Genomic DNA, 115,343 nt, shown 5'->3' with positions numbered 1-115,343 from the left:
GATCTGCCCTAGAAACAACAATATTGTCTCCCTTATTAATCACAAAATTATGACTCAAAGTTAAGTTATCTTCCGTAAAACCAGGGCGATTTAGCCTAGCGTTAATCGTTGCGTTTCCAATAGAAGTGGCAAGAAGATTAAGCGCTCCTGTAGCGCCAGGCGTAACAACAATCTCTTCGCTGCCTTCTTTGCTACAAGCACCAACCAGCTTTGCAACTTTTGCACGCGCTTCTTCAAAAGCAACTGTGCTAAGCGCTGCCAACTCGTGCGCTCCTCTATGCACGCCAGCATTAATCGTTTTATAAAACTCGCTTTCGGCGTTAATCACAACTTGCGGCTTTTGAGAAGTTGCTGCAGAATCCAAGTAAATCAAGGGTTTTGAATGTACTTTGCGGCTTAAAATGGGAAACTGATAGCGCAAATCTTCAAAATCGCACATTAACGCATTATCTGTTTTAAGATTTTTATGATTAAACATTCAAAATCCCCTTTTAAGCAAATTTATAACTTAAAAGCCGCTCCCCCAAAACAAAGATTGAAGGAGCGACTTTCAAGACTTAAATCTTAATAATTAGCGCTTTACGAACAGCCAAGCATAAAAGCCTAAAAGCATAAAACATAAAGCATAAAGCTAATATTAGAATCCAAATTGCGCTGCAGCCTGACGAAGAGTCTCTGCAGAACGCTTCAAAGCAGCAAGCTCACGATCCGAAACTGGAGTGTTTAGACGAGAGTTAACACCATTGCGGTTCAACAAAGTTGGAACCGACATGCAAACGTCCGAGATTCCATGGAAGTCGTCAAGCAAAGAAGACACTGGCAAAATGCGGTTGGTGTCGCGAAGAACAGCCTCAACAATATCTACACCAGACATTGCAATAGCGTAGTTTGTAGCGCCTTTACCGTTAATAATCTTGTAAGCTGCGTTCTTAACTTCTTGATGGATTTCTTCGCGCTTAGCCTCGTCCAATGGCTCGTGGCCTGGAAGAGCATTCCATTCGCACATTGGAACGCCACCAATAGTTGCAGAAGCCCAAAGTGGAACTTCGGAATCGCCATGTTCGCCAGCAATATAGGCGTGAACGTTCTTAACATTTACACCCGTGTGCTGAGCAATAAGGAAGCGCAAACGTGCAGAATCAAGGTTTGTACCCGATCCAAACATTTGATTAGCAGGAAGACCAGAAAGCTTCATAGAAACATGCGTAACAACGTCAACAGGATTTGTAATCAGCATGTAAATTGCATTTGGAGCAACCTTAACAACGTTAGGAATAATCGACTTCATAATGTTGATAGTTGCGCCTGCAAGCTCCAAACGAGTCTGGCCAGGCTTTTGACGAGCGCCAGCAGTAATAACAACCATATCCGCATCGCGGCAGATTTCAACGTCGTCGGAACCAGCAATAGAAACAGCTGGATAGAAGCTGGAACCGTGCTGCATGTCTAGAACTTCTGCCTCAACACGTTCCTTAGCGATATCCTCAAGCACAATTTCACGAGCAACACCGCGCTGAGCAGCAGCAAACGCAAGCGTAGAACCTACTGCACCAGCACCAATAATCGCAAGCTTTGTTGGCTTAACCTGAGAATTCACCATTAGAAAACCCCTTTTCCAAAAACAGAGTCAACCCTCTAGCTAAATAAATAACTCAAAATATAAGGGCTGCTCTCACAATAGAGATATATGCATGAACAGCTTTTACTTTAATCACACCTACGGAATTTTGCTTAAACCGCAATTTGCATAAGTTTTGCCGCTAAAGAATCGTTAACAAGAGCATCTAAATACACTCCAGAATCCTTGTATTCCGCCGAATTTACAATGCCATTTTCCCTAACTTTAGATAGCAGAGATCCCGAATAATCGCTGTAAGGAAGAGTGACTTTAACGTGAACATGTGGGGAAGGTAACAAATTTTCCATACGCGTTTTTAGTCGCTCAATATTTTCGCCACTTGCAGCAGACACAATTAAAGAATCGGGGTACAAAGATTGCAAACGCAAACGCATTGGCTCTTGCATAACGTCCGACTTATTAAACGCAATAATCTGCGCAATGTCTTCTACACCATCAATCTGAGCCAAAACCTCGTTTACTGCTTCAATCTGAGATACTGGGTCTGGGTGAGAACCGTCAACAACGTGCAAAATAACGTCTGCCTGTCCAACCTCTTCCAAAGTTGACTTAAACGCTTCTACAAGCTGAGTTGGCAGCCTTCGCACAAAACCGACCGTGTCTACAAGCGTGTACGTGCGCCCATCTTTAGTTAAAGACTTTCGAACAGCAGTATCCAAAGTGGCAAAAAGCGCGTTTTCTACAAGCTCCTTAGAGCCAGTAAGTCTATTTATAATCGAAGATTTTCCAGCGTTTGTATACCCCACTACTGCAACGGTTGGAATATCTTGACGACGCCTAGATCCACGTTTTGTTTCGCGAGTTGGTGCCATTAGCGCAATGTCGTGACGCAATTTTGAAATTCGATTCCTAATTGCGCGCCTATCCATCTCGATTTTTGTCTCACCTGGACCTCTAGAGCCGATTCCAGCGTCTCCAGCAGCGCGACCTCCAGCCTGCCTAGAAAGAGCAGCACCCCAACCTCTAAGTCGCGGAAGCATGTATTGAAGCTGAGCAAGCTCGACTTGCGCCTTTCCTTCCCTGCTTGTTGCATGCTGAGCAAAAATGTCTAGAATAACAGCCGTTCTGTCTACAACTTTGACTTTAGTGGCGTCTTCTAAAGCTCTTCTCTGGCTTGGTGGAAGATCGTCATCTACAACAATAGTATCCGCATCATTTTGCGCCACAACAGCTGCAAGTTCACGCGCTTTTCCAGAACCAACATACGTTGCTGCATCTGGTCTGTATCTTTGCTGCAACATGCCGTCACACACTACAGCTCCAGCTGTTTTTGCAAGCGCCGCCAATTCTCTAAGAGATTCTTCTGCCTGGCTTAAAGTTCCGCGAGCGCTAGACCATACGCCTACTAAAACAACGCGTTCCAGCCTTAGCTTTCTGTATTCAACCTCTGTTACATCTTGCAGCTCGCCAAGACCCGCAACTCGTTTTAGCGCATTTCTTGATTCGCGCTCTTGCCAAGCCTCATCGTGTATTTGCGCACTTAAATCAGCATTTGCAGTGTCTAGTAGTACTTCGGAATGTCCTGAAAGAACGTTGTTATGCTCATCTTTATGCTCAGGCATATTAAAACCACTTGCTAAATCACTGTTTTCTAGAGTGTCTACCAAATTTACGCCCTTTGCTGTTTTGTTTTAACCGTCACGCTAAATACGTTGTTAATATACGATTTACAACGTTTGTTTTATTATTGTGATTCTAGAAGACATAATTTTTAAATCAACAACAAAATGGCCATTAACACTTACAACAAAACCCAAAATACGAGTAATAACAAAGCTCCTAAAACAAATAAAATCGCTAAAAAAGCTAAGACTGGCGGAGAACAGTATTTTTCTGCTAACCCAAATTCTTTAGACTCAAGACGAACTTTGCACGTTGATTTGCGCGGGCGCAATTTTGACGTACAGGTGTCTAACGGCGTGTTTAGCGCTTCTAGACTAGATTTAGGAACCGCAGTTTTGCTTAAACACGCGCCACAACCCCCAGAAAATGGGCGTTTCTTCGACATTGGCTGCGGCTGGGGTGCAATTAGCTTGGCTCTAGGATTTGAATCCCCTAATGCACAAATTTATTCTGTAGACGTTAACGAACGCGCATTGGAACTTACTAAGTTAAATGCTAAAAATGCTGGATTAAACAACATTCACACCTATCTTGTAGAAGATGCGTTAAAAGAAGATTCATCTAAAAACATTGATCTTATTTGGTCTAATCCGCCAATTCGCGTTGGAAAAGATGTTTTGCACAATATTTTGCTCACCTGGCTTCCTCGCTTAAAAGTTGGAGGAGCTGCGTATTTGGTTGTTCAAAAAAATCTTGGTTCCGACTCGCTAATCCCTTGGCTTTCTAAAAATCTTGGGGAAGATTTTAGCGTGGAAAAATACGCAAGTTCTAAAGGATACAGAATTATAGAAGTCTTAAGAAAATAGATTTATAAGGATTTAGCAGGATTTAGCAGGATTTAGCAGGATTGAACCATGAACTTTGACTACCCTAGTGAGCTGCCAATAAGCGCTGCCCACAATCAGATTATTGAGGCTATTAAAGAGTCGCAAGTTGTAATCGTATCTGGTCAAACTGGTTCTGGAAAAACTACTCAAATACCAAAAATGGCTTTGGAGCTTGGAAGAGGAGGGCGTGGAAAACAGATTGTTCACACTCAGCCTCGCCGACTTGCTGCACGCACAGTTGCCGAGAGAATCGCAAGCGAAATGGGCGTTAAGCTTGGCGAAGAAATCGGCTACCAGGTGCGTTTTAACGACGAAAGCTCATCTAAAACAAAACTTCGCATTGTTACAGACGGTATTCTACTTGCACAAATTCAGCGCGATCCACTTCTTACTAGATACGACACGATTATTATTGACGAAGCTCACGAACGCAGCCTAAACATTGATTTTTTGCTTGGATATTTAACAACCCTTTTGCCAAAGCGCAAAGACTTAAAGCTAATTATTACTTCTGCAACAATTGACTCCGCAAAGTTTAAAGACCATTTTGAACAAGCTTTGCATATTAAAGTTCCTGTTATAGAAGTTTCTGGGCGAACATACCCCGTGCGAATACTTTACGAGCCTCTTGGAAGCGCACCTTCACTTATGAAGCACGTTCCAGGTTTTGCCGATATTTCTATGGATGATGAAAGCGTGGCACAAAGCCAAAATCTTTCGGAAAGCGGCGATATTTGCGACGAAGACATTGCTTCGGCTGTAACTCGCGCATGCGCTCAGCTTGTGATTCATTCCAGCCATACTCAAGGCGCGCGAGATATTATGGTTTTTGCTTCTGGCGAGCGCGATATTCGCGAGTTTGAATCCGCATTGCGCTCCTATTTTGGCGCGCGTGCAAGCAACATGAGTCGCAGTGACGCCATTGAGATTGTTCCGCTTTTTGCACGTCTTTCTTCTAAAGACCAGCATCGCGTTTTTGAACATCACACGCATCAGCGCATTGTAATCGCCACTAATGTTGCAGAAACTTCTCTTACGGTTCCTGGAATTCGCTACGTTGTGGACCCTGGTTTTGCCAGAATTTCGCGCTATTCCAAGTCTGCCAAGGTTCAGCGCCTTCCTATAGAACCTATTTCTCAAGCAAGCGCAGATCAGCGCTCTGGTCGTTGTGGGCGAATCGCAGACGGCATTGCAATTCGCCTGTATTCTAGGGAAGATTACGAGACTCGCCCTCGCTTTACCGACCCAGAGATTCTTCGCACTTCACTGGGATCAGTTATTTTACACATGCTTTCTGTTGGAGTTGCTAAAACTGGCGAAGACATAACAAACTTTGGTTTTATTGACCCTCCAGACATTAAGGCTGTTAGCGACGGTTTTAACGAACTTAGCGAACTTGGCGCAATTACGCGAAAATCTGGAGTTATAAGCCTAACTCGTATTGGACGCGAGCTTAGCCGTATTCCAATCGACATTCGCCTTGGACGCATGATTATTGAGGCCGCACGCAATACTACACCAAATACTTTGGCTGCAATTCTTGTTATTGTTGCATTTTTGAGCTTACAAGACCCACGCGAGCGCCCAGAAGACAACCGAGAAGAAGCAGATAGGCTCCACAATCGATACTCAGACGAGTTAAGCGACTTTTTAACCGCTTTAAATATTTGGGATTGCATATTCCAGGCAGACGGCGAAATCAGCAACAACGCCCTCAGGCGACTTTGCAAATCGGAATTTTTCCACTTTTTACGCCTAAAACAGTGGAAAGATTTAGTTAATCAGCTTAAAGATTTATGCAAAGAGCTTAATTATAACGTTGGCGAACCGCTGCCTGTTAAACGCGCGCCACTAGAAATCCGCCAATTGCCAAACAATCAGCAGGCGGCTCATAGCCTTTGCTGCACTTGGGATTACCAGGGAATCCATTCTTCTATGCTTTCGGGCTTGCTTTCTATGATTGGCATGCAAGTTATTCGCGAGCCAAAGGCTTCGGATTTTGCAGGTCTTCGCGGAACAGCCAAGATTCGCGCAATTAAACGCGCTCAAAAAATGGCAAAAAACGATTATCAAGGCGCTAGAAGCACACGATTTGCGATTTTCCCCGCTTCCGCTGTTTCTAAATCCACACCTTCTTGGATTATGTGCGCGCAGCTGGTTGAAACTTCTAGGCTTTGGGCTAGATATTGCGCGCAAATCGACCCAGCTTGGGCAGAGCCTTTGGCCAAGAATCTTACTCGCGTAAACTATTCAGATGCTCATTGGAGCGCAAGCAAAGGCTGTGCAATCGCCCAATCGAAGGTTCTTTTGTACGGCCTGCCAATTGTGCAAAATCGCACTGTTCAGTGGTCTAAAATCAACCCTTATGAATCTCGTATTATTATGATTCGCCAAGGTCTTGTAGAAGGAAACGTTCAACAGCGTTTTCCATACAACGATTTTATCTCCTCAAATATTAACGTTTTAGACGATGCCGACAATCAAACAAACCGCACTAGGCAGGCAAGCGAAACCGTAAACGACGAGGATTTATTTACTTTCTACGATAATAAACTGCCTCAAGAAGCTACCACTATTGCAGATTTGGCTAAATGGTGGAAAAATTACCGGCTTAAAGACCCGCATTTTCTTGATTTTAACGCAGATTCTGTTGAGCGCCTGCAATATACAAATGACACTGATTTAGCAGACTACCCAGATACTTGGCATACGATTGGAACAGACGGCCAGAAAATTAATTTGCGTTTAAGCTACATTTACGATCCAAATAATCCTTTAGACGGCGTAACTGTGCATGTTCCGCTACATACGCTTTTGCGATTAAAGCCGCAAGAGTTTACGTGGAACGTTCCAGGATTATTAGACGAGCTTATTATTGGCATGATTAAGTCGCTCCCTAAAACTTTACGTGTGCAATTTGTTCCTGCTCCAGATACCGCGCAAAAAATACGTGAGTGGATTGACGAAAACTACGATTTTCTTCCGGGAATAAGCGAAAATCCGCAAGAAGACTTTAACTGGCAAGACTTTAGCGAAGTCTTTACTAAAGCTGCGATTAGCGTTGTTGGAGCACAAATCCATCCGCAGGTTTTAAGCGAAGAACAGCTGCAGCGATTATCGCCTTATCTGCGAGTAACTTTTAGTGTTGAGCAAAAGAAAACTAATCCAAACAATGCCAATAAGCAAAACCACAAAAGAATCAAGCCTACTGTTTTAGGAACAGATAAGTCGCTAGAAAACCTACAAAAACGCTTCGCTAAAGATGCACAAGACTGTGCGCTAAGTGTTGTTAACCGTAAAGCAGTTAAAGCTGCAGCGGCTGGAAATGTTGTTGAACGCGCTGATTTATTACACAAGTCGGGTGCAACTAATATTTCTAGGTGCCAAATGGTTTGGCAGGGCGCTCTTAATATGCTTAAGTTAGACGATAAGCGAATTACATCTAGATGGCTAGGATCCGAAGCTCTAATACTTGCATCTGCACCTTATAAGTCTTCTAAAGATTTGGCTCAAGATTTGCAAATGGCTGCCGTTAAGCGCCTTATACCAGATACTAGCAAGATAACTAATGACGTTGAGCTTAAAGAAGCTGTGGCAAACGTTGCCGAAGTTTACGAAGATACAGTTTATAGCATTGCACACAGTGTGATTGCTATTTTAAAACGATATGCTCAAGTTGAATCCGCCGTTAGCGGCAGAGCCGATTTGCCTATGCTAAGCGTTCTTCAATCAATTAGAGAACACGCATCTTCGCTTGTTTTCACTGGTTTTATTGCGAATGCAGATTCTAATGCACTTAGTTCAATCGACCGCTATTTACACGCGGATTTGATTCGACTCAATAAAGCTAAAGTAGATAAAAACAGAGATGTTCAATGGGCTTGGCAAGCAAGCGAGGCTCATCAAATTGTAATAGAAGCTCAAAAAACGGCTTGCAGCTTGCCTGCAGGTCCAAATAGAGACGAAGCTCAAGAAAAAGCGCAAAAACTAAAGTGGATGTGCGAAGAATTTTATGTTTCTCTTTGGGCACAAGAGCTTGGAACCGCATACCCAATTAGCATTCAACGCATGAAAAAAATTTGATAGCACACAAGCAAAACAATACAAAACAATACAAAAATGGCCACTAACCGAGCCGCAAAACACGACTACTGGTTAATGGCCACTAGCAAAACAGCAATTATTCCTTAACCATTACGCTACGAACTAGGTAAACCACTAGTCCAATAAATGCAACAACTGCACCCATCATAATAAGGTTGGAATATCCAGCTGCTAATCCACTAATGTTTGCAAACGAGAATCCCTTAAACAGATTGCCTCCAAAGAAACCGCTGAAAATAGAGATACCGATTGATGCGGTTACGTTCATAACCAAATCGTTCATACCGCAGCCACGACCCGATTCTTCAACAGGCAATGCGCTAAGAACCGTTGAAACTATTGGCGAATACATAAGTCCGCAACCAGCGTAGTAGATGCATGCGCACAAGGTTAGAACAAGGAATCCGCAATTAATGAATACAGCAGCTCCAACCCATCCAAGAATCATAAGAATGGCAGCTGTAATAATGCCAGCTTTACGCCCAATGAAACCGATAATTGTTCCAGAGCAGGTTCCAATCACAGCGGCAACAACAAATGCCCACACAAGGTAGGAAGAAACTGCCTCAGTGCTCATATGGTACAAAGCTCCACCAATAACATTGTAGATTGGAGGCATGCAGTAGTTAGTAAAGTAGAATATAAAGATCAAAATAATACCCGAAAGCCAACGCTTATTCTTAAAGAACGCAGGCGTTACAAACGGGTTCTTTGCCTTTACAATGTACACAGCAAACACAATAAACAGAACGATGGAACCAAGCAGCAAGCCCCAAGCCTTGTAAGAGAAGAACAAAGTTAGCAATGCAACGGCAACGCCAAACACGGTAAAGCCAAGCTTATCAATCTTTCCACCAATACCATTTTTTGTAGGCAAGCACTTAACAAGAACCGGCAAGAACAAAATGGTGATTGCAGGAATTAAGAACAAATACTGCCAAGCAATAGAGCTAAGAGCACCAGCAGCAAAAACGCCAATGGATGCAGAAAGCTGGTAAGCTGCAGTAAAGAGTCCAAAGAAAATAACCTTTAAATCGTTGCGCAAATACTTAGTTGCAATAACAAGGAATGAAGAACCTGCAACCTGCTCGCCAGCGGTTTGCAAAATACGCGCAATAATAACAGTCCACAAGTTTGGAGTAAAGAAGAAGTTTGCAATAAAGCCAAATAGGGATCCAACAAACAGTGTTACAAGGCCGATTGTTATAAGCCTACGAAGCGAAACAAAATCACCTAAAGAGCCGTAAATAAAGCAAACAATACCTAAAACAATAATCGGCAAGCTTGTAATAAGCGAAGCCTGATTTGGAGCGCCAACAGCTTTACCAATCTGGTCAAATACCAAATTAAAACCCTGAAGGCATAGAGTTCCCAGAATAAATGTAATCAAAAGCAAAATAAGCGAATAAATTGCCACTTTATCACGCGTTTTTGGATCCTCGTATGGATCTAACGCTGTGGACTTTTCAATTTCAGTCATAATAATCCAATCAATTAATATTTTTAGTTTTTAGATTGGCTAAGACACGTCGTATATTGCGGAAAATGTTGCGATTTACGACGCGCAGAGCAACAAAAAGCGGAGTTAAAACGCGTAAAAATCTGCACTCAGCCTGCGATTTTTGCCAAGCCAGAAATACGAGTCATAAACTCGTTCAAGAATCGTGGAACATCAACGCCAACAGCAACTTGCATGGTCTTAACAGGGTCATTCAAGCGCGTAACGTCTCCAATAGTGCGTCCACGAGTTGGGCCTTCAACATCTACCTGCATATTGATTGGCAGCGTTGTAACAAGCGTTGGGTCCACAGCTACAGCAACAGCAAGAGGGTCGTGAAGACCGCATCCACCAAGATGTGGAGCTGTTGTCTCATATGCCTTAATGTAAAAATCGGTCATATCTGCAAGGAACTTGCCAGCCTTGGTGCCAAGATCACGCCATTGCTTTGTCTCCTTGTAGGTAAGCAAAGTCTGTAAAGTAACATCCAAACCAATCATTGTTACTGGAGCACCAGAGCGGAATAGTACATCTGCAGCATCTGGGTCTTGAGATATATTCGCTTCGGTCCAAGCGTTTACGTTTCCATGAATGGTAAGCGCTCCGCCCATAAGAACAATCTTTCCGATTTCGTCCTTGATTTCTGGAGCTTTCTTCAACGCAGCAGCAATATTTGTCATTGGTCCTGTTGGAACATACACCAAGTCCTTGCCATATTTCTTTACAGAATCGATAATAAAATCAACAGCTGATTCATCTTCTGCTTTGCGCGCAGAATCTGGAATCTCAACATCGCCAATTCCGTTATCTCCGTGAATAAATGCAGAAATTGGAAGAACTTCAAAAGAATCTTTTTTGCTTGCGTGCGAAAGTCCCTTATAAACTTTTACCTCTGGGTGACCAAGCAAGTCTGTGATTGCAAGCGCGTTACGAACACCTTGCTCCATTAAAACATTGCCATACGTGCCAGTTATGCCAATCAACTCCATCTCGGGGCTTCCAAGAGCATAAGATATAGCAAGAGTATCGTCAACACCAGTATCAAGATCAAGAATAAGCTTCTTCACTTGAGTTACCTTCCTTTGTGTGTGTTAGGCATGATTTACGTCTGTTGTAAATCATGAGTTGCACGAATATCTTTGATATTATTCAAATGTAACCATTCAAAAATTTTATTCTCATAATTTTGAAAATCAACATTACAATTGATTAATTTCCTACACATAATTGTTGTTTTATTTTGCAATAATTTGCGATTTTTGTTGCAAAATGTTCTAATAATCAACAAATGTTAAGTTAAATAAACAAACATTTAGATTATGTTTAAAAAGTCATATTCAAACATAAACATTCAAATATAACAAATCGAAAAAATCTTGCAAAAAATGTTAAAAAATAATCAAAGAAATACATAAAATAAAATGCGCGACACGCCACAAACAGCATATCGCGCATTTTGCAAAAGATGCGAAACTAAAGCCGAGGCAAATACTTTTCTAGCTCGTAAGGTGTAACCTGCCTGCGGTATTCCTCCCACTCCTGATGCTTGTTGCGCAAGAAATACTCAAAGGCATGCTCGCCTAGAACGCTAGCCACAAAATCAGACTTTTCCATAATCTTCAAAGCTTCGTCCAAAGATTCTGGAAGAGGCTGAATACCCATAGCCTGGCGCTCAGCATCCGTAAGCTCCCAAACATCATCGCTTGTAGGATCGCACAAAGTCATCTGCTTTTCAATGCCATCTAAACCAGCAGCCAAAAGCACAGAGTAAGCAAGATAAGGATTAGCAACTGGGTCCAACGCACGGAACTCCATGCGGCAAGAATTACCCTTGCCTGGCTTGTATTGCGGAACGCGCAAAAGTGCAGAACGGTTGCTATGACCCCAGCAAACATAGCTAGGAGCCTCCGCGCCTCCCCACAGTCTCTTATAAGAATTAACATACTGATCTGTTACTGCACAAATTTCTGCAGCATGATGCAAAATACCTGCAGCAAATTGGCGAGCAATAAGCGACATGTTAAACTCTTGCCCAGCTTCGTAGAAAGCGTTGGAATCGCCTTCAAAAAGACTCAAATGAGTGTGCATACCAGAACCAGGCTGGTCGGTTAGCGGCTTAGGCATAAAGCTTGCATACATTCCGCGCTCAAGCGAAATTTCCTTAACTACAGTGCGGAAAGTCATAATGTTATCTGCAGTAGTAAGAGCATCCGCATAGCGCAAATCAATCTCGTTTTGACCTGGGCCGCCTTCGTGGTGAGAATATTCTACGGAAATTCCCATTTGCTCAAGCATGCTCACAGCGCTGCGACGAAAGTCCATTGCCGAGCTTCTAGGAACGTGGTCAAAATAGCCACCTTCGTCAATAGGCACTGGAGCCTTAGACCAATCATCTTGTGCTTCAAAAAGATAAAACTCAATTTCTGGATGAACGTAAAAAGTAAAGCCCTTATCTTTAGCTTTTGCAAGCGCAGTTTTAAGAACGTGACGAGGGTCTCCAAGAGACGGCTCTCCGTCTGGAGTTAAAACGTCACAAAACATGCGTGCCGTGCCTTCTGGGCCTCCATGCCATGGCAAAATCTGGAATGTAGAAGGGTCTGGCTTAACAATCATATCGTCTTCTAAAACTCGAGTCATGCCTTCAATTGCAGAGCCATCAAAGCCAATTCCCTCTTCGAAAGCCGCCTCCAACTCTGCTGGAGCAATTGCAACCGATTTAAGAGTTCCAAGAACATCCGTGAACCATAGTCGAATAAAACGAACATCACGCTCTTCAACCGTACGCAAAGCGAACTCTTGCTGTCTATCCATATCTACAATCCAATCAATACTTAAGGATTATACTTTTTAGCATTTTAAGCAAAATGCAATGATTATATTATTTATATTATCCATTATTTTTTGCTTTTATTTAGCAATATCGCAATGAATTTACTTATTTTTAATTTAGCAATTTATTACAACTTGCTCACATTTTTTTGCCGTATTTATAAAAAATCTCTTTAGCTTTATCTTCACTTAAATCATCTGTGCTTGTAACTTCAATCCCAGATTCTTTAAGGTCTTTAACGCTTGAATAGCAAACCATAAGATCTTCAACGCATCTGGCAGACATTGCAAGAATCATAGGCGGAACAACATCTAGAACGTCTTGCTCATATTCATAAACTTTTGCATCAATCTTATTAGCACGATTTACCATTAGCACAGCTGGCATTCCTCGAAAATAATCGGTAAATTTTTTAACTGATTTTTCTGGATTATCTTCGTCTAAATCACGTAAAACTGCGACTCCCCCATTTTCGTCGCTAAAGCAATCAGCATTAATTCCAGCCATCTTACAAAAAGCAGCAAGAAGCTCCCCCGGCTCTACAACCGTTAAAAATAGCGCACACTTTGCCTTTTTTCCAAGCAAACCTTCTAAATCTTCTTCAAAGCTTGCTTGCTCAATCTTTTTAACAGCATCATCGATTGAATCGCGATTTTGCTCTTCGCTAAACTCTTTTTCAAATCCAAGCAATGCGTCTTCAAGCTCTTTATCGGTAAAAGACGTGCGAACCTGAGCAGAATCATTAGAATCAACGCCATTATTGTCAACATTTTTGTTGTTGCTACTATTGCCGTTGATATTTTTATTCAAATCATTGTTATCTTTACACATATCTTTCACTTTCTAACGCAAAAAGCCGCTGCTTAAACTACTTCTTAAAACGCTTAAAAATCACTTTAGATTACTCTAAGAATAATTTACGCGCTCGGCAAGCAAGCTGGTCCAAACAATATTTTTAGCTCTGCAAAAAGCGATGTATCTCGCTTAACTCTAAATCTATCTCCAAAAGATAAGACTTTTGCACAACCCTTAGAATCAATCAATGCAAGATTTACCTCGCAACATCCAGGATGCCTTGTAACAATGTTTTCAAGCTCCTTAATACGCGACTTTTCTAGCGCTTGAACTGGCAAAACAATAGTAACAGGCTGAGCATCTTGAGCTTCTAGGTTTGGAACTTCAAACTCAGTGGCTCTTAAAGAAACAGTTTCATCCCTAACTTCTACCAAACCTCTAATTCGCACAACTTGATCAATAGCAAGATCTGCAGCAGAAGACTCATAAACCTTGCCAAAGAACATGCATTGTATGGAACTTTCCATGTCTTCAATGGTTACTATTGCCCAAGCATTGCCCTTTTTAGAAACTCGCCTATCAACGCTAGTAACAAGTCCTGCAAGAGTTACTGGCTGATTTTCGCCAATCTGCTTAGCGCGATTTAAAAGCTGCGCAATAGACATTTCCCTAAGACCAGCCAAAACGGCAGAAAGTCCACTAAGCGGGTGATCCGAAACATAAAGTCCAAGCATTTCTCGCTCAAAGTTTAGCTTCGTTTTTTTATCCCACTCTTCAACATCTGGAATGTTGATTTGAGCATCTCCAAGGTCATTATTTGAATCGTCTAAATCGGCAAAAAGATCAAACTGACCGCCAGCCTGCTTTCGTTTAATAGAAGAAACAGAGTCGATTAACGGGCCGCAAACTTCGAAAATGGCTCGCCTACAAGGGCTAATTGAGTCAAAAGCTCCAGATTTAATAAGCGATTCAACAAGTCTGCGATTTAACGATTCAAACGATACGCGATTTACAAAATCTTTAAAGTCAATAAACTTTCCACGCTCGCTATTGCGCTCGGCAATAATATCGTTAACCGCCTTATCTCCAACATTTCGTACAGCTCCAAGACCAAAGCGTACAACGTCTCCAACTGCAGAATATTCAAGAACAGACTCGTTAATATCTGGTTGCAAAACGCGAATACCCATGCGCCTTGCCTCACCCAAATAAAGCGCGGTCTTATCTTTATTTGTACGCTCATTTTGAAGCAAAGCAGCCATAAACTCTACAGGATAATGCGTTTTTAAGTAGGCGGTCCAATAAGAAATTAAGCCGTATGCAGCAGAGTGCGCCTTGTTAAACGCGTATCCAGAGAATGGAACTAAAACATCCCAAACTGCTTGAGCTGCATCTTTAGAATAACCATGTTCTTCCATGCCTTTAAAGAACGGGATTTTCTCTTTAGCCAACACTTCTGGCTTCTTTTTGCCCATAGCTCGACGCAGAACATCTGCTTTACCAAGGCTGTATCCAGCTAGAATACGCGCAGCAGACTGCACCTGCTCTTGGTACACGATCAAACCATATGTTTCGCCAAGAACATCTTTTAGCGGCTCCGCAACCTCTGGATGAATAGGCGTAATCTCTTGCAAACCGTTCTTACGCTTAGCGTAGTTGGTGTGCGAATCCATATCCATAGGGCCTGGTCTGTAAAGCGCAATCAAAGCCGAAATATCGTTAAAATTATCTGGCTTTAAAGTACGCAGAAGAGCACGCATGCCGTCGGAATCAAGCTGAAAAACGCCTAAAGTGTCTCCTCTTGCAAGAAGCTGATATGTTTCTTTATCGTCAAGCGGAATTTTAGTGTAATCAATAGGCTCTTTTCCATTGTTTTCAACGTTTTTAAGCGTATCTCTAATAACCGTTAAGTTAGAAAGACCCAAAAAGTCCATCTTAACAAGGCCAAGCGTTTCACAGGTGTGATACTCAAATGTTGTGGTAATCGTGCCATCGGTGCGCTCCAAAAGCGGCGAAGTATCTGTAATAGGCTCCGAACCCATGATTGTTGCACAAGCATGCACACCCGTTTGGCGAATCAGGCCTTCAATGCCCTTTGCTTCTTCGGTAATCCGCTTTGTATCTGGGTCACTATCGTACATCTCGCGAAACTCGCGAGCCTCCGCATATCTCTTTGACTTTTCGTCAAAAATATCGTGGAAACTCATATCTTTGCCGTTTTTTGGAGGCGGCAAAATCTTTGTTATTTTTTCTCCAACAGCAAACTCGTAGCCCATTATTCTAGCGGCATCTTTAAGCGCTTGCTTTGTTTTAATCGTGCCGTAAATCACGCATTGTGCTACTTTGTCTTTTCCATATTTTTCGCCAACGTATTCCAAAACTTTGGCTCTACCTTCTGGGTCAAAGTCAACGTCAATATCTGGTAAAGACACACGCTCTGGGTTTAAGAATCGTTCAAAAATCAGGCCATGCTTCATTGGGTCAAGCTCGGTAATTCCCATTGCATACGCCACCATTGCTCCTGCAGCGCTTCCTCGGCCAGGACCCACCATAACGCCGTGCTCTTTTGCCCAATTTATGTAGTCTGCAACAACTAAAAAGTAACCACAAAACTGCATTTGGCATATAACGCCACACTCGTAGTCTGCTTGCTTTAGAACATCCATAGGAACGTTGTTGTTATACCTACGCTCTAAGCCTTCTTCTACCTTTTTAAGAAACAGCGAAGTCTCATCCCACCCCTTAGGGCAGTCAAATTGCGGCATAAAAGCGCCATCTTCGCCGTCATCAAACATAACATTGCAACGGCGCGCAATCTCAAGCGTATTATCGCAAGCTTCGGGAAATTCCTTAAAAAGCTCGCGCATTTGCTCGGCAGACTTTAAATAGTAGCCAGAACCGTCAAACTTAAACCTATCTGGGTCGTCTAAACGAGATCCAGAATTAATGCAAAGCATTGCGTCTTGAGCTTCGCGATCTTCTTCGTGTACGTAGTGCAAGTCGTTTGTAGCAAGAAGAGGCGCATTAATCTTTTTTGCAATCTCAAGCAAGTCTTTTGTTACGCGCGTTTCAATCGAAAGTCCGTGATTCATAAGCTCTATAAAGAAGTTATCTTTCCCAAAAATATCTTGGAATTCTCCAGCAGCGCGTAAAGCCTCTTTAAACTGACCCAATCTTAAACGGGTTTGAATAATACCAGACGGGCATCCAGAAGACGCTATAACCCCTTTAGAATACGTTGAAAGTACGTCTTTATCCATTCGAGGGTATCGCATTACGCGACCTTCTAAGTTTGCAACCGATGACGCTTTAAGCAGATTTGTTAGGCCTTCATCGTTTTCGGCCCACATTGTCATATGCGTAATTAAGCCACCGCCAGAAACATCGTCGCTTCTTTGTGCTTCGGTTCCCCAATGAACCTTGCTTTTATCTTGTCTTGCTGTTTCTGGAGTAACGTATGCTTCAATTCCAATAATCGGCTTAATTCCAGCTTTTACAGCCGTACTCCACATCTCGTACGCGCCATGCATATTTCCATGATCCGTAATTGCCACAGCTGGCATGCCTAATTCTTTTGCGCGCGAAACTAGGTCTGGAATCTTTGAAGCACCATCCAAAAGCGAATAATGCGTGTGATTGTGCAAATGTACAAAGTTTGTTTCTGGCCTAGTCATGGTTGCTATTTTATAGATGCAATATGACCTGTTTTGCTAAATACGCCTACTTTTATAATTGCCGCACGGCCTGCAAAGCGTGTTGCAAATCTGGCGGATACTGCGATTCAACTTTAATCAGTTTTCCCGTTCTAGGATGCGTAAATTCTAGCTTAGTTGAATGAAGCCATTGGCGTTGTAACCCCAGTTTTTCTGCGAGTTTTGGATTTGCTCCATACATTTGATCCGCCACTAACGGGTGACCAATCGAAGAAAAATGCACTCGTATTTGGTGAGTTCTACCTGTTTCTAGATTTACGCTAACTAAAGTTGCTATTCCAAAGCGCTCTAAAACATCCCAATGCGTTATAGCTGGCTTGCCATCTTTTGCTACTGTAAATCTAAAATCAGATACTTTTGACCTTCCAATTGGAGCATCAATAGTGGCCTTGTTCTGCTGCAAATTTCCTTGCACTAATGCCGTATAAGTTTTTTTAACACTATGACTTGCAAACTGTTGCTTCATCTTTTCGTACGCAAAATCCGTTTTGCAAACAAGCATAAGGCCACTTGTTCCAACATCTAATCTGCTTACAATTCCCTTTCGAGATTCGTCGCAAAGCGTTGTGTTTATTTTAATGCCAGCGGCTTCTAGGCTTTCTGGAACCGTAGGCCCATTCCACCCTTTTGCTGCGTGAGACGCCACAGAAACAGGCTTGTTTATTACTACAACATCGTCATCGTTATATACGATTTCTAAATCGCATATAGAAGGCTGGCTTTGAGAATTACTGGAAGAATCGCAAGTAGAATCTTCATTTTTGTTTACAACAATCACATCTGATTCTTGCAAAATAGATGATTTTTGCGACTTTCTATTTAAGATTTTTGCTTTGTCGCGCTCTATTAGCGATATTGCGTTTGCACGCGATACGCCAGCAAGCTTCGACAAGCATACGTCAAATCTGCAGCCAGCAAATTGACTCGTAACCGTAAAGCGAATATCACTCATCAGCGCGCTCTATAAGAGGAATCCCAATCAAAATAAGGCATATAACTGCGATTCCTGCAAACATAAGCTCAATATCTGCAACATTTCCAACGGACCAACCATAGTTTATAAAATCTACGACTTTTCCGTTTAAAAAGCCTTGAGCATATTGCGCTCTATCAATAAGATTTCCAAAGGCTCCAGCAAAAGCCAAAGCAAGCGCAATAGTCCAATACAAGGATTTTGTATGCTTAATAACCGCTGTCATTGCACCACAAGCAGCACAAGCCAATACGCTAATAACCCATGTAAAAGAAGAACCTAAGCCAAAAGATGCTCCAGGATTTCTAACAAGAGTAAAAGAGAGCAAGTGTGGAAGAATATCAATGTTTTTTCCACCGCTAAGCGCCTCTAAAGCCCAAACTTTGGTTATGCGGTCTAGAACCACGCCAATAAAAGCAATCAGTGCAAAAACGGCTGCGCGATTACGCAGCCGTTCTACACGCACATAACTATGCGTCAATGTATTTTCCAATCTAACGGGATTTAGTAGATACTACTCATCCTGCTTATCTTGATTTTCCATAGATGTATACGTGTTCTCGTCGGAAACTTGAGCAACAAGCTGACCCAAGAAGTCGGTCAAGCGAGTACGATACTCAGTTTCAAACTGCTTAAGGCTTTGAATATTGCCTTCAATAACCTTAGTTTGCTTTTCGAGATTTTCACGTACCTGACGAGCATATGCATCTGCAGACGTACGAGTAGTAGAATCGTAATCCGCAGCCCTATGCTGAACTTCTGCTTCGTACTGATCAGCTTGATCGTGAGTCTGCTTAGAGTAATCGTCTGCAGCCTGACGAACCTTGCCAGAGTAGGCATCTGCCTCGTTGTGAGCGCGAGCTGCGTAAGCATCAGCATCGCTACGAGTACGCACCGAATAATCATCGGCATCCCCGCGAGTCTGCTTATTGTACTCATCGGCTTCGCCGTGAGTACGCTCAGAGTATTCATCTGCCTTGGCAATTATCTCGTTATAACGGGTCTGGCTTTCTTCAACAATCTGCTGAGCCTTTGCCTTGCCCTTGTCTACGTACTGATCGTGCAACTGCATTGCAAGAGTCAACATAGCAGTAGCGCGTTCTGGCTCCGAGCCTTGAGCTTCTGCACCAGCACCTGCAATCTTCTGCAAGCTACCAGTTTCTGTGCTTGGTTCCATCTTAGAAACTTGCTCGCGAAGCTGTTCTTCTCGCTGATGCGATTCTTCAAGCTGCTTGCTAAGATCTTGAACCTTAGCGTTTTCTTGCTGCGTTACAACAAGCTGCTGGCGAACCTCTTCTAGCTCACGGCCCAAGTTTTCGCTGCTTGCACGGAAGTCGTCGCGTTCGCGCGTAACGTTTTCAAGCTCTTCTTGAATCTTCTTGTCTGCATCAGCCTTAGCGCTATCTGCAGTTGCGGCCTGAGCAGTAAGCTGATCAACCTGAGCACCCAACCCATCCAGCTGCTCCTTAAGCTGCTGATTTTGCTCGCTCAATGCGCGGTTATTTTCTTCCGCTTCCTTAAGCTTTGCAGCAAGATCGTTGTCACTCTTGCTTGCGTTGCTAGATGCAGTCTTTAAATCATTATTCTCCTTAGTTAAGGATTCAACCTGATTTGTTAAGTCCGCAATCTTGTTATTTAAGCTAGCAACATCGGCGCCAAGAGACTGCGTGGAAGCTCCAAGACCTTGCACGGCCTGCTGACCAAGCGCCTCGATTGTTTCTGTAACCTGATCTAAAAAGTCATCAACTTCGTCAACGTCATAGCCCCCCTTAAATCGAACGATTTGGAAGGTATGCTCGCGAATGTCTTTAGGCGTTAACAGAGCCATAATGCATTACACCTCACTTTTGGGCGCGCAGCCCTTTTGATATATCTCTTCGATGCTATCACGTCCATAGAAAAAATAGAGCAAAAAATGATTATTTTTTACGAAATCTGCCAATATTTTTCTAAATTAAAAACTATCATGCCGCTTCATTAAAAAAACAACATTAATAAGCACTAATAAAGAACGCTTAAAACGACCTGTAAAACAATTATCAAAAAGTAAACCGCCATAAAACTCACGTCTAAACTTATGTTTCCTAGCCTTACAGGAGGTATAAATCTGCGTGCAAATCGCAAAAGCGGTTCCGTTAAGTAATATATGATTTGGGCAAATTTTCTAATAACTTCATTTGGCCTAAAAGAATGGAATACGATTGGAATCCAGTCTAAAATCGCTCTAATAAACAGCACTGTTAAGTATGCGCTTAAAAAAAGATTAACAACTAACATTAAGATATTAAAAATCATAAATTCACTTCCATAGATAAACCAAATAAACTTCTGCAATCAATCACAAGTAAGCAATCACAAGTAAAACTTAATCAGATTTTGTTATAGATAATTTAAGGCAGAAATCTCAAAGAGACTCTGCCTTAAACTCAAGTTACGTCTAACAATGAATGCTATAAACCGCCATTCATTCTGCGTGTGTAATTACGAGAACAAATCGCGAGCAGAACCGCCATTAGGAGCATCTTCAACTTTTATGTTTACCTGCGAAGGGCTTAAAAGAAACACTCTTGGCGTTACTCGCTCAATAGATCCACGAACACCAAACACAACTCCAGCAGAGAAGTCAACTATGCGATACGCAACAGACTCACTAACGCCAGTAAGATTCAAAACAACTGGAGTTCCGTCCCTTAAGGCACGGCCAACTAGTTGAGCATCGTCATAAGACTTTGGATGAATCGTTGTAATGCGACTCATGCGGCCTACTCCAGCGCGAGAAACAGATCCATTACCCGACTGCGATTCTGAATTATGCAGATTCATAGGAGCAACGTTGTGATCGTTGTCAAACGAAGTTTCCTGCGCTTGAGAATCAACGAAATCATCGTCGTCTTGAACATCACTCATGCCTACGTAAGACATCATGTTCTTCATAAAGCCAGCCATTAAGCTGCCCTCCTATCGCTATGCTTAACGTAGAAAATCAGGAATATCCAATTCGTCTGGTTCATCTTGTGGCTTATCTTTAGAAGCCGACGATTGATACTGCTGGCTTGAATCAACAGAATCAAACATAGAAGAAACAGGTTCCGAAGCTTCTTCAGCAACAACAGGCTTTACATCGCGAACAGCTGGAGTTGTTGACTGAGCTGGTGCAACAGATTCAACGCCAGCTTGCATGTCTACAAAAGCACCTGCTTTATCGTCTTCCACCTTAGGGTGGGAATCAAAGCCAGCGGCAATAACTGTAACGCGAACTTCGTCTCCGTAAGAATCGTCCAAAGAAAGACCCCAAATAATCTGGGCTTCTGGATGAATTGCCTTGCGAACAAGCTCGGTTGCTGCGCTTGCTTCTTGCAGCTTTAAATCACTTGGACCTGCAATGTTAATCAAAGCACCATGAGCGCCTTCAATGCTTTCTTCAAGCAATGGGGAGCTAATAGCAATTTCGGCAGCCTGAGTAGCTCTGTCTTCTCCCTTTGCAGCGCCAATTCCAAACAGGGCGGTACCTGCACCGCGCAAAACGGCGGTAACATCAGAGAAATCAACATGAATGTAAGAATTCATAGTGATTAAATCTGTAATACCTTGAACACCTGCAAGCAAAGCTGTATCTGCAGTCTTAAAAGCCTCAATAATTCCGATGGTTCGATCTGAAATTTCCAACAAACGATCGTTTGGAATAACAATCAAAGCATCGACTTCTTTACGAAGATTTTCAATACCAAGTTTCGCTGAAGCAGCACGCTGAGGGCCTTCAAAGCCAAATGGCCTTGTAACCACTGCGATTGTTAAAGCACCCTGCTGGTGTGCAGCTCGCGCAACAATAGGGCTTGCACCTGTACCAGTTCCGCCGCCCTCGCCGCAAGTTACGAACACCATATCGGCGCCCTTTAATGCTTCTTCAATGTCGGATTGATGGTCTTGTGCCGCCTTAGCGCCCTTTTCTGGATCAGCACCAGCACCGAGACCACGACTTGAAGCATCAGATAATGAAATCTTTACATCAGCGTCGGAACGCAACAAATCCTTAGCATCAGTGTTGATTGCTACGAATTCTACGTTCTGCAAACCCTCGGTGATCATTCGGTTGACGGCGTTACCACCGGCTCCACCGACGCCGACTACCTTGATTATGGTTTTGTCGTTGAAATTGTCAGTCTGGGCAATCTCGCTCACCGTTGTCTCCTGTCACTCACACGCACGTTTACGCAATACTTTAGCGCAAAACGCTCGATAATGGCGACGTTTTACAAATAAAAACTTAAAAAATGTCACCGATTCGATAATACACCGTGCTATACGCAAATATTTAAAGCGTTTTACCAACAAAAGTTTGGAACATTAAGCAATAGTTTAAATGCCGTTGTTAACAGCCTCTAAGCCCTAGAAAACATTAGAAAAATTCTAGTAACTAGCATCCAACGGATCATTGCCAAAAAGCTCTTTGCGCTCCTCGCTGGTGGTAATTCTTGAATCTAACCAGCCATATGGCAAATGAACTTTTTTTGCAAAACGAACTCGGCCGCGCGGCGTGTCTAAAACCTGCTCAGGAAGCTTAAGCGAGGAATCTAAGGCATCAATATTGCGCTGAACATCTTCAATAGATTCGCATTCCATAAAGCTTTTGCGAGTTCCGCCACCAACTGGGAACCCCTTTAAATACCACGCAACATGCTTTCGCAAGTCATGAACAGCCATTCGCTCGTCGCCGTCATAGAAGTCAACAAGAAGATTCAAATGCCTTAAAATCACCTTGCCAACTTGCCCAAGACTTGGATTAACGCGATTATTACTACCATTGCAAGCAGAGCGAATATCGGCAAAAATCCAAGGACGCCCCTGGCAGCCGCGGCCAATGGCAACTCCCGCGCATCCTGTTTCTTTAAACATTGCTAAAGCGTCATCCGCTCCCCAAATATCGCCATTACCAAAAACAGGAATATTCAAGGCCTCTACAAGCTCGCCAATGCGATTCCAATCGGAATGGCCTCCGTAGTATTCTGCAGTGGTACGCGCATGCAAAGTAACAGCAGCACAACCCTCTTCCTGCGCAATATGGCCAGCTTGCATAAAAGTCTGGTGATCCTCGTCAATTCCAACACGGAACTTAGCAGTAACCGGGATTCCTGCTGGATTACACACGCTTACAACACGATGCAAAATCTCTTGAAGCAAATCTGTTTTCCAAGGAAGAGCCGAACCGCCGCCGCGCCTTGTAACTTTAGGAACTGGGCAGCCAAAGTTTAAGTCAACGTGATCTGCCATATTCTCATCAACAACAATTCGAGCAGCCTGCTCCACAATTAAAGGATCTACTCCATAAAGTTGCAAAGAGCGCACTTTTTCGCTAGGAGCAAAACGGCAAAGTCTAAGCGCCTTAGGATTTCTTGCGACTAACGCGCGCGCAGTAATCATTTCTGCAACATACAAGCCATCTGGCCCATATTCTCGGCAAAGAACTCTAAATGGCCAATTAGTAATACCAGCCATTGGAGATAAAACAACAGGAGTTGCAATATGAATTTTCCCTAAATCCACTGGTTTAATAGAAAAATCCATATTGCTTTAACTCCATTCACTTTAATATTTTGCTAGTTATTTTGTTAGCATTTAGCTAGCAATTTAACTAGCGATTTATCGATTTTTACTAGGCGCGTATTAGTACAAGCCTCCAGCCTGAGCAATCTTAACAGGCTGCGACTCGTCTACACCAGCTTCCTTAGAAACATCCACACCGCCGTCGGCAGCACGCGTACCAACAATCTCTACTGGGCCTTGTGGGTACTTAACGCGCTTTTCGTTAATGCGGCTAGCTACGTAATCCGCAACCTTATCCAAAGAAACGCGCTCTTGCTGCATTGTGTCTCGCTCACGAATTGTAACAGCGTTGTCTTCCAAAGTATCGAAGTCAACTGTTATGCACAAAGGAGTGCCAATCTCGTCTTCGCGGCGGTAACGGCGGCCAATAGCACCAGCCTCATCGTAATCAATAACCCAATCATGCTGGCGAAGATCCGCAGCCAAATCTTGAGCAACCGATTGCAATTCTGGCTTCTTGCTCAATGGCAAAACAGCAGCCTTAACAGGAGCCAAACGAGGGTCAAGTCTAAGAACCGTGCGCTTATCTACGCCACCCTTAGTGTTTGGAGCCTCATCAACGTCGTAAGCGTCTACAAGGAAGGCCATAAGCGAACGGGTAAGGCCAGCAGCCGGCTCAATAACGTAAGGAACGTACTTTTCGCCCGTTGCCTGGTTAAAGTAGCTCAAATCCTCGCCAGAATGCTTAGCGTGAGCAGACAAATCGTAGTCGGTACGGTTTGCAATGCCTTCAAGCTCTCCCCAGTCAGACCCTTGGAATCCAAACTTGTATTCAATGTCTACCGTACGCTTGGAATAATGGCTTAGCTTCTCTTTAGGATGCTCGTACATACGCAAGTTTTCTGGCTTTACACCCAAATCAACGTACCAATTTACGCGAGTGTCAATCCAATACTGATGCCAAGCTTCGTCTGTTCCAGGCTCTACAAAGAACTCCATTTCCATCTGCTCAAACTCGCGAGTACGGAATATAAAGTTTCCAGGCGTAATCTCGTTACGGAAAGACTTACCAATATTCGCAATGCCAAATGGTGGCTTTTGACGAGTAGAAGTCATAACGTTCTTAAAGTCAACAAAAATACCCTGAGCTGTTTCTGGACGCAAATAGTGCAAGCTGTTTTCGTCTTCTACAGGGCCTAAATGCGTGCGAAGCATCATGTTAAAGTCGCGAGGCTCCGTCCAGTTTCCGCGAGTTCCGCAATCTGGGCAAGCAATGTCTTTTAAGCCATTCTCTGGCATTTTATCGCCATGCTTTTCGGCATAAGACTCTTCAAGCTTGTCTGCACGATGGCGCTTATGGCAATTTAAGCATTCAATAAGAGGGTCGTTAAACACAGAAACGTGACCAGAAGCAACCCAAACTTGAGAAGGCAAAATAACGGAGGTATCTACTCCAACAACATCGCCACGAGTAGTGACCATATAACGCCACCATTCGCGCTTGATATTATCTTTTAAAGCCACGCCCAAAGGGCCATAATCCCACGCGGAGCGGGTTCCGCCATAAATCTCGCCAGCTGGAAACACAAATCCTCGGCGCTTAGCTAAGGACACCACTTCATCAAGCTTTGAAACAGCCACAATGCACCTTTTCGTAAATCTAGAAAATTCGGGTGAAACGGTGTTAATTATAGAAAAACCCTGTGACGCTGATAAAAATAAATATAAGCTAAACGAATAGAATAATGTATAAGCATAGTTTTGCGCACACATTTGCACTTAGAAAGGATTGAAGATGAGCGAAAACGCGGTTAGCAATAAAGGCACTAAAGAAGATAATAAGAATGGCCACAAAACTAATACCGTTGCAGCATTATGCATTTCTCCTAGCGGAGTTGGCGAAGAACTTAGCGAATACGTGGCAGACTGCGTTAAAGTGATTCGTGATTCTGGATTAAAAAACGAAACAAACTCAATGTTTACAAACATTGAAGGCGAATTTGACGACGTTATGCAAGTTGTAAAAGACGCAACTATGGTTCTTGTTGAAAAAGGCTATCGCACAGGTGTTATCTTAAAGTTAGATATTCGCCCTGGTTTTAGCGGGCAAATGGAAGCAAAAGCCGCTCTTGTAGACAAGATTCTTGAAGAACGCGAAAGCAACAACGATTAATCGCGATTAAGCAATTAAGCAATTAAGCGTTTAAGCGTTTTTTACGCCACCAAACCTTCGGTCGCGATGCGCATAACGGTCAATAGACCTCCAAAGCGCTTCGCGGCCATAATCTGGGAAGAGTTCTGGCACAAAATCAAGCTCCGCATAAGACGCCTGCCAAGGCAAAAAGTTGCTTGTTCGCTGCTCTCCCGAAGTGCGAATAACAAGATCGCAATCTGGAATATCTGGATTGTATAAGTGTTCTGCAATCATCTTCTCACTAATGCGATCGCCCTTAATTTTGCCACTTTTAACTTCCCTAGCAATTGCCGCGCAAGCGTCTGCGATTTCCGCGCGACCACCGTAGTTTAAGCAAAAAACAACGTCAATAGTAGTATTATTTTTTGTAATCTCTTGAGCTTTTTCTAGCTCATCAATAACAGACTTCCACAATTTTGGTCGTCTTCCAGCCCAGCGCACGCGCACTCCCCACTCGTTCATCTGTGCAACTCGGCGGTGAATAATATCTCTAGAAAATCCCATCAAAAAATGCACTTCTTGAGGAGATCTCTTCCAATTTTCGGTAGAAAACGTGTACAAGCTTAAATAACGAACCCCTGCTTCTATAGCGCCCGCAATAGTGTCGAAAACCACTGGTTCCGCCGCTTTATGCCCTTCTGTGCGAATCATTCCGCGCTCTTTAGCCCATCTGCCATTGCCGTCCATAATCACACCTACATGGCGAGGAACTTTGCCTTTAGGAAAATCTGGAACGCGGCTAGGATCACTAAATGGAGCCGCTGGAATATTTAACGACGTGTAATCAACGTTTTCAAAACTCATATTTAAAATCTAACAACCCCATTGAACGAATAGCTAAAGCGTTTTGCAAAGCACACCAAAAGGCACACTAAAAAAGCACGCTAAAAAAAATCCGTTATATTTTTTGCAAAACTTCTGTTAGATAATTCAAATATCTTTCTCCAAAGCAAGATTTATACCATCTAGCATGCTCCAAGAAGCCAGTATCGTAGCCCCAAATCTTAAAATCGTAAGACCCATTTGACTTTAAGTAATAGTCTACAAATTCTACGCATTGCTCGATTTGACTTACGCTAAGAACAAGTGGCAGCAATTCTTTTTCAACATCTGTTAGTGCTCGAACACTGGAATATCCTTGCAAAATTGCTTCTACTAAGTCTGTTCTATACGAATCTTCTTTGCCGTTTGCAATATCTACCCATTGAATTGTGTTGCGTTCTAAAGTCATTGCCAAATCGTAGATTGCTGTGTTTTTATAGGCCATTGCAAGGTCAAACACTGCGCTTGGAGCACTACCTTCCCACATAAAATTAGATATATGCGGATCTCCATGAGTCCACTGCTTTTTTAGATTTGCGTACCCCAAATCGTAGATTTTTCTACATGTTGGAGCAAATTCGCCTATATCTTTTATAAAATCGCGATTCTGTTCTTTTAAGAATTTTGCTAAATCAGGTCTATTTTTTAACCAAACTTCTGCAGCTTTTTGCACGTCTTCGCTTGCACAAAGACTAAATCTTGATTGAAACGCGTTAAATTCCTTAGGATTTGGCTCGTCAAAACCTTGCGAAGCTAAGGCGATTTTTGCCATCACTACTCCAAGATTTTTGGCTTCTTCGCACGTTTTAGGTGGATCCCAAGTGTATGCATCTTTGTAGCGATCTTCTCCGCTAGCTTTTAAGGTGACTTCGTAAGCGCAATCGTCTATTACAAGAAGAGTTCCTTCTATTTGAACATTTTTTTCTAAGACTAAAGACTCGCTATTTTTATTAAAATACAAGTACTTTGGTGTGCTTATTTTGTTTTTTAAAAGATGTTCCGCAAAACGATGATACGGCCTAATTGTGCTTGCCTGCCTCACTTTTGTGCTGCATCTTTTAATATAAACGTCTAGACTTTGCGATTCCTTTAACGAATCATCTTTGTAATGTGCACGAACCAATGAACCTGCGGCCATTGGACGCAAACTATGGCTTAGAATGCAATCTACTTTTAACGGCTCCTCTAAAAGCGAGCAAACCGTGTTTGCTTCATCTAAATCAACATTTGCCCATCTTTGAGCAACAATATCTAGCTGAGGGTCGTTGCTTTCGTTTTCCATATTTGCTCCAATTATTGCCACAGGTTCATTGAATTGCGATATTTAATTGCAATATTTAATTGCGATATTTAATCGCGATATTTAATCGCGCTTGCGCTTTCGCTTGCAATTGTTATTATGCTTGCGATTCGAGCACATGCTATCCGACTATTCTGGCAAATACTCGTTTGTTACGCATCCGTTTTCTAGGCTCTTAAGAGCGCAATCAAGAGGCACGCTCAAATGGCCATTTTCGCTCATCCAACGAGTGTAGTTTTCCACCAATGCCATGTCTGCTGTACCCCAGCGACCGTTCTTGTCATACCAAGATGGAATTACTTCGTCTAGCGAGGCGCGCAAAGCCTCTGGGCTAATGTGGCAAAGCGCATTTTGCAAAGCATCAACGCCAGCCTGAGGGTCTTTTCCTGCCATCTCATAGCCCTTAACGGTTGCGCTTGCAAAGTTGCGTATTAGCTGCGGATTTCTCTCAATCATTTCTTGGCGAGCGCAAACATAGTAAGAATGATGCGGTGCCACACCAATCGAATCAAACGGAAGAACAACAACCTGGTCAAATGGCAAAGATCCCTGGTATGGCTCCCACCAAGCTACGTTAATAAACGCATCGCACATTCCGCGCTCTACGGCTCGAATATCTGGCTCCCATGGGCCTGGGTCAATTGTAATCAGCTTGCTAAAATCACCGCCGTCGGCCGCAACCGCCTGCTGAAGCTCCGTGTATAAGCGCTTAACTCCCATAGGAATTACTACGCGCTTTCCTTCTAGATCTTTAAAACGCGTGATTCCTGTGTTCTTGTTTGTTATGATTCCACCAATTTGCGATTGATTCATTACAGCAAATGACGTTAGCTTGTTTGCACCATTTTGATGAGCCAAAAGCTGATTTAATCGAACAAGAGCTATATCTACTTCTCCACGCTCCAAGCATGCTGGAACGTCGCCGCGCTCTGTATCTGTGCTTGTAAACTCTACATCTAATCCATACTGCGCATACAATCCGCGCTTTCTTGCAAGATACATACCTGCGTGATTCGTCCATGGATGCACGTATTCGAGGCGCACTCTTAGCATATTAACTCCTTTGTTTTATTGATTTATTTTAAACTTTACAAAAATGGGCGAGGTAATGCCCCGCCCACTAAATCAAATTTTACTAGCAAAAATCAAGCGCGTACTTCTTTGCCAGAAGCAAAACGGCTCAATGCGCCAGTGGCTGCAATACCCTTGTACAAGTACCACATAACTACGCCACCGATTACAGCACCAGAAATCATGCTGCAAATGGTGTGAATAATCATGAATGCGCCAAAGATTGGAACACCTGCATAGTAGAACGGATAAACGGCTACGATGCCACCCAAACCAGCTAATGCGCCAGAAAGTGCAGTCAAACCAACATTCCACTTGCGATACATAACAAACAAGAATGCAAACTCAGCAAACAAGCCCTGAACAAAGCCAGGAAGAACGGTACCAATACCGCCCCAGTGGCTTCCAACGGTTAACTCAACCATTGCAGCAATAAACTCGCCAAACAGTGCAGCACCTGGCTTGCGAACCATAATAGCAGCCAAAGGACCGGCAAAGTAGAACAAACCGTAGTACAAAGCGCTAACGCCTGGAACTGGGATAAGCTTAAGAGCAGCAGAAATAGGCTCGCTAATCAAACCAATTCCCCAGAAGATAATACCGGAAGCTACAGCAACAACAACCGTGAGCGTAACATCGGCTACGTTCCAACGCAAGGATGGACGAACGGTTTCTTCTTCAACAGATGCACCCATTAGGGTCTCCTTTCATCTTTAACCAATCAAACAAAGGCGACCCTGCAGAAAACTCCGTACGTCGGCATTACCCGATTCACGTTAAACGGTTAGACAGTATCTTCTCAGCTCTTTAAAAGAGCACCCGTGCCTGATATCATTCATATTGCATCAGACGGCGAGGACAAATTTTATAAGATTCAAACATAAAACTAACAAAAACGCTCATTAATATAGGTAATAGAAACGCTAATCAAAATACAGTGAATTAGAATTTTTTTCGCTTAAACGCATGGATTTAATAGGCTTCTCTAGCCAATACTCACACCATTGTTCAATGCATTTAGACGTTAAATCGTCAATATTTATTCCATCTAAATTTTGCCAATCGCCATTAATCAAAGAAACCATTTGAAAACGCGCTAAATCATTACATTTGATGGATTCTAATGCGTGATCTTTAGAACACATAACTCCGCCAGAAGATGCAGAAAAATAGTTTAAATCACTGCGTGTTGAACAAATAACACATTCATTTAATCTTGGAGACCAACCAGCCAACCGCAATGCCCTTAAAACATACGAAAATGCGATTGAGTCAGCGCTGTGCAAATTTCTAGAAAGAGCAGATAACGCGGCTACAACAAGATTGTATTGCGCAGAAGAATCCATATACTGCCCAGAAGATGAAACTAAATCGTCTGCAACTTCTACAATCATGTTTGCATTGCTGTACAAATCGTAATCCGCGCAAATTCGCCCAGCATAAGCCGAAACAAGTACCGCTTGAGAAATAACATCAAACGTTTTGCCAGTTGCAAAAAGAGCATTCACGCGCATAAATGGCTCTAAGCGGCCGCCAAATCTAGATTTTAATCGCCTAACACCTTTTGCAACAGCACGAACCTTGCCATGCTTTTTAGTGAGCATAACAACAACTCTATCTGCTTCCCCAAGAGGAAAAGTCTTAAGAACTACAGCCTCATCGTTATATAACGGCATTAAAATCAATAACTCTTAGCTTGTATAATCCTTAAAGCAAAATGCAAACAACTAATTAATTATGATTAGGGTTTACAAAACCGCCAAAATTAGATTCGCCAGTATCGTCAAAACCGTCTGAATCCTTATTTTCTTCGCTAGAAGAATCTTCCATCGAAGCATCAAAATGATTCATAACAGGGAACGAAAGATCTGGAATATCTAAATTAAGACTATGCGATGGCTCAAATTTAGGAGAAGCAAGAAGCGAAAGATTTAAATCTCCAACAGTTTTGGAACCATTGCCATTATTGCCATTATTGCTCTGGTTGTAAGAATCGTAGCTAGACGAATCAGCCGCATTATTTGAATGCGCAGCTTGAGCAGAATAAGACGGAGGGAATGCTGGAGGCATAACAGTGGATGCTTGCGACATTTCGTCGTCCGTATCGTCGCTTGGCTCTGCACCAGCCGAATGAGGAGTAAAAATCGCCTTATCTGCATGATGCAAATCACTAAAGTAATCATCGTTATTTTCGTTAACGCTATTGTCTACGTGCGCAAAAACGCTCTGCTTATCTTGAGGAGATTCTTGATAATCCTGCGAATCTGCAAAATCTTGCTCAGAAGACTTAGGATAAACGTTTGGTACAGAATCATTAGCATCATTAGCCACAGGCTCATTGTGATGCTCGACAGGAATGGACGGAGGCATTAACACAGGAGCCTTAGTCTCAGCAGGTGCTTGAGCCGCAGCATTAACAGCACTTTCTTGCAAAGCATTATTGACTGTAGCGCCGCCGCCAAAATTGCTGGAGTCAACAGATTCACTGGAATCAAAATCTGAATACTTAGAAACTCGATCATAAGATTCAAGCCTGCTTAATAAGCGAACGCAAGCATTTAGATAATAGTCCACCTGGCGCTCATCGTATCCACGCTTTCCAGAACGCTGAGTAAACAGAACATTAGAAACAAACATTGCGTCAATTTTATCTAAGTCACTTAAGCTGTTTCCCCAAACTGGATTATACCCAAGAAGAACAGCAATCTTATCTAGCGACTTATTAACAACATTATCTACTTGTTTTTTATCGTAAGAAGGCTTACGCGACTTAGCGCAATCAAAACGCATTTTATAATCGCGCTTAGAATGAGACAGCAAAACGCGATACTCTTCGTCTGCCTGCGCCTTCCAAACAACCTTGCCGCGATTAGAAATCTCGTATTGTGTAGTCTTATCTACAACCGCACGCTCTAATCTAGAAAGAGCAGCATCTACCTGAGGAATAGCGTATCCTTCATCTTCTAAATCGAAAGACACATCTTGAATATCTTTTTGCGTAAGACTAATGTCGTTGGATTCATACAAAGAATGAGCACGCTCAAGAAAATCATTAACTTGCTCTACGCTGTAACCCTTCTTGCGTTTACCTACACGCTCAATACCCGAAGAATTACGCGCGGTATCAGGTTTACTCGCCATAAACAATAGACCTCCTGAACAGATTCTTATTCAATACACTCTACGCGATTGTTAAGACGCATAAGCACAAAGACACGCAAGCATACTAGATAATACAGTCACAAAACACGCCTAAAGTGTAAATCAACTTTCTAGTACACACCATACTGTATCTTGTTTCAAGCGGGCGATTAGCTCAGCTGGCTAGAGCGCCACCTTTACACGGTGGATGTCGGGGGTTCGAGTCCCTCATCGCCCACTTTCCGCTTTACAAGTTTTTAAAGATTCTAAATTCTTTCCAGATTTTATCTTTTCCAACGCTTTGTACGCGTCGTCCAACGTTTTTACGCTTACAACTTTTAGGCCTTGTGGAATATTTCCAACAACTTCATTGCAATTGCTGTTTGGTGCTAAAAACCAGCTTGCCCCATCTCTTTTTGCAGATATCATCTTTAATCGTATTCCGCCGATTGGGCCAACTTTCCCAGAATTATCAATGGTTCCAGTACCTGCTATTGTTCTTCCGCCAGCCAAATCATTGTTTGTAATCTTGCTTAAAATGCCCAAAGCGTACATCATTCCTGCAGAAGGACCGCCAATATCGTCTATGTGCAACTTGATTTTTACGTTTTTAACATCTACACCAAGCTTGCTGCTTGCATATTTTAAGGCAGATACTTGAGCAGACGATTGAGAAGAACGCATTTGCATTGTTGTTTCTTTTTGATAATCGCTTGCGTTTTGATTTACAGGAACAAGAACTTCCCTAGGTAAAACTTGTTTTTTAGAATCAAACCAAGAAGCAATTGCATATAAATTTGGTATCTCGTAGCCTGGTATTCCAGATGTGTTTACTGTGACTAAAAGAAGCTTTCCACTTTTTGAACCAGGCTTATAATGGTGATTTTTAACATCAATAACGTATTTTCCAGATGACTTTGCTAAAACATCTTGAGTTGGCCCTGGCTCTTCAACAACGTACGCACTAGGAAGAAACAGAGTAATAATCGATACAATTACAACAAATAGCCCAATAAAATATCTAAACGACTTAGCGGAGAAATATTCAATAAGACTTCCAGCAACATTTTTAAAAGTAGAGAATATATTTTTATTGATTTTATTAAACACGTACATAATCTTATTAGGCATCTTATTAGGCATAAAAATGATTCTATACGCAAATGTGCATAACTTACCGCATAAGAAACCCATATAAAACGCGGTTTTTGAAAAAGTTTTAAAAAGTTATACACATTATTAATTTATTAGGCGAAAATTGTCATATATCGAGTAGAATCTTTTATACATAGTTAAACTACACAATTAAAACTGTGTAAACACACCAAATATATGCAAATATATTTTTAAAACTGTAGTAACGAACTTCATAAGGATTACATATGAGCGAAGAAGAAATTCATCAATGGCTTGTTAGCTGCTTTGGGCCCGAAGAAGGAGAAAGAGCTTGGTCTAACTTTGAAGCTCTTCCTTTTGATGTTCGCGAAGATATTCTTACAAGATGCTCAAATGGAGGTCTTCCATCTCCAGAAGAGGTTCATTCATTAATGAGCGCTTTTGCCAGCGGCGGCTTGAATACGCCTTTTGAGATGAAAGAAACACTCAAAGAAGGGCCAATCAACAAAAAACTCGCTCAATCTCTTGCTCATCAAAAAGCAATTGGAGACGGAGGAACAGTAAATGCACAAGTTGCAGATGCAGCTAGAAGAGCATTAAGCGAAGCAAATTTGTGGCTAGATACAAGCTGCAATCTAAATCCAGTACCTGGAACTCCAGATGTTCTTTCTAGAGCAGACTGGGTTGATGGAACTATAGATTCGTGGGTTAAGTTTGCAAATCCTGTTGCTAAATCAGTTAGCAACGCTTTTTCTAATGTTATAGCCGAAAAATTTGGAGACGACCAAGACTTAGAAGTAGAAGGCCTATACGATGGCGTTATGCCAATACCTATGCCAGATGGCGTAAAAAAACCAGAACAGTTAATGCGGCTTCTTGCAAACACTTCTTTTGCAATGCAACTAGGCTATGCTGCTGGAGATTTATCTCACGAAGTTCACGGAAGCTTTGATCAAGGAATTTCGCTTCTTAAAAATCCTGCAGGTGGGCTCATTCCATACAATTGCATAGATTACGCAAAAAAGTGGGGATTAGATATTAGCGAAGTTATGAATTATCTGGCTTTGCGAGAGCTTGCCCACGCTAGACTGTTTGCTTATGCGCCTTGGCTTATGCCACGTTTTGAAGCGTTGATAATAAAATATGCTGCTGGAATTTCTATAGATTTAAGCGCTATGGAAGATCAGCTTAGAGACATTGAAGGAATGAGCCCAGAATCTATTTCTGGAGCTGTAGATTTATCTAAGATTGCTAGAAACGATACAGAAGGCCAGAAACAAGCATTAAAAGGTCTTGAAACACTTCTTGCTCTTAGCGAAGGCTGGGTTGACTGTGTTATTTGGCGAGCTGGAATGGCACACATTCCGCACATTGATCAACTTAGAGAAATGACTAGGCGCGAGCGCGCAGCTGGCGGTCCTTCGGAAATAACTTTCGAAGCTTTAACTGGATTAAAGCTTAGGCCTAGAGCAATGCGTGAGGCTGCTGCAATGTGGGATTCAATCACAAACGAAAAAGGCATTGAAGAACGCGATGCTATGTGGAGTCACCCTGATCTTTTGCCAGAATTACCAGATTTTAGCGAAGATGCAGAAAGCAATAAAGTTGACGATAAAGTTGACGAGGCTAAAAGTAACGAAAGCAATAAAAACAATCAGATTAGCTCTGTAACAAATAAAGTTGAATCTGAGATAACGGAAGATAATGATTTAGAGCAAAAGCTTAAAGACGTTAATTGGGATGACGAATTAAGCAAATTATTGGAATCTAACAGCAGTAGTAATCCAGACGATGAATCTGATCCAAGCCATGATTCCAATTCAGATTCTGAATCAGACTCTAACGCAAACTCAGAATCTGATTCAAATTCTGATTGAAAGCGCTAACAATATTGCAAACATTGCAAACTGCTATTGCTAGAAATAATTGCACATCTTATAAATGCAGTTATTCTAAAAAGTGGCTTACGGATCTTTGCATTCCACTTCCGTAGTCTTTACAAATAGAATAAGAGATGTGCAATGTTTCTTCCGCTCGAGTTATTGCAACATACATAAGTCTGCGCTCTTCTTCATCTTGATCTTGGCTTCTGTTAACTCCACCAAACGGAAGAAGACCTTCCGAACATCCTATTAAAAACACGTGTTTAAATTCCAGACCTTTAGACGCGTGGATTGTGGAAATGGTTACAGGAAGTAAAGATTTTTTGATTAAATCCACTTTTGCGCGCTCGCTGTTACTGTCTTTTGCAGCACTATCTTTTGCAGCACTATCTTTTACATCAACACTATCTATGTCTTTTTCTAAATCACTAAAGCCACTAGCATCAAAATCTTCAACGTTGTTTTCTAAAACATCGAGTTGAAGCCCAGCGTCTTTTCTAACAGAAAAATGTATTCCTAAATCGCCCAAAGTCTTACAAAATATATTCTGTTGAGCATTAGTGCGAGTTAGGATTGCAAAGTCGCTTGGCGAAGCTTTGCCAGTTTTAATAGCATTATGAATTCGCTGAGCAACGTCAACAGCTTCGTCGTAATCCGTGTTATAAACAGTTTTAGTAACACGAGCGCCACCCTTGTTTTTTGACACAAGTCTTAAATAATCACATCTAAAAGCAGACTTAGAAAGAACACGATTAGCAAGCCCTACAATACGTTCCGTAGACCTATAATCTGTATTCAAATTAATATCTGCACAAAGTGGGGCAAACTCATTAGGGAATTCAAGCAAATCGTAGCTGCTGGCTCCTGCAAAAGAATAAATCGTTTGCGCAGGGTCTCCAACAACGCAAATATTTCGATTACTCCCCAACCAGCATCTAAGAAGCTCATGCTGAAGAGGCGAAACATCCTGATATTCGTCAACAGTAACCCAACCAATTGAGCTGCGTATTTGCGCAGCAACTTTAGGGAAAGCGCGCAAAATATGGCATGCTAGAAGCAATAAATCGTTAAAATCAACAAGATTCCTGGCGTTCTTTTCTAGCTCATACGCTTTATAAGCTTCTACAAACTGATTAACGTTTAGAGCCGCAGGAAGATCGCGACTAACGCAAGCATATGCGCGCGCGTAATCATCTGGTGCAATAAGACAAACCTTTGCCCAATTGATTTCTGCAATAATGTCTCGTATTTGCACAGAAGTCATATCGGAAAAATCCGTGTAGTGGTTTAATGCTTGTTCCGTAACGGTTTTAGGGTCATCCATTATGTTTGGGAAAGGAGCTTGGCAAACATCTGCCCAAAACCTTCTTAACTGCTGCAAAGCTGCAGAATGAAAAGTTGCAACGGTAGCATTATTTACGCCTAATTTTTTAAGGCGATTTTGCATTTCTTTAGCAGCTTTTACAGAAAATGTAACAGCTAAAACGCGATTTTCATCCCATTCGCCTTTTGCGCACGCGTATGCAATTCTTCGCGTAATTGTACGCGTTTTACCAGCACCAGCACATGCGGTAATGCGCACTGGTCCTTGCAATGCTGTTGCTGCCTTGCGCTGAGAATCATCTAATCCTTGGAGTAAAGATTGAGCATAATCTTTACCAAGATTTTCGCCAAATTCTAAGCTTTCGTTTGCTAAAGGCTCTTGGGTAGAAATCATAATTCTATTGTTACAACAAATAAAGAAAAATAAAAGCATAAAACGCTAATGTGGTTAAAGGCTATTTGACTATATCTCGTTGCTTTGTATTACTGTTGAACTGTGACACAAATAAGCAGATTCAAATTGGTAGCGCTGGCCTCATCGGTCATGCCAGAAGTACAATTCGCTGGAACGCGCCAAAGCGAGCAGGCAAATGCCACCGATGCCGCTGCGGGCATATCTCACGCTGTTATTCAAGACGTTTCAGGCAGCCTTTACGACATTTATGTTAGTTCAAACGCTAAAGGCCAGAAACGCTTGCACGACCGAGCTCGCGCAGCATGGGTTCTGCAAAAAACAAAAGGTCTTGCTGCTCTTGGATTTGCTCACGAAGAAATGCTTAAGTTTGTTCCTGGGTCTCTTTCAAGCCAGAACAATCAAAACAACCAGAACAACAATAACAATCTGGAAAATCAGCAAAATCAAGGTGCCTCGTATTTTGAGTCAATTGGAGAAGCTGATTTTAACAACCCAACAGTGCTAATTTGCAAGCATTTAAACGGATGTTCTAGGGAATTAAGTCTTCTTACAACAGACGATTGCGTAAATGCTGGAACGGCAATGGGCGCAATTCATAGGTTAAGCCCAAGCTTTTTAACTAAAGGCGGCTATCCTTCTTTTACAACTGGTCAGATTAGAGCGCAGTTAACATCTTGGATTAAAAGATTGCGTCAAGCAGGTCATATTCCTACAGAAATAACAGACAATTGGTCTAGAGTTTTGGAAACTGAAGGATTGTGGTCGTTCGACACTTGCCCTGTTCACGGCGGATTTAAAGATGGAGATTTTCTGTTTTCTGGATCCACTATTACAGCTATAACCAATTGGCAAAGCATGCAAATCAACGATCCTGCTCGCGATTTAGCCTGGATTTTTGCAAAGCTTAGCGAACAGCATAGAAATGCTCTGCTTAGCGCGTATGGGCGAATGCTTGGTTCTAAGTTAGACGGCATGATTATGCTGCGCGCAAACCTCTGGCTTCAAATGGAACAGGTTGGAGATTTTATTCAAGCTTTGCAGCGTGCAGATACAACCGGAATAATGCGCTTTAAGGCACAAGTGGAGCGTCTTGCTCATGAGCTTACTCGCATAAATAATTCCAGAGCGGCAAACGCAAAGCAAAACAATGCAGATGCAAACCCTGCGTCTTCTCTTACTGTGGGAGATATTGTTAAAGACGATATTGTTAAAGACAATACCATTAAAGACGATACTATAGAGTCTTCGGACGCCACTAACGAAAAAACAGTGGTAACGCTAAAGCAAGAAGAGCAGAAAGACTATAACAAAGATAATACAAACGAGCAAACTGTGGCTCTTAACGACGATACTAATGCCACTAAAACCGCCACTCTTGCAGACAGCATGGAAACGCAAGTTATAAGCAGTGTTAGTAAAGCTAACGATGCAAATAACGATGCAAACAACGAATCCAACAGTAGCAATAATGCTGATGCAGAAAATAGTGATGACGCCAATAGCAAGAATAATGAAGATGATGACAATAATGAAAATAATGGCAATAAAACTGAAGATTCAGATAAGCCAGCAACAATTATTATTCCAATGCTAAAAGATGCAGAGCTTGCTATTAAAGATGCAAAAAGCAAACTAGAAAACAATACCGAAAACAGCGAAAACAGCGAAAACAACGAAAACAGCGAAAACAATTAAGGAATAAAAATGAAGGTAACAATAGGCATTAAACACGTAAACGACACTATTAGCTTTGAAAGCAATCAGAGCGAACAAGACGTACAGAATATTATTGAAAACGCTGTTAAAGACGATAAAGCGATTAATCTTACCGATAAAAACAATCGAAAGATTTTTATTATGGCAAACTCCTTTGCGTACGCGATTATAGGAGATACGCCAACTCACACCGTTGGATTTAACGCTCTTTAATAAGTCAATTTTAATTCAGCTAGTAATTTAAAATTTTAGAAACAACATTGCAACTGGTGGTTTCTTCGCCAATTTGATTTGGCTTTCCGCTTCCATGCCAATCGGAACCACCAGTAACAAGTAAATCTAAGTCTGCAGCTAAAGCAAGCAACCTTTGTCTTTGCGTTAAAGAATTTCCACGATGGTAAACCTCTAGGCCGTTAAGCCCAAGACTTGCATAGTGTGCTATTTGAGAATCGGAAAGAATAACAGAATTTCTGCTGTAATCCGCAGGATGCGCAATAACGCTCACTCCCCCAGCATGTTTAATAACCTTTATTACTTCTTCAACACTTGGAGAAGGCGTTGGAATGTAATATGGACCGTGAGGCGCCACAGGGCCGGCAAAAGCTTGAGATCTGGTTTCAAAAACACCAGCAGCCACAAGCGCATCTGCAATATGCGGGCGGCCAATCGTAGTTAAATCGCCCTTCCCAGCCTGAGCAATAACACTTTCCCAAGTAATTGGAAAATCGGCAGACATAAGATCCACCATTTTTTTTGTACGCTCTAATCGCCTCTTTTTTGTGGTGGCAAACATATTCATAATGCAATCGTCGTTGGAATTGTACCTATAAGCAAGCATATGAACCGATATTCCACCTTCTACAGCCGTTATTTCGGACCCAAAAATAACTGGAAAATCAGCGTTTTTAGCAGCATTTTCAAAATCGAGCCATCCAGCAGTAGTGTCGTGATCACTAATAGCAACTCCGCTAAGACCAAGGTTTTTTGCTTCAATAACCAAGTCTTCTGGCGATTTAGTGCCATCCGAATAGAAAGTATGGCAATGCAAATCCCACCCGCGATTATGCTGGCAAGAATCAACGCCAATAGATTCACTCACACTATTGCTAGTTACAGTCATACAATTATCGTAAACTGTGGCATGTAACGTTTAATACATAACAAAATATTTAACTCGTATTAGCGCTTTGAGGAGTGTTTATGACTAGCTACAATAATCGCATAAATTCTTGGCGACATTCTGCTGCTTGGACTTATATGATTATGTTGATTACTTCTGCAATTGCACTTTTAACATCGCTAATACTTTCTTCCGAAACGCTAGCGCTTGCTCGCGCACCACATAAAGCTCTTGGATGCGATGTAAATGCCGTTGTTTCTTGCTCTAAAGTGGCTCAAACTTGGCAAGCGGAGTTTATACGATTTGGCGAGTTAAGCTTCCCAAACGCGTTCTTTGGGATTGCTGCAGAAAGCGTGTTTGTAACGCTTGCAGTGGTTGGATTGGCAAAAGTTAAACTTCCAAAATGGCTTGCAATCTGTAGTTGGATTGGCGGACTTTTTGCTCTGTTATATGCTTATTGGCTGTTTACGCAATCAATGTTTGTTATACGAATTCTTTGCCCTTGGTGCCTTGTTTTAATGTTCTGCACAACTTTGCAATTTATGTCACTTAGCCACGCAACTTTTAGCGCGCAAGGAATTGGATTAAAAAATAGGATTTTAAACGCTTACTATCGTTTAAACTACGATTTAATTGTGAATTTACTATGGATTTTTGCTCTTGTATTGCTAATTTTAAGCAAATATGGAAACGCGATTTTTAGAGCGCTTATGTAGCACTCATGTAGCGCTAACCGCAAATCACATGCTTAATCACATGCTCAAATCAAAGATTTAACAAAGATTTAGACAACTCACTAATGCGATTGCTTGAATCGGAATTAGTTAGCAAAACACTGCCATTATTGTTAGCGTCTGCAAGCTCTCCGCTAGACTCTAAAACACTTTTAAGATGATGAACAGTGCCAGCGTTACCGTCTACAATCTTTACACAATCAGGCAAAAACTCGCGGAAATAATCTCTATAAAACACAAAATGAGTGCATCCTAAAACAACCGAATCAATGCTGTTTAAGTCGTAGGAATCAAAGTACTTATGCAAAGCGCTCATAACAATATTTTTATTGCCTAAATCGCCATTTTCCACAATTTCTACCAAATCTGGGCACGGCTGAGGAAAAATCTTGTGATTTTGCGTAAAACGATTCATAAGATCTGCAAACTTGCGTTCTTTAAGCGTTAAAGAAGTGGCTGCAACAATAACACGCTGAGGCTTGCCACCACCCAAATCACAAGCAAGCTTTAGAGCAGGCTCCATGCCAATAATCGGCATATTGTAATGATTGCGCAAATCATCTACAGCGGCAGAAGTGGCGGTATTGCAAGCAATAACAATAGCTTTAACCGAAAGTTTGGCAAAATGCTCAACAATTTTAAAACTGAGATTACGCACTTCTTGTGGAGTTTTTACACCATAAGGCGCATTTGCAGAATCACCAAAATAGATAATGCGCTCGTTAGGCATAGCTGCATGAAGCTGGCGAACTACAGAAATACCACCAAGACCTGAGTCAAACACGCCAATCGGAGCGCACGAAGTCATAAAAACCTCCTAATAGACTCTTATTATGTTACTTTTTAGCACAAACATACCGTTACAAAACAGCATCAATAAGACTGCGCGTGTATGGATTTTTAGGGAAACGCAATACATCTTTAACACTTCCCTGCTCAACAATCCTTCCGCCTTTTATAACACTAACTTGGCTGGCAATGCGGCTTACTAAAGCCAAATCATGCGTTATAAACAAGCACGAAAAGTTGTACTGCTTTTGCAAACTACTTAAAAGATTTAGGATTTTTAGGCAATGATTTGCATCTAACGCCGAAGTTGGCTCATCTGCAATAATCAAAGAAGGACGATTTATTAACGCTCGTGCAATGCCAACTCGCTGTTTTTGGCCGCCAGAAAGCTCGTGCGGGAACCTGTTTATTAAGCTTAATGGCAAATGCACTTGATTAAGAACAAGCTCCACGCGCTTTTTGCGCTCTTCTTCGCTAAGACTTTTATTGGCAATAAGAGGCTCGGCAATGCTCCAACCTACAGTTTTTAAAGGATTTAGCGCCGAGCCAGAATCTTGGAAAATGAATCCAATATTGCTTAAAATCTTGCGATTTGCGCGCTTTTTGCAATCGGAGTATAAATTAAGACCCTCTATGCTTATGCTGCCAGATTCTGGCTTAAGCTGACCAGAAATAAGCTTTGCAATCGTTGTTTTTCCAGCACCAGATTCGCCAACCAGCGCATGCGTCTTCCCCTTTAAAATATTAAGGTTCAAATCACTTATTGCGTATTTGGAAGGGTTGAAAATTTTAGAAGACTTAGCGTATTTAGCAGAAACATTTTGAATGTTTACGCAAAAATCACCAGCCTCCGAACTAGTTGATTCGCTAGCTAAATTATTAATATCAAAATCAACAATAGAGTCTAAAAGAGAGCGCGTATAGCTGTTTTTAGGATTAGAAAACACATCTTTAACTAGTCCACTTTCAACAATACTACCACTGTTCATAACATAAACTGTGTTTGCAACAGCCTTAACAACGCTCATATTATGCGTAATAATCAAAACCGCAATATTATGCTTTTTAGCTAAATCGCGCAAAAGCTGCAAAATCTTACGCTGAGTTGTAACATCCAAAGCTGTTGTAGGCTCGTCTGCAATAAGCAAAGAAGGTCGATTAATAATTGCCATTGCAATCATTGCGCGCTGAAGCTGCCCGCCAGAAAGTTCGTGCGGATAAGACCTATAAACGCGATTCACATCCTTTAGGCCAACCTCGCTAAGGGAATCAAGAACTCGCGATTTTTTAGCGCGAGCGCTCATCTTGCCAAACTTTTCGGGATGATATTTTAACGCCTCTTCAATTTGCTTGCCAATGCGCATAACTGGATTAAATGCGGTAGATGGCTCTTGGAATACCATTGAAATAAGACCCGAGCGAATATAAGAATACGGAGCATTATTGCTTAGTAAATCCAAACTGCCATTAGTGCTTGTATTAATAACCGCTTTGCCAGAAACACTAAAATCGCCTGGAAGAAGACCCATTAATGCCAACGAAGTTAAGGACTTTCCCGAACCAGATTCGCCAACCAGCGCGCTAATTTTGCCCGCATATAAGTTTAAATATACGTTATGCGTAATCTGATTTTTGCCAATCGCAATAGACAAGTTACTAACGCTAAGCACTGGGTTTTCGCGATTTTCCAACATTTTCTTAAATCCTTTTCTAGTTTCTAAGCGAAACTCGCGCATAGTTTGGATAAGCTGGGAAAGACCCAACAAAGAAGTTTTCCACATTGCTTCCGTGAATATAAGTGTTCTTAGAGTAAATAAGCGGAACGATTGGAGAATCGCGCATAATCTCTTTATCAACCTGCTGCCAAAGCAAATCTGCACGCGACTTATCTACAACGCCAACAGCTTGACTAATCAAGGAATCCACTTTTGGATTCGAGTAGCGAGATATATTCCAATTGCCGCCGCCTATTTGCGAAGAATCAAAAAGCGGGCCAATATTTGCATACGCAGAAGGAAAATCAGGCTGCCATTTAGACAAAGCTAAATCGTAGTCGCCAGAATCACCAGTAATCATATCTGTAAAAATCTGCGAATCCACAGTTCGTATAGAAACATCAATTCCAACACGCTTTAAGCTTGCTTGAATAGAAGATGCCACTTGCGCCTGATCTGGGCGAGCAATAAGACTAAACTTTAGTTTAGATTTACCCGATTCCTTTAATAATTGTTTAGCCTTTTCTACATCCCCACGCGGATTTGCAGAATAGAGATTATAGACTTTGCGCTCGCTTACGCCTGGAGTAATAAGCGTTGTTGCAAAACCGCCAGCAACCGCACCGCCCTTTGCTCGCTGATACGACTGCTTATCTACAGCGTACTGAATCGCCTTGCGGATCTTAACATCTTTAATACGGCGATTGTTCATGGCCAAATATTCCAACGCTCCGTCACCGCTTGTAATTAAAAGATTGCTTGACTTGTAGCTTGCTTTAGCTTGTGCTCGTTGAGCTGGAGGCACAAAATCTGCAAGAATAGCATTGTCTGCGCCAGAATTGCCTTGAATCATAGATTGGGCAGCAACAGAAGAATCAACACCAAGCTTCCAAATTATCTTGTCTGGGTAATTAGCTCGAATTGAATCCAAGCTTAAATCCCAATTAGTGTTTCTAACCATAACAATTTGCTTGCCAGCTTCGTTTTCAACAATTTTGTACGGTCCAGAAGCAACTGGGCTTTTGCCATAATCCTGCGCATTCCCAGAATTTAGCGGAACGGGAGCGAATGCAGCCAAAGACGCAACCCAAGGCCAATTAGCAAAAGCAGCATTTAGTTTAAAAATGATTGTTTGATTGTCTGGAGTTTCAATCGAATCCAAAGATTTGCCACTAAACGGACCGGCATAGTCTTTAGCGCCTTCCAAAAGCGCTTTGTGGTAACCAAATCCGCCTGTAAGCGAGTTTGCAAAAGAACGCTCAAGACCATATTTAATATCTTTAGACGTTATTGGGCTTCCATCCTGGTATTTAATGCCTTTTTTAAGAGTGTACTTCCAAGTTTTTCCGCCGTCTAAAGCAGTTCCAGTATCTGTTGCTAAATCGGCAACAACACGCGTTTTACCACTTGGTGTTACTTTCCACGTTGTTAAAGCGCGGAAAACTAGGCTATTAGAGGTTATTGGCAAACCTTGACTTCTTGCAGGATCAAAATCCATTTTTGATTCAGAGCTTAGAATCGTAAGCGTTCCGCCCTTTTTTGGATTGTTATTAAGCACAGAAGCATTTGGTAGTCTTTTTTGTAGGTTTTGACCACTTTGCGCAGCAGATCCGCAAGCAGAAAATGCATAAACCAGCGAAAACACTAGAATTACGGCAATTGCTCTTAATGTATTTAGAGCAAAGCCACGATTAAATTTTTTGATGATTTGATAATAATTTTGCATATTTTGTGTATTTTGCATGATTTTTCCTTAATTTTTTATAAAGTTATAAAATTATTAAAAATTTTTATTATTGTGATTTAAAGAAGACTTTAGTAGCGACTTTAGTTGCAACCTTAATGGCGATTTTGCTGGCGATTTTAATCGCTCACTAATCACCACTTTAAAGGGCGACTTTAGCCGCTCTAGGATCAAGCAAACAATAACAGACGTCAACAATAAGATTTGCAATTATTACAAGAGCGGCCGAAAACAGCGTAACTCCAACCAAAACTTGCAAATCAAAAGTCTTAACAGCGTCTAAAAGAAGAGAACCCAACCCGTGCATAGAGAACACGCGCTCAGTTATAACCGCTCCACCAAGAAGACCGCCAAGATCTAAACCAAACATTGTAAATATTGGTAAAATCGCATTTCGCAAAGCATGATTTACTACAACATGTGAATCGGGCATGCCCTTTGCTCTTGCAGTTCGCACATAATCTTTACCAAATTCCCTAAGCATTGTAGAACGAGTAATGCGCGCATAAAAAGCGCCATTTATCAACGCTAAAACAATCCAAGCGAGTAGCAGATGCCAAGCCCAGTCAAAAGGATTAGCAAAGAAGCTAACATATCCGCCAGTAGGAAAAACTGGAATGTAAACCGCAAAAGCAATAATCGCCAGCAAACCAATTAGGTAGGTAGGAGACGAAATACCAATCGAAGATAACGCTACGATTAAGCGATCAATCCACGAATCACGCTTAACAGCTTGCAAAACGCCTGCAAATACGCCAATTAGCATCCACAAAACAGCAGCGCCAATGGCGATTGATGCGGTAACTGGAAAACGACTAAAAATCAAACCAGTAACAGGCTCATTAAGCGCAAAAGACCATCCTAAGCAAGGAGCCGCGCAAACAATTGCGCTGGCAGATGCAGAATCACCAAAAGTACGGCCAACAAAAATACCCTGCAAATAGTTAAAAAGCTGACTATACCAAGGCAAATCAGTTCCCATAAACGCAGAAACTTGTGCTAAACGCTCAGGCGTGCAAGGTTTGCCACACATAAGCTGCGCAGGATTTGTTGGAGTCATAAAGAAAATCAAAAACATTGCCATTGCAATAACAGCAATAACAGCCAAAGCGCTTGCAACGCGCCTAATAATGTAAAGAAAAACGCTCATGCTGCTATCTCCATTTTTGAAGAAAGCCAATCGCCCAGCATGTTAAACCCGAGCGCAAGCAGGGACAAAGATAAACCTGGGAATATTAAATACCACGGGTCTACCAATGCCCACTGCACTGCGTCGGATATTGAGCGTCCCCACGAAGGCGAAGGCGGATTCATGCCAACGCCAAGAAATGACAGTGCCGCTTCGAGTGCAATACGGCCTGGTATAGAAAGTGTTGTATTAACAATGATTATTGGAAGCATGTTTGGCAAAATCTGATTGCGCAAAACATGAAAAGCACTGGCGCCCATAACTCTAGAAGCCACAGCAAAATGGCGATTTTTAAGGCTAAGTGTTTCGCCGCGAACCAATCGCGCCATGCTAGGCCAACCAAAAAAGCCGATTACAAGAGTTAAAAGAAGCGGACGCGGGAAAGTTTGAGGCACAATCGCAGAAAGCGCAATCGCAAAGATTAGGAACGGGAACCCAAAGAACACGTCCATAATGCGAGAAATTGCAAAATCAACAAAACCACCAAAATAACCAGCAATAACGCCAATTACAACGCCTAAAACAACGGAGATTGCAGTAGAAGCTAAGCCAATGCCAAGAGAGATTCTTGCGCCGTGAGAGATGATTGCAAATAAGTCAATTCCGCGCAATGGCGTTACGCCAAACCAATGTTTTGAGCTTATTCCGCCTATGCCTGTAGGCAACGAAGAATCCGACAAAACATCGGGATTTTCGCTATATGGATCATTACCTGTAATAAGAGTAAAGAGGTCGGCAAAAATCGCCAATAAAACAAACAGTGAGATTATTGCAATTCCAACAATTGCGGTAACACTTGATAAGTCGCGCTTACTACGCGAATAAAATACACCGCCCCTTTTCATCGCCACTCATTTCGTTACCTGCACTTTCGTATTGCAATTTTTCTATAAAACCAACAAATACAAACATGAGTAGATTTGTACTGTCGTTATAACGAATCTATATGAAGGTATGGAAATCGGAGTGTCGTATCACCTTGCTTTTTCACTTGAAGCGTAGCGCGAATCGACTTGCATGAGCGCTTAAAGCGTAGCGCGCGAATGCACTTCGATTCGCTGAGCCGCTCAAAGCAGAAGCACTGCTTCTGCGCGGCGAAGACGTGAGCGCGCTGTAACGCGCGAGCGACTTTCCGCATTTTGTACCAAATTCAACCCAAATTTGGAACAAACTCCGGAAAATCCTCCCTGCATTTGTTCCAAATTCCACACGATTTACATACAAAACCACAAACCACCCACCACACACAAAAACAAAACGTGCCGAGGTATTTAATAATACAACGGCACGTTTTTTGTTTAGTTAGCTAGAGATTTATGCAACACTTAAACTACTCACGTTTAAGACTTACGCTAAGCTCGGTTGCGCTAGAATCAGCCTCTGTAACTTCAAAGCTAGTAGCCAAAGTTTCTTCCGCAATCAAATCACGGAACTGATTTACCTTAGCAACATCGGCTGCTGGCACGCTCAAAGTCAAAGCGATTCTATCGCTAATGTCTAAGCCGCTCTCCTTGCGCGCATCCTGAACAGCGCGAATAGCGTCGCGAGCGTAACCTTCCGCAAGCAAATCCGCCGTCAAAGCAGTGTCGAGCATAACAAAGCCGCCAGTTGGCATTGCAGCAGAAGCAGTATTTGCAGCTGCTTGAGCATCCGAAGACTCAACGCGATTCACAAGCTCATATTCGCCTTGCTCAAGCGCAACTTCGCCATTTGGAGTATTGACAACAGGAGCACCAGAGGCGTCAACACGCCAATCGCCACTCTTCGAAGCCTTAATAGCAAACTGCACTTGCTTACCCAAACGAGGGCCAGCCGCGCGAGCGTTAACCTTAAGCTCGTGAACAATCTTCAAACCATGGTTGCTTGCGTCTTCCAAAGTGCAGAATGTTACATTCTTCACATTAAGCTCGCGCTCAAGAACCTGCTCATATGGCTCTACAGCAGCCGTATTTTCTGCAACAACCGTCAAGTTTGCAAGAGGCTGGCGCACGCGCAACTGCTCCGCTTTACGCAATGAAAGCGTAGAAGACACAACCTCGCGAACCTTATCCATAGCAGCAACCAAAGCATCGTCATGCGCAAGAACAGCACCAAGCTCAGTAACTGTTCCAGCCTTAGGATTTGCCTCGCCGTTAGAAAGCGTTTGCGGCTCCACCAAATAAGGCCAATCGGCCAAATGCACGGATTCGCCACCAGTAAGACCACGCCACACAGCCTCTGCTTCCATAGGAGCAAGAGGAGCAATAGTACGCATAAAGGCTTCCAACACAGTATAAAGCGTGTTGAAAGCAGCTTCATCTTCATTCCAGAAGCGGTCGCGACTACCGCGGATATACCAATTAGTAAGAACGTCAATAAAGTCACTAACGGCTGCGCAAGCATCGCTAATTGCAAAGTCGTTCAAGCACTTTTCTACGCGCTCAACAAGCAAACGCGTGCGAGCAAGCAAGTAGCGATCCATGTTGCAAAGACCTGCAACCTCGTCCGCGCGAAGTCTACGAGCATCGTATCCCTTACCGCCATTTGCAGCATTCGCATACAGCGTAAAGAAGTAGTACGAGCTCCAAACTGGAAGCATAACCTGACGAACCGTATCCCTAATGCCGTCTGCAGTCACAATCAAATTACCGCCGCGCAAAATTGGCGAAGACATAAGGAACCAGCGCATAGCATCCGAGCCGTACTCGTTAAAAACGCCATTAACATCTGGGTAATTGCGCAAATGCTTACTCATCTTCTGGCCGTCGGAACCAAGCACAATGCCGTGGCAAATCACGTTCTTAAAGGCTGGTCGGTCGAATAGAGCTGTAGCCATAATGTGAAGCGTGTAGAACCATCCACGAGTCTGGCCAATGTATTCAACAATGTAATCGCATGGGAAGTGCTCTTCGAAGAAGTCCTTGTTTTCAAACGGATAATGGAATTGCGCAAAAGGCATAGAACCAGACTCAAACCAGCAGTCAAGAACATCCGTAATGCGGTGCATTTGCGACTTTCCAGTAGGATCGTCTGGGTTTGGTCGAGTAAGGCGATCGATATACGGGCGATGCATATTCACATTGCCGTCGTCGTCGCGAGGATAATCACCAAAATCAGCCTTAAGCTCTTCCAAAGATCCATACACATCTACGCGAGGATACTTTGGATCGTCGCTCACCCACACTGGGATTGGCGAGCCCCAGAAGCGATTACGGCTAATCGACCAATCGCGAGCGTTAGAAAGCCATTTACCAAACTGGCCGTCCTTAACGTTTCCAGGAATCCAATTAATCTGTTGATTAAGCTCTAGCAAGCGCTTCTTAATCTTTGTAACCGAAACAAACCAGCTAGAAACAGGCTTATAAATAAGCGGAGTTGCGCAACGCCAGCAATGAGGATAGCTGTGCACGTAGCTTTTCTCTTGGAATAGCAACGCGCGCTGATCTTCTGGCATCTTGGCAAGCGGGCCGTCTCCTGCACGCAAGTTGCGCAAAATTGGCAAATTGGCGTCGAAAACATACAAGCCTTCGTAGTCTGGGCAATCACTTGTAAACTTGCAGCCAGCATCGAGCACGTCAACGCTGCGAATTTCGTGAGCGTTAAGCGTGTTCATATCGTCCTCGCCGTAAGGAGCCTGGTGAACAAGGCCAGTACCTTCTGCGGTGTCAACATAATCTGCAGTGAAAATCGTAAAAGCGTTAGGACCAGGAGTTCCACCCTCTGCGAGCGCAGAATCGCTTGCAAAGTATGGGAATACTGGATAGTAGCGCCAGCCAGCCATCTCAGCACCCTTAAGTTCGCGCACAACTTCGTAGTTTTCGCCAAGTTCCTTAGTGTAGGATTCAAGCAAAGGCTTGCCAATGTAGAACTTTTTACCAGCAAACTTGCCTTCAGTTGGGCGAACTTCCACGTAGTCAATGTCTGCACCAACTACGATTGCGAAGTTTGTTGGCACTGTCCAAGGAGTAGTGGTCCAGAATACTGCGTAAGCGTCGGCCTCATCGCGAAGCTTAACGGCCACGGAAACGGTAGTATCTTGACGATTCTGGTAAACATCTGCATCCATACGAAGCTCGTGCGCACTAAGAGGCGTCTGATCCTTAGGGCAGTACGGAAGCACGCGGTAACCCTTGTAAGCCAATCCCTTGCTGTAAAGCTGCTTAAAGGCCCACATAACGGATTCCATGTATGGAATGTTAAGCGTTTTGTAGCCGCGCTCAAAATCAACCCAGCGCGCCTGACGATGTACGTAGTTTTGCCACTCGTTTGTGTACTTTAAAACGCTGGCACGGCAAGCATCGTTGAACTTTGCGATGCCCATTTTTTCGATTTGATCAACCGACTCAATGCCGAGTTCCTTCTGCGCTTCCAACTCTGCTGGAAGGCCGTGAGTATCCCAGCCAAAAACGCGATTTACTTTGCGTCCGCGCATAGTCTGATAGCGCGGAACAACGTCTTTTGCATAACCTGTGAGCAAGTGGCCGTAGTGAGGAAGACCGTTTGCAAATGGAGGGCCATCAAAGAACACAAACTCGTTTTGGCTACCCTTGCCAGACGGGCGGTATTCGATTGACTTACGGAAAGTGTTATTTGCATCCCAGTATTGAAGCACTGACTCTTCAAGCTTTGGGAAAGAAGGATTTGGTGCAACTTGCGCACTGGCAGCTTCTTGTGCAGATGCGGCAACACTTACCTTTGGGTATACATTATTTGCGCACGACTTTTCGGCTGGATTAGTGGATTCGCTCACTGTGCTCTCCTCGCTCAACAGGGTGAATATTTCCCTGCGAGGACGACAGTTACTGCCGCGGTACCACCTCGCTTGCTGCAAAATACTTACGCAACTCTTGCAGCCTCTCGTGTTTGGCTATGCGGGCCAACCCCGTCGGTTCTAATAAGCGAGAATCTTACGAACACTCGCCGTTCTTCCGAAAACTCCCCGCCGATAACGGATCATCGCTTAAGTTAGAAATAATCTAACACTATCCCCTAACATTGGGGAGTTTCAAAATCTCATCTATGCCCATTATGGAATAAATTATTATGAGATCCTATACGCACAAACCTAATAACAGGAATATTATATCGATAATTATAAATGAGAATTACATCAAATTTTCCCTCTTGCAAATGCAATTCCCAATATCCACTGTACATTCCACGAGGATGGCTCAATTGGTGAGGATTGTAAGATTCAGGAACTTCTTCAAATTCATAAATACTGTCAATTAAGTCCTCTAATTCGTGTTTAATTGATGGATTCTCTCGAAGCAACCTTCGTAAATCTGATTGGAATTGAGTATCAAAAATAATTTTCATGACATATTATCCAAAAATGCTTTAGCTTCATTAGCATTACTAAAAACAATACCATCTTCAGCAATTTTGCCATCTATAATTTGATTAGCGTGATTCATAGCTTTAAGTGTTGCTTCGTTGGGAACAGGCGTAACGAGCGACGGACTAATAGGTAGAGCTTGTTCACGTACTGCTTGCTTAAGAAACATGTTTAATGCAGTAGACATATCAAGACCTAAAGCATTAAATAAGACTTCTGCATCTTGCTTAGTTTTCTCATCTGTTCTGAAATTAATTCTTGCAACCGTGGAAACAACCATAAAAAAACATCCTTCATTGTCATAATTACATACATTATATGTCTATTATACACACGCATGACAATTGCAGTAAACAAGTAATAAAAAGTGCCCCGAATCAGAATCGAACTGACGACACCCACTTTAGGAGAGTGGTGCTCTATCCACTGAGCTACCGAGGCAACAAATGGCAATTATACACCATGGCGTAGTTTACACACCACAGAATAATCACGATTCAAGATTCGACTGCGTTCCAGCCGTAGCAGCCGTAGCGGATTGCTCCGCCTGAGCCGCGTCAAGCTTAGCGCGAACCGCAGCAAGCAAACCCTGCGCGCGCTTTGCTAACGCCTCTCCAAGCTCCCATTGATGCATAGATTGATCCAAAGTCAAACCGCCAGCCTCAAGTGCTTTAACAGCTTGCACAAGCTTTTCGCGAGCCTCTTCGTAAGGCATTGCGTTAATCGCAGCGCGCTCTTCGTTGCTAAGTGTGCTAATCGCGTCAACTTTTGCACTTGCGTCTTTTGTTTCGTCACTCATAATCATCCTTTTCTAATTTTTTATTTAAGATTTTTTACTTAAAACTTTAAAACTTTACGACTTTTCTACAGACGTAACGCTAGCTGTGATCAAGCCACTTTTAAGAGTGACTGTTATATCGTCTCCAGCTTTTACACGACTAGAATCGTCAAGCACTTTCCCGCCGCTAATCTGCACAACCGCGTAACCGCGATTAAGCGTTGACTGCGGACTAAGAGCCGTAACGCTGGCATGCGCCTTTTCAACAGTCAAGCTAGCGTCGTCAAGCAGCCGCACCAAACCATGCCTCATGCGTTCAACCGCCTGCTGCACAAACAACTCGTGCGGCTCCAACATAGTGGTTGGCTGGGTAATACTTGGCCTATTTGCGTAGCCTTCAATAAGCTGAATCTCATTGCTAACTCGGGCAGAAATCCTCATTCGCGCATGTTGCAAAGCGTTATCAATCAACTGCCATTGCTCGTTAACGTCTGGAACAACGCGCTTTGCTGCATCTGTAGGAGTAGACGCGCGCATATCTGCCGCCAAATCAATAAGCGTCCAATCGTCTTCGTGGCCAATCGCAGAAACAATCGGAGTTAAGCAAGCAGCCGTTGCGCGAACCACGCCCTCGTCCGAAAATCCAATCAAATCCTCAAAGCTGCCGCCGCCGCGCGCAACAATAATCACATCAACTTCTGGGTCGGCATCTAACTGCTTAATCGCCGCAATAACGTCCGCTGGGCATTGCACACCCTGAACATGCGCGTGAACCACCTTAAAACGCGTTACAGGCCAGCGCAAATTAACGTTTGTAATAACATCTCCCTCGGCGCGAGCTTGAGGTGCACACACCAAACCAATGCACTTTGGAAACTCAGGCAGCGGCACCTTGTTTTCTGCGTCGAACAAGCCTTCGCCTTTAAGTTTTTTGCGCAACTCGTCTATTTGCGCCTTTAAATCGCCAGCACCAACACGCCTAATTTCGTCGGCAACAAAGCTCAATCGTGTTGCTTTTACCCAAATATCTGCCTTGCCGTGAACAACTACCCTATCTCCCTGACGCAAATCTTTAGCCTGCTGAACAAAATTGCTAAAGCCCATTATGGAGATTGAAACGTCTTCGTTGCTGTCTCTAAGCGTTATGTAGCCAGACGTAGACCTTCTCATGTTGATTTCAACAATCTGACCTTCTACCCAAGCCGCAGGCCACTTCTCTACAGCTCCATGGAACTTTTGGCTTATGACGCTTACTGGCCAAGGATTTTCAGCGCTTGTTTCGCTTGCATGCAAAGGTAAAGTCATATACCAAGTTTCTTTTAAAAGATGGACAATAAGCGTTTAAAAAATTCGCAATAAGCACAGAAAACACACAAAGCACGACACGCCGTGACTTGCAAATAAATCGATTGTGAGTATAGTTATTACTCGGCTCAAGAAAACGCCAACGCCCCTTTAGCTCAGTTGGCTAGAGCAGCTGACTCTTAATCAGCGTGTCCAGGGTTCGAATCCCTGAGGGGGCACTTGTTGAAAACCCAAGCTTTGCGGCTTGGGTTTTTTCGTATGCGAATAGCAACAACACCAAGCAACACGCTAAGCATCGCAACAAGCGCTATCGAAGACGAGTCAGAGCCAGTTGCTGGAATAGTTCCGCGCGATTTATGCGATGCGGAGTTAAGTCTATTAGCGGTTTTGTGGCCATTAGTAGATGCAGCGGAATTTGTGCCATTTTGGGAAGCACTATTTTTAGCGGCATTATTTTTAGCAGCATCATTTTTAGCAGCATTTGGCTTTTGATTAAAGTACGGATTAGGCGTATTGCTATTTTCTGAACCAGTATTAGGCGTTGTTCCCATGTTTGGATCAGGCGTTACGTCTATGTTCAAATACGGCTTAGGTAATATCTCTGGTTCCGTCATGTGCGATTGATTCGAAGGAGTTCCAGGCTGATCTGGAATTGGCGCAGGTGTAGGCGTGACAGACGGATCCTGCGGATCTGGCGTTGGAACAGGCGCTGGTGTTGGCTGCGGAGCTGGCTGAGGGCCTGGCTGCGGCGGAGTTGGCGGCGTTGGCGTCGGCTCTGGTGCTGGCGGATTAGGCGCTGGCGGATTAGGCGGATTCGGGTTCGGGTTCGATTTTGCCTTTACAGTAAAGCTAGCGCTAAACGTACACTTAGACCCATCAACATAAGTAACCGTAACAGGAACTTTAACAGTTTGATCTGTATTAGGTGCTTCAGGTATTTTAAAATCACCTACCGTAACCGTAGGCGCTTTGTAATAATACTTTGGAGTGCAAGGAGTTGAACTATCTTCTTCATCATTACAACTTTTATAGTAGGAATCACCAATCTTAATTGGATAAACCTTATCATTATCGTCATTATAATAATAAGGTCTGGAATCAGAACTAAATCCATCATCTGGATTATCATCATCATTTTGACAAGCGCTTGAACAATCCTCAGTATCATGATCACATAAATCACATGCAGTAGGAGTTTTACCTTCAGGAATCAAAGGATAGTTAAGTCTACTTGTTGTTGTAAATAATCCCTCGACTTGCTTTTTAACATCCGTTTTAATAGAATCTACAGTTGGCTGTTTAGCAGGCGGATTTTCGCTAGACGAATCAATATCTTTAATTTTCACATCACTGCTTTTAGCAGGCCACGTTTGAGCCATTGTTTTCGCATTAACAATAAAAGTAAAATTATCAACGGGATAGTAGCCTTCTATATTATTCTTAATCTCACCATTTTTGTAACATACAGGAAATTCAAAAGTTTGTTTACCAGGGAAAAAGGCTGTCTGATCGTCAGGCGAATTAGAATTGACGCCAACTCCCCAGGGATCATATGAACTAAATTCCAATCCTAAATCGCTTATTTTCCCTCTGTAGCCTTTTACTTCACTATTTTTTAGCTTCTCTAGCGCATTCCTAAAATCAATTGACTGACCAAAATTAACTTCTATATTTATATTGTTAATTACATATTGACGTATAAGAAGCCTTCCACTAAATCTAAAGTCTGGACCATAATGAACCGGACTCATTCCATTGTAGCCATCCTTTCCCAGTTTTTTATTTAACTTAAAATCGATTAATTTAACTCCATCATTTTTATCAATATTAATTAACTCATTTGTAAGAGTATATTTCCTGCGATAGAGGTCAAAATTATTCATATAAGCATACCAATAAGTAAAGCTGTAATCGTCATCTTTAATTTTTGTTGAATTCACAATTTGATTAAGATTATACCCATTTTTCGCATCAGAAGGAGTTATATTTTTTTCAATATGCTGGTCAGAAAAATCATACAGACTATCATATTTTTTCTGATACAAGTTAAAAATATCTTTATGATAATCAGCATAAAAAGCTGTATTCTTTGCAAGAGCATATGGATAAATTTTATCAATATTCGTAATATTATTTTTTTCAGCTTTAATATTTATAAGCTTGCCTGCACAAAGATTAGCAAGATTGTCTACGTTACTAATTTTGTTTTCACTTATGTCCAAAGATTCAAGATTTGTTAAACCAGCCAATTTAGAAATGTCACTTATATTATTATCACTCAAATCCAATGTTTTAAGATTTGTAAGAGTAGAAAGCGGCTTTAAATCAGAAATATTATTGTGATCTAATTTCAATTCTTCAAGATTTGGAAAATACTTTAAAAAGCTAATGTCACTAATGTCTTCAATGCTTAATCCAAGCTTTTTAATCTTCTCCATATCTGCTTTTTTAGGATTCCAATTATTTACAGAATCAGGCAAGGTAACATCATCAGTGTCATACTCTTTTATACTGTTATACAAAGCTTGTTTAAGTTTTGGATTATTAGCGAATAAATCGTTCGGATTTTCTGTGTCTTTTTGCTTTTTTGTTTTTTCTGCATCTGCAGCACCATTGGCGTTTAAGCTAGTTGCCTGGTTAGGGGTACCCCCCACTTGAATATTTTGCGCAAAAGCTGCATAAGCTGGCATTATGCCAAAAAGCATGCCAACAGCAATAATCGAAGCAACAAACAGCTTAAAAACTTTAGCCGTTAGACCACTTTTAATACGATTAACCAACATGCCAATAACCCCAGGCATAAACTCAACCTTCTTATTTAACAACTCAAATAAATGTTAACTCGTAAACACGGCCATAAGCCACTAGTCACTTATTTTAGTAACCATCTGGAACAATTACATAAAAATGAATAAAATACGAAAAATATAGAATACAAAAAGACCCCGCAAGAAAACTTACGGGGTCTTTTAAAGATTAGCTAAATATTTTCAGACTAGAAAATCAGAAAATACTAGGCAAGAATCTTGGTCACACGACCAGAGCCAACGGTACGGCCACCTTCACGAACTGCGAAGGTCAAGCCCTCTTCCATTGCGATAGCCTGAATCAACTCAACAGTGAAGGTTGCGTGATCGCCTGGCTGAACCATTTCGATGCCGTCTGGCAAGGTGATAACGCCAGTAACATCGGTGGTACGGAAGTAGAACTGTGGACGGTAGTTGGAGAAGAATGGCGAGTGACGGCCACCTTCGTCCTTGGTCAAGACGTAAACTTCGCCTTCGAACTTGGTGTGTGGAGTCACAGAACCTGGAGCAGCCACAACCTGACCACGCTCAACGTCGGTACGGTTGATACCACGGAGAAGAAGACCAGTGTTATCGCCAGCCTCGGCCTCATCCATCTGCTTGTGGAAGGTCTCGATAGAGGTGACGGTGGTGGTCTGGGTATCGCGCAAACCAACAATCTCAACTGGGGTGTTGATTGGGAGCTTACCACGCTCAACACGACCGGTGACAACGGTACCACGACCGGAGATGGTGAACACATCTTCGATTGGCATCAAGAATGGCTTGTCAAGATCGTGAGTTGGGGTTGGGATGTACTCGTCAACAGCCTTCATGAGTTCCTTGACGGTCTCTACCCACTTGTCGTGATCTGGAGCGTCATCATGCAAAGCGCCGTAAGCGGAAGTACGGATGACTGGGCAATCGCGATCGAAGCCGTTTTCGTCGAGGAGGTCACGAACCTCTTCTTCAACGAGGTCGATAAGCTCTTCGTCGTCAACCATATCGCACTTGTTCAAAGCAACAAGAATTTTTGGAACGCCGACCTGCTTAGCAAGCAAGACGTGTTCACGGGTCTGAGCCATTGGGCCGTCGGTAGCAGCAACCACGAGGATTGCGCCATCCATCTGAGCGGCACCGGTGATCATGTTCTTAACGTAATCAGCGTGGCCTGGAGCGTCCACGTGAGCGTAGTGACGTGCTTCAGTCTGATACTCGATGTGGGCGATGTTAATGGTAATACCGCGCTCCTTCTCTTCTGGAGCGGCGTCGATCTGATCGAAGTCATACTGAGGGTTCAGATCTGGATATTCGCCATGAAGCACCTTAGAAATAGCCGCGGTCAAGGTAGTCTTACCGTGATCAACGTGACCAATGGTACCAATGTTAACATGCGGCTTAGTACGCTCGTACTTTTCCTTTGCCATGTGTTTGTCCTCCTGGACGTCTCGTAGTTTGCCTCACATTCTTATGTGAAGCCTCTCGCTACATATTTACTGGGTTTCTGGGTTAGGTGCCACTTCGGTGCCAGAACCCAGTCAACGTAGGAAATTCTAGCGTTGACTAGGGACACAAAACACCGAAGTAGCGTGCGCTTTTACTCGCCGCGCTGGGCTTTAATAATCTCGTCCGATACGGCCTTTGGAACTTCCGCGTAAGAGTCCATCTGCATGGTGAACATTGCACGTCCCTGAGTCTTGGAACGAAGATCACCAATGTAGCCGAACATCTCACTCAGTGGAACCTTAGCGTCAATAACCTTAACGCCAGTAGCGTCGGTCATAGACTGAATGTTTCCACGACGGGAGTTCAAATCGCCCATAACGTCGCCCATGTACTCTTCTGGAGTACGAACTTCCACGGCCATAATTGGCTCGAGGATTACTGGGTGAGCCTTAGGAGCAGCTTCCTTGAAGCACATGGAACCTGCAATCTTGAAGGCCATTTCCGAAGAATCAACGTCGTGAGTCTGACCGTCGGTAACGGTTGCCTTAACGCCAACCACTGGGAAGCCTGCCAAAACGCCAGATTCCATAGCTTCCTGCACGCCTGCGTCGATGGAAGGAATGAATTCCTTAGTAATGTGGCCACCAGTGACCTCGTTAACAAACTGATAGACTTCGCCAGATTCTGGATCGATTGGCTCGAAGTTCATCAAAACCTTTGCGAACTGGCCAGAACCACCGGTCTGCTTCTTGTGGGTGTATTCCTGGTTCATAACAGCCTTACGAATGGTTTCACGGTAAGCAACCTGTGGCTTACCAACATTCGCTTCAACCTTGAACTCGCGGCGCATACGATCCACAATAATGTCGAGCTGAAGCTCGCCCATACCAGAAATCAAAGTCTGACCAGACTCTTCGTCGGTCTTAACCTGGAAGGTAGGATCCTCGTCGGAAAGCTTAGCCAAAGCCAAGCTCATCTTTTCCTGATCTGCCTTCGTCTTTGGCTCCACAGCAACCTCGATAACAGGATCTGGGAATGTCATGGATTCCAAAGAAATTGGGCTCTTCTCGTCGCACAAGGTGTCACCCGTGCTAACGTTCTTTAAACCAACGAAGGTGTAAATGTTTCCAGCTTCTGCAGAATCTACAGGATTTTCCTTATCTGCGTGCATCTGGAAGATCTTACCAACGCGTTCCTTCTTGCTCTTGGTGGAATCGTACACGGAATCGCCTGGCTTAACTTCGCCAGAGTACACGCGCACGAACACAAGCTTTCCGTAGAACGGATGAGTAGAGATCTTAAAGACCAATGCAGCAAATGGATCTGTATTTACTGGCTTACGGTCGATTTCAACAGATTCGTCGCTTGGATCAAAGCCCTTAATAGATGGAACATCTTCTGGGCTTGGAAGGAAGTCAACAACAGCATCCAGCATTGGCTGAACGCCCTTATCTTTAAATGCAGAACCGCAAGTTACTGGGAAGGCTTCACGAGCGATAGTAAGCTTGCGAATACCAATGCGAATCTCTTCTTCGGAAAGTTCTCCAGATTCAAGATACTTCTCAAGCAACTCTTCGTCGGCTTCTGCAACCTGATCCATAAGCTCGGCACGATATTCTTCTGCACGTTCCTGCAAATCGGCAGGAATGTCAACGGTGTCGTAGTGAGCACCCATATCGTCCTTAACGTCGTTCCAAACGTAGGCCTTCATACGAATCAAGTCAACAACACCAAGGAAGTCGTTTTCAGCGCCGATTGGAAGCTGAATAACGAGTGGCTTAGCGCCAAGCTTTTCCTTAATGGTCTTAACAGAATAGTAGAAGTCTGCGCCCAACTTATCCATCTTGTTGATGAAGCAAATACGTGGAACGCTGTACTTATCTGCCTGACGCCAAACGGTTTCGGACTGAGGCTCCACGCCTTCCTTACCGTCGAACACTGCAACAGCACCGTCGAGAACACGCAAAGAACGCTCTACCTCGGCGGTAAAGTCAACGTGGCCTGGAGTATCGATGATGTTGATTTGATAGCGGTTATCTACGTCATGGGTTTGACGCTTCCAGAAGCAAGTGGTTGCAGCAGACTGAATAGTAATACCGCGTTCCTGCTCCTGCGCCATAAAGTCCATGGTGGAAGCGCCATCGTGAGTTTCACCAATCTTGTAATTCTTACCAGTGTAGTAAAGAATACGCTCGGTGGTAGTAGTCTTACCAGCATCGATGTGCGCCATGATGCCGATGTTACGAACCATATTCAGGTCGTTAAGCACATCTTGTGCCATATTAATATCCTTAGCTCTTTAAGATACCGATTATCTTGTGGATTACCAGCGATAGTGAGCAAAAGCCTTGTTTGCTTCTGCCATCTTGTGGGTATCCTCGCGGCGCTTTACAGAAGCACCCAAGCCATTGGAGGCATCGAGAATTTCGTTAGCCAAACGCTCAGCCATGGTCTTCTCGCGACGAACGCGGGAGAAGTCCGTAAGCCAGCGCAAGGACAAAGTGTTTGCACGAGCAGGCTTAACTTCGACTGGCACCTGGTAGGTTGCACCACCAACGCGGCGGGAACGAACCTCGAGGCTTGGACGAATGTTATCGAGAGCGCGCTTCAAAACAGAAACTGGCTCCTGCTCGGTCTTGGCCTTCACCTGCTCAAGAGCGGTGTAGACGATGTTTTCTGCGATGGACTTCTTGCCATCGAGAAGAATTTTGTTAATCAACTGAGCCACGACGGTCGAGCCGTAGATTGGATCAGGAAGCAGCTGATGCTTTTTTGCAGGTCCTTTACGTGACATGTTTTACTTCGCCTTCTTTGCTCCATACAGGGAACGACCCTGCTTGCGGTCCTTAACACCCTGGGTATCGAGAGCGCCACGCACGATGTGGTAACGCACACCTGGGAGATCCTTCACACGGCCACCGCGCACAAGCACAATGGAGTGCTCCTGCAAGTTATGACCTTCGCCTGGAATGTAGGCGGTTACTTCAATACCCGAGCTGAGGCGCACACGAGCAACCTTACGAAGCGCAGAGTTTGGCTTCTTAGGAGTGGTGGTGTACACACGAGTGCACACGCCACGACGCAACGGGCTACCTTTCAAGGCCAAAGTCTTTGACTTCTTAGGCTTGGCCTGACGTCCCTTACGGACGAGTTGTTCAATCGTAGGCAACTTAAGTTCTCCGATTCATTAATGTCTTCTATTTGGTGAAACCGCAGCACTGCAGCACACCTTAAACCTGAATCGGTTAAAGAGAAAAGCCACAGTCCACCGGCCCGATGGCCCTTGCGCCTCCAGCCACGCATTACTGCGCGCTATCTTTGGCACTTGGGATATCCCAACGCGAGCACCTATAACATAAGGCGCACCGTTGGCACACACAAAGTACTATTATACACCTTTACGTGACAATTAAAAACACTTAAGTAGACTACTTAAGAATTGGCCTTGCAGGTGCAGAAACATCTAAAAGCTGGCGATTGCCGATTTTACTTGGATCATTAATAATCGTTTCTACAATCGCCTTTTTAAGCTCTAAATCCGAAGAATCCCCCCAAACAACAAGCCGATGAATATCTCCGCTTGGGCTTGGGTAAGAAACTTCTGTTTCAACGGAATCCTGCGTTTTTGCGCTAACTCGCGTAACATGAGACCTAAAATCTTGCGAAAGCGAGCTTACAATTTTCAACGCTTCTTTAACAGCTTTACTGTTTAAACTTCTACGAACGTCGCTAACTTCTATAACAGGAATTCCACTTGTAGAAACATTTTGAACAGCATTTAAAATCCTGCCTCTAACGTCTACAGCTGTAAGTGTTTCGCCAACTTTGGCTTTAAGCATGGCAGCAGGTTTTTGCGCGCGGACCGTTATTTGCAAGCCTTGTGGGAACTGCTTTACAACCTTTGTTTCGGTTACGCCAGGTATGTTGTTTAACTGCTCAATTATTTGCTGAGAAGAAACTAAAAACAGCGACTTATCTACTTGGTTGGACGCAATAGACGCGATTTTTTGCTCACTAACCCACTCATTAGAGCCTATAATGCGTATATTCTTAGCATTCAAGCGGAAGAATGGCGATAAAAATAGCAGCCAGCAAAGCAATACAACTATTGCAACCGCAAGAAAAGTGTAGGCAAATCGCAGCAAGATAGTGCGCAATTTAGCGGAGTTCTTTTCTTTTTCTCTTGCACTAAAATCTATTACTTTAGGTCTAGATGCAATGCCAAGTGGACCAGCACTAGATTTTAAAGTTTGCTTTACAAAGTCAACTACAGAAAGTCTTCTTGCATCTACAAAAGCGTTTTTAGAGCGTGCATTTTTAACGGCATTATGCGCACTGTTAACTACATTAAGCGGGATATCTTGCACGCCATTTTGCACGCTATTTTGCACAACATTAGCCGACTCGATTTTTCTAGCAGACTTACCAGATTTTGCAACGCGCAACCTCTTAATAGATTCAGTAGATTCAGTAGATTCAGTAGATTCACTAGATTCACTAGACACGTTAGATTTATTAGCACTCGCAGATTTACCAAAAATCACTCGTCCCATAACTACCACTCACCTACTTTCCTCTTGCATCTTTTTGCGATTTACTTGCGACTTTACTTATTTGGCGACTTACTTGCTACTTTGCACACTATTTTGAGCGCAACTCTTCTAGCATAACAGACGTCATAGCAGTAATACTTCCAGCACCAACAGTAAACAGCACATCCCCACTATTCGCTCTGCGTGCAAGCAACAAAGCACCATCATTCATATCTTCTACAGCTTCAATATTGCAATTAAGTCCGCATTCTTTGGCTGCGTTAACAATAGTCGAAGCGTGAATATTTGGAAAATCTTCTTGCTTTTCTCGCGCTGGAAAAATACCAGTAACAATAACATCGTCTGCAAGAGATAAAGCAGAAGCAAATTCGCTTGCAAAAGAACGCGTTCTAGAAAACAGATGCGGCTGGAAAAGTACGCGAATCGTAGAATCTGGGTATCTTCTTCTTGCAGCACGCAAAAGGGCGTCAATCTCTGTAGGGTGATGCGCGTAATCATCCACAACCGTTACTCCGCCAACGCATCCGCGAATGTCAAATCTTCTAGAAGCACCAAGGAAGCTCGAAGCTCCATTTGCAGCATCTTTTGAATCCATTCCCAAAAGCGTTGCAGCAATAATCGCAGCACACGCATTTCTGGCATTGTGCAAGCCTGGAATCATAAGGCTAACGTTTGTAGAATCGCCATTAAAATCAATAACAAACGACTCGCTACCACTACCCGTCTTTTCGCTTTCGTGATTAATAAACGCAAATTTTACAAAGCTTTTTACCCTGTTGCTTAGGCAAGAAACACTGTTCTTGCTACTTGCGTAGGCGATTGTTTTTTTAAGAGAATCATCGCTTAAATCCTCTAAAACAGCGCGAGCGCCATCATCGTCTGCGCAAATCACAATGTATCCAAGAGCGTGGCTTAAATGTTCAACAAACGCTGCGCGATAATTTTGCGCGTTCTTGTAGTGGTCTAGGTGATCCGCTTCTACGTTTGTAACAATCGCAATATATGGGTTGTATTTTTCAAAGCTGCCGTCGGATTCGTCTGCCTCTGCAACCATAACGCTTCCGCGCCCAGCGTGGCCTCCGTCAACCTCGCCGCCGCCTTGCGCTTGAATCGAACCGCCAATCGCATAGCTTGGGTCTGCTAAATCGCCTTTGCCACAAACTTTTAAAATATGAGCCAAAAGAGAGCTTGTTGTAGTTTTACCATGCGCTCCAGCAACAGTCACGCCTTTTTTAGCGCTTAAAAGTAAAGATAAGATGTCACTTCTATGAACAAGTTTTACGCCATTTTCGGCGGCCGCCACTACTTCGGGGTTGCTTGGCTTAATAGCGCTAGAATACACAAGAACATCTGCATTTTTTACGTGACTTGCACTTTGACCAATCTGCACATTTACACCAAGTTCTTCTAGGCGTGTTGTGTGGTCACTTTCTTTGCTATCGCAGCCACTTACGCTAACGCCTTGCTCGTGTAGCATCTCGGCTAAAACGCTCATTCCAGCGCCGCCAATGCCAATAAAATGCACAGAACCTAAAGAAGATATAGTCTGATTTGCTCCAAACGCTGAGCGCATAGGGTTCATATTAATTTCCATGATTATTTTTGCTTTCTTTTGCAATTTTAAGAATATGCTCCGCCATTACGCTTGCAGCATTGCGAATGCCATATTTCCAAGCCTTTTCGCGCATTTGGCAAAGCTCGTCTGGGTTATTAAGCAATTCCAACGCGTTTGCGCGAATCCAGTCATCGTTAAAATCGCAGTCGTTTACAATAATCGCTCCACCTGCGTCTGCAACAGGCTGAGCGTTAAAGCGCTGCTCTCCGTTTCCAATTGGAAGCGGCACGTAGATTGCTGGAACACCAATCGCCGAAACTTCTGCAACAGTTCCAGCTCCCGATCGGCAAATCACCAAGTCTGCGCAGGCAAAAGCCCAATCGATTCGCTCTAAATATTCACAAATATGGTAATCACCAAGTCCTGCATGTTCTGGCTTAATGTCGTTTATTTGATTAAGACCAGCCGAGCGCGAAACATTATCTTTAACCTCTTTAGATTTTCCGTTACCCGTAAGATGAATGATTTGCGCGCACTTTAGCAAATCGCCAGCGGCCATAGATACAGCTTCATTAATGCTTTTAGCACCCAAAGACCCGCCAGTTACAAGAACAATCGGCCTACTTGGGTCTAATCCAAGATGCTTAGCGCCTTCAAGTCTAGCTAAATCAATGTCTTGAGTAATCTTTGCACATAAATCCGATATGGATTTTCTAAGAGGAAGACCAACCATTAAAGCCTTGCCATTAGACGCACTGCCATTAGGCGCCATTTTTGCGCGCAAACCAGTGTTATTGTAAACGCAACCAATCATGCTTGCCCAACGCGCACCAAGCTTATTCGCCATTCCTGCGCGAGCATTTTGCTCATGAATCACAATAGGCAAATGCATTTTGTGTGCTTGTGCATAAACTGGCGCAGACGCGTAGCCGCCAAATCCAACAACAATATCCGCATGCCTTTGCTCAAGAATCTTAGCAACCTTGCGCGTTTCTACAATCCACTTAAAAGGAAACTTAAGCATGTAAAGATTAGGTTTTCTAGGGAATGGAACTTTTTCAATAACGTCTAGCGGCAGCCCTGCTTTAGGAACCAGAGTTTTTTCTAAGCCAGCATTAGTGCCAACAACGCTAATTTCTATCGACTTATCTAAATCTTTTAGTGCGGCTGCTACGGAAAGAAGAGGATTAACGTGACCAGCAGTGCCCCCGCCTGCTAGAACAACATGCAAAGAATTGCTGTCTTTATCTTGCACCAATTTAGTCACCTACAATCTGCTTACTTAAAAATCCCAATCAGAAATCCCAATCAGAACAAGTCTAATTTAAAACTTTAATATACTACCTAACAATTGATTCAGTTTTAACTAAAATTTTTGCAAAAAGCGGATTTTACACCAAGCTTTCCAGCAAATTAACGTCCACTTGCTTTCGATTTTGCGCGCTTGAATGTCCATTTATTACCAAGTTTTATATTTGGATTACTCTTAATAAAACTATCCGCAACGCCCATTGCAAGAAGACACATAACAAGCGAAGATCCACCTGCGGAAACAAACGGCATAGGAACGCCCATAACTGGCAAAAGCTGAACAACAACCAAAATATTTATTAAGCCTTGACCAACAATCCAAGTGGCAATGCTAATAAGAGATATTGAAACAAGCTTATTTGTTGACTGCAAAGCGGAAGTTAACAGGCACCAGCCAATCACAATATAAAGAAGAATCACACAAGAAGCAACAACAAATCCCATTTCTTCGCCAATGATTGCAAAAATAAAATCGTTGTGAGCATACGGCAAATAATTCCACTTTTCCCTAGAATTGCCTATGCCAACGCCCATGATTCCGCCAGAAGCCATTGCGTATTGTGCGTGAATCGCCTGGAAGCAAACGCCTCTAATTGACTTTGCATCGCAACCCTGAATAGTGGCAAGAATACGACGCATACGATTTTGGCTAGTAACAACAAGCAGCAAAACCGCAGCACACGCCGTTATAAGAGCCACAACAAGCCATTTTGTAGGGAATCCACCTACATAAAACGCAACAATAGCAATTAGCAAAATAATAAGAGCGGTACCAAGATCCTTGCCTGCAACAACTAAAAGAACCGAAACACCTAGAGCTGCAACAGTTGGAATATAGGCTCGCATAGCAACACGCTTATATGCCTTTTTTGCAAGAATAAGTGCCATTGGAAGCCAAATGCATATAGCAAGCTTTGTGATTTCTGCTGGCTGCATTGTAAACGGGCCTATTTTAATCCAGCTAGCATTACCATTAACCTCGTGCCTAATGCCTGGTACAAAAGTCAAAAATTGCATAAAAACCGATATTGCGTAAATTACAATAATCTTACTTTTATAGAAATCGACTGGTAAATGCGAAAAAACCAAATACCCAATAAGGCCAATAATGCAATAAATCAGCTGGCTTATTCCAGAACCCCAAGGGCCAGCTCCATAAGTAATCATTGTTACCGAAGAGCTTGAAAACACCATAAATAAGCCAAAAACGGTTAATATTACAACGGATATTCTTAGTCCAAAAAGGCACCACAATGGGTTGAAAATACTACGAATACCAACATATTGCTTAAAAGCCTTGGCGTTTTCACTAAGAGAATCTTGGACACTCGAAAAACTGGCGGAATTATTGGTATTAGCTGCGGATTGCTTTGTGGCAGAAGACTTTGTGCCAAAAATGCGTCTTCTAAGCTTTTTTGCAGGCTTATTGTTAGATGAGCCATCTTTTCTATTGTTCTCATTCATGGCACTTAACCCACTGCTCAGATTCTTTAGCAAAACGATTTCCTCGATCTGCATAAGAAACAAACTGATCCATAGAGGCGCATGCTGGCGCTAAAAGAACAACATCTCCAGGCTGCGCGTACCTTCCAGCAGCTTGAACAGCTGTAGAAATGACTTTTTGCCCAAGCGAGGAATCAGCGTTAGAAATTGGCGAATTCTGAGCTTTTTTAACAAGCGAATCATTTGCATAATCAAAAGACTCATAGCTTTCACCGTTTGCGGAAACAATTGTTACAGGAATATCTTGCCCCTGAGCGTTAAGAGCCTGAACAATTGGATTTTGATCTAAACCAATAACAACAGCAGCCTTAATAATATTGCGATTTTGCTTAACTAAATCTTCAAAATGACCGCCCTTTGCAAGGCCTCCAGCAATCCAAATAACGGATTTTTTACCAAAACTAGAAATAGAGGCGGCAGCAGCATGAGCGTTAGTTGCTTTTGAATCGTCCACAAAACGAATCGCGTGGTCTGGAAGATTATCTTCAGCGTTTAAAGTAGCTACTGTTTGAATCCTATGCCCTCCTGGAGCAAAGTTACGCAATGCCTTAACTGCATTTTCAACGTCTTGTTTTAAGCCAAGAGTTAGCGCTAACGCAGTTAATGCATCTGCAAGAAGATGCGGATACACGCTTCCATCTGGCTCACATAAATGCTTTAGTTTATTTAAAGCCACTATTTTGTTTGCTTCGCCAACTTTTGCACCAGCAACGCCACTTTTGTCTACAATCCAACCATCTTCAACGCCTATTTCTCCAGATTTTGGAGCGCAAAGCGTAAAACCAATTTTTTTGCAACCATCTTTAACTTGTGCAATCTTTGCTAATTCGCTAACGCGTGAATCTTGAGCATTGTACACAAGCGCTTTTTTAACGCCATTAAAAACTTTAGACTTATCTTTTGCGTAGGCTTCGATTCCGCCATGCCAGTCTAAATGATCGGCCGCAATGTTAGTAATCGCAGCACAATCTAACTCTAAGGAATCCGTAAAATGTAGCTGGAAAGAGCTTAATTCAACACATAATGCATCGTGCTCTTTTTCTAGCGCAGCATGGGAAACCGACTTGCCAATATTGCCAACAGCAGGAGCATCTAGGCCGCAAGCAGTAAGCATCTGAGATGTCATTTCGGTTGTAGAAGTTTTGCCATTTGTTCCAGTAATTCCAATCCATGCGGCTGGAAGACTTGTTTTAAGCGACTTTACGCGCACAAGCCATGCAAGTTCTACCTCACTAATAACTGGAATATTGCGCTTTTGAGCCTCTAAAATAAAAGGTGTTCTAGGGTTAAAAACTGGCGATGTTACAACAGCATCAATCTTGGTCCAGTCGATTTTGGAAAAATCGTGGATTTGAGCTTCCGCCTTGCGTTCGTCTGCGCTAATCGCGTTAGCTCCAACAGTTTTAAGCACTTCCATGGCACCTATACCAGAAACACCTAATCCTGCTACAAGAACATTATGGAACGGGAATTCAGTGTGTAAAGAGAACTCCTTGCATAAATCATTTGCAACGCTGCTCATATAATCACCCTTACTAATCGCAATTGTATAGGTATAGCAATTGTATAGCCATTATTAATCGGTGAACCTGCTAAATCAAGAGTCCAGAACGACCTGCCCAATCCGCATAGAATGTCATCAACGCGGATAGAACAAACATAAGCTCAATCATCCAAAAACGAACAACAACCTTGCCTTCTGCCCATCCAACAAGCTCAAAATGGTGATGGATTGGAGCCATTTTAAACACTCGCTTATGTGTCATTTTAAAGCATCCAACTTGGATTACGTCACTGCAGGTTTCCATAACAAATAGCCCGCCTAAAATAACAGCCAAAAACTCCGTGTGAGTGGCGATTGAAAGCGCGGCAAAAAGACCACCTAAAGCCAAAGACCCAGTGTCTCCCATAAACACCTGAGCAGGATTTGAGTTGTACCACAAGAACCCAAAGCAGGCAACGGCTGCGCAAACGGAGATAATGGTTAAATCAAGCGGATCCGAAACGGCATAAGAGAATCCAAAATGGCCACCGCCTTTAACGTGATAACTCTCCCAAAAAGCAATCAAGGCATATCCCGCAAAGGCAATCATAGAGGATCCAGCAGCAAGGCCATCTAATCCGTCTGTAAGATTTACTGCATTAGACCACGCAGCCATTAAAAAGTTTACCCAAACAATAAAAATTACGATTCCAGCTACTCTGCCAAACATTGAAAAATCAAAGAATGGTTTTTCTATAAAACTCATGCCAGGCTGAGCGCTTGCAATACCAGACTGAGTTGGAAGCATAAGAGCTAAAACAGCGTAAATGCTTGCAAAAATAACCTGACCAAACAGCTTTGCGCGCACAGAAAGACCAAGATTCTGCTTTTTCCTTACCTTTGCAAAATCATCAATAAAGCCAAGAAAACCCATTGAAAGCATGGCAAAAAGAACAAGAACAGCAGACCAAGACGGCGTTCTACCAACGGAAAAATACCTGTAAAGTGCGGAAGCAGCCCATCCAACTACAACAGCGAGGTTTATAACAACACCACCCATAGTAGGTGTTCCGCGCTTAACTAAGTGAGATTGTGGACCGTCTTGACGAATGTATTGTCCGTAATTTAAGCGGTGTACTAGGCGGATTAAAAGCGGTGTGCCAACAATCGTCACTATTAGCGACACCACTATTCCCACAATAAGCGCAATCACAGGTTAACCTCCGTATGTTTGTTAAGACCATTGCTAGAGCCATTGCTAAGTTTAGCCCAACTTTCAGCCAAAGCACTTAGTCCCGAAGCGTGAGACCCCTTTAGTAACACAACAGTACTAGGATGCTCGGCCACAAGACTCCAAACAATGTTATTTGCCTCAGAGCAATCATGCACAAAATACACACTGTTTTTAGAATCACAATTAGAATCACAATTAGAATCATCAGTTTTATTTTGACGATTATCTCTATTTTGCCAATTATCTTTAGCACCTTTAGCTATACAAGAAGCTAACTCATCTAACTTTTCGCTTGAAGTTGATCCAACCGTAATTATTGAATCAATATTGCGTTTTGCAACGTATTCGCCAATAGATTCATGCATTTTATTTTCATTAGACCCAAGTTCCAACATTGAGCCTAAAACTGCGATTCTAAAAAGCTTAGTGCATGCGGAATCAGCAGAATGTGCGGATTGAGCGGACTGAGCGGACTGAGCGGACTGAGCGGATTCGTAAGAGCATAATCCGTCAATTCCAGCTTTCATAGAATCTGGATTTGCGTTAAAGGAATCGTCAATAAGTGTAAATTTTTTATCATCTTTGCAAATAACAGAAATCTGCATGCGATGCGGGCTAATATGCGAAACTTTATTCAAAACTAAAGCAATGTTTTTAAGACTCATACCAAAATATCTTGCAACATTCGCAGCAGCTAATGCATTCATAACGTTGTGCGCTCCAGGAAGCGCAAGATGCACACTGGCACTGTTTTCGCGAGTCTGATTGTTTGCGCAAGTCTGACTGTTTTTGTTTTCGATAATCGAAAATTGCGCACAACCACTTTCATCTAAAGAAATATCTTGTGCATGTAACTGATAATTCTCATTATTCGCTGCATCAAAATTGCCATTATTATTAACATTCAATCCAAACCAGCGGATTTTATCTTTATCGGCAAGCTCACTCATTGCCGCAACGCGAAAATCATCAGCATTTAAAATTGCCACTCCGTGCGGCAAAAGCCCCCTAACAATCTCACTCTTAGCCTGAGCAATTTTTTCTACGGAGCCAAACTCGCCCAAATGAGCAACACCAACTTTTAACACAACCGATAAATCTGGAGGCGCAATAGTTGTGAGCATTGAAATCTCACCAACATGATTTGCACCCATCTCTGCAATAAGGAATCGCGTATTCTCGTTTACATGCAAAGAAGTTAACGGCAATCCAATTTCGTTATTAAATGACCCAACTGGCGCAACCGTGTTTCCAAGCGTTGAAAGAAGAGCATTAAGCATGTCTTTTGTTGTTGTTTTTCCAACGGAACCTGTTATACCAATAACGCTAAAAGGCGTGTTTAACGCGCGGCGGCGCACCAGATTGTGCTTTGCTAAAAGTCCAAGTGCTTCAACCGAATTTTTAACAACAATTTGAGCAATTTTGTTCTGCACACTTTTATCGAGCAAAACAGCGTGTTCTACAATCGCCGCTTTAGCTCCAAGCTGCGCTGCTTTTTGCACAAAATCATGACCGTCAACGCGTTCACCTTTTATAGCAACAAATACCGCACCGCAAGAAACGTTGCGAGAATCGCTTGTAGCACAAATAACAGTGTCATTGCTGTTTACCGAATCAGAATGTGCAGAATCACAACTTGCAGAATCACATAGAAGCTCGGTTGCATTAACCGCATCTGCCACTTCTTTAATGCTCATAGGCATCATACGCAAACTTGCTTGCGCTGAAACATTTTCCGTAATTTTGTTTTGCATACTATTTTGCTTTGTTGAAAACATTATTTGCTCTTAAACATTTTGGTTTCTATTTTAATTCGTGAGACACTCGCAACGCACTTTTAATGGTTCCTCTTCTAACTCCAGCAGCAAGAACCATTGCAATTGAGAGCGAAAGATGCCTACTAACATCTCTGCCGCCTATTTGGTCTGCTAATGCAGCTAATTCATCCGATTCTTTAGACCGCATAACACAATAGGATCTTTCGTGGCTTAAGAAGCCGTATCTTTGCTGCAAAGTATAAAAACTCATTACAGGGCGCGCAGAATTTATGCTTAATTCGTCAATCTGAGAGTCATCGCTTTGACTACTATAGCTAAGCGATTCTGTTGATTCTATTGATCCTGTTGATTCTTTGGATTCTTTTTGCAATTGGTTTTGCTTAGCAGACTCTTCGGATTGCTTATTTAATGTGCCGCCTGCTTGCGACTCGTCTTTTGCATTAGAAGAATCGCCAGCCGCCAAAGAATTAGCAGCCGCCAAAGAATCGAAAGCAGCATCACCAGCAGCATCCGATTTTTTGTCAATCTCAATCACATCTGTTTTTAATGAATCGGACTTATATAAATCAAGACTTCCAGACATGGCAAGAGCATTGTTACTTTCAACACCAAGAACATCAATGTTTGTAGACTGCAAGGCATCTTTTTTAAGCGTTGCAGAATTTAATGCTATAACAACGGCGGCAGCTCCGTCTTCTACACACACCGATAAATTGTGTTGAATATCTACTATTCCAAGCGGATATTCCAAATCTAAATCACGCTGAAGAGAGTTAGATCCAGCAGCGCTTATAACACCAACTGGATTGCCAAGCATGTGAAGAAAATCCGCTAACCTTATAACGTTTGCGTAAACTTCGTCATCGTCATCTCCAGCAACTGCGAAAGTGGCTATAAAAGAAGATGGATCATTGTTAACATCGCAAGCAAGTTTGCCCAAAGTAACTGGATTGTTGGAAGAAACAAGTAACGGAATACCAACGCTCATAGCTTCGCTTCGAAACTCTGGAGGAACCATTGCTGCGTACGCACCAGCGTCTCTAGCAGCTTCCAACTGTCTTTTATCTACACGATTTGCAGGAACAAAAAGACACCCAGGCCTAACGTTTCTAACATCGCATACAAGCGATGTAATTGTTATTCCAGAAGCAAAAGATGGTATTACCTCAAAACCGTATTGTTCTGCAGCAAAACCAAGGGTCACTCTTGTTCTAGAAAATTCATCAACAGCATTCATACTTGCACCCGCCCATTCACTATGTATCACCATTGTAAAGGAATAGGGTTGCTGCGAGGAGTCGATACTGGAACGTTGTACTTTTGCATTAAGAACTCGCCTATTGTCTTTATAAGAGGAGCTGCTGCGAAAACGCCGAATGTGCCTTCTGGATTGCTTAATGCAACTGTTATTGCAAAACGAGGGTTATCGACAGGCAATATTGCCGCGCAGTCTGCAACAATAGAGCTAAGCGCTCCACCAAATCCAGCAACTTCTGCAGTACCACTCTTTGCAGCAATACGATATCCGTTAACAGATATGTAGTTACTGTAATATTCTGCCGTGGATTCCATGGCATTTAACATTTGATCAGCAACGTGTTCATCTAAAACGCGAGTTCCTTGTGGCCTCTTGCGCTCAGTAATTCTGCCATGTGGGTCGATTACAGACTTGATAATCGATTGCTTAAGCCTTACGCCCTTATTGGCGATTGTTGAAATAGCATTGGTGATTTGCAAAGCGTTTGTTGCATATCCCTGACCAAACAAAACAGTATTTTGCTTACGACCATCCCACGCTTGAACACTCGGGAACAAACCTTGGGATTCTCCTTGCAAATCAAGGCCAGTTAATTGCCCAATTCCAAACTTAGACAAGAATTCATAACGCTTGTTATTTGGATACTTTTCGCCAGCCATAATCATGCCAACGTTAGAAGATTCCTTTAAAATGCCTGCTAAAGTAAGCTTCATAACACCGTGGCTGTGAGCATCGTGGAAAAGTTGACCTTGCTTTTCAATGCTTCCAGGAACAGCAAACTTATCCGTTAGCTGGCGCGCTCCAGTTTGAAGCATGCCTGCAACTGAGAATACTTTGCCAATAGAGCCTGGCTCAAATACCTGGCTAACAGCCTTAGAAACAGATGCTCTAGCTTCGGCAGAACCAGCTTTAATATTATCGCTATCTTCTAGAGCAACAATTTCTCCAGTGCGAATATCTTGAACAACAGCAACGCCCCATCCAGCTTTGTACTTATTCATACCATCTAGAAGAACCTTCTTAACGTACCAATCTACATCGCTATCAATAGTTAGCTTTATGTCGTTACCGTTTACAGCCTCTTTATATTCACTTACCGTTCCAGGAATTTTCTCATTTCCAACGTTATTTCCCTGATATTTTTGGTAACCATCTTTACCAGTTAAAACTTTGTCTTGAGAAAGCTCCAAGCCAGATTCACCAACTTCGCCTCTTCTGCCCTTAGCTTCTTTTCGGCTGCTTTCTTCTGCGTCTTTAACAGAGCCAATCAAAGCGCCTAAAATAGGACCACTTGAATATACGCGCTCACTGCTATTTTCTGCATAAACACACCCAGAAAGATTAAGCTTATCTATTGCACGCTTAACAGAAGGCTTAACGTTTCTTTTTATAACAGCATAACGCCCTACACCTGCAATTTTTCCGCCAATTTCAACAGAGCTCATATGCAAAATAGGAGCCAAAAGACGTGCTACAGCAACAGCGCCTGTTCCTTCAACGTCTTTGCCATTAATTGCATGGCAATTCCCAGCAGTTTGCTTTGTGCAAGGAGTTGGTTTAAAGGACTGAGCATTCATTGGGTCTGCAATTATGTTATATCTTTCAACACTCTGAGCCAAAACAGCACCATTTGCGTCCAAAATACGCCCTCTACGAGCGAGTATTGGACGAGTCCTACTACGTTCTGCCTGCGCCGCCTGAGCAGTAGAACGTGCATTAATCAACTGTATAAAACTAAGCTTTACTATTGCTAAAGATGCAATAATCGCAAATATGATTGCAACACCAATGCACTTTTTTGCAAAAACAGTGTTGCGAATTACGCTGGTTTGAGTGCCAGAACGCATGCCAGAACGTGCAGTAGAGCGCGCAACAGAGCGAACAGCATTATTAGTATACGAATTATACAATCCGCTTATGTTGAGCCTACTCTTTCTGACTTTTCTTACGCTATTTTTGATGCAGCGCAACTTTTTGCCAGCTAATTTGGCATAATACAATACTGTTTTCATTTTGCCTGAGTATTTGGCGAAACGTTGCTTGATTAGGCGGTTCATCAATGTTTCTCCTTATTTTTTTGTTCTGGCTGGTGGTTGGTTTTTTTAGGATCTTGCTTAGCTTGATTTGGCTTAGGCTGATTTGGCTTAGCCTTTTCTTGCTTAGCCTTTTCTTGCTTAGCCTTTTCTTGCTTAGCTTGATCACGATTTTTAGCTTTTTGAGCTTCAATAGCGGCTTTTTCTGCCTTCTTTTTATTGGCATAATCGCTTAAGTCAACGGTTATTGCACCTTGCTGCGGAACCATTCCCATGTCTTGTGCTTTTGTTGGAAGATCTGCTTCTAAGGCATCCAACTTTGTTTGAGCAGTCTCTACGTCTTGACGAAGCCTGGAAATATTGGCTTGAGTTGCAGCTTGTTCAAAAGAAATCTCTGCCATTTTTGTGCGAAGCAACAGAGATGTAGTAGGCGTAACAACAAGGAACATAACAACAATGATTAGGTTAAAAAGAGGAGCTTTACGCGTGTTGCTCCACGCTATAACCTTGTGCAAATGATTCATTACAGCATAAGACCTGCGATCCGAGGCGCTAAACACTAGCGGAATCGACTTAGAAACGCGATTTTGTCTTGAATCACCAGAAATTTTCTCGTTCACTCGGCCTGCAGGTGCAGAAGACGCTGCAAAAGATGCTGCAATTCTAGAAGCACGGTTTTTAAGTGGCTTATCCATTAGAACCTGCCTCCTTTGCTACGATTTACGCCATTTGACTTAGTAGAAGAATGTTGCAAAGACGTATCTTCTCCTTGAGCAATAGCTGTAAAATCTTTGATCCACCTATCTGGAATATCTCTAATAAGCTCCACTGCCCTCAAGCGAACAGAAGAAGACCTTGTATTATTTGCAATTTCTTCTTTAGATGCCTTAATAGCTCCACGAGTTAAAGACTTAAAGAAAGGCTGGGCACTTTGCGGAACAATAGGCATATTTGCTGGAACGTCTACTTCTAATCCCTTATTCATAAAGCGCTTAACTGTAATATCTTCCAAAGAATGATAGGATTCAACAACAATCCTGCCGCCGTTATTTAAGCGCAAAGCAAGCTTTGGTAAAGTTCTAGAAAGTTTATCCAACTCCCCATTAACTTCGATTCTAAGAGCCTGAAAAACTCGTTTAGCAGGATTTCCTGGCGCACGATGAGCACGCGGAATAACCTGATCAACTAGGTCAACCAACTGACCAGATGTTACTATTGGGTTCTCTTGCCTAACTTGCACTATTTTTCTTGCAATAGGACCAGAAAAACGTTCTTGACCGTACTCACGAAATATTTCAGCCAGACTAGATGCACTATAGGTAGCAAGAATGGTTGCAGCAGTAACACTCTGAGTTGTATCCATTCGCATATCTAAGGCTGTGTTATGGGAATAGGAGAATCCCCTATCCGCTTCGTCTATTTGCAAACTGGAAAGACCTAAATCCATAAACGCTGCATCGATTTTATCAATTTCTAAATCTTCCAAAACTTTGTCAACTTCGTCGAATGCAGCATGAACTGGAATAAAACGATTATTCAATCCTTCATCTTGCATCCTTTTTGTTGCTAAGCCAAGAGCCTCACTATCTCTATCTATTCCAACAAGAGTTGCCAGTGGAGCTGCTTTAAGAAAAGCTGTTGCATGGCCAGCAAGACCAAGAGTGCAGTCAACAATAATAGAATCTTTATGCTCTAGCGCTGGAGAAACAAGATTTACGCAATCTTCCAATAAAACTGGCGCATGAATTGTAGATAGATCTTTCATTGTGCCACCGCCGGAAGAACGTCATTCGCAATATCCGCATAGTCTTGCTCTTTATCTGCAAGGTAATTATTCCAAGCGGATTTATTCCATATTTCTGCACGAGTTCCAACGCCTATTACAACAATCTCATCTCCAAGATTGGCATAATCTCTTAGCATTGGAGGCACTACTATACGACCCTGCTTGTCTGGCTCTTGATCTACAGCACCAGAAAGAAAAACTCGTAGGTAATCTCGTGCCGACTTATTGCTCATAGATGTGCGCTGGATTTGAGTTGTAATACGCTCAAACTCTTGCATTGGAAGAACATAAACGCAGCGTTCTTGGCCGCGAGCCATAACAAAACCATCACCTAATTGGGATCTAAATTTTGCTGGCAAAGCCACACGACCTTTGGCATCTATTTTTGGCGAATAGGTGCCAAGAAGAACTGGATTCTTTACCTGATTATTAGCCTGAGTTTGCAAACCATTAGCATCAAAAACTGCGTTTTGCGGCAAAGGAGTGGATGTAAAAGCCGAAGACGTAGCTTGAGGCTGCATAACAGGCTGCATAACAGGCTGTATAACAGGCATCTGCTGCGATTGATACATAGGAGGAACCTGCTGCATCACGTAATAAGGCTGAGCATATGCTTGAGAATTTTGCATTGGCATATGCGCTTCTTGGGCATTAGCTTGAGCCATATTTTGAGAATCGGAAGCAGATGTATTTTGAGCATGCTTAAAGGAGGAATTGGCTTTATCTTGCGCATTTGCGCCAGCATTATTACGAGCCATAAATCCACATCCTTTTCAACATGCAATATGCCACTTGCACATCATTCACCATTTTACCCCATTTCTCACCAAAAATCCCCACTTTTTGTAAAAAAATAATATTTTTTTAGCAAAAATTGGAAACATGCAACGTGTATTAGCCTCGAGGTATACTTAAACGCCTGGTTTTAGCACAACTTTTAAGAAGAACGGACACAAATGTCTACGTACTCCTCACAACTCAGCGAAGAACAACAAGCGGTTGATTGCGCTTATGAGCGCTTAGATAACTTGCGTTCAACAATCCGTACAAGACTTGATTCTGTACGCGCTGCAGGCTCACACGGATCGCCAACTCAGCGAACAGAACGAGATTCTTTTGCAACAATGTACGAAGATCGTTTAACGCAACTTAGAGCTGTAGAAGATAGACTTGTGTTTGGTCGCCTAGACGATTGTGAAGGCGTAAGACGCTATATTGGCAGAATCGGTTTGCTAAGTGAAAATCACGACCCAATCTTAACCGACTGGAGAGCAGAGGCTGCTCGACCATTCTACGAGGCAACTCCTTCTAATCACGGAAACATTGTTATGCGCAGACACATAACTCTTAAATTCCGAGAAGTTGTGGGCGTTGAAGACGAGATTCTAGACATTCATTCCGACGAAGTAAACAAAGCGTCTAAACAAGGAACACTTACTGGCGAAGGTGCATTACTTGCTTCTCTAGGCTCTCGTAGAACTGGAAAAATGACGGATATTGTTGCAACCATTCAGGCTGAACAAGACCGCATTATTCGCGCTCCTCTAGACCGTACAATTGTTGTTCAAGGCGGCCCTGGCACAGGCAAAACTGCTGTTGCATTGCATAGAGCAGCATACTTGTTATATACACACCGCAGAAAGCTTGAAAGATCAGGAGTTTTGATTGTAGGACCAAGCTCTGCATTCTTAAGGTACATAGACCAAGTTTTGCCATCTTTGGGAGAAACTGGTGTTGTTAGCAGAACTATAGCGGATTTAATTCCAAACGTTCGTGCAGATGCAGAAGATACTGCACATGCAGCAAAACTTAAGGGAATGTACCGTATGAAAAACGTTATTCAAAACGCTATATGCGCAAGAATACGTGTTCCTAAAGATTTGCCAACATTACGCATAAACGGTTTTGCTGTACAGCTCAAAAAAGAAGATATTGAGCTTGCACAATTAGACGCTCAGCGCACACACCAGCCTCACAACCAGGCTCGTAAAACATTTGTAAAGTCAGTAATAAGTTCGCTTAGAAACAGGTATCTGGAACAACTTGATTACGTCCCTTCCCAAGCCGAAATATCCGACATTACATCGCAACTTAGGATGGAAAACAAGCTCAAAATAACTTTGAATCTTGCTTGGCTTCCTATGAATGCTAATTGGCTTATAGACCAACTTTTTTCTAAACCCGAACAGCTTCGCATATATGCTCCTTGGTTAAGCGAAAATGATATTCATGCATTAATTAGACCAAAAGGAAGTCCTCTAACTAAATCCGATATTCCACTGCTTGACGAAGCTATGGAACTTTTAGGACCAGACCCAAAGATTGAAGCACAAAACGCTGCTAATGCTCGCAAAAAGCTTGAAGAGCAACAATATGCTTCTGATACTCTTGCACAAAACGGAATAGGCAATGGCATTGTTACCGCAGATATGCTTATTGAAAACATTCAAGGCAACGATGCAAACATGGTGGCTAATCTTGCTGCATCAGATAGAGAGTGGACTTATGGTCATGTTGTGGTAGATGAAGCACAAGAGCTTACTGCAATGGACTGGCGAATGCTAATCCGCAGGTGCCCTTCGCGATCATTTACTATTGTTGGCGATGTTGCACAAACCTCCTCTTTAGGTGGTACACACCGTTGGCAAAAAAATATGAGCTCATTATTTGGAAACGAGAACTGGGATCTTTATGAGCTAACAATCAACTACCGCAATCCTAAAGAAGTTTCCGAAGCTGCAGGAAAAGTGGCAGATAATTCTGGCTTATACATTTCAACAGTTAACGCCGTTAGATCTGTTCCAGATTCGCTTATTAAGCAAACAGTTCAAAATCAAAATGAACTTGATAATGCGCTTTCTAAATATTGCATTGATTTATTTAACGAATTTGTTTCCGAAGATGGTAGTGGACGAGTAGCAATTATTGTTCCTCAAGAATTAATAGCCCACGCAAACAATATAGTTAAAAATACTCTTAGCAAAAATCTTTCAACTAAGGAATATACTCGCATAATTCAGCAAAGCTTTGACGATAGCCAAATTAGTGTTTGCACTGCAGAAGACGTTAAGGGATTGGAATACGATGCGGTAATACTAATGCAACCTTCTGCTATAGAGCAAGAAGCTGCATCTAGGCTTAGCGCAGCCGCTAACTTATACGTTGCTATGACAAGACCAACACAGCGTCTTGTTATCTTGCGCACACAAGACGACGCTGATTTTTCGGAGTAAAAATTGTAGAGTGCAGTATTGAGTAAACCTAACCATTAACAACCTTGTTATTTGTTTGACCCTTTAAACGGGTCAAACAAATCAGGTTATTGCTCACATATATAACTACATTTAATCAAGACTCAATAATTCACCAGCATAATGGTGAACAAATATTCACATAAACTCAAATACTCAATAACATGTACTTGTTTTGTAATATTCACACAATGCACAAATATTACTAATCACTTACTTTTCTTAAGATCTTCTATAGCACGTTTAAAATCTTCTAAGCCAGTAAAATTCTGATACACGCTAGCAAAACGAAGATATGCTACTTCGTCCAACTCGCGCAATGGCTTTAATATTGCTTTTCCAACTTCTTCGGACGTAACCTGAGCTAATCCACGAGCACGTAAATCAGCTTCAACTTCCATTCCAAGTGTTTTTAATGCTTCAGAATCTATTGGCCGACCTTGACAAGCTTTTCCAACACCAGCAACAACCTTTGCTCTATCAAACGGTTCAATAGAACCTGAACGTTTCATAACAAGCAATTGTGTAGTTTCTACTGTTGTAAATCTACGTCCACACTTCTGGCATTCACGTCTACGGCGTATTGAATACCCATCTTCACTAATTCGCGTATCGATAACTTTAGTATCGGAATTCTTACAAAAAGGACAATGCATATATACAGCATACTAAAAATTAATTTAATATGTTATATATATTTCAATATTTTATATAAATAAATCAATTTTTTCATATTTTTCCTCGTATATTTTATAAAATTTATTGGAAAACACCCTAATAGACGGATATATAAATACATTCATAACAACAATCGAATCTGTACTTAAATCATCGCAATAAGAACACACAGATTCATCGCCATAGCATAATGTAAATAAATCTGACGAATCATATTCATAATCTGAACTCATGTAATCCTCCATATTTTAATGATATTTTTAATAACAAGTTAATCGTCGATAAAAGGTACGCGTATAGACTGCCCTACTTCTAAATCTGGTGAATCTAGATTATTTAATTGCATAAGATAATCAACAGAATCAGAAATATTGCCATTTTTATCTGTTATAGATTTTGCATAACTCCACAATGTATCTCCAGGACGAACTGTGTATGTTACAAAAGACTTTGACACGGCTGAAACAGCTGGCTTTGGCATAAACACAAACCACGCAAAGCACGTTAATACAGCAAAAACAATAAAACGCATAAATAATTTATTTTTACGCCTTCTGCAAACCTTATTTGCCAAAACGGCACGATTTGCATTTGAATAGTTAATGCTATTAGAAGCGTTTAAGTTCTTATACATAACTGCCCTTTCTTACATTTATATTGATATGAACATTTGTTCTATCGAACAGGTGTATCAATCTTGACACATTTGTTCTAAATATGCAACGGCGTGTCGAACATATGTTTGATTTTTTTGAAAAAGTGTATTAGACTGTAAACAACGAAAGGAGACACCATGAATACCAACCCAAACGAGCTTAGCGATTCTGCGGCGCACAACAATGAATCACTAACAGATCGCCAGAGGAAAATCATGGATGCCATACAGCAATGTCTTGAAGAACATGGTTTTCCACCATCTTTTAGAGAAATAGGCAAAGCTGTAGGTTTAAGAAGTCCTTCTTCCGTAAAACACCAATTACGAGCACTTGAGATGAAAGGATTAATACGAATAAGTGCAAATAAAGGTAGAGCAATTGAAGTTATTGGAGATTTTCTACAAAAGAACAAAGAAAAAGCTCAAGAATTGCTTGCAAAACAATCAGCCATTGATGTAAGCATGTACAACAGCGAGTCTTTGATAAACTCTCACGACGTTCCTCTTGTTGGGAGAATTGCAGCAGGAGCGCCTATAACAGCCGAACAACATGTTGAAGATGTTATGCGTTTACCAGAAAGACTTACTGGAAGCGGTAATTTATTCATGCTAGAAGTACATGGCGATTCAATGATTGACGCAGCAATTTGCGACGGCGATTATGTTGTTGTGCGAGAACAAAATGAAGCAACAAATGGAGATATTGTTGCTGCACTACTAGATAACGAAGCAACTGTAAAGACGTTTAGAAAAGAAAATGGTCACGTTTGGCTTATGCCTCACAACCCTGCGTATTCCCCTATTGACGGATCGCACGCAAAGATAATGGGCAAAGTTGTTACCATTTTAAGAAAAATTTAGAGATTTAGAGATTTAGAGATTTAAGCAATCAAAACAACTAAAGAGCGATACTGTTAAACGGACACAAATAAACGCATAAATAAAATCGCTGTGATTTGTAAATCATAAAGATTTTAAATCACAGCGATTAGAGAAAATAGATAGATAACAGCAAAGACGCTTGCCTATTAAGACATTTTATTGCCTAGGCGAGTGGATGAGAGTCCTTAATGGTTACAGAAATCTGACGACCATTTGGAGCAGAGTAGCTAACAGTATCACCCGCTTTAGCACCAATGATTGCAGCGCCAATCGGAGATTCTGGGCTAATAACATCGTAATCAGTAGCAACAGCAATATCACGTGAACCAAGAACATATGTCATCTCTCGGCCAGCAAGATCTAGAGTCACAACAGAACCATTACCAACAAGACCATCTTTTGGAGCCTCAAGGATTTTGGCATTGCGCAGCTTAACAATAAGCTCATTAATACGACCCTCGTTCTTGCCCTGCTCTTCACGAGCAGCCTGATAGCCACCGTTTTCAGACAAATCGCCTTCGGCGCGAGCAGCAGCAATACGCTCGGTGATTTCGTCACGATATTCACCTTCGCGATGAGCTAATTCTTCCTTGAGCTTATCGTAGGCTTCCTTAGTCAACAAAATTGTTTTTTCTTCAGCCATTTTGCAATCTCCTTAACAAAGAACAAAGAATAAAATCAACCACACGCATTTAGCGAGTAGAAATAATATCAATCACAAAAACGAGGGTGTCCGAACCACCAATTCCAGCCTGAGGGACCCCGCGCGAACCATAACCATACTCAGGTGGAATAGAAACAAGTAAGCGAGAACCAACATTATGACCTGGAACAGTACGATCCCATCCCTGAATAACCTGACCAACACCAATACCAAAGCTGGCAGGAGTATGACGAGCAAAACTAGAATCAAAAGGCTCGCTAGCTCCCCAAACAACACCGTGATAATTAACAGTAACAGTGTCTCCAGCACGAACCAAAGGTCCGTTGCCCTCTACCAACTCAACAACCTTAAGCCCTGCTGGCGGCTCAAGCGATGGGAACGTCACCGTTGGCGTAGTACCAAACTCTGCAACCACTTCTGGCATATCCTTTACCATTTTGCCTCCTTTATAACCTCTTATAATCCCTTACAAACATATATAAATGCTTGCAAACAACCATTAACCTCTACAAACTATTTACTAAAAACTTTGAATATTATAACAGTTATGCAATCTTATAGCGTGTTTTAGATTAGCACTCAACCGCTACCTATTCCAATACGTATATAAATTGCACAACGCCTACATAAACATAATGCAAGCAAGTATACAAGCATTTAAAGGAAAAATGTTATGAGATAACTATAAACATAAAAAGCTATAAACTAGCATTCAACAACGTTTACAGCCAGACCACCTTTAGATGTTTCGCGATACTTAGACATCATGTCATGCCCAGTTTCCTTCATGGTTTTAATAGCGCTATCTAAGCTAACAATATGAGAGCCATCACCCAAAAGCGCCATTCTAACAGCGTTAATGGCCGTGTTTGCAGCCATAGCATTGCGCTCTATGCAAGGAATCTGAACCAAACCACCAACTGGATCACAAGTGAGACCAAGATGATGCTCAATACCGATTTCTGCAGCGTTTTCAACCTGCTCAGGGCTTCCACCAAGAACTTCACACAAGCCTGCGGCAGCCATAGAACACGCCGAACCAACTTCTCCCTGGCAACCAACTTCTGCGCCAGAAATAGAAGCATTGCGCTTAAACAAGTAACCAATAGCACCAGCAGCAAGAAGGAACTTTACAATGCCTTCTTCGCTAGCACTGTCTACAAAACGCCAATAGTATTGCAAAACTGCTGGAATAATGCCAGCGGATCCATTGGTTGGAGCCGTAACAATACGACCACCTCCAGCATTTTCTTCACTTACCGCAAGAGCAAAAAGATTTACCCACGCAGAATCAGAAGCTTCCAAAGCGCAGTTTGCTCGTCTGCGATCTTGCTTAAGAATGTCGGAATTTGCGGACAAACGCTCATACATGCGTGGAGCGCGTCTGTGAACATCAAGTCCGCCTGGAAGAATCTGCTGCTTAGAGTTACAGCCGTGTTCAACACACTCTCCCATCACATTCCAAACACGCAGCAAATAGGAGCGAACATATTCAGAATCGCCATTATGCAAAACAAGCTCGTTTTGCCAAACAATGCTACTTATGCTCTTATGTTCTTTTTTGCAAATAGAAATAAGTTCTTTGCACGTTGTAAAAGGATATGGAACAGAAGAATCAGTGGAAGACTCAGTAGAAGACTCAGTAGAAGAATCAGTAGATTGCATAGTGGAAGACTCAACATTTTTAGAAGAGTCTTTAGAAGAATCTTCACTTTCTGTTTCAGATTCACCAACGCGGTCATGCAAACCAATCATCTTATCGTCTGCATTACCTTTGCGAATAAATCCACCGCCAATCGAATACCAAACTTGCTCGTCAACAGTATTACCAAAGGAGTCCAAAGCAACAAACCGCATGCCATTAGGATGCGCAGCCATGCGCCTCCACTTTTCAAAAACAACATCAGAATCGTAGTCAAACGCAATAGTATGACTATGCGCAAGCGTTAAAGTTCCACTTTTCTTGCAATCTTCGCGGATAGTCATCATGTGTTCTGTATCAACATCGTCTGGAAGATTACCTTCAAGACCTGCAACGGATGCTCGATCTGTACCATGCCCCAATCCGGTAAGAGACAAAGAACCATACAATGTAACGCGCACACGAGAAACATTGTTAAGCTTCCCACTCTTTTGCAGAGAGGTTACAAAGGCATTCGCCGCACGCATAGGTCCAACCGTATGCGAAGAACTAGGACCTACACCAACCGAAAACATTTCTAAAATACTGAACACATATCTATTGTAAACACAATTGTTAAGGTTGCGACACGCTGCACTAATCGTTACTGGAATCAGAGCGCAAAAGAACATCATCATTTGCGCTATCAATCCAATTTTCAACTAGATGACTAATCAGATGCAAAATCAACCATATAACGAAAGCGAATAATATGGCACAAATCATAACAAACATTGCATTTCCGCTTATAGGAACATGCAAATCAAAGAAACGCGCAACAAATGGTATAAACGCGCCAATAACGCCAGCAGCAGCAAAACACAGAACCATAATTCCACGCCAAGAAGCAAGTGGCTTAGAAACAGTAGCCAAAACTGCAACACCCAGCACAAAAACTGTAACAGCGCAAATACTGCGAGTTAGACCAATGGTGTAAACAGATTCAACAATTATGCTAGAAGCACTAACGCTAGAGGAATCAAGTCCACGCGAAAGCATTAAAGGAGCAAAAATGGAAACAGCCAAAACAGATACGGCAATAGCAATGCCATTTGGAAGCGCAAATCGAACGACACGATGCAAGAATCCAGGAATATAACGTCTTGTATTAGGAGCCAAAGCAAGTAAAAACGCTGGAATACCAATGGTTAACGAACCGATATAGGTTATGTGGCGAGGTAAATATGGAAAATGCAGACCGAGTAAAACCACACCTGCTGAAATAAGTGCAGAATATACGGTTTTAACAAGAAACAGGCCTGCAACACGCTCCATATTTGCCATAACTTGGCGACCCTTAGCAACAACGTCTGGAAGATGAGAAAAACGAGAATCAACAAGCACAACTTGCGCAACTGCCTTAGCGGCTGGAGCAGCATTACCCATTGCTACGCCTAAGTCTGCTTCCTTAAGCGCAAGAGTGTCGTTCACACCATCACCAGTCATAGCAACAACGTGACCCTTGGAATGTAGAGCTTGAACGATTAACTTCTTTTGATCAGGCAAAACGCGCCCAAGAACATCAACGTTTTCAAGAACCTCGGCAAGCTGATTTATATCTTTAGGCAGCTGCCTTGCGTCCATTGAAACGGGCTTTGAATCACCAGTTAGACCAACTTTTTCGGCAACAGCTGCAACAGTTGTTGGATTATCGCCAGAAATCACGCGACATCTAACACCTTGCTGCCTAAACCATTCAAGAGTTTGGCGAGCATCGGTGCGTATTTTCTCCGAGCAACGAACTAGTGCAACAGGGCGAGTACTTGTGGACACTTTTGGCGAGCTAGAAAAAGTTGCATCACAAGAATCGCCAGAAACCACAGAGTCAGAAACCACAGACTTGCCTGTAGCAACCGCTAGAAGAAGGACACGATTGCCCTGCTGTGCATATTCGTTTACTCGATGCAAAATACGCTTGAAAGGCTCCGTTAAATGGCAATTATTGCAAGTAGAATCGCCATCTTCTAAAGAACAGTCAGCGCAAATCGCAGTTGCCAAAACCTCTGGAGCACCCATATACCACGTTTCAAAACTGCCGTCTTTTAGCTCATAGCGAATTGCACTCCACTTTCTTGCGGAAGAAAATGGCAAGCGAGCGTTAACATTCGATGCAACGCAAGCACCTTGATCTTTAAGGCCTTCCATAATGGCAAGACCCGTAGCATTTGGATTTTCTTCGTTAGACAAATCAAACAAAGCCTGATTTACAGCATGACTATAGTCGCTAGCAGCCGCCACGCTGGAAGAATCGCCGCTTTTACTTTTTACAAAAGCTTCGTCAATTGAATCGTCAATCGAATTGTCAATCACATCAACACCAACAAACGCGATTCCGCCATCTGTAATAGTGCCTGTTTTATCTAAATTAAGGCAATCCACTCGAGCTAAAGTCTCAACAGACTCAAGCTCCTGAACAAGTGTTTTTTTACGAGCAAGACGCATTGCAGCAACAGCGAAATTAAGCGAAGTTAAAAGAACAAGACCTTCTGGAATCATGCCAACAACGCCAGCAACAGCAGAAACAACAGCACTCCTCCACTGCCCAGTCTGCCAAGACTCAGCAAAACCGCCAACCTTGTTAATCTGTGACCAAACAAGCAAAACACAAAGAGGAACAACAACAATAGTCATCCACTTTAAAATCGTGTTGATTCCACGACTCAAATCGGAAATTGTTTTAGTATAAACCTTTGCTTGCGCCGCAAGTTTAGCTGCATAACTATTAGCACCTACAGCCGTAACGCGCATTAAAGCAACACCAGAAACCGCTGTAGACCCAGAATAAACAAAGTCGTCCGCAGCTTTACGAACAGTTACAGACTCGCCAGTGAGCATGGACTCGTCCATCTCCAAGCCCCAAGACTCAACAACCTTAGCGTCCGCAGGAACCTGGTCGCCAGCACGAACCCACAACAAATCACCAAGAACAATACAGCTATGATCAACATAAACGTTTTGGCCGCCTCGCCGAACAATAGAACGAGAAGCAACAAGAATCGAAAGGCGATCAAGCGTGCTCTTTGCGCGTAGCTCCGTAACAACGCCAATACCTGTGTTAATAAGAATTACAAAGCCAAAAACCGCGTCTTTCCAAGAGCCAGTGGCAAGAACAACAACCATTGCCGCAAAGATAATTGCATTAAAAAGCGTAAAAACGTTTGCGCACACAATTGAAAGCACTGACCTAGAAGTACGATTTTCTGTAATGTTTACAAATCCTTGTTCTACGGCAGCGGAAACTTCACTTTGAGTTAAACCCGATTCGCTAACTTCTGGCAAATCTGGAGAGTCTTTTGCGCCTTGCACAACCTGATCCTCTGGCACAACCTGCTCCTCTTGCAAAACCTGCGCGCCTGCACTAACCTTTGTCATTTATAACCACATCCCTACCATGAGGCGTATTGTCAATTACCGATTGAACGATTTTTAGAAGACTAGAATGCTGAATCTTCCCACAATTTTTTATATGACTTTTCTGGCAACTCTTTTCAACACAGCTTAAATGATTTCTAAAATCGCCATTAAAAGCGGCCTTAGAATCACCCTTCAAATCACCCTTGATTAAACCAAAATCAAACAAATCCTGACCGTCTAAATCCTTAAGAATATAGAGTTTTGCCGCAAACAAAGAACAATCTTTAGGTGGATTTTTTGGATTAACAAGCGCAACAGGAATCCCCGCAGAACGCGCATATTTAAGCGCATCAACCCAAGCTTTACGCACCTTTAAATCAACATGCGCACCACCAGCATTGCTTTTAACGCTAGAATCAACGCGGTCTACGCCATCAACATTAATGTTGTTAATCAAAATCATAGAAACAGGCTGATTTGACGCATCTTTAACGGCCTCTTGCGAGGCAAAATTGGCATTCTTAACGTCTGCGATTGATGCGTACGATGCTTTTAAACCAAATTTCTCACACAGATGCAAGAGCTTAGAATCAAGCGCCGCCTGCCTTGAACCGACTATAAACAACTTTATGTCTTCTACGTCGATTCCGTCGTGAACAATATCGTCCGAACGACCAGTGTCTCCAACAGCTTGATTCTTAGGCGTGCAAGCGCTTAGCGACGTAAGCAAGAAAACAACCAATACGGATGCGAGCGCAGAAACAATACGATTGCTACGATTGCTACGATTGCTTTTGCGCAAAACACCACTAAATGCACGCATACCTACGCACGCCACGATTACACACGCTCACGCAAAATCACGCGGACGCGGAAGAATCGCCAGCAACCGTTGGAGCAAGAACCAGATTCTTAACCAACTCACGGGTGCGAAGCTGCGAATCCGCATCTAAGCAATCATCCGTAATAACCGTATCAACCTGGTCAAATCGCGCAAAAAGCGAAAGCGACGTGCACGTCCACTTAGTGTGATCCGTTAATATAATCGTGCGATCTGCAATATCCATCAAAGCCATATCTGTAGCGGCTTCCAGCGAATTTGGCATAAGGAATCCGCGCGGCAAGCTAACGGAATGCGTGCCCAAAAATACGGTGTTTACACGCAAAGACGAAACAACCTTATCTGCAATAGGGCCAACCAGGGAGTTGGAACGCGTAATAACGCCACCTGTAACAATAACCTCAATATCTTTGGACTCAAGCGCTTGAACAAGCTCCGCAACTGGAATTGAATTTGTTAGAATCGTGATTCCAGACGCCCTACGCGACTCAAGCAGATGCTGTGCAAATACGTACGCAGTTGTGCCACCACCGATAGCAATAACATCTCCAGGCTGAACATAATCTACCGCCTTACTGGCGATTGCATCCTTAAGCCCCATATCCATCTGCGACTTTACGGAAAACAGCGGCTCCGAAAGAAGAGTGTTAGTTGTAACAGCACCACCGTGTACGCGCTTTAAAAGCCCGCGATCCGAAAGCTCTGCGATATCTCTGCGAATTGTCATTGCAGAAACGGCGAGTTCTTTGGAAAGAGCGGTAATACGCACGGCCCCCCTGGTGCGAAGGCGGCTCAGAATCAATTGTTGACGCTGTGAAGAAATCATGTGAACATTATCGCACAAGTAAACGCAAAAAACAAACGCAAATGAGCGTTTCTAAGCTCTAAACGTTAAGTATTTAACAAAAATCACGTAAAATCTGGCAAAATTCCCCAAAACGAACAAATGCTTACGCTCCGACCTGCCGTAGCGCTTGAAGCGTAGCGCGCGAAGGCAATTCGGAGCGCTGAGCCGCTCAAACGTAAAGTCCAGTGGACTTTACATGCGGCGAAGACGCTCGCGCGCTTAGACCGCGCGAGCGCTTTTCCTATTTGGTATTGCGCGAGGTTTGAGTATTTCTCTCCTCGCAAGTCCCGTCGCTACGCTCCTCTTTTATTGCTCGTAGAGAAATACATCAAACCTTCTGGATATCTAGAACTTTTGCGTAGCTTTTATCACCGAGATTCTCGATTTTTCTTGCTGCTTCAGCGAATCACCATTTCATGCTGAGGTTCGCTTCATCCGCTGCGAAAAATCTCGAATCTCTACCTAGCTTGGTATAACTTATGTGAGTTTATGTACTGCGTTTGTAGCTGATTCACGGCGTGTTGAACTACAAAATCAGGAAAATTTTCCCGAAAATGTTGCTCAAAACGGCGTGTTAGCAACAAAAAGCGGAAAGACGCAAGGAAAATAGATTATATGCAAAGATATCAGTATTGATGATGCGTATGATCGTGCATAACGTCTTTATGCTCCGAAGCATGCGGAATATGCAAAACGCGCATGCGGTCAATCGCCTTGCGCGCAAGCTGATGCGCCGAACCCGCGCCCTCTCCCTTAACGCCAAAAATAACAATCAACGCCATAATAGCCGTAATAATCGCACTAATGCGCAAAGTCCATTGCACGCCAAAAATGCTTGCCGCAATGTTATCCGCACTCCCAACACCCGTAAGCGCATGATGCCACTGCGTAAAAGTGGCCATTGTTACAACAAGAACAGGCGCACCAATCGCACCCCAAAGCTGGCGCATTGTGTTAGTAACAGCCGACCCGTCTCCAAGCTCGCTGCGCTGCAAGCAATTTAAAGACCACGTTGTAACTGGCATAAGCAAGAATCCCATTCCAATTTGACGAGTAAATTGCCATATTGAAATCCACCAAATCCAAGTGTATCTATCAATAAGACTCATCATAACTGTGCCAAAAAGCAAAATCAGCGATCCAGCCATTGCCACTGGCCGCACGCCAAATCGATCCAGCATGCGCCCACCAAAATACTGCGAAATGGCCATTCCAAACGCGCCTGGCAAAAGCACCAGACCGCTCATAGTGGCAGAAAAACCGCGATCCGACTGAATATAAAGCGGAATAACAACCATGATTGAGCTAAACGCAAAGAACGTTAAGCACGCGCAAGCCGTACCAACGGTAAAATAGCGATTTTTTAACACACCAATTCCAAGAAGTGGCTGCTTGCCATTAGAGCTCGCGCGCAACTGGCGAAGAACAAACCAGGCCACTCCACACGCACCAACAAGCATTGGCGCCCAAGAAAACGCACTAGAAATTCCGTATGCTTCAATGTTGGTAAAGCCAAACATCACTCCGCCAAATCCAACAATCGAAAGACCAACGGAGAAAAAGTCAGCTTTGGCACAGCGATCCTGCTCGCCAAAATTATGCAAGAAAAATGCGGAAAGAACAATAGAAATTACGCCAATAATGCTAAGCGACAAGAAAATTGATCGCCAACCGTTAAAATCGGTTTGCATACCGCCAACAGTTGGGCCAATTGCAGGAGCAATACTCATTGCCATACCAACACTGCCCATAGCCATTCCGCGCCGCGTTACAGGATACACAGAAAACACTGTAATCTGCAACACTGGCCACATAACGCCCGTGCCAATCGCCTCTAAAGTGCGGCCAGCCAACGCCATAATAAAATCGTTGCTAAGCCAAGCCATAATCGAGCCGAGCGTAAAAAGAACCATAGACGATATAACGATTTGACGCGTGGAAAATCGCCTAGTCAAAAATGCGGTAAGCGGCACCATAATGGCCATAATCAGCTGAAAAATAGAGGTAAGCCACTGACCCGTAGTAACGCTAATGTTAAATTCGCGAACAATGGTTGGCAAAGCGGCCGTAAGCTGCAACTGGGCAAAATTACCAATAAACGTTATAAACGTAAGAATTGCAAGGGATACAAGAGCCGCGCGGGTAAGGCGATTATTTTTATACGCTTGCTCCCCAACTAAAGCACTGCTTAAATGAGCAAACTTATTTTTATGTAACTCGGATAACTTTGGCAACTCTGATAATTTATGTGATTTAGGTAATTTAGGCGTTTTAGACAATCTTGATGGTTTAGGTGTTATCGTCATTTTAGAAAATAGTGAAGCTAGAGATTTCAAAAATTTATTTGGCACTTAATTATCCGCCAAATCAGTAGCTTCTGTGCGATAACCAGTGCCTGTAGGCGCCCTGAATTGACCCATAACGGCCATTGCAATAATTCCAGAACCAACGAAGCTGAGTTTGATAATTAGTTGCCCAATCGGCACCCATAGAAGACATCTTTCTTCCAGGCAAAGCTTGAGGCAAACCATAGGCGCCAGAAGGGTTCATGGCATTTACACGCCAACCAGATTCGTGCGAAATAATAAACACGGTAGCCGTAAAATCGGCCTCGCTGTAGCCGTTTGAAAGCAGCCAGGAATGTGCCCACTCCTGCATCTCGCCAGCTGGAACGGTGGTTCCAATGGAAGCAGCAAAACCAGAATCTACGCTAGCGCCACCAGTTCCAACAAGAACAACCTTATCTTTTGGAGCCTTTTTAACAAAGGAAACAAAAACGTTGGAAGAAACAACCTTCTTGCCTGCACGCGTAACAATTTTGCTTGTTTCCATAACGCCAGGCTCGCCTTGTTCCTTAACCTTTTCCGTGCCTTTTGGAAGAGCTGCGGTCTCTTTTTTAACCGTGTTAAACGCAATCGGCTCGTCGGAAGTCTCCAACTTTGCGCCCGCGCGCTTAATGGTTATAACCGTAGCCTCGCTAACCTTTGAATCAAGAGAAGGCGTAACAACATCATGCGAATCTAAAGTTATATCTCCAGCCTCCAAAACGGACTTTACGTTTGTAAAATCAGTTCCAAAAACCGCACGATGATGACCGTTTATATTCACCGTAACATAAGAAGTTGCGCCCTTTTTAACAGGCTTAAGCGAGTTTCTGTAGACTCCACGAGAAACCTGATTTGCGTTATCTGTTGCAGAATAAGCAATTACGTAAGACTTTGCGGAATAAGGCTTGGAATTGGAATAAAAGTTTCGAGAAACAATTCCAAGAGCTATAACAGACACAACACCAACAAAAATCGCTGCAACTCTTGCCCATTGACGCGCACTCAATGAGGTAAGCGTAACAGTTTTCTTTCTGTGACTTGTCATAACTCTCCTTGATAAACCTTAAAAGCTGTGCACTCAGACTTTAACAGCGATTGCACACAGTGTATTCAATTGTAATATTACGTAAAGAGAAGGGCTAAAAATCAACGGCTAGAGGCCACTTTTCCCTAGCTTCGCGCGCTATGTTTTTATGCGCTAGTCGTTAGCCTTAGGGGCGTTGCCTGAATCGTTGCTAGAATCACTGCTAGAATCGTAGGACTTTGCCTGATTAACCAAATCCTCCAAATCCGCAGGAAGCAAAGCGCCTGCCTGGCGATAAATAACCTCTCCACGCTTAATCACCATAACCGTTGGAACGGCCTTAATCTGCGCTGCGCTGGCTAATTCGGGAGCCTGATCAATATCTACCTTAACAAACGGAATATCGTCAAACTTTGCACTTACTTGCTCAAAAATCGGCCCAAAAGCACGGCAAGGACCGCACCAAGTGGCCCAAAAATCAACAACAACTACCTCGTTGGTGCTTGCAATCTTCTCAAAATCATCTTGCGTAGCGTGAATAAGTGCCATTTTTGCCCCTTGTACTATTTAATACGGTTCAACGTATACAGCGATTAAACCGCCCCATTTGGAGTATTTTGTTTTGATTATTATTTGAACCATTCTAGCAAAACTATGGTAATTGCACGCCATTAATGGGTTGATGAATTATGGGAATAAAATAAAACGCCGCTCAAATAAAGCGGCGCAACTTGTACCCCCTAAGAGAGTCGAACTCTTGTTGTCAGATTGAAAGTCTGGTGTCCTAACCGTTAGACGAAGGGGGCTTTAACCAAACCATATGATATTAACACTCACTAAGCGTACACGCAAATCGCGGCGTGTTGTGCGTAAAATCAACGCAAGCACACATAGTAATCGAGCGGGAATCAAACCGCAAGAATCAAACCTGCAATCTACTTTTTAGCAACATAAGTTAAATCGTGGATAACGCGCCCAGCTTCCAATCCCTTGCGCTCAAAATTAGTTAAAACACGCCCATCAAATCGCTGCGACTCAACAAAATCAGTATGCGGCAAATCCGCAGCATCTTGAGCATTTCCCTTGCCAACATGCTCCGTAGGCAGGCTCACGCGCAAATCGCCAGCGTTTTTAAAGCACGCCAAAGAATCCATAACCTCGTGAACATGCAACGCGTAATCTTCAATATCTGTAGCAATTCGCCAAACTCCGCCCGCAACAAGCGCATTATGCACAGACTGCGCCAAAGCTGGCTGAACAATTCGGCGCTTGTGATGACGCATTTTAGGCCAAGGATCTGGGAAAAATGTCCAAACTTCTGCCAAAACGTTACTTTTGCAAGCCGCAAGAAAATCGGGAGCATTAACCTGCGCAATTCGTAGATTCTGCAAATCCTGTTTTCCCGCCAAAAGCATGGTATGAGCCACGCCTGGATCATAAACTTCTAAAGCAAGAAAATTCATATTCGGATTCGCCGCAGCTGCCGCCACAATGTTTTCGCCCTGACCCGAACCAATTTCTACAATCAGCGGATTAGCATTTCCCCAATTGGCCTCAATCCATGCCGAGTCCACGCATAAATCGCTTTTTACACGCAAAGACCCAACGCCATCTGCAATGTCTAGTAAATACATGCCCGAGTAGCGCTGCTTGGCCTTTTCTAAACGAGCGTCCAGCCTGGCAGACCTGCGAACAAACGAAAGAATAACCCTTGCGGCGGCATTAGTTTGTTTAGGCTCAAGCAAGTTGCCATTAGGCAAATCGCCACTTGCGCTATCTACATTAAAATCGTCCATTTTAGCCAATCTTCCTTATTCGCATGCATACGCAATTAAACTGCAAGTTGAATCACAAATCGAATTACAAGTTAAATCACAACTCAACGCATAATACCAAACGCGCAAAACAGCGCACATTAAACACGCGCCCAATATTATTCAAGCGCTATAATTTCCCTATAACATTCTGCAAAATACATTCTGCAAACCGATTGGCAAATAAATCGTGCCAGCATGCAGATAACAAGATATAAGCAGATAAATACCAGAAAGGTAACAAGGTAAACAATGACTGTTCTAGTTACAGGCGGATGTGGATACATTGGCGCACACGTTGTACACGCTCTTCACCAAGCCAAGCAAAACGTTGTGGTTGTAGACGATTTAAGCTACGGAAAGCCTACAAGGATTGAAGGCGCGCGACTGTACGGAATGGACATTGCTTCCCCAGACGCAGGAGCGCGACTTGCGCAAATAATGAAGGAGAACAACGTTGACTCCGTAATTCATTTTGCTGCACGAAAGCAGGTTGGCGAGTCCGTAGAAAAGCCGCTATGGTACTACCAGCAGAACATTAACGGCATGCTTAACGTTCTAGAAGGAATACGCCAAAGCGGAGCTAAAAAGCTTGTGTTTTCGTCTAGCGCAGCCACGTACGGCGAGCCTCCTGTAGATGTTGTTCCCGAAGACGTTGTGCCAATGCTGCCAATTAACCCATACGGCCAAACTAAGCTTTTTGGCGAATGGATGGCTCGCGCTTGCGAAAAAACATACGGAATTCGATTCTGCGCATTGCGCTACTTTAACGTTGCTGGATGTGGACCGGTGGAGCTAGAAGATCCTGCAATTTTGAATCTAATTCCTATGCTTTTAGATAGATTGCAACGAGGCAAGGCGCCTGCGATTTTTGGCAACGACTACCCTACTGCCGACGGCACTTGCATTCGCGACTACATTCACGTTTCGGATCTTGCAGACGCACACATTGCGGCTCTTACTTATTTGGATCGCGATGAGCGCAAGTACGACGCTTTTAACGTTGGTACGGGCAAGGGAACTTCGGTTCGCCAAATTGTAGACGAGGTTAGACGCGTTACTGGATTGCCATTTAAGGAAACTGTGTTGGATCGTAGAGCAGGAGATCCTCCACAGCTTATTGGAAGTCCAAAGCGAATTAACGAAGAGATGGGCTGGCATGCTCGCTACAGCGTTAAAGAAATCGTTGAGTCGGCTTGGGCGGCTTGGCAAGCAAACCCACAGCATCATATTGATGTTGAGTCTTGGAAGCAGATTGACTAATAGACCTGCTAATAGATTGACTAGATAAGCAAAACGCGCGGCAAAAATGCTGCGCGTTTTTTGTTTCAACTTGTGGCTCCGAGCGGGATCGATCCGCTGACCTAGCGATTTTCAGTCGCTCGCTCTACCAACTGAGCTACAGAGCCATGATGAATAAAAAACCCGGCGAACCGGGCCTTTACTAATCGCGACCCCGGCCGGACTTGAACCGGTGACCTCCGCCGTGACAGGGCGGCGCTCTAACCAACTGAGCTACGGGGCCGTGGCTTTGTTCCATCGAACAGCCGAGTCACTATCTTACAGAATCCACGCCAAAATGCAAGCTCTAGGCGTGTTCGGCGTGTTGCCGCGGAATATCAGGCTTATTACTCCAAATCAATTGCACCCGTGCAAAGTTGATAATATTCGCCGCGCTTTTTCATCAAATCTTCATGCGATCCGCGCTCAACAATTCGTCCATGGTCCAAAACCATAATCACATCCGCATTTCGCACAGTAGAAAGCCTGTGCGCTATAACAAACACGGTTCTATCCTGCATCAAAGCATCCATTGCACTCTGCACAAGCGCTTCCGTATGCGTATCAATAGAAGAAGTTGCCTCATCTAAAATAAGCACAGGTGGATTTGCAACAGCCGCACGCGCAATGGCAATCAGCTGCTTTTGACCCTGCGAAAGCCCAGCCCCGCCGTCTTTAATCTGCGTATTGTAACCATCTGGAAGCTTGGAAATAAAGGAATCCGCATGCGCAAGCACGGCTGCAGAAACGCAACTAGAATCGCTAGCAGAAAGCGAACCATAACGAATATTGTCCATTATGCTTGCGCTAAACAAATTAACATCTTGCAAAACGGTTGCAACAGCATGCCTCAAATCACTTTTGCGAATATCGCGAACGTCAATTCCGTCGTACAAAATCTGACCGTCATCAATATCGTAAAAACGTGTGAGAAGATTGGCAATCGTTGTTTTACCAGCGCCAGTGGCCCCTACGAGTGCAACCTTTTGGCCAGATCGCGCATACCAAGTTATATCGCGCAAAACTGGCTTATTAGAATCGTAGCCAAACACAACATCCGTAAATCGCACGTCACCGCGAAGCAAGGTATAACGACCATCCTTAGATGTGCAAGCGTTCTGTTTAGCCTCAAAAACCACTTCTTGGGCGGTTGGGCTCAATTTTTGCGCACGACTTATGGCCTTATTTCCACTATCTTTAACATCTCGTTTCCAAGCCCAATAAATATTTGGCCCTTCTTCTTTTTCGCTAACCTCTTTAACAACGTTAAACGTTTGTTTGCAAGAAATCTGCTCTTTAGACTCACAGATGCACACTTTTACCAAGCAAACCGTGCCATTATCTGCCTCTGGCTCTTCATCAATAAGCTCGAAAATTCTAGAGGCGCCAGCCATAGCCATCATAAGCGAGTTTATTTGCATTGTGATTTCGCCAATCGGATTAATAAACGCGCGCGAAAGTGTTAGCAGAGAGATTAGCGTTCCGATTGTAAGCACACGGGAATCTCCCGAGAAAATAGAAACAAGGCCAAATGCGCCAAAGCCGCCACTTACCGCCCAAGCTCCAAGAATCGCAAGTAGAACGTAAAACAGGTAGCTGGCGTTGCTAATTACAGGCATAACATTATTTGCGTAAGAATTAGCGCTAGCTGAAATTTTTTGCACGTTATTAGCTAAATCGCCTAATTTTTGTGTGACGGATTCTTCGTGATTGAAAATTTTAATGACTTTTCTGCCAGTTGCACATTCTTCTACAAACCCATTCAGATTGCCTAAAGCGGCCTGAAATTGCCTAAAAAGCACACCTGATTTTTTAAGCATAAATCGCACTAAATATAGAAGAATCGCAGTAAAAAGCAAGATAAAAGCAGCAGCGGGAAGCGAAAGCCACATAATAGACACAAACGCTGCAATAATGGATATAAGCGCGGAAAAAGAGTCTGGAAAAGCCCAAGAAATTGCCTCACGCAGCACTTCTGTATCGTTGGTATATCGGCTCATAACATCGCCGTAGCCCTTAGAGTCTAGATAGCTAAGCGGAAGATTTTGCTGATGTTTAAACATCTTGTTTCGCAAATCACGCATAACGCTTTCCGCAATATTTGCCACTAGCCTACTCCAAAGCCAACTGCAAAATACGCCAACAACGTATATGCTTGCCATTAGTGCAATCATGCGTAAAAGCGGAATCCAGTCTGGATTTTTCTTTCCAACAAGAGGCAAAATATACACGTCTACAATAGATTGCAAAAACATTGCGCTGGCTGCTTGAACAATTGAGCTTACAATAATCGCAAATATGATTACGAAAATTTTGGCGCGATACACTAGCACGCAGGAAGCGAGACGTTTAAGCACGGGCCAGTTGATTGCGGAAACTTTTTTATCTGCAGACATTATTCAGCACCTTCTTCCGCAATAGCAATATTTTCTTGACTTTGCACGCGACTTTTTGCTTGAGATTCCGCCATATCTCTATACATCTTGCAAGAGGCAATTAGGTTGGCATTGGATCCATGCGCAATTATATGGCCATCTTTTAGAACAAAAATAACGTCGGCATGCTCAATTGAAGACACACGTTGAGCCACAATTATTTGCGTAGAATTTGGCATAAAATGCCTTAAATTTTCACGAATTTTGGCGTCGGTTTTAACATCTACCGCACTCATTGAATCGTCTAAAATCAAAATTTTTGGCCTCTTTAAAAGCGCGCGAGCAATGCAAAGCCTTTGCTTTTGGCCGCCCGAAAGATTCTTGCCACCTTGATCAATTTGCGTATTATACCCATCTGGTAAATCGTTTATAAACTCCTGCGCGCATGCGATTGTACAAGCTTCACGCAGATCGGCTTCGCTCGCATCTGCCTTGCCCCAACGAAGATTTTCTGCAATTGTGCCGCTAAACAGAAGATTTTTCTGCAAAACAACGCCAACTTCTTCGCGCAAACTTGCTGGATTATAATCGCGAACGTTGGCTCCACCTACAAAAACGTCGCCTTTTGTAGCGTCGTAAAGGCGCGCAATCAGCTGCACAAGACTTGACTTTCCACTACCTGTTGCACCAACAATACCAACGGTAGAGCCAGAAGGAATGCTCAAGTTTATGTTGTGTAAAATTTCCTGCTTATCTTTAGAAAAGACGCCATTATTCCCGCTGGAAGAATCGCCAGCAGCCGAAGATGAATCCCCACTAGCGTATGTAAAATCAACATTATTAAAGCAAATAGAAGAATCTGCAAGAGTGGTAAGTGGATTTTTAGCAACATACTCCGTGTTATGCGATTGTAAAACATTTGCAATACGATGCATAGACGCTCGCGCTGTAACAGTCATAACAAAAACTGCAACCAGATTGGCAAGTGCAAACAAAATTTGCAACGCATACACCATCAGCGCCGCAAGATTTCCTGTAGTTAAGCCAAACGCAGGATTATTCCCAGACGCCACTATTTCACGCGATGCCATCCAAGTAACAATAAGCATGCATGCATAAAAACAAAGATTAAACAGTGGAATACTAAAGTTAAGCACATATTCCGCACTAAGAAAACGGTTGTAAAGCTTACGAGAAATGCGCATAAAACGGCGATTTTCGTAGTTCTCGCGCACATACGATTTAACAACGCGAATGTTATGCAAATTCTCTCCAACAAGCGCGTTCATGTTGTCTACCATGCGATAAATCTGCACAAAAGCGGAGCCAACAATTTTAGCACCAACAACACCGATTAAAGCAACAATCGGTACGAGAGCAAGAAAAACCCAGGAAATCGCAGGACTTATACAAAAAGTAAACCACCACGCTGCTGCAATAACAACAACGCTTCTAACGCCTGCGCGAATAATCAGCTGATAAGCAAACTGAACATTCGACACGTCACTCGTCATGCGGGTTACAATCGTGCCGGTAGAAAACTTATCTAAATCAGAAAAACTTAAAAGCTGCAGTCGCGCAAAAATATTGTCCCGTAAATTTCTACCAAAACCGGCACTAGAATGCGCGCAGCAAATACCCGAAATAACGCCAGCAATCACGGAAAGCGCTGCAAAAAGAAGAAGTTGCAAACCGTAATACCAAGAAGCGGAATTGGAGCGCGTCACAATGCCGAAATCAATAAGATTCGACATTACTGACGGAATAATTATTTGCATCGCTGCTTCAAAAATAATTGATACGGAAGTAAGAGCACCAAGCAGGCGATAGTTTTTCAAAGAATGAAGAATGGTGCGTAAGGCGTGAGGAGCACGATCGGCGCGGTTTCTTGATTGCTTCGACGATTTTCGCGTTACTTTCTCCGCCATTGCATCCCTTCCCCTACATAACGTCATGTGTAGGTTTAATAATATCACTTCTTCAAATACATATTTGAATTATTGCGCATGGCGCATTCAATAGGATTACGAAGCATCGCCTTCGCCTGAGGCGCGATCTTTTCCATAAATCGACGGAATAAAACGCTCTTGGTCGTGAAGCTTTTCCCAGATTACAGGCGGCTCACTCGGATTTTCCAGCGACTTTGGCACGTCAATAATCCTCTGATTGCTGGATCCGCGGAATTGCAGCAGCGAATCGTGAAGATTCTTCATATATCTTCCGTCAACAAGAATGTCAATGTAGCGAAGCAACTCAAGCTTGTCTGGAGTCTCGCCTTTGCGCATAAGCTCTTCCCAGGTGTAGCCAGTCCAGCTCCAAATGTCTTTAGTATTGCCAAATTCGCTTCGAATACGCTTGCAAAGTGGCAGCAAAATGCCAGTGTTAAGCAGCGGCTCGCCTCCAAGAAGCGTCAAACCTTGCACGTACGGAAGTGCCAAATCTTCCATAATCTGGTCTTCAAGCTTTTGCGTGTACGGATAGCCCGCACGAAAATCCCAAATCGACTCGTTATAGCACTCAACGCAATGGAACGGACAACCAGAAACGTACAGCGAGCAACGGATTCCTTCGCCGTCCGTCATAAGAAATCGCTTATAATCCGCAATCATGCCCTTGCTCATGCGCTCACTGGACCACTGCCCTGCGCGCGGATTATTAGAAAGAGAGGTTGGAATCCAAGGCCCGCGGTTAACGTCTGCAGGTGCAAAATCGTGCAAACTTATGTGAGCCATGGTTCCAACCTTTTTAGTAATTTAGCCTAGCTTTTACTTTATTTTATGCGATTTTATGCCGCGACTTTTGCCGCGACTTTTGCCGCGACTTTTGCCGCAATTCTACGCGCTACTTAGTCTCCTCGTACCATTCGCGCGATTCGCCATTGTTAAGAATAACATGGCCAGTTTCGCCCGACATGTGCTTTACGCGGTGAGCAATCTCTTCGTGACGACCGTGAACCATTGGGCGCTGAACAGGATTGCCCAAGTAGCCACAAGTACGCTTGGTTACGTTGCACTTATCTGGATCACTGTTGCCGCACTCTGGGCAGCGGAAACCTTCCTTAGTTGGCTCAAAGTCGCCCTGGAATCCGCAAACAAAGCAATGGTCAATCGGAGTGTTCGTACCCAAGTAGCCAATGCCAATCTTATAAGCATAATCCCAAACAGCCTCCAAAGCCTTAGGATTTGCCTGCAAGCATGGGAACTCGCAGTAGTTAATAAATCCGCCGGAAGCAAAGTACGGGAAGTCAACCTCGTAGCGGAGCTTCTCCATAGGAGTTGGCTGCAACCACACTGGGTAGTGGAAGGAGTTGGTGTAGAAGTCGTGATCGGTAACGCCTTCAATACGGCCGAACTTCTGGCGATCCATGCGGTTAAAGCGATCCGTCAAAGACTCAGCAGGAGTGGAATATACCGAGTAGTGGTATCCCTCTGCCTTCGACCACTGCTGGCAAAGCTGATTCATGCGGCGAACCATAGAAAGCGCAAACTGCTTGCCGTCTTCGTTCCAGCTGTGATCTTGCATCCAATCCTTGCCAAAGAACACGGATGTAGCTTCATACAGGCCAATGTAGCCAAGCGAAACCGTTGCGCGCTCGTTGCGGAACAGCTGATCCACGCTTTCGTTGGCACCCAAGCGCCCAAACGCGCCGTAGCGGAACAAAGTTGGAGCGTTTACAGGAGTTGCCTGCTTGCAACGCATAATGCGGAATCGCAAAGCCTGATGCGCTACTTCCATGCGCTCGTTAAACAGCTTCCAGAAGCGGTTTACGTCTCCGTGAGATTCCAGCGCAATACGCGGCACATTAACCGTTACAACGCCAAGATTCATGCGGCCGTCTTCCACGTCTTTGCCAGTCTTTGGATCAATCCAACCCTGAAGGAAGGATCGGCAACCCATAGGCGCCTTAAAGGAGCCAGTAATCTTAACAATATTCTCGTAGAACACAACGTCTGGGTACATGCGCTTTGTAGAGCACTCAAGCGCAAGCTGCTTCAAATCGTAGTTTGGATCGCCTGCATCTGCGTTAACGCCGTGCTTAATAGTAAACACAAGTTTAGGGAAGATAGCAGTATGACGATCTTTGCCGAGTCCGCGAATACGATTCAGCAAAATAGCGCGCTGAATTTCGCGAGCAAACCAAGACGTACCCAAGCCAAAACCAACAGTTACAAACGGAGTCTGGCCGTTGGAAACGCGGTTGGAATTGATTTGATATTCCATTGTTTGCATAGCGTCGTAAATCGCCTTGCGGGTCATTATCTTTGCGTAAACCTCACGGAGCTGATCCAACTCGCTCAAATTCTCGTCAAAAGGAGTGTCTTCTGGGAGTGGATCCCTATCTGAACAATGAAGATTCTTAGGCTCCTGAGCCTTTAAGCCGTCAATCATGGCCTTAGCAACTTCGATTGGCGTGGAATCTGGAATCATGGCTTGAGCCATAGCAAGGTTCTTGTCGTAATCGCACTTAGCGTAAGGCTCCAGCATCTCGTCTGCACGGTTCACAGTTTGGCCGCCATACTGCGCACCTGCAATGTCTTTAATAATCTGAGTAACCTGAGTTGCGGCGGTGCCAATAGACTTTGGGCTATCCATCATGGCGTTACCAAGCGCAAATCCCTTAGCAAGCATGTTCCCAAAATCTGGAAGCGAGCAATTGCTCATGCAGGTAAATGGCGAATAATCGGCATCGTGGAAGTGAATATCGCCCTTCATATGCGCGTTAGAAACAGCGTGAGGAAGCATAGAGAACGCGGAAGCCTTAGAAACAGCGCCAGCAAGCAAATCTCGCTGAGTGGCGTAAACGTTGGAATCCTTGTTGGCATTTTCGCGCACAAGCGACTCATCGCGGTTTACAAGGCGATTAACAGCTTCATTAATATCTGTTGCCTTAGCGCGATCAATATCTCTGTTTAGGCGGTAGCTTGTGTAGCAGCGCGCAACTTCGTAAAGGTGATTTTCAATAAGACCATGCTCAACAAGAGTCTGAATATCTTCGATTTTTGCAGGGCCATTGTAGCGGTCTTGAATCTCGGCTTCAATATGATCTGTAATATCGCGAATCATCTGCTCTTCTTGAGGACCAACGTCTTTGCGCAAATCCTTAAAAGCAGCCTTAATGGCCATAATAATGTTCATTGGGTCAAAATCAACAACGCGACCATCGCGCTTTTCAACCTGTACGCGAGATTTCTTGGAAGATTCAGCGGAAGAGTTATTGCCACTAAAATCGGCCAAAGCTTCATCCTGCAAAGCTTCATCTTCTAAAGTCATACCAGAGACCTGCATTCTACAGACCTTTCTCCATTTACCGTATATTTTGCAGCGCAAATCGCCTTATGATTCGCAACAACTTGCTCTACTATAGCCCATTGCGTGCACAATATCTAGGGCAACTTGAATAAAAAACAAACTAGATATAGTGATTTTACGGTTTCTGGCGATTTTCCAGGCGTGTCTCAAGGTGGCAAAAGTGAAGCTATGGCGAGTCGCGCAAATTCTTGGCACTTTGATATATTGAGTCACGTGGAACAGACAGCTTTTCAACATGCAGAAGAATTTGGATTCCAACCTGGAGACATCGTACAGCAGTGGCTATGGGACGATGACGTTGACGATGCAATTTGCAGCAGTATCGAAGAATTAACTGGCGAAGAACTTGTTGACGAAGACTACGACTCTTCTGTTGACGGCGTTATTATTTGGTGGCGCGACGGAGACGACGAAGACGAGTTGGCAGACACTATTATGGATGCAACAAACATGTTGAACAGCAGCGCGCCAATGTGGGTTTTAACACCTAAGCCAGGGCGCGCGGGTTCTCCAAGTTCGAGCACTGTTCAAGCAGCAGCCATGACGGCTGGTATGAACGCCGCAACGCCTTTAACAGTTAGCGAAGACTGGAATGGAATTCGTTTGCGTGCATTTGGAAAAGGCCAAAGCAAGTAGCGCAAATAGTCGGCACTTAGTTAGTTGACGGGTTTTGTACCAAATTTGACCTAAATCACGTACATTTTCGGAAAAAGTTGACGGGTTTTGTAGCGATTTACAGCGTTTTGAACAACAAAAAGCGGAAAACAACTCCGCACTTTGTAGCGATTTACAGCGTGTTGAACAACAAAAATCGGGAACATCGCTCGCGCGTTACAGCGCGCTCACGTCTTCGCTTGCGCGGTCTAAGCACGCGAATGTCCGCGGCCCCTGCCTCTGCCTTTGCCTCTACCCTTTCGCTTTGGCTGCGGCGGCTCTGGCATACTCCAGCCCTCTTGCAATTGCGCTGATTCGCCAACAATCTCTTGCAAAATCGGCGAATCAGGCTTAACGTCTTGCGCCTTTGCCTTAATGCCCGCACGCCTCAACATAACGTGCGCAGCGCGCTTTTGATTCGGTAACACAAGAGTCACAACATCGCCCGACTCGCCCGCGCGCGCCGTACGCCCCGACCTATGCAAGAAGGACTTTGGATCCTCTGGCGGCTCGGTTTGTACAACAAGCGCCACGTCGCTAATGTCAATGCCTCGCGCAGCAACATCCGTAGCCACAAGCACTCGCACATCTCCGCTAGCAAAAACACTCATATGCCTATCGCGCTGATTCTGCGATAAGTTTCCTTGCAAATCAACCGCAGGAATTCCCTGCTGCACAAACTTCTTTGCCATATTCTTAGCTTGATACTTTGTGCGCGTAAAGAATATTGCGCGCTTTTTGCCCGAAGCAAGCTTTCGCAAAACCTCGTACTTATCTGCCGCAGATACGCCAAAAATGTGGTGTGTCATTGTATCTACTTGCGAATCCGCATCGTCTACCGCGTGAACAATCGCATTTGGAAGGAACTGATCTACAATATTTCCAACCTGCTTATCGAGAGTAGCCGAAAACAGCATGCGCTGGCCATTTGGATCAGTCTGCTCCAAAAGTCGCGTAACAGCTGGAAGAAAGCCCATATCCGCCATTTCGTCTGCCTCGTCCAAAACGCTTACCATCACCTTTTCAAGAGTTAACGCACCTTGACGAAGCAAATCCTCTAATCGCCCTGGGCATGCCACTACGATTTGTGCACCCTGCTTAAGAGGTGCCGTTTGCCGCCTGTAGCTTACACCGCCATAAACCGTTACAGTTTTCATGCCGTAAGCAGCCGCCAGAGGGGCGATTACGTCGTCTATTTGATGAACAAGCTCGCGAGTTGGAGCAAGAATCATTGCGCGTGGTGCGGCTGGAGCGCTATTGGCAGCGTCGGAGGAGTGCGAATCGCGCAAATCGCGTGAACCGCGCTTTTTTCCAGTTTTAATCAAATCAACAAAATTTTCAGCCAATCGCGCAACAAGCGGAATAGAAAATGCAAGAGTCTTGCCGCTACCAGTTCTTCCACGCCCTAAAATATTTGCGCCTTGCAAAGAATCTGGCAAAGTCGCCTGCTGAATTGGAAAAGCCGTTGTTTTGCCGTCTGCACGCAGAACTTCCACCAAAGGCTGCGGAACGCCAAGCTGCTCAAAAGTAACGTCATCTTCATAGTTTTCGCGCGATTCAATTGCGGAATCTGGAATCATTACGGAGTTTTTTGCAATCTGTGGATTCTGTGGATTTTGCTTATTCAAATCACGCTTGCCAAAATCACGCTTGCCAAAGTCCTGTTTGCCAAAGTCCTGCTCAGCTTCTTTAATCGCCATCTCTTCGTACTGCAAAGCTTTTTCTCGCGCGCGACTTCTGGCTTTGTCTGCCTTGCGATTGCGATTCTTTCGCGCGTTAAAATCGTGATTTGCACCGCGCCTCTTACTAGATTCTCTGTATTCAAACGGATTGCGCGCCGATTTATGCTGACCGCGCTTTTTTGCAACACCAGTTTTTTTAGATTCGCGCTTGCTATTAGACGCACTTGACGCAGCGTAATGAGTATTTGGCACAATAGCCTTTCGTATCTATGATTGAACAATTCGATTAAACGAATCGGTGAAAAGTCATGAACTAACAGAGACTAGCACATGCCCCACACAAATAGGTAAAAACGATTTGCAGAGAATGTTGCTAAAAATCGGCGTGTTGAACAACAAAGTCGGAAATAGCGCTCGCGCACCACATGATTACGCAGGTTACGCCAAGTGAGGTGGAGATTCGAGATTTTTCGCAGCTATCGAAGCGAGCCTCAGCGTCGCTAGATGGTGACTCGCTGAGAGAGCAAGAAAAATCGAGAATCTCGGTGATAAAAGCTACGCAAAAGTTCTAGATATCCAGAAGGTTTGATGTATTTCTCTACGAGCAATAAATAGCGCCATACTGAGGCCTTGGAATATTAACGTTCATAAGACCCCCGTAAAGGAGCGCGTCACTTGCGAGGAGAGAAATACTCAAACCTCGCGCAACACCAAGCAAGGGGAATATGCACGTATTATTTTCTGCATTTTGTACGTGATTTAGGTGTTTTTTGGTACATTCTCGGGAAAAATTGCAAAATGCGCAAAGTTAGATAGTATTGAATCATGAGTTATGTATCTGAAAATTCATTACACAATGCTGTGAACCTTGCTGCAACAGACCTATTCACTTTTAGCTACAAGCATATTATTAAGCCGCACTTAGTGTTTAACATTCCGCCAGACGAGGCGCACGACCGCATGATTGCATTTTGCAAAACAAGCGAGCGCATTCCTGGATTAATGTGGCTATTGCGCCAAATGCTAGACTACACCGACCCAGTTTTAGAGACTCAAGTTATGGGAGTGGATTTTGCAAATCCATTTGGCTTAAGCGCAGGACTCGATAAAAACTGCGATTTGTGCACGGTTCTAGACAATGCTGGTTTTGGGTTTGAGACAGTTGGCTCCACAACCGCTCGCCCTTGCGCAGGCAATGCCAAGCCTTGGTACCATAGGCTTCCAGAATATGATTCCTTACTGGTTCATGCTGGCCTTGCAAATGACGGCAGCGCACTTGTTATTCCTAGAGTAGAAAAAGCCTGGACTAACGCTAAAAGCATGCAGATTTCTGTTAGCATTGCGCGCACAAACGATAATCTTGTTGGAGATTTAGACGAAGGTATTGAAGATTATCGCATATCTATGGAGCGTGCAAGCGGTAAAAGCTCGATGATTGAAGTAAACATTTCTTGCCCAAACACTATGGTTGGCGAACCTTTTAACCAGCCAGAAGCTCTAGATAAGCTGTTTAACGTTTTAGATAAAGTTAAGCGCCCTCAGCCAACTCTTGTAAAAATGCCTTTAAACCTAAAGGGCGGATGGCCTCAGTTTAAGTCTTTGCTAGACGTTTTGAGCGCACATAAGGTTGATGGAGTTAGCATTGCAAACTTGCGCAAGAATCGCGATGGACTAAACATTCCTGCAGATTGGCAAGGTGGAATCTCTGGATCTCCAACTTACAGCGCAAGCAATGAGCTTATTAGGCGAACTAGAAGCGAGTTTGGCAATCGCTTTGCTATTGCTGGAATCGGCGGAGTATTTACCGCAAATCAGGCTTATCAAAAGATTAGAAACGGAGCTGATTTAGTCATGTTCGTTTCTTCTCTTATGTACAGAGGCCCTCAGCAGATTACAACCTTAAAGCGCGGTCTTGCAAAACTACTTAAAGAAGACGGCTTTAATAGCGTTGCAGACGCCGTTGGAGTAGACGTAGATTAACGCAGATTAGGCTAAACTAACATAGATTAGTCTAGCCTAACGCAGGTTAGCGTAGCCTAGCGGTTTCCTCCGTAATACGAGTTGGATCCATACCTATTGCTGGTTCCACCGTAATACTGATTCTGCCTACCATCACCCGTTGCATAACGGCCATTTGTAGTAGCATCTTGCCTGTAGTAGTAGTTTTGCACGCCTTGCTGGCTCTGCGACGAATCTTGCTGATTAGAATCCGAACCCTGCTGGCTTTGATCTTGGCTCTGTTCTTGAGAAGCCTGCCTACGTGCTTCTTCTTCTCTATCACGCTGCTGCTGAAGTTCGTACTGTTTGCGCATCTCTTCTGTAGTTAACGGCATTTTTCCGCCAGCCATAAACTTTGGATCTGGCTTTCCATAATCGTTATCCATAGGAGTGTTAGATGCCTTTAGGTACGTGTCCATAAACTTTTTCCAAGCAGGCATAGCGATGTAGGTACCATACCATGTGCTGTGGTAGACGCCATTAATCCTCATGTTGTTAAAGCTCTTTTGAACTTCGGCGTTTCCAATCGCAATAAAAGCAGAAACCTTATTTGGCACAAATCCAGCTGTTGCCATGTAAAAGTCTTCGTTAGTACCAGTTTTTGTAAACGTCTTGCGTCCGCCTTCTAGCTGAGCCATATGTGCAACACCAGTTGGCTGAACAACGCCCTGATTAATGGCGTATGCTGTTGTTTGAGCAACCTTCTTTGGTATTGCCTGATGGCAATTAGCACTTGGAACTCTTAAACGCTTGCCATTCTTATCTACTACGCGCTTAATGGCTATAGGGTCGCATTGAACTCCATCAGCAGCAATCGTTGCATAAACATTTGCCATTGTAAGCGGCGAAGCCTGCACAGCGCCAATCAACATAGGCGGGTTGAACGAGTTTTTAGAAAACACATCTTCTTGACCTAACGGAGAATTGTGATACCCCAATGTTCTAGCCGCTTCTGCAACAGCGCAAAGCTTAAGCTGAGATCCCATTGCAGCCTGAATGGTGTTATGAGAATGAACAAGACCCATTAAAGGAGTTTCTGGGCTAACACTACCGCCGCCAGAGTTTTGAACAGACCAACGCCCTATTCCGCGATATCTTGCGCAAGAGAAATCAGTGTTGTTATAAAGCATGCTTGTTCTTAGAGACTGATTGATTGACTTTCCAGCAAGCAGCCAAGCAACAATGTTAATCGGCTTCCACGTAGAACCAATCTGCCAGCCTAAGCCGCCGCCGTCGCGCTCGTCTACAGCGTAGTTAATAGCAGTGTGTGTAGGGTCGGACTTTGCTGCATCTGTAGCATCGTAAATGCGATTGCTTCCAAAGCCAAGCACTTCCCCAGTTCCAGGCTTAATAGCGGCAATTGACACTTCAAAGCCGCTTGGATCGTGAATTGGAACAGTGGCTCTAGCAGTATCCATTGCGGTAGAGTTTGCAAGAATATCCATTGTTGTGTAAATGTCTAATCCGCCTTCGTTAAGAAGCTTTTGACGCGCAACAGTGGTCTTTCCAAACTCGCGGGAATTCAATATTTTTTTAGTAACATAATCGCAGAAGAATGCAGCATCTCCAGCAGCCTGGCAGCCAACGTTTGCAACTTCGTGCTGAATATTAAGAGTATCTTTAATAGGAATTGCAGCCGCGTCGTCATGCTCTTTTTGGGTTATAAAATTCTGCCTAAGCATTAAATCAAGAACAATATTCCTCTGCTTTTGCGATTCTGGCCAATTTTCTTCAATGGAAGGATCGTATCTAGAAGGATTCTTTGTAATTGCTGCGATTGTTGCCGACTGAACAAGATTAAGCTTAGCGGCCGTAGTGTTAAAGTATCGTTTTGCAGCAGTTTCTACACCATAAAGATTATTACTACCAAACTGTGCAACATTTAAGTATCCCTGTAAAATCTCTAGCTTTGAATACTTCTTTTCCATTTGAATAGCAATAAGCATCTCTCGCAGTTTTCTGGTGACTGTGCTTTCTGCTGCGTGATATTCCGAAATAGGATCATTGTCTTCTCGCGCCTTAATCATAAGAACGTTTTTAACGTACTGCTGAGTTAAGGAAGATCCACCTTGCATATCGGATTTTTTTATAAATGTTTGCACAAATGCTCGCATAACACCTTGAACATCTACACCTGAATGCTCAAAGAATCGTCGATCTTCTCGAGCCACCATTGCCTGCTGCATGTACTGCGATATACGCTTAAGTGGCACAACCGTACGATTTTGCGCGTAGAAAGTTGCGATTACTGTTTTTCCATCCGAAGCGTACAAACGCGACTTTTGCGGCAGCGCGGTAACGTCAAAATCAATGCCATCTACCCTAAGAGAAGGTACAACAGTTTTAACAACGTTGTTTATACTCATTACCCCTGGTACAAAAAGAATACTGGAAGCTACACCACCTGCAACACACAAAGTGATGTATGTAAGAAACAGTGCGAGTACTCTACGAGTTGTTAGGGATTTCTTTTTAGGCATGCGAACTATTCTAGAGGCTTGCCTCTACGTTGCGGCACGAAAAAGACGATTTATCTTTTTGATTATATTTTTGACTATATTTCTGATTATCTTTCTGCCCTACGAATCAACATTCCAGGCTCATAAATAATAATCGACCTTCCGTGTCTTTTAATCCAACCTCTTTGCGCAAAATCCATCAAGGCTTTGTTAACAGTTTCTCTAGAAGATCCAACCAATTGAGCAAGCTCTTCTTGCGTTAAATCGTGAGGAACAAGCACGCCTTCTCTAACAGGCTCGCCAAATCTAGAAGCAAGATTTAAAAGCGTTTTAGCCAATCTTGCTGGAACATCCATAAAAACAAGATCGGAAATATGCTCATTATTTGCTCTTAAGCGCGCAGCCAAAACCTGAAGCATGTCTACAGCAACACGAGGATGGTGACCCAACCAGTTAAAAAGCACCTCGTTTTCTAACCAGAGTACGCGAGTTTTATCTGTAATAGCAATCGCAGAAGCCGTGCGCGGACCGCCATACGGGTCAAAAACAGGAATTTCTCCAAGAATTTCCCCGTGCGTGTGAATGCTAAGCAATTGCACACGATTATCTCTTGAATGACGAACGAGTTTAACGCGCCCACGCTCCAAAAGATACATGCGGCGATCTGTATCTCCTTCGTTAAAAATCGCCTGCCCCCTAGAAAAAACCGACTCATGCAAGTGTTCTAGCAGCTCCCTCGCTTGATCTAGCGGCACTTGCTTAAATAACGCGGTATGCGTTAACGGAAGGTCTTCCTCGTAGGGCTTATTTGGCTTAATTCTTACCACAATCAGCCTCCAATGTGTTTTAAAAATATTCTACGAAATACCCATGGCATCTAAACACCATGCGTTTTCGTAGCAAACTTCTTCCCATTTTTTATACCTACCAGAGCCGCCGCCGTGGCCTCCGTCTGTTTCAATTCGCGCAATCGCATCCACTCCAGCTGCCTGCAAACGAGCAAGCCACTTAAGAGGCTCCGTAACAAGAACGCGAGTATCGTTAATCGAAGAAGTTATAAGAATCTTTGGAAACTCGCCCGCCTTAACGCTCTGAGGTACATTTTCGTACGGCGTGTACGACTTTAAATACGCGTAATCTTGCGCGTTGTGTAACGGGTCTCCCCATTCATCCCACTCGGTAACAGTAAGCGGCAACGATTCGTCTAACATAGACGTAAGCGCATCTACAAAAGGAACATCCGCCTCGATTCCTGCATAGCATTGCGGAGCCATATTTGCCACAGCGCCCATAAGAAGGCCGCCCGCGGAACCGCCATTAGCCACAGTCTGATTTGCCGAAGCATACCCAGCTTTTTGAAGAGCGCACGTAACATCTATAAAATCTTCAAACGTGTGTTTTTTGTTGCGACGCCTGCCATTCTCATACCACGCGCGACCCATTTCTCCGCCGCCGCGCACATGAACTTGAGCAAAAAGCACTCCTCTATCTAGCATGCTTAAACGCGCAACCGAAAAATATGGATCGCTGCTAATCTCGTACGCTCCATAAGCAGTTATAAACATTGCATTTGTTTTTGCAACAGCGTCTTTTTTCCACACTAGCGAAACTGGCACGCTCTCGCCATCTCGAACCTTAACCCACACTCGTTTTTCTGCGTAGTCATTTTCGTTAAAATCGCCCAAGATTTTTCCGCGCTTAAGAAAAACACTTTTACCTGTTGCTATGTCTAGCTCTTTTAACGCTCCAAGAGTTGCGTAACTTGAGCAAGAATAACGTATTTTTGGCGCTTCGTAACACGGATTTCCCGTTGCTCCAATAAGGCTGATTCGGCTATTTTTTGCCTGCTCAGGCGTTATTTTAGATAATTCTTTGCGAGCGCTGGTAAAACGGAAGCTTGCGACTTTTGCGCAAGAATCGTTAAGATCCAACGAGTCGCAAGAAACCACAGAATCGCAAGAAACCACAGAATCGCAAGAATCTTCTACAAACCCATCTTCTTTTACAAGACGGAATCTCCAAGGGCAACCAGACTTAAAGTCTTCAACGGCATTGCTTTTAGTCATAACTGCTAATTGAGGCAAACCATTTGCACGGAAAGAAAGAGCTACGTAATTTTTATAAACGCTTAAACCATCCACGCTTAAGCCGCGCAATCCTTGCAAAATCTTAGGATTTTTGCTGTTGTAATACGGCTCACTAATGGCCTTTTTACTTGCACCTTTCTCTATTAAATCGCCATTTTTACATCCGTAAGGAGACCCTTGCGCAACACAGCAGCCTTCGCCAATGTTAAACGGCATTGAATCTATAGAGTGCTTGCGCAAATCTATAACGTCAATCTGAAAATTCGGATTCTTAAGATTATGGCTTACAAACATAAGCGGAATGTCTTTGCCATCTTCTCCAGCGTTTTCAAAGCAAGCAAACGAAACGTCGTATTCCACGTTTTCTACAGGCTTTAACACCGTTTTAAAATCTGCTTCTGGAGTGCTTAACGGCAGCATTAATACGCGTGAAGTGGTTTTAGAGCTGCTGTTTATAATAACGCTTCGCTCATCAAAGCTTTCGTACACGCTAACAAAAAAGCGCTCGTCTAAATCTTCAAAAACTTTAACGTCATTTTCTACGCTTGTTCCAACTTTGTGCCTAAACACCTGATATGGGCGCCAAGCACTATCTAAAGTTACGTAGAAAACCCATTTTCCATCTGGCGTTAAAAGCGCGGAAGATATGCCTTTTATGCAATCCGAAAGCGTTACAAAACTATTGTTATAGCGAGTGTTGTAATCGTCACCAGAAGGCGCGCAAAAATCGCGTATATAAAAGTCAAATCTTTCGTTGCCGCTAGTATCTACCCCAAACAACATTCGCTTTCCATCTAGGCTAATATCCATTCCGCCAAGCTGGAAGAATCCGCCATTAAAACGATTGGCTTCTATGTTAGCGTCAAAAATAACCTCTTCGTCTGGAGTCTGGCCAGCATGCGCGCGCTCATCTATAACAGGTGGATTCCAGTCATCTTTGCTCTTAATTTTCATACGGCATTGAACGGCGTATTGCTTGCCTTCTTCGGTTCTAACGTAATACCAATAACCGTCCATGCGAGTTGGAACCGACATATCTGTTTCTTGAATACGGCTCTTTAACTCACTAAACAAATGTTTACGTAAAGGCTCTAAACTAGAAACGCGTTTGCTAGTGTACTCATTTTGAGCGTTAATATAATCGCGTAAATCCTTGGATTTAGTGTTTTTCATCCAAGCATATTCATCTACAAACACCTGGTTATGAAACTCACGAACGTAATCAACTCGTTTTGCAGGAAGTGGCTTTTCAACAGTCTTAAAATCACCAACTTTTAGCGAATTATCTTCCATTTATAACCTTTGCAACCTTTACAGACTTTACAACATTTACAACATTTACAGCGCTTAAAATCAGTCTTTGCTATTAACAGAATCAATAATAAACGGAATCATAAGATCTTCTAGCTCGTTGCCATTTTGCGCCGCAAAAAATGGAACACCTTCAAAAGTTCCAGCCGCACCCTTAGCTTCAATAAAGCTATTATTGCAAGTTTTAGCAACCCTAGAAGAAGCAAGAGTCACACCAAAAGTCTTAGACATGCTTCGCCTAAAATCAACCAAAGTTGCATCTTTCTTAAGCTGACGTATGCCAACTGCAAGAACACGATCTGGGAATTTTTCAATGATTTTTGCATAAGTCGAAGGGTCTTTTTGGCCATCATCTCCAACAAGAACAAAACGCATACCTGGAAAATCATTCATAAGCTGCTGAGCAAACTCAAGCTTGTGCTGCGGTCCAGTTGGAACAAAAGTCTTAGGGCGCGGGTCTAAATCCCTAAGAAGAAGAGGGCCGGCAGGAAAACCTTCGCGCAAAATAAAGTGGCGAATCGAAGCTTCTACATTCCAAGGAGAAGTGGAAAGATAAAAGAACGGAACACTAGGAATTGAATCACGAATACTATTAAAAAAGTGACTCATGCCATTAACGGCATGCCTATGCTCTGGATTCATAATAAGCAGATTGTAGGCAGCTCTAAGAGGAGAAGGCGCTTGAGTGACCATAATAGTATCGTCAACATCGGAAATAATACCTAAAGGCGTCTGCTCCGATATAACAAACATGCTTGCTTCAACAGGATCGCGATTATCAACCTTGTACGAAACCTTGTGTTCGCCTGCTAAAAGCGACCTTTCGGTAATCAAATCTAAGTAACCCGAACAATCCGAAACGCAATATTCAGCGCTGCTATTATATGCAGAATCTGGCTTATCGTACACAGAAGAATCGCCAACCTGCGCCCATTCAACAGCAACGTTATCAATGCTTAGAGCAACCTTAACACGAATTGCAGGAACAACAAGCATTGCGTAAATACCGCGCTTTAAAGCGGAATGATGGCCAGCTTTAGGCGCTAAAACGGTTCGGCAAATCAAGCGCGCGTAGCGATCGGTACCGTAGCCAATATATGGTTCAACGCTAGGAAACCAGCCAAAATGGCGAGCGATTTTGCCGCTTATGCGCACCCAAAGCCCGAAACTAGATGTTACAAACTTTCTAGCAAACTGAACAATTGGAGGCTTTTTGTCTAAGCGCTCTTCGCTAGAAGGGGCATCAAACAGCGTTTCGGTAACACGAACCTGAATCGGAGTGCTACTAACTCTTCTAGCTGCAGCAGGCAAATCGCCCTTTAAATCCGCTGCCTTATTGGCGAACTGGTCCATCTGGTTGTTCTCCAACAACTTCCACAACTGTTCCGCGAGGGCAGTTGTCAAATACCCACTTTGCGTCTTGCTCATACATGTTTATGCAGCCGTGAGAACCGTACTTTGCAGGGTATCCCTGAGCTATACCAACATTGTTCCAAAGAGCGGTGTGGAACGAGATTCCGCCATTAAAGTAGCTAACCCAGGTAATTCCAGGCAAGAAATACCTAGAGCCGTTTCGGTTAAATCCACGCATATCTTGCACCCTGTAGCGCAAGTAAATAAAGTACGTTCCGTTTGGCGTTTCGTAATAACCGTTTGAGCCGCTGCAAACTGGGAATGTTTTAAGAAGCTGATCGTCTTTGTAAACGCTTATTGTTTGGTCTGTTTTATTAACAACAACACGCATTTCGACGGTCTTTTTTTCGATTCCAAACTTAACAATGCTCGTTGGAACACTAATCTTTGCATCCGCCGACTTTTCTACTGCCTGAACAACCTTATTCGCAAAGTCTTTAGAATATTTAACTTCTATACCGTTAACGCCCTTAAGCGTTGTTAATATAAACTTGCCTTGCTTGTTGTAAGTATCTTCTTGATCTACTTTTTGCTGATTAAGATTTTTAGCAAGCTCTTTAGAAAGCCATGCGTCTGCAGCAGATGAATCAACCTTGTACGAAATCTTCTTTTTTGTACAATCTGCATCAATCTTAATCCAAGACGCTAAAACAGACTTTGGAAGTGTAAAATCTTTTGAATCACCATTATCCAACGTGATTTTTTTAGATAGTAAATTATTAAGCTGATCAACGGTTTTCTGTGCAACATCGCGCTTAATCGGAGCTTCCACTCTGCGCGAGCTAACCGTAACTTTTACTGTTTTACCAGGATT

Annotated in this window: 86 protein-coding genes, 6 tRNA genes, 1 pseudogene and 1 riboswitch (2 of these 94 cut by a window edge); of the genes and pseudogenes, 15 read left to right on the top strand and 78 right to left on the bottom strand. The window is 43.2% G+C overall.

Going from position 1 to position 115,343, the window contains the following annotated elements:
- The 3 genes from ACZ0NX_RS02665 to hflX form a co-directional block, all read right to left on the bottom strand.
- Window positions 1-478, bottom strand: partial view of a SufS family cysteine desulfurase gene (locus ACZ0NX_RS02665; RefSeq protein WP_464405326.1) — the beginning only. The gene continues 869 nt to the left of window position 1, outside the view; the window shows 478 of its 1,347 coding nt (coding positions 1-478); its start codon is at window positions 476-478; its stop codon lies off the left edge, out of view.
- 159 nt (window positions 479-637) lie between these two features.
- On the bottom strand, window positions 638-1,600 hold the full coding sequence (locus tag ACZ0NX_RS02660; RefSeq protein ID WP_060787327.1) for an L-lactate dehydrogenase: 963 nt from the start codon (window positions 1,598-1,600) through the stop codon (window positions 638-640).
- Window positions 1,601-1,731: 131 nt separating this feature from the next.
- The gene (gene hflX / locus ACZ0NX_RS02655; RefSeq protein WP_415695311.1) at window positions 1,732-3,246 is read right to left on the bottom strand and encodes a GTPase HflX; all 1,515 of its coding nucleotides are present in this window, start codon (window positions 3,244-3,246) and stop codon (window positions 1,732-1,734) included.
- A 120-nt stretch (window positions 3,247-3,366) separates the two neighbouring features.
- Between hflX and ACZ0NX_RS02650 the strand changes: the two genes are divergently transcribed.
- Both ACZ0NX_RS02650 and hrpA read left to right on the top strand, forming a co-directional pair.
- Window positions 3,367-4,068, top strand: coding sequence for a class I SAM-dependent methyltransferase (locus tag ACZ0NX_RS02650; RefSeq protein WP_415695310.1), 702 nt, complete (start codon window positions 3,367-3,369; stop codon window positions 4,066-4,068).
- Window positions 4,069-4,116: 48 nt separating this feature from the next.
- Window positions 4,117-8,172: an ATP-dependent RNA helicase HrpA gene (gene hrpA / locus ACZ0NX_RS02645; protein ID WP_464405324.1), complete on the top strand. Its 4,056-nt coding sequence runs from the start codon at window positions 4,117-4,119 to the stop codon at window positions 8,170-8,172.
- A gap of 97 nt (window positions 8,173-8,269) precedes the next feature.
- Here the strand turns inward: hrpA and ACZ0NX_RS02640 are convergent, their stop codons facing one another.
- The 13 genes from ACZ0NX_RS02640 to ACZ0NX_RS02580 form a co-directional block, all read right to left on the bottom strand.
- On the bottom strand, window positions 8,270-9,673 hold the full coding sequence (locus ACZ0NX_RS02640; protein ID WP_464405322.1) for an MFS transporter: 1,404 nt from the start codon (window positions 9,671-9,673) through the stop codon (window positions 8,270-8,272).
- Between the two features lie 128 nt (window positions 9,674-9,801).
- Window positions 9,802-10,758, bottom strand: coding sequence for a nucleoside hydrolase (locus tag ACZ0NX_RS02635; RefSeq protein WP_032813541.1), 957 nt, complete (start codon window positions 10,756-10,758; stop codon window positions 9,802-9,804).
- 406 nt (window positions 10,759-11,164) lie between these two features.
- Window positions 11,165-12,502: a type I glutamate--ammonia ligase gene (glnA, locus tag ACZ0NX_RS02630; protein ID WP_415689104.1), complete on the bottom strand. Its 1,338-nt coding sequence runs from the start codon at window positions 12,500-12,502 to the stop codon at window positions 11,165-11,167.
- 157 nt (window positions 12,503-12,659) lie between these two features.
- Window positions 12,660-13,352 (bottom strand): hypothetical protein, encoded by a 693-nt coding sequence (locus tag ACZ0NX_RS02625; RefSeq protein WP_060787379.1) that lies wholly within the window; start codon window positions 13,350-13,352, stop codon window positions 12,660-12,662.
- Window positions 13,353-13,438: 86 nt separating this feature from the next.
- Window positions 13,439-16,990, bottom strand: a complete 3,552-nt coding sequence (dnaE, locus tag ACZ0NX_RS02620; protein ID WP_060787321.1) for a DNA polymerase III subunit alpha — start codon at window positions 16,988-16,990, stop codon at window positions 13,439-13,441.
- A 52-nt stretch (window positions 16,991-17,042) separates the two neighbouring features.
- Window positions 17,043-17,981, bottom strand: coding sequence for an RluA family pseudouridine synthase (locus ACZ0NX_RS02615; protein WP_464405319.1), 939 nt, complete (start codon window positions 17,979-17,981; stop codon window positions 17,043-17,045).
- Entirely contained in the window at window positions 17,974-18,468 is a 495-nt protein-coding gene (locus tag ACZ0NX_RS02610) for a signal peptidase II (RefSeq protein WP_060787319.1), read from the bottom strand. The genes ACZ0NX_RS02615 and ACZ0NX_RS02610 overlap by 8 nt, the downstream gene beginning before the upstream one ends.
- A gap of 48 nt (window positions 18,469-18,516) precedes the next feature.
- Window positions 18,517-19,830 (bottom strand): DivIVA domain-containing protein, encoded by a 1,314-nt coding sequence (locus tag ACZ0NX_RS02605; RefSeq protein ID WP_060787318.1) that lies wholly within the window; start codon window positions 19,828-19,830, stop codon window positions 18,517-18,519.
- Window positions 19,831-20,003: 173 nt separating this feature from the next.
- Window positions 20,004-20,297 carry a YggT family protein gene (locus tag ACZ0NX_RS02600; protein ID WP_060787317.1) on the bottom strand — a complete coding sequence of 98 codons (294 nt, stop codon included), beginning with the start codon at window positions 20,295-20,297 and terminating at the stop codon, window positions 20,004-20,006.
- 186 nt (window positions 20,298-20,483) lie between these two features.
- The gene (locus ACZ0NX_RS02595) at window positions 20,484-20,948 is read right to left on the bottom strand and encodes a cell division protein SepF (protein ID WP_060787316.1); all 465 of its coding nucleotides are present in this window, start codon (window positions 20,946-20,948) and stop codon (window positions 20,484-20,486) included.
- A gap of 24 nt (window positions 20,949-20,972) precedes the next feature.
- Entirely contained in the window at window positions 20,973-22,181 is a 1,209-nt protein-coding gene (ftsZ, locus tag ACZ0NX_RS02590; RefSeq protein WP_464405316.1) for a cell division protein FtsZ, read from the bottom strand.
- 228 nt (window positions 22,182-22,409) lie between these two features.
- The gene (dusB, locus tag ACZ0NX_RS02585; RefSeq protein ID WP_464405314.1) at window positions 22,410-23,564 is read right to left on the bottom strand and encodes a tRNA dihydrouridine synthase DusB; all 1,155 of its coding nucleotides are present in this window, start codon (window positions 23,562-23,564) and stop codon (window positions 22,410-22,412) included.
- A gap of 99 nt (window positions 23,565-23,663) precedes the next feature.
- Window positions 23,664-25,184, bottom strand: coding sequence for a glycine--tRNA ligase (locus ACZ0NX_RS02580; RefSeq protein ID WP_060787313.1), 1,521 nt, complete (start codon window positions 25,182-25,184; stop codon window positions 23,664-23,666).
- Window positions 25,185-25,338: 154 nt separating this feature from the next.
- On the opposite strand from ACZ0NX_RS02580, the gene ACZ0NX_RS02575 reads away from it, so the two are divergent.
- A complete protein-coding gene (locus ACZ0NX_RS02575; protein ID WP_415689094.1) occupies window positions 25,339-25,716 on the top strand; it encodes an MTH1187 family thiamine-binding protein in 378 nt (125 codons plus the stop codon).
- A 30-nt stretch (window positions 25,717-25,746) separates the two neighbouring features.
- Here ACZ0NX_RS02575 and ACZ0NX_RS02570 read toward each other — a convergent pair whose 3' ends face one another.
- The 6 genes from ACZ0NX_RS02570 to ACZ0NX_RS02545 all read right to left on the bottom strand — a co-directional run bounded on the left by ACZ0NX_RS02570 (window position 25,747) and on the right by ACZ0NX_RS02545 (window position 32,071).
- Window positions 25,747-26,541 (bottom strand): isoprenyl transferase, encoded by a 795-nt coding sequence (locus ACZ0NX_RS02570; RefSeq protein WP_004112377.1) that lies wholly within the window; start codon window positions 26,539-26,541, stop codon window positions 25,747-25,749.
- Window positions 26,542-26,635: 94 nt separating this feature from the next.
- A complete protein-coding gene (locus ACZ0NX_RS02565; protein ID WP_060787311.1) occupies window positions 26,636-27,841 on the bottom strand; it encodes a phosphotransferase enzyme family protein in 1,206 nt (401 codons plus the stop codon).
- A 147-nt stretch (window positions 27,842-27,988) separates the two neighbouring features.
- Window positions 27,989-28,912: an ABC transporter substrate-binding protein gene (locus ACZ0NX_RS02560; protein ID WP_016827343.1), complete on the bottom strand. Its 924-nt coding sequence runs from the start codon at window positions 28,910-28,912 to the stop codon at window positions 27,989-27,991.
- Between the two features lie 92 nt (window positions 28,913-29,004).
- Complete coding sequence (locus ACZ0NX_RS02555; protein WP_060787310.1) at window positions 29,005-29,625, bottom strand: ECF transporter S component; 621 nt, start codon at window positions 29,623-29,625, stop codon at window positions 29,005-29,007.
- Between the two features lie 36 nt (window positions 29,626-29,661).
- Window positions 29,662-29,763, bottom strand: a riboswitch (TPP riboswitch).
- A gap of 90 nt (window positions 29,764-29,853) precedes the next feature.
- Window positions 29,854-30,606: a DNA repair protein RecO gene (gene recO, locus ACZ0NX_RS02550; protein WP_415689088.1), complete on the bottom strand. Its 753-nt coding sequence runs from the start codon at window positions 30,604-30,606 to the stop codon at window positions 29,854-29,856.
- Between the two features lie 55 nt (window positions 30,607-30,661).
- Complete coding sequence (locus ACZ0NX_RS02545) at window positions 30,662-32,071, bottom strand: DivIVA domain-containing protein (protein ID WP_415689086.1); 1,410 nt, start codon at window positions 32,069-32,071, stop codon at window positions 30,662-30,664.
- A gap of 164 nt (window positions 32,072-32,235) precedes the next feature.
- Here ACZ0NX_RS02545 and ACZ0NX_RS02540 point away from each other — a divergent pair.
- Window positions 32,236-32,309, top strand: a tRNA-Val gene (locus tag ACZ0NX_RS02540).
- Here ACZ0NX_RS02540 and ACZ0NX_RS02535 read toward each other — a convergent pair.
- Window positions 32,300-33,202 carry a S16 family serine protease gene (locus ACZ0NX_RS02535; RefSeq protein WP_464405487.1) on the bottom strand — a complete coding sequence of 301 codons (903 nt, stop codon included), beginning with the start codon at window positions 33,200-33,202 and terminating at the stop codon, window positions 32,300-32,302. The genes ACZ0NX_RS02540 and ACZ0NX_RS02535 overlap by 10 nt on opposite strands.
- 251 nt (window positions 33,203-33,453) lie before the next feature.
- On the opposite strand from ACZ0NX_RS02535, the gene ACZ0NX_RS02530 reads away from it, so the two are divergent.
- A complete protein-coding gene (locus tag ACZ0NX_RS02530) occupies window positions 33,454-35,064 on the top strand; it encodes a zinc-dependent metalloprotease (protein ID WP_464405311.1) in 1,611 nt (536 codons plus the stop codon).
- 70 nt (window positions 35,065-35,134) lie between these two features.
- Here the strand turns inward: ACZ0NX_RS02530 and ACZ0NX_RS02525 are convergent, their stop codons facing one another.
- A complete protein-coding gene (locus tag ACZ0NX_RS02525) occupies window positions 35,135-36,787 on the bottom strand; it encodes an ATP-dependent helicase (protein WP_464405309.1) in 1,653 nt (550 codons plus the stop codon).
- Between the two features lie 150 nt (window positions 36,788-36,937).
- On the opposite strand from ACZ0NX_RS02525, the gene ACZ0NX_RS02520 reads away from it, so the two are divergent.
- On the top strand, window positions 36,938-38,503 hold the full coding sequence (locus tag ACZ0NX_RS02520) for a phosphotransferase (RefSeq protein ID WP_464405307.1): 1,566 nt from the start codon (window positions 36,938-36,940) through the stop codon (window positions 38,501-38,503).
- A gap of 9 nt (window positions 38,504-38,512) precedes the next feature.
- Complete coding sequence (locus ACZ0NX_RS02515; protein ID WP_415689078.1) at window positions 38,513-38,737, top strand: DUF3107 domain-containing protein; 225 nt, start codon at window positions 38,513-38,515, stop codon at window positions 38,735-38,737.
- Window positions 38,738-38,756: 19 nt separating this feature from the next.
- On the opposite strand, the gene ACZ0NX_RS02510 is transcribed toward ACZ0NX_RS02515, so the two are convergent.
- Window positions 38,757-39,644, bottom strand: a complete 888-nt coding sequence (locus ACZ0NX_RS02510; protein ID WP_060787303.1) for a PHP domain-containing protein — start codon at window positions 39,642-39,644, stop codon at window positions 38,757-38,759.
- Between the two features lie 80 nt (window positions 39,645-39,724).
- Between ACZ0NX_RS02510 and ACZ0NX_RS02505 the strand changes: the two genes are divergently transcribed.
- Window positions 39,725-40,360, top strand: a complete 636-nt coding sequence (locus tag ACZ0NX_RS02505) for a vitamin K epoxide reductase family protein (protein ID WP_415689076.1) — start codon at window positions 39,725-39,727, stop codon at window positions 40,358-40,360.
- 49 nt (window positions 40,361-40,409) lie between these two features.
- Here ACZ0NX_RS02505 and murI read toward each other — a convergent pair whose 3' ends face one another.
- The 11 genes from murI to xseA all read right to left on the bottom strand — a co-directional run bounded on the left by murI (window position 40,410) and on the right by xseA (window position 53,215).
- Window positions 40,410-41,186, bottom strand: a complete 777-nt coding sequence (murI, locus tag ACZ0NX_RS02500; RefSeq protein WP_060787301.1) for a glutamate racemase — start codon at window positions 41,184-41,186, stop codon at window positions 40,410-40,412.
- 52 nt (window positions 41,187-41,238) lie between these two features.
- Complete coding sequence (locus ACZ0NX_RS02495) at window positions 41,239-42,861, bottom strand: ATP-binding cassette domain-containing protein (protein ID WP_464405305.1); 1,623 nt, start codon at window positions 42,859-42,861, stop codon at window positions 41,239-41,241.
- Window positions 42,862-42,877: 16 nt separating this feature from the next.
- Window positions 42,878-44,626 (bottom strand): ABC transporter substrate-binding protein, encoded by a 1,749-nt coding sequence (locus tag ACZ0NX_RS02490; protein ID WP_464405303.1) that lies wholly within the window; start codon window positions 44,624-44,626, stop codon window positions 42,878-42,880.
- Window positions 44,627-44,768: 142 nt separating this feature from the next.
- Window positions 44,769-45,776, bottom strand: coding sequence for an ABC transporter permease (locus tag ACZ0NX_RS02485; protein WP_060787299.1), 1,008 nt, complete (start codon window positions 45,774-45,776; stop codon window positions 44,769-44,771).
- Complete coding sequence (locus ACZ0NX_RS02480; RefSeq protein ID WP_060787298.1) at window positions 45,773-46,660, bottom strand: ABC transporter permease; 888 nt, start codon at window positions 46,658-46,660, stop codon at window positions 45,773-45,775. Before ACZ0NX_RS02480 ends, ACZ0NX_RS02485 begins: the two co-directional genes overlap by 4 nt.
- 485 nt (window positions 46,661-47,145) lie before the next feature.
- Complete coding sequence (ileS, locus tag ACZ0NX_RS02475; protein WP_464405301.1) at window positions 47,146-50,544, bottom strand: mupirocin-resistant isoleucine--tRNA ligase; 3,399 nt, start codon at window positions 50,542-50,544, stop codon at window positions 47,146-47,148.
- Window positions 50,545-50,807: 263 nt separating this feature from the next.
- Window positions 50,808-51,113 carry a type II toxin-antitoxin system RelE/ParE family toxin gene (locus tag ACZ0NX_RS02470; protein WP_464405299.1) on the bottom strand — a complete coding sequence of 102 codons (306 nt, stop codon included), beginning with the start codon at window positions 51,111-51,113 and terminating at the stop codon, window positions 50,808-50,810.
- On the bottom strand, window positions 51,110-51,412 hold the full coding sequence (locus ACZ0NX_RS02465) for a type II toxin-antitoxin system RelB/DinJ family antitoxin (RefSeq protein ID WP_060787295.1): 303 nt from the start codon (window positions 51,410-51,412) through the stop codon (window positions 51,110-51,112). Before ACZ0NX_RS02465 ends, ACZ0NX_RS02470 begins: the two co-directional genes overlap by 4 nt.
- 88 nt (window positions 51,413-51,500) lie before the next feature.
- A tRNA-Arg gene (locus ACZ0NX_RS02460) sits at window positions 51,501-51,573 on the bottom strand.
- A 49-nt stretch (window positions 51,574-51,622) separates the two neighbouring features.
- Complete coding sequence (locus ACZ0NX_RS02455; RefSeq protein ID WP_060787294.1) at window positions 51,623-51,931, bottom strand: exodeoxyribonuclease VII small subunit; 309 nt, start codon at window positions 51,929-51,931, stop codon at window positions 51,623-51,625.
- Window positions 51,932-51,985: 54 nt separating this feature from the next.
- Window positions 51,986-53,215: an exodeoxyribonuclease VII large subunit gene (gene xseA / locus ACZ0NX_RS02450; protein WP_464405297.1), complete on the bottom strand. Its 1,230-nt coding sequence runs from the start codon at window positions 53,213-53,215 to the stop codon at window positions 51,986-51,988.
- A 144-nt stretch (window positions 53,216-53,359) separates the two neighbouring features.
- Here xseA and ACZ0NX_RS02445 point away from each other — a divergent pair.
- Window positions 53,360-53,433 (top strand) — tRNA-Lys (locus ACZ0NX_RS02445).
- 40 nt (window positions 53,434-53,473) lie between these two features.
- Window positions 53,474-53,707 carry a hypothetical protein gene (locus ACZ0NX_RS02440; protein WP_464405295.1) on the top strand — a complete coding sequence of 78 codons (234 nt, stop codon included), beginning with the start codon at window positions 53,474-53,476 and terminating at the stop codon, window positions 53,705-53,707.
- A gap of 1,694 nt (window positions 53,708-55,401) precedes the next feature.
- Here ACZ0NX_RS02440 and ACZ0NX_RS02435 read toward each other — a convergent pair.
- From ACZ0NX_RS02435 to mraZ, 17 genes and pseudogenes are all read right to left on the bottom strand, one after another.
- Window positions 55,402-55,653 (bottom strand): annotated as a pseudogene (locus tag ACZ0NX_RS02435) (leucine-rich repeat domain-containing protein); the annotation flags it as partial.
- Between the two features lie 575 nt (window positions 55,654-56,228).
- The gene (tuf, locus tag ACZ0NX_RS02430; protein ID WP_060787289.1) at window positions 56,229-57,428 is read right to left on the bottom strand and encodes an elongation factor Tu; all 1,200 of its coding nucleotides are present in this window, start codon (window positions 57,426-57,428) and stop codon (window positions 56,229-56,231) included.
- Window positions 57,429-57,598: 170 nt separating this feature from the next.
- Window positions 57,599-59,728: an elongation factor G gene (gene fusA, locus ACZ0NX_RS02425; protein ID WP_464405292.1), complete on the bottom strand. Its 2,130-nt coding sequence runs from the start codon at window positions 59,726-59,728 to the stop codon at window positions 57,599-57,601.
- A gap of 42 nt (window positions 59,729-59,770) precedes the next feature.
- Complete coding sequence (gene rpsG, locus ACZ0NX_RS02420; RefSeq protein WP_004127577.1) at window positions 59,771-60,241, bottom strand: 30S ribosomal protein S7; 471 nt, start codon at window positions 60,239-60,241, stop codon at window positions 59,771-59,773.
- Window positions 60,242-60,244: 3 nt separating this feature from the next.
- Window positions 60,245-60,616: a 30S ribosomal protein S12 gene (gene rpsL / locus ACZ0NX_RS02415; protein ID WP_003813881.1), complete on the bottom strand. Its 372-nt coding sequence runs from the start codon at window positions 60,614-60,616 to the stop codon at window positions 60,245-60,247.
- Between the two features lie 259 nt (window positions 60,617-60,875).
- Window positions 60,876-61,901 (bottom strand): cell division protein FtsQ/DivIB, encoded by a 1,026-nt coding sequence (locus ACZ0NX_RS02410; RefSeq protein ID WP_464405485.1) that lies wholly within the window; start codon window positions 61,899-61,901, stop codon window positions 60,876-60,878.
- A 187-nt stretch (window positions 61,902-62,088) separates the two neighbouring features.
- Window positions 62,089-63,594: a UDP-N-acetylmuramate--L-alanine ligase gene (gene murC, locus ACZ0NX_RS02405; protein WP_464405290.1), complete on the bottom strand. Its 1,506-nt coding sequence runs from the start codon at window positions 63,592-63,594 to the stop codon at window positions 62,089-62,091.
- Window positions 63,584-64,822, bottom strand: a complete 1,239-nt coding sequence (locus ACZ0NX_RS02400) for a UDP-N-acetylglucosamine--N-acetylmuramyl-(pentapeptide) pyrophosphoryl-undecaprenol N-acetylglucosamine transferase (protein WP_464405288.1) — start codon at window positions 64,820-64,822, stop codon at window positions 63,584-63,586. Before ACZ0NX_RS02400 ends, murC begins: the two co-directional genes overlap by 11 nt.
- Before the next feature lie 146 nt (window positions 64,823-64,968).
- Window positions 64,969-66,330 (bottom strand): FtsW/RodA/SpoVE family cell cycle protein, encoded by a 1,362-nt coding sequence (locus tag ACZ0NX_RS02395; protein ID WP_464405286.1) that lies wholly within the window; start codon window positions 66,328-66,330, stop codon window positions 64,969-64,971.
- On the bottom strand, window positions 66,323-67,891 hold the full coding sequence (gene murD, locus ACZ0NX_RS02390; protein WP_060787284.1) for a UDP-N-acetylmuramoyl-L-alanine--D-glutamate ligase: 1,569 nt from the start codon (window positions 67,889-67,891) through the stop codon (window positions 66,323-66,325). Before murD ends, ACZ0NX_RS02395 begins: the two co-directional genes overlap by 8 nt.
- Before the next feature lie 70 nt (window positions 67,892-67,961).
- Window positions 67,962-69,065, bottom strand: coding sequence for a phospho-N-acetylmuramoyl-pentapeptide-transferase (mraY, locus tag ACZ0NX_RS02385; protein ID WP_060787283.1), 1,104 nt, complete (start codon window positions 69,063-69,065; stop codon window positions 67,962-67,964).
- Entirely contained in the window at window positions 69,062-70,864 is a 1,803-nt protein-coding gene (locus ACZ0NX_RS02380; RefSeq protein WP_464405284.1) for a UDP-N-acetylmuramoyl-tripeptide--D-alanyl-D-alanine ligase, read from the bottom strand. The genes mraY and ACZ0NX_RS02380 overlap by 4 nt, the downstream gene beginning before the upstream one ends.
- A gap of 25 nt (window positions 70,865-70,889) precedes the next feature.
- Window positions 70,890-72,101: a UDP-N-acetylmuramyl peptide synthase gene (locus tag ACZ0NX_RS02375; protein WP_415695675.1), complete on the bottom strand. Its 1,212-nt coding sequence runs from the start codon at window positions 72,099-72,101 to the stop codon at window positions 70,890-70,892.
- A 26-nt stretch (window positions 72,102-72,127) separates the two neighbouring features.
- Window positions 72,128-74,179, bottom strand: a complete 2,052-nt coding sequence (locus ACZ0NX_RS02370; RefSeq protein ID WP_081091008.1) for a peptidoglycan D,D-transpeptidase FtsI family protein — start codon at window positions 74,177-74,179, stop codon at window positions 72,128-72,130.
- Window positions 74,179-74,850: a hypothetical protein gene (locus ACZ0NX_RS02365; RefSeq protein ID WP_415695674.1), complete on the bottom strand. Its 672-nt coding sequence runs from the start codon at window positions 74,848-74,850 to the stop codon at window positions 74,179-74,181. Before ACZ0NX_RS02365 ends, ACZ0NX_RS02370 begins: the two co-directional genes overlap by 1 nt.
- A complete protein-coding gene (rsmH, locus tag ACZ0NX_RS02360; protein WP_464405282.1) occupies window positions 74,850-75,920 on the bottom strand; it encodes a 16S rRNA (cytosine(1402)-N(4))-methyltransferase RsmH in 1,071 nt (356 codons plus the stop codon). Before rsmH ends, ACZ0NX_RS02365 begins: the two co-directional genes overlap by 1 nt.
- Window positions 75,917-76,699, bottom strand: coding sequence for a division/cell wall cluster transcriptional repressor MraZ (gene mraZ / locus ACZ0NX_RS02355; protein ID WP_060787278.1), 783 nt, complete (start codon window positions 76,697-76,699; stop codon window positions 75,917-75,919). The genes rsmH and mraZ overlap by 4 nt, the downstream gene beginning before the upstream one ends.
- Window positions 76,700-76,897: 198 nt before the next feature.
- Here mraZ and ACZ0NX_RS02350 point away from each other — a divergent pair, with 198 nt between their 5' ends.
- Window positions 76,898-79,174: a HelD family protein gene (locus ACZ0NX_RS02350; RefSeq protein ID WP_415689032.1), complete on the top strand. Its 2,277-nt coding sequence runs from the start codon at window positions 76,898-76,900 to the stop codon at window positions 79,172-79,174.
- A gap of 227 nt (window positions 79,175-79,401) precedes the next feature.
- Here ACZ0NX_RS02350 and nrdR read toward each other — a convergent pair whose 3' ends face one another.
- Window positions 79,402-79,848, bottom strand: coding sequence for a transcriptional regulator NrdR (nrdR, locus tag ACZ0NX_RS02345; RefSeq protein WP_060787276.1), 447 nt, complete (start codon window positions 79,846-79,848; stop codon window positions 79,402-79,404).
- A 293-nt stretch (window positions 79,849-80,141) separates the two neighbouring features.
- Window positions 80,142-80,504, bottom strand: a complete 363-nt coding sequence (locus ACZ0NX_RS02340) for a LysM peptidoglycan-binding domain-containing protein (RefSeq protein WP_415689029.1) — start codon at window positions 80,502-80,504, stop codon at window positions 80,142-80,144.
- 159 nt (window positions 80,505-80,663) lie between these two features.
- Here ACZ0NX_RS02340 and lexA point away from each other — a divergent pair, with 159 nt between their 5' ends.
- Window positions 80,664-81,386 carry a transcriptional repressor LexA gene (lexA, locus tag ACZ0NX_RS02335; protein ID WP_415695671.1) on the top strand — a complete coding sequence of 241 codons (723 nt, stop codon included), beginning with the start codon at window positions 80,664-80,666 and terminating at the stop codon, window positions 81,384-81,386.
- Window positions 81,387-81,570: 184 nt separating this feature from the next.
- On the opposite strand, the gene ACZ0NX_RS02330 is transcribed toward lexA, so the two are convergent.
- From ACZ0NX_RS02330 to trmB, 11 genes are all read right to left on the bottom strand, one after another.
- Window positions 81,571-82,050 carry a GreA/GreB family elongation factor gene (locus ACZ0NX_RS02330; RefSeq protein ID WP_060787273.1) on the bottom strand — a complete coding sequence of 160 codons (480 nt, stop codon included), beginning with the start codon at window positions 82,048-82,050 and terminating at the stop codon, window positions 81,571-81,573.
- 49 nt (window positions 82,051-82,099) lie between these two features.
- Window positions 82,100-82,507 (bottom strand): FKBP-type peptidyl-prolyl cis-trans isomerase, encoded by a 408-nt coding sequence (locus tag ACZ0NX_RS02325; protein ID WP_060787272.1) that lies wholly within the window; start codon window positions 82,505-82,507, stop codon window positions 82,100-82,102.
- Between the two features lie 269 nt (window positions 82,508-82,776).
- Complete coding sequence (locus ACZ0NX_RS02320; RefSeq protein WP_464405278.1) at window positions 82,777-84,288, bottom strand: L-serine ammonia-lyase; 1,512 nt, start codon at window positions 84,286-84,288, stop codon at window positions 82,777-82,779.
- Window positions 84,289-84,349: 61 nt separating this feature from the next.
- Window positions 84,350-87,124: an HAD-IC family P-type ATPase gene (locus tag ACZ0NX_RS02315; RefSeq protein WP_464405276.1), complete on the bottom strand. Its 2,775-nt coding sequence runs from the start codon at window positions 87,122-87,124 to the stop codon at window positions 84,350-84,352.
- Window positions 87,111-87,929 (bottom strand): hypothetical protein, encoded by an 819-nt coding sequence (locus tag ACZ0NX_RS02310; protein ID WP_464405274.1) that lies wholly within the window; start codon window positions 87,927-87,929, stop codon window positions 87,111-87,113. The genes ACZ0NX_RS02315 and ACZ0NX_RS02310 overlap by 14 nt, the downstream gene beginning before the upstream one ends.
- Window positions 87,930-87,966: 37 nt before the next feature.
- Window positions 87,967-88,773, bottom strand: a complete 807-nt coding sequence (locus ACZ0NX_RS02305) for a DeoR/GlpR family DNA-binding transcription regulator (RefSeq protein WP_060787269.1) — start codon at window positions 88,771-88,773, stop codon at window positions 87,967-87,969.
- Between the two features lie 647 nt (window positions 88,774-89,420).
- On the bottom strand, window positions 89,421-91,100 hold the full coding sequence (locus tag ACZ0NX_RS02300) for an MDR family MFS transporter (RefSeq protein WP_464405272.1): 1,680 nt from the start codon (window positions 91,098-91,100) through the stop codon (window positions 89,421-89,423).
- 61 nt (window positions 91,101-91,161) lie between these two features.
- A complete protein-coding gene (locus tag ACZ0NX_RS02295) occupies window positions 91,162-92,166 on the bottom strand; it encodes an aggregation-promoting factor C-terminal-like domain-containing protein (protein ID WP_464405271.1) in 1,005 nt (334 codons plus the stop codon).
- A gap of 153 nt (window positions 92,167-92,319) precedes the next feature.
- Window positions 92,320-92,694, bottom strand: coding sequence for a thioredoxin (trxA, locus tag ACZ0NX_RS02290; RefSeq protein ID WP_060787267.1), 375 nt, complete (start codon window positions 92,692-92,694; stop codon window positions 92,320-92,322).
- Window positions 92,695-92,879: 185 nt separating this feature from the next.
- Window positions 92,880-92,951, bottom strand: a tRNA-Glu gene (locus ACZ0NX_RS02285).
- Between the two features lie 129 nt (window positions 92,952-93,080).
- Window positions 93,081-93,941, bottom strand: a complete 861-nt coding sequence (gene trmB / locus ACZ0NX_RS02280; protein ID WP_464405269.1) for a tRNA (guanosine(46)-N7)-methyltransferase TrmB — start codon at window positions 93,939-93,941, stop codon at window positions 93,081-93,083.
- Between the two features lie 270 nt (window positions 93,942-94,211).
- On the opposite strand from trmB, the gene galE reads away from it, so the two are divergent.
- Window positions 94,212-95,222, top strand: a complete 1,011-nt coding sequence (gene galE, locus ACZ0NX_RS02275; protein ID WP_464405267.1) for a UDP-glucose 4-epimerase GalE — start codon at window positions 94,212-94,214, stop codon at window positions 95,220-95,222.
- Between the two features lie 73 nt (window positions 95,223-95,295).
- On the opposite strand, the gene ACZ0NX_RS02270 is transcribed toward galE, so the two are convergent.
- The 6 genes from ACZ0NX_RS02270 to nrdD all read right to left on the bottom strand — a co-directional run bounded on the left by ACZ0NX_RS02270 (window position 95,296) and on the right by nrdD (window position 102,901).
- A tRNA-Phe gene (locus ACZ0NX_RS02270) sits at window positions 95,296-95,368 on the bottom strand.
- 42 nt (window positions 95,369-95,410) lie between these two features.
- Window positions 95,411-95,484 (bottom strand) — tRNA-Asp (locus ACZ0NX_RS02265).
- A gap of 103 nt (window positions 95,485-95,587) precedes the next feature.
- Window positions 95,588-97,636, bottom strand: a complete 2,049-nt coding sequence (locus ACZ0NX_RS02260; RefSeq protein ID WP_464405265.1) for an ABC transporter ATP-binding protein — start codon at window positions 97,634-97,636, stop codon at window positions 95,588-95,590.
- Window positions 97,636-99,543 (bottom strand): ABC transporter ATP-binding protein, encoded by a 1,908-nt coding sequence (locus ACZ0NX_RS02255; RefSeq protein WP_464405264.1) that lies wholly within the window; start codon window positions 99,541-99,543, stop codon window positions 97,636-97,638. Before ACZ0NX_RS02255 ends, ACZ0NX_RS02260 begins: the two co-directional genes overlap by 1 nt.
- 96 nt (window positions 99,544-99,639) lie before the next feature.
- A complete protein-coding gene (gene nrdG, locus ACZ0NX_RS02250) occupies window positions 99,640-100,347 on the bottom strand; it encodes an anaerobic ribonucleoside-triphosphate reductase activating protein (RefSeq protein WP_081091006.1) in 708 nt (235 codons plus the stop codon).
- 109 nt (window positions 100,348-100,456) lie between these two features.
- On the bottom strand, window positions 100,457-102,901 hold the full coding sequence (gene nrdD / locus ACZ0NX_RS02245) for an anaerobic ribonucleoside-triphosphate reductase (protein WP_464405262.1): 2,445 nt from the start codon (window positions 102,899-102,901) through the stop codon (window positions 100,457-100,459).
- 237 nt (window positions 102,902-103,138) lie between these two features.
- On the opposite strand from nrdD, the gene ACZ0NX_RS02240 reads away from it, so the two are divergent.
- Window positions 103,139-103,561: a DUF3052 domain-containing protein gene (locus ACZ0NX_RS02240; protein ID WP_081091024.1), complete on the top strand. Its 423-nt coding sequence runs from the start codon at window positions 103,139-103,141 to the stop codon at window positions 103,559-103,561.
- 227 nt (window positions 103,562-103,788) lie between these two features.
- Here ACZ0NX_RS02240 and ACZ0NX_RS02235 read toward each other — a convergent pair whose 3' ends face one another.
- A complete protein-coding gene (locus ACZ0NX_RS02235) occupies window positions 103,789-105,513 on the bottom strand; it encodes a DEAD/DEAH box helicase (protein WP_464405260.1) in 1,725 nt (574 codons plus the stop codon).
- A 573-nt stretch (window positions 105,514-106,086) separates the two neighbouring features.
- On the opposite strand from ACZ0NX_RS02235, the gene ACZ0NX_RS02230 reads away from it, so the two are divergent.
- Window positions 106,087-107,241 carry a quinone-dependent dihydroorotate dehydrogenase gene (locus tag ACZ0NX_RS02230; RefSeq protein ID WP_464405259.1) on the top strand — a complete coding sequence of 385 codons (1,155 nt, stop codon included), beginning with the start codon at window positions 106,087-106,089 and terminating at the stop codon, window positions 107,239-107,241.
- A gap of 56 nt (window positions 107,242-107,297) precedes the next feature.
- Here ACZ0NX_RS02230 and ACZ0NX_RS02225 read toward each other — a convergent pair whose 3' ends face one another.
- The 5 genes from ACZ0NX_RS02225 to ACZ0NX_RS02205 all read right to left on the bottom strand — a co-directional run.
- Window positions 107,298-109,739 carry a transglycosylase domain-containing protein gene (locus ACZ0NX_RS02225; RefSeq protein ID WP_464405257.1) on the bottom strand — a complete coding sequence of 814 codons (2,442 nt, stop codon included), beginning with the start codon at window positions 109,737-109,739 and terminating at the stop codon, window positions 107,298-107,300.
- Between the two features lie 86 nt (window positions 109,740-109,825).
- Complete coding sequence (locus ACZ0NX_RS02220) at window positions 109,826-110,545, bottom strand: Crp/Fnr family transcriptional regulator (RefSeq protein ID WP_060786862.1); 720 nt, start codon at window positions 110,543-110,545, stop codon at window positions 109,826-109,828.
- Between the two features lie 30 nt (window positions 110,546-110,575).
- Entirely contained in the window at window positions 110,576-113,098 is a 2,523-nt protein-coding gene (locus ACZ0NX_RS02215; RefSeq protein ID WP_464405255.1) for a S9 family peptidase, read from the bottom strand.
- A gap of 60 nt (window positions 113,099-113,158) precedes the next feature.
- On the bottom strand, window positions 113,159-114,469 hold the full coding sequence (locus ACZ0NX_RS02210) for an App1 family protein (RefSeq protein WP_464405253.1): 1,311 nt from the start codon (window positions 114,467-114,469) through the stop codon (window positions 113,159-113,161).
- Window positions 114,450-115,343, bottom strand: partial view of a L,D-transpeptidase gene (locus ACZ0NX_RS02205; protein ID WP_464405251.1) — the 3' portion only. It continues 630 nt past the right edge of the window; the window shows 894 of its 1,524 coding nt (coding positions 631-1,524); the start codon falls outside the window, past its right edge — the gene reads right to left on this strand; it ends in the stop codon at window positions 114,450-114,452. Before ACZ0NX_RS02205 ends, ACZ0NX_RS02210 begins: the two co-directional genes overlap by 20 nt.

It is taken from the genome of Gardnerella rara (assembly GCF_055452355.1).
The sequence above is the reverse complement of the archived record's forward strand: the minus strand, read 5'-3'. Positions and strand labels throughout refer to the sequence as shown.

Bases quoted from the DNA above. Each gene is read 5' to 3' on its own strand.
- ACZ0NX_RS02660 (WP_060787327.1), bottom strand. From the start codon at position 1,600: ATGGTGAATTCTCAGGTTAAGCCAACAAAGCTTGCGATTATTGGTGCT.
- ACZ0NX_RS02650 (WP_415695310.1), top strand. From the start codon at position 3,367: ATGGCCATTAACACTTACAACAAAACCCAAAATACGAGTAATAACAAA.
- hrpA (WP_464405324.1), top strand. From the start codon at position 4,117: ATGAACTTTGACTACCCTAGTGAGCTGCCAATAAGCGCTGCCCACAAT.
- ACZ0NX_RS02640 (WP_464405322.1), bottom strand. From the start codon at position 9,673: ATGACTGAAATTGAAAAGTCCACAGCGTTAGATCCATACGAGGATCCA.
- glnA (WP_415689104.1), bottom strand. From the start codon at position 12,502: ATGGATAGACAGCAAGAGTTCGCTTTGCGTACGGTTGAAGAGCGTGAT.
- ACZ0NX_RS02625 (WP_060787379.1), bottom strand. From the start codon at position 13,352: ATGTGTAAAGATAACAATGATTTGAATAAAAATATCAACGGCAATAGT.
- dnaE (WP_060787321.1), bottom strand. From the start codon at position 16,990: ATGACTAGGCCAGAAACAAACTTTGTACATTTGCACAATCACACGCAT.
- ACZ0NX_RS02615 (WP_464405319.1), bottom strand. From the start codon at position 17,981: ATGAGTGATATTCGCTTTACGGTTACGAGTCAATTTGCTGGCTGCAGA.
- ACZ0NX_RS02605 (WP_060787318.1), bottom strand. From the start codon at position 19,830: ATGGCTCTGTTAACGCCTAAAGACATTCGCGAGCATACCTTCCAAATC.
- ACZ0NX_RS02600 (WP_060787317.1), bottom strand. From the start codon at position 20,297: ATGATTTTTAATATCTTAATGTTAGTTGTTAATCTTTTTTTAAGCGCA.
- ACZ0NX_RS02595 (WP_060787316.1), bottom strand. From the start codon at position 20,948: ATGGCTGGCTTTATGAAGAACATGATGTCTTACGTAGGCATGAGTGAT.
- dusB (WP_464405314.1), bottom strand. From the start codon at position 23,564: ATGGATTTTTCTATTAAACCAGTGGATTTAGGGAAAATTCATATTGCA.
- ACZ0NX_RS02575 (WP_415689094.1), top strand. From the start codon at position 25,339: ATGAGCGAAAACGCGGTTAGCAATAAAGGCACTAAAGAAGATAATAAG.
- ACZ0NX_RS02570 (WP_004112377.1), bottom strand. From the start codon at position 26,541: ATGAGTTTTGAAAACGTTGATTACACGTCGTTAAATATTCCAGCGGCT.
- ACZ0NX_RS02565 (WP_060787311.1), bottom strand. From the start codon at position 27,841: ATGGAAAACGAAAGCAACGACCCTCAGCTAGATATTGTTGCTCAAAGA.
- ACZ0NX_RS02560 (WP_016827343.1), bottom strand. From the start codon at position 28,912: ATGCTAAGAGTGCGCCTCGAATACGTGCATCCATGGACGAATCACGCA.
- ACZ0NX_RS02555 (WP_060787310.1), bottom strand. From the start codon at position 29,625: ATGGGTGCATCTGTTGAAGAAGAAACCGTTCGTCCATCCTTGCGTTGG.
- recO (WP_415689088.1), bottom strand. From the start codon at position 30,606: ATGCCGTTATATAACGATGAGGCTGTAGTTCTTAAGACTTTTCCTCTT.
- ACZ0NX_RS02545 (WP_415689086.1), bottom strand. From the start codon at position 32,071: ATGGCGAGTAAACCTGATACCGCGCGTAATTCTTCGGGTATTGAGCGT.
- ACZ0NX_RS02535 (WP_464405487.1), bottom strand. From the start codon at position 33,202: ATGCCTAATAAGATTATGTACGTGTTTAATAAAATCAATAAAAATATA.
- ACZ0NX_RS02530 (WP_464405311.1), top strand. From the start codon at position 33,454: ATGAGCGAAGAAGAAATTCATCAATGGCTTGTTAGCTGCTTTGGGCCC.
- ACZ0NX_RS02525 (WP_464405309.1), bottom strand. From the start codon at position 36,787: ATGATTTCTACCCAAGAGCCTTTAGCAAACGAAAGCTTAGAATTTGGC.
- ACZ0NX_RS02520 (WP_464405307.1), top strand. From the start codon at position 36,938: ATGCCAGAAGTACAATTCGCTGGAACGCGCCAAAGCGAGCAGGCAAAT.
- ACZ0NX_RS02515 (WP_415689078.1), top strand. From the start codon at position 38,513: ATGAAGGTAACAATAGGCATTAAACACGTAAACGACACTATTAGCTTT.
- ACZ0NX_RS02510 (WP_060787303.1), bottom strand. From the start codon at position 39,644: ATGACTGTAACTAGCAATAGTGTGAGTGAATCTATTGGCGTTGATTCT.
- ACZ0NX_RS02505 (WP_415689076.1), top strand. From the start codon at position 39,725: ATGACTAGCTACAATAATCGCATAAATTCTTGGCGACATTCTGCTGCT.
- murI (WP_060787301.1), bottom strand. From the start codon at position 41,186: ATGACTTCGTGCGCTCCGATTGGCGTGTTTGACTCAGGTCTTGGTGGT.
- ACZ0NX_RS02495 (WP_464405305.1), bottom strand. From the start codon at position 42,861: ATGTTGGAAAATCGCGAAAACCCAGTGCTTAGCGTTAGTAACTTGTCT.
- ACZ0NX_RS02490 (WP_464405303.1), bottom strand. From the start codon at position 44,626: ATGCAAAATACACAAAATATGCAAAATTATTATCAAATCATCAAAAAA.
- ACZ0NX_RS02485 (WP_060787299.1), bottom strand. From the start codon at position 45,776: ATGAGCGTTTTTCTTTACATTATTAGGCGCGTTGCAAGCGCTTTGGCT.
- ACZ0NX_RS02480 (WP_060787298.1), bottom strand. From the start codon at position 46,660: ATGAAAAGGGGCGGTGTATTTTATTCGCGTAGTAAGCGCGACTTATCA.
- ACZ0NX_RS02470 (WP_464405299.1), bottom strand. From the start codon at position 51,113: ATGAAAATTATTTTTGATACTCAATTCCAATCAGATTTACGAAGGTTG.
- ACZ0NX_RS02465 (WP_060787295.1), bottom strand. From the start codon at position 51,412: ATGGTTGTTTCCACGGTTGCAAGAATTAATTTCAGAACAGATGAGAAA.
- ACZ0NX_RS02455 (WP_060787294.1), bottom strand. From the start codon at position 51,931: ATGAGTGACGAAACAAAAGACGCAAGTGCAAAAGTTGACGCGATTAGC.
- xseA (WP_464405297.1), bottom strand. From the start codon at position 53,215: ATGACTTTACCTTTGCATGCAAGCGAAACAAGCGCTGAAAATCCTTGG.
- ACZ0NX_RS02440 (WP_464405295.1), top strand. From the start codon at position 53,474: ATGCGAATAGCAACAACACCAAGCAACACGCTAAGCATCGCAACAAGC.
- tuf (WP_060787289.1), bottom strand. From the start codon at position 57,428: ATGGCAAAGGAAAAGTACGAGCGTACTAAGCCGCATGTTAACATTGGT.
- fusA (WP_464405292.1), bottom strand. From the start codon at position 59,728: ATGGCACAAGATGTGCTTAACGACCTGAATATGGTTCGTAACATCGGC.
- rpsG (WP_004127577.1), bottom strand. From the start codon at position 60,241: ATGTCACGTAAAGGACCTGCAAAAAAGCATCAGCTGCTTCCTGATCCA.
- murC (WP_464405290.1), bottom strand. From the start codon at position 63,594: ATGGAAATTAATATGAACCCTATGCGCTCAGCGTTTGGAGCAAATCAG.
- ACZ0NX_RS02395 (WP_464405286.1), bottom strand. From the start codon at position 66,330: ATGAATGAGAACAATAGAAAAGATGGCTCATCTAACAATAAGCCTGCA.
- murD (WP_060787284.1), bottom strand. From the start codon at position 67,891: ATGAGCAGCGTTGCAAATGATTTATGCAAGGAGTTCTCTTTACACACT.
- ACZ0NX_RS02380 (WP_464405284.1), bottom strand. From the start codon at position 70,864: ATGTTTTCAACAAAGCAAAATAGTATGCAAAACAAAATTACGGAAAAT.
- ACZ0NX_RS02375 (WP_415695675.1), bottom strand. From the start codon at position 72,101: ATGAATGCTGTTGATGAATTTTCTAGAACAAGAGTGACCCTTGGTTTT.
- ACZ0NX_RS02370 (WP_081091008.1), bottom strand. From the start codon at position 74,179: ATGAACCGCCTAATCAAGCAACGTTTCGCCAAATACTCAGGCAAAATG.
- ACZ0NX_RS02365 (WP_415695674.1), bottom strand. From the start codon at position 74,850: ATGGATAAGCCACTTAAAAACCGTGCTTCTAGAATTGCAGCATCTTTT.
- rsmH (WP_464405282.1), bottom strand. From the start codon at position 75,920: ATGAAAGATCTATCTACAATTCATGCGCCAGTTTTATTGGAAGATTGC.
- mraZ (WP_060787278.1), bottom strand. From the start codon at position 76,699: ATGGCTCGTAATAATGCTGGCGCAAATGCGCAAGATAAAGCCAATTCC.
- ACZ0NX_RS02350 (WP_415689032.1), top strand. From the start codon at position 76,898: ATGTCTACGTACTCCTCACAACTCAGCGAAGAACAACAAGCGGTTGAT.
- nrdR (WP_060787276.1), bottom strand. From the start codon at position 79,848: ATGCATTGTCCTTTTTGTAAGAATTCCGATACTAAAGTTATCGATACG.
- ACZ0NX_RS02340 (WP_415689029.1), bottom strand. From the start codon at position 80,504: ATGTATAAGAACTTAAACGCTTCTAATAGCATTAACTATTCAAATGCA.
- lexA (WP_415695671.1), top strand. From the start codon at position 80,664: ATGAATACCAACCCAAACGAGCTTAGCGATTCTGCGGCGCACAACAAT.
- ACZ0NX_RS02330 (WP_060787273.1), bottom strand. From the start codon at position 82,050: ATGGCTGAAGAAAAAACAATTTTGTTGACTAAGGAAGCCTACGATAAG.
- ACZ0NX_RS02325 (WP_060787272.1), bottom strand. From the start codon at position 82,507: ATGGTAAAGGATATGCCAGAAGTGGTTGCAGAGTTTGGTACTACGCCA.
- ACZ0NX_RS02320 (WP_464405278.1), bottom strand. From the start codon at position 84,288: ATGTTTTCGGTTGGTGTAGGTCCTAGTTCTTCGCATACGGTTGGACCT.
- ACZ0NX_RS02315 (WP_464405276.1), bottom strand. From the start codon at position 87,124: ATGACAAAGGTTAGTGCAGGCGCGCAGGTTTTGCAAGAGGAGCAGGTT.
- ACZ0NX_RS02310 (WP_464405274.1), bottom strand. From the start codon at position 87,929: ATGCGTGCATTTAGTGGTGTTTTGCGCAAAAGCAATCGTAGCAATCGT.
- ACZ0NX_RS02305 (WP_060787269.1), bottom strand. From the start codon at position 88,773: ATGATTTCTTCACAGCGTCAACAATTGATTCTGAGCCGCCTTCGCACC.
- ACZ0NX_RS02300 (WP_464405272.1), bottom strand. From the start codon at position 91,100: ATGACGATAACACCTAAACCATCAAGATTGTCTAAAACGCCTAAATTA.
- ACZ0NX_RS02295 (WP_464405271.1), bottom strand. From the start codon at position 92,166: ATGACAAGTCACAGAAAGAAAACTGTTACGCTTACCTCATTGAGTGCG.
- trxA (WP_060787267.1), bottom strand. From the start codon at position 92,694: ATGGCACTTATTCACGCTACGCAAGATGATTTTGAGAAGATTGCAAGC.
- trmB (WP_464405269.1), bottom strand. From the start codon at position 93,941: ATGGACGATTTTAATGTAGATAGCGCAAGTGGCGATTTGCCTAATGGC.
- galE (WP_464405267.1), top strand. From the start codon at position 94,212: ATGACTGTTCTAGTTACAGGCGGATGTGGATACATTGGCGCACACGTT.
- ACZ0NX_RS02260 (WP_464405265.1), bottom strand. From the start codon at position 97,636: ATGTCTGCAGATAAAAAAGTTTCCGCAATCAACTGGCCCGTGCTTAAA.
- ACZ0NX_RS02255 (WP_464405264.1), bottom strand. From the start codon at position 99,543: ATGGCGGAGAAAGTAACGCGAAAATCGTCGAAGCAATCAAGAAACCGC.
- nrdG (WP_081091006.1), bottom strand. From the start codon at position 100,347: ATGGCTCACATAAGTTTGCACGATTTTGCACCTGCAGACGTTAACCGC.
- nrdD (WP_464405262.1), bottom strand. From the start codon at position 102,901: ATGCAGGTCTCTGGTATGACTTTAGAAGATGAAGCTTTGCAGGATGAA.
- ACZ0NX_RS02230 (WP_464405259.1), top strand. From the start codon at position 106,087: ATGAGTTATGTATCTGAAAATTCATTACACAATGCTGTGAACCTTGCT.
- ACZ0NX_RS02225 (WP_464405257.1), bottom strand. From the start codon at position 109,739: ATGCCTAAAAAGAAATCCCTAACAACTCGTAGAGTACTCGCACTGTTT.
- ACZ0NX_RS02215 (WP_464405255.1), bottom strand. From the start codon at position 113,098: ATGGAAGATAATTCGCTAAAAGTTGGTGATTTTAAGACTGTTGAAAAG.
- ACZ0NX_RS02210 (WP_464405253.1), bottom strand. From the start codon at position 114,469: ATGGACCAGTTCGCCAATAAGGCAGCGGATTTAAAGGGCGATTTGCCT.